At 67.1% G+C, this 112,054-nt stretch carries 104 protein-coding genes, 1 tRNA gene, 2 pseudogenes and 1 riboswitch (1 of these 108 cut by a window edge); of the genes and pseudogenes, 54 read left to right on the forward strand and 53 right to left on the reverse strand.

The genetic code is table 11. The features are described from left to right. Positions 1-46 precede the first annotated feature (46 nt). Positions 47-970, forward strand: coding sequence for a DMT family transporter (locus tag VL129_RS14110; protein ID WP_325413753.1), 924 nt, complete (start codon positions 47-49; stop codon positions 968-970). Here the strand turns inward: VL129_RS14110 and VL129_RS14115 are convergent. Then, on the reverse strand, positions 961-1,680 hold the full coding sequence (locus tag VL129_RS14115) for a tRNA-uridine aminocarboxypropyltransferase (protein ID WP_325413755.1): 720 nt from the start codon (positions 1,678-1,680) through the stop codon (positions 961-963). The two genes, VL129_RS14110 and VL129_RS14115, sit on opposite strands and share 10 nt — an antisense overlap. 101 nt (positions 1,681-1,781) lie before the next feature. Between VL129_RS14115 and VL129_RS14120 the strand changes: the two genes are divergently transcribed. Further along, entirely contained in the window at positions 1,782-2,180 is a 399-nt protein-coding gene (locus VL129_RS14120) for a PA3611 family quorum-sensing-regulated virulence factor (protein ID WP_325413757.1), read from the forward strand. A gap of 78 nt (positions 2,181-2,258) precedes the next feature. Here VL129_RS14120 and VL129_RS14125 read toward each other — a convergent pair whose 3' ends face one another. Further along, positions 2,259-4,661 carry a phosphoketolase family protein gene (locus VL129_RS14125; protein WP_325413759.1) on the reverse strand — a complete coding sequence of 801 codons (2,403 nt, stop codon included), beginning with the start codon at positions 4,659-4,661 and terminating at the stop codon, positions 2,259-2,261. Between the two features lie 135 nt (positions 4,662-4,796). On the opposite strand from VL129_RS14125, the gene VL129_RS14130 reads away from it, so the two are divergent. Next, positions 4,797-6,200 (forward strand): MBL fold metallo-hydrolase, encoded by a 1,404-nt coding sequence (locus tag VL129_RS14130; protein WP_325413761.1) that lies wholly within the window; start codon positions 4,797-4,799, stop codon positions 6,198-6,200. 32 nt (positions 6,201-6,232) lie between these two features. Further along, the gene (locus VL129_RS14135) at positions 6,233-7,303 is read left to right on the forward strand and encodes an LOG family protein (RefSeq protein WP_325413763.1); all 1,071 of its coding nucleotides are present in this window, start codon (positions 6,233-6,235) and stop codon (positions 7,301-7,303) included. A gap of 164 nt (positions 7,304-7,467) precedes the next feature. Here the strand turns inward: VL129_RS14135 and VL129_RS14140 are convergent, their stop codons facing one another. Beyond that, positions 7,468-9,105: an NAD+ synthase gene (locus VL129_RS14140; RefSeq protein ID WP_325413765.1), complete on the reverse strand. Its 1,638-nt coding sequence runs from the start codon at positions 9,103-9,105 to the stop codon at positions 7,468-7,470. Positions 9,106-9,265: 160 nt separating this feature from the next. On the opposite strand from VL129_RS14140, the gene VL129_RS14145 reads away from it, so the two are divergent. The 4 genes from VL129_RS14145 (at position 9,266) to VL129_RS14160 (ending at position 13,347) form a co-directional block, all read left to right on the forward strand. After that, a complete protein-coding gene (locus VL129_RS14145; RefSeq protein WP_325413766.1) occupies positions 9,266-9,505 on the forward strand; it encodes a PP0621 family protein in 240 nt (79 codons plus the stop codon). Next, entirely contained in the window at positions 9,502-11,121 is a 1,620-nt protein-coding gene (locus VL129_RS14150; RefSeq protein WP_325413767.1) for a sensor histidine kinase, read from the forward strand. Before VL129_RS14145 ends, VL129_RS14150 begins: the two co-directional genes overlap by 4 nt. Then, on the forward strand, positions 11,118-12,455 hold the full coding sequence (locus VL129_RS14155) for a sigma-54-dependent transcriptional regulator (RefSeq protein ID WP_325413769.1): 1,338 nt from the start codon (positions 11,118-11,120) through the stop codon (positions 12,453-12,455). Before VL129_RS14150 ends, VL129_RS14155 begins: the two co-directional genes overlap by 4 nt. A gap of 463 nt (positions 12,456-12,918) precedes the next feature. Next, a complete protein-coding gene (locus tag VL129_RS14160; protein WP_325413771.1) occupies positions 12,919-13,347 on the forward strand; it encodes an Hsp20/alpha crystallin family protein in 429 nt (142 codons plus the stop codon). A gap of 41 nt (positions 13,348-13,388) precedes the next feature. Here the strand turns inward: VL129_RS14160 and VL129_RS14165 are convergent, their stop codons facing one another. After that, complete coding sequence (locus VL129_RS14165) at positions 13,389-14,132, reverse strand: IclR family transcriptional regulator (RefSeq protein WP_325413772.1); 744 nt, start codon at positions 14,130-14,132, stop codon at positions 13,389-13,391. A gap of 176 nt (positions 14,133-14,308) precedes the next feature. On the opposite strand from VL129_RS14165, the gene VL129_RS14170 reads away from it, so the two are divergent. From VL129_RS14170 to VL129_RS14180, 3 genes are all read left to right on the forward strand, one after another. Continuing rightward, complete coding sequence (locus VL129_RS14170) at positions 14,309-14,827, forward strand: acyloxyacyl hydrolase (RefSeq protein WP_325413774.1); 519 nt, start codon at positions 14,309-14,311, stop codon at positions 14,825-14,827. A 435-nt stretch (positions 14,828-15,262) separates the two neighbouring features. Further along, the gene (locus tag VL129_RS14175; protein ID WP_325413970.1) at positions 15,263-16,021 is read left to right on the forward strand and encodes an NYN domain-containing protein; all 759 of its coding nucleotides are present in this window, start codon (positions 15,263-15,265) and stop codon (positions 16,019-16,021) included. Between the two features lie 156 nt (positions 16,022-16,177). Next, positions 16,178-18,025: a tetratricopeptide repeat protein gene (locus VL129_RS14180; RefSeq protein WP_325413776.1), complete on the forward strand. Its 1,848-nt coding sequence runs from the start codon at positions 16,178-16,180 to the stop codon at positions 18,023-18,025. Positions 18,026-18,042: 17 nt separating this feature from the next. Here the strand turns inward: VL129_RS14180 and VL129_RS14185 are convergent. The 3 genes and pseudogenes from VL129_RS14185 to VL129_RS14195 form a co-directional block, all read right to left on the reverse strand. Next, positions 18,043-18,131: pseudogene (locus VL129_RS14185) on the reverse strand (IS5/IS1182 family transposase); the annotation flags it as partial. A 174-nt stretch (positions 18,132-18,305) separates the two neighbouring features. After that, a tRNA-Thr gene (locus VL129_RS14190) sits at positions 18,306-18,381 on the reverse strand. 66 nt (positions 18,382-18,447) lie between these two features. Next, entirely contained in the window at positions 18,448-21,162 is a 2,715-nt protein-coding gene (locus tag VL129_RS14195; protein ID WP_325413778.1) for a cation-transporting P-type ATPase, read from the reverse strand. A gap of 253 nt (positions 21,163-21,415) precedes the next feature. On the opposite strand from VL129_RS14195, the gene VL129_RS14200 reads away from it, so the two are divergent. Next, complete coding sequence (locus VL129_RS14200) at positions 21,416-22,579, forward strand: phospholipase D-like domain-containing protein (protein WP_325413780.1); 1,164 nt, start codon at positions 21,416-21,418, stop codon at positions 22,577-22,579. 80 nt (positions 22,580-22,659) lie between these two features. Further along, positions 22,660-23,262, forward strand: a complete 603-nt coding sequence (locus VL129_RS14205) for a DUF2846 domain-containing protein (RefSeq protein WP_325413782.1) — start codon at positions 22,660-22,662, stop codon at positions 23,260-23,262. 266 nt (positions 23,263-23,528) lie between these two features. On the opposite strand, the gene VL129_RS14210 is transcribed toward VL129_RS14205, so the two are convergent. Then, the gene (locus VL129_RS14210; protein WP_325413784.1) at positions 23,529-25,052 is read right to left on the reverse strand and encodes a fumarate hydratase; all 1,524 of its coding nucleotides are present in this window, start codon (positions 25,050-25,052) and stop codon (positions 23,529-23,531) included. Between the two features lie 212 nt (positions 25,053-25,264). On the opposite strand from VL129_RS14210, the gene VL129_RS14215 reads away from it, so the two are divergent. Together VL129_RS14215 and VL129_RS14220 are read left to right on the forward strand one after the other, a co-directional pair. Beyond that, on the forward strand, positions 25,265-26,200 hold the full coding sequence (locus VL129_RS14215; RefSeq protein WP_325413786.1) for an iron-sulfur-binding ferredoxin reductase: 936 nt from the start codon (positions 25,265-25,267) through the stop codon (positions 26,198-26,200). 112 nt (positions 26,201-26,312) lie between these two features. Continuing rightward, positions 26,313-26,888 carry a hypothetical protein gene (locus VL129_RS14220; RefSeq protein WP_325413788.1) on the forward strand — a complete coding sequence of 192 codons (576 nt, stop codon included), beginning with the start codon at positions 26,313-26,315 and terminating at the stop codon, positions 26,886-26,888. A gap of 96 nt (positions 26,889-26,984) precedes the next feature. Here the strand turns inward: VL129_RS14220 and VL129_RS14225 are convergent, their stop codons facing one another. Next, a complete protein-coding gene (locus VL129_RS14225) occupies positions 26,985-28,148 on the reverse strand; it encodes a 1-acyl-sn-glycerol-3-phosphate acyltransferase (RefSeq protein ID WP_325413790.1) in 1,164 nt (387 codons plus the stop codon). Positions 28,149-28,256: 108 nt separating this feature from the next. On the opposite strand from VL129_RS14225, the gene VL129_RS14230 reads away from it, so the two are divergent. From VL129_RS14230 to cysZ, 4 genes are all read left to right on the forward strand, one after another. Continuing rightward, positions 28,257-28,517, forward strand: a complete 261-nt coding sequence (locus tag VL129_RS14230; RefSeq protein ID WP_325413792.1) for a putative signal transducing protein — start codon at positions 28,257-28,259, stop codon at positions 28,515-28,517. A 19-nt stretch (positions 28,518-28,536) separates the two neighbouring features. Continuing rightward, positions 28,537-29,148 carry an SOS response-associated peptidase gene (locus VL129_RS14235; RefSeq protein WP_325413794.1) on the forward strand — a complete coding sequence of 204 codons (612 nt, stop codon included), beginning with the start codon at positions 28,537-28,539 and terminating at the stop codon, positions 29,146-29,148. A gap of 267 nt (positions 29,149-29,415) precedes the next feature. Next, positions 29,416-31,254: a diguanylate cyclase domain-containing protein gene (locus VL129_RS14240; protein WP_325413796.1), complete on the forward strand. Its 1,839-nt coding sequence runs from the start codon at positions 29,416-29,418 to the stop codon at positions 31,252-31,254. 155 nt (positions 31,255-31,409) lie between these two features. Next, positions 31,410-32,141 carry a sulfate transporter CysZ gene (gene cysZ / locus VL129_RS14245; RefSeq protein WP_325413798.1) on the forward strand — a complete coding sequence of 244 codons (732 nt, stop codon included), beginning with the start codon at positions 31,410-31,412 and terminating at the stop codon, positions 32,139-32,141. Positions 32,142-32,276: 135 nt separating this feature from the next. On the opposite strand, the gene VL129_RS14250 is transcribed toward cysZ, so the two are convergent. The 12 genes and pseudogenes from VL129_RS14250 to VL129_RS14300 all read right to left on the reverse strand — a co-directional run bounded on the left by VL129_RS14250 (position 32,277) and on the right by VL129_RS14300 (position 44,711). Continuing rightward, positions 32,277-34,409: a response regulator gene (locus VL129_RS14250; protein ID WP_325413800.1), complete on the reverse strand. Its 2,133-nt coding sequence runs from the start codon at positions 34,407-34,409 to the stop codon at positions 32,277-32,279. Between the two features lie 107 nt (positions 34,410-34,516). Then, positions 34,517-35,779 carry an EAL domain-containing response regulator gene (locus VL129_RS14255; protein ID WP_325413802.1) on the reverse strand — a complete coding sequence of 421 codons (1,263 nt, stop codon included), beginning with the start codon at positions 35,777-35,779 and terminating at the stop codon, positions 34,517-34,519. Between the two features lie 17 nt (positions 35,780-35,796). Next, entirely contained in the window at positions 35,797-36,837 is a 1,041-nt protein-coding gene (locus VL129_RS14260) for a protein-glutamate methylesterase/protein-glutamine glutaminase (RefSeq protein WP_325413803.1), read from the reverse strand. Further along, the gene (locus VL129_RS14265) at positions 36,837-37,685 is read right to left on the reverse strand and encodes a CheR family methyltransferase (RefSeq protein WP_325413805.1); all 849 of its coding nucleotides are present in this window, start codon (positions 37,683-37,685) and stop codon (positions 36,837-36,839) included. Before VL129_RS14265 ends, VL129_RS14260 begins: the two co-directional genes overlap by 1 nt. An 8-nt stretch (positions 37,686-37,693) precedes the next feature. After that, complete coding sequence (locus tag VL129_RS14270) at positions 37,694-38,230, reverse strand: chemotaxis protein CheW (protein ID WP_325413807.1); 537 nt, start codon at positions 38,228-38,230, stop codon at positions 37,694-37,696. A gap of 9 nt (positions 38,231-38,239) precedes the next feature. Beyond that, positions 38,240-39,316 carry a methyl-accepting chemotaxis protein gene (locus VL129_RS14275; protein WP_414705211.1) on the reverse strand — a complete coding sequence of 359 codons (1,077 nt, stop codon included), beginning with the start codon at positions 39,314-39,316 and terminating at the stop codon, positions 38,240-38,242. Then, a pseudogene (locus tag VL129_RS17220) lies at positions 39,311-39,850 on the reverse strand (MCP four helix bundle domain-containing protein); the annotation flags it as partial. The gene VL129_RS14275 and the pseudogene VL129_RS17220, both read right to left, overlap by 6 nt. 33 nt (positions 39,851-39,883) lie before the next feature. Then, the gene (locus tag VL129_RS14280; protein ID WP_325413811.1) at positions 39,884-41,848 is read right to left on the reverse strand and encodes a chemotaxis protein CheA; all 1,965 of its coding nucleotides are present in this window, start codon (positions 41,846-41,848) and stop codon (positions 39,884-39,886) included. Between the two features lie 12 nt (positions 41,849-41,860). After that, positions 41,861-42,130, reverse strand: coding sequence for an STAS domain-containing protein (locus VL129_RS14285; protein WP_325413813.1), 270 nt, complete (start codon positions 42,128-42,130; stop codon positions 41,861-41,863). Positions 42,131-42,134: 4 nt separating this feature from the next. After that, positions 42,135-42,500: a response regulator gene (locus tag VL129_RS14290; protein ID WP_325413815.1), complete on the reverse strand. Its 366-nt coding sequence runs from the start codon at positions 42,498-42,500 to the stop codon at positions 42,135-42,137. 16 nt (positions 42,501-42,516) lie between these two features. Next, a complete protein-coding gene (locus VL129_RS14295) occupies positions 42,517-43,653 on the reverse strand; it encodes a methyl-accepting chemotaxis protein (RefSeq protein ID WP_325413816.1) in 1,137 nt (378 codons plus the stop codon). A 227-nt stretch (positions 43,654-43,880) separates the two neighbouring features. Then, positions 43,881-44,711 (reverse strand): metal-dependent hydrolase, encoded by an 831-nt coding sequence (locus VL129_RS14300; RefSeq protein WP_325413818.1) that lies wholly within the window; start codon positions 44,709-44,711, stop codon positions 43,881-43,883. A gap of 287 nt (positions 44,712-44,998) precedes the next feature. Between VL129_RS14300 and VL129_RS14305 the strand changes: the two genes are divergently transcribed. After that, positions 44,999-45,571: an acyl carrier protein phosphodiesterase gene (locus VL129_RS14305; RefSeq protein ID WP_325413820.1), complete on the forward strand. Its 573-nt coding sequence runs from the start codon at positions 44,999-45,001 to the stop codon at positions 45,569-45,571. A gap of 85 nt (positions 45,572-45,656) precedes the next feature. On the opposite strand, the gene VL129_RS14310 is transcribed toward VL129_RS14305, so the two are convergent. Next, on the reverse strand, positions 45,657-46,481 hold the full coding sequence (locus VL129_RS14310) for a lysophospholipid acyltransferase family protein (protein ID WP_325413822.1): 825 nt from the start codon (positions 46,479-46,481) through the stop codon (positions 45,657-45,659). Further along, on the reverse strand, positions 46,478-47,215 hold the full coding sequence (gene olsB, locus VL129_RS14315) for an L-ornithine N(alpha)-acyltransferase (protein WP_027591792.1): 738 nt from the start codon (positions 47,213-47,215) through the stop codon (positions 46,478-46,480). Before olsB ends, VL129_RS14310 begins: the two co-directional genes overlap by 4 nt. A gap of 219 nt (positions 47,216-47,434) precedes the next feature. Here olsB and VL129_RS14320 point away from each other — a divergent pair, with 219 nt between their 5' ends. From VL129_RS14320 to VL129_RS14330, 3 genes are read left to right on the forward strand one after another with little or no spacing between them, the layout of a single operon-like run. Beyond that, positions 47,435-48,550 (forward strand): N-acetylglucosaminyl phosphatidylglycerol synthase, encoded by a 1,116-nt coding sequence (locus VL129_RS14320; RefSeq protein ID WP_325413826.1) that lies wholly within the window; start codon positions 47,435-47,437, stop codon positions 48,548-48,550. Then, positions 48,543-49,301 (forward strand): N-acetylglucosaminyl phosphatidylglycerol deacetylase, encoded by a 759-nt coding sequence (locus VL129_RS14325; RefSeq protein ID WP_325413828.1) that lies wholly within the window; start codon positions 48,543-48,545, stop codon positions 49,299-49,301. Before VL129_RS14320 ends, VL129_RS14325 begins: the two co-directional genes overlap by 8 nt. Further along, positions 49,298-50,290: a glucosaminyl phosphatidylglycerol flippase gene (locus tag VL129_RS14330; protein WP_325413830.1), complete on the forward strand. Its 993-nt coding sequence runs from the start codon at positions 49,298-49,300 to the stop codon at positions 50,288-50,290. The genes VL129_RS14325 and VL129_RS14330 overlap by 4 nt, the downstream gene beginning before the upstream one ends. Before the next feature lie 305 nt (positions 50,291-50,595). On the opposite strand, the gene VL129_RS14335 is transcribed toward VL129_RS14330, so the two are convergent. Further along, positions 50,596-51,537: an alpha/beta fold hydrolase gene (locus tag VL129_RS14335; RefSeq protein WP_325413832.1), complete on the reverse strand. Its 942-nt coding sequence runs from the start codon at positions 51,535-51,537 to the stop codon at positions 50,596-50,598. 162 nt (positions 51,538-51,699) lie between these two features. Here VL129_RS14335 and VL129_RS14340 point away from each other — a divergent pair, with 162 nt between their 5' ends. Beyond that, positions 51,700-52,494, forward strand: coding sequence for a hypothetical protein (locus VL129_RS14340; RefSeq protein ID WP_325413834.1), 795 nt, complete (start codon positions 51,700-51,702; stop codon positions 52,492-52,494). 28 nt (positions 52,495-52,522) lie between these two features. On the opposite strand, the gene VL129_RS14345 is transcribed toward VL129_RS14340, so the two are convergent. From VL129_RS14345 to VL129_RS14370, 6 genes are all read right to left on the reverse strand, one after another. After that, positions 52,523-55,273, reverse strand: coding sequence for a winged helix-turn-helix domain-containing protein (locus VL129_RS14345; RefSeq protein ID WP_325413836.1), 2,751 nt, complete (start codon positions 55,271-55,273; stop codon positions 52,523-52,525). Between the two features lie 164 nt (positions 55,274-55,437). After that, entirely contained in the window at positions 55,438-56,106 is a 669-nt protein-coding gene (locus VL129_RS14350) for a DUF2057 family protein (RefSeq protein WP_325413838.1), read from the reverse strand. Between the two features lie 130 nt (positions 56,107-56,236). Beyond that, on the reverse strand, positions 56,237-57,271 hold the full coding sequence (locus VL129_RS14355; protein WP_325413840.1) for a porin: 1,035 nt from the start codon (positions 57,269-57,271) through the stop codon (positions 56,237-56,239). Positions 57,272-57,493: 222 nt separating this feature from the next. Further along, positions 57,494-57,754, reverse strand: coding sequence for a cytochrome c oxidase subunit CcoM (ccoM, locus tag VL129_RS17225; RefSeq protein ID WP_414705209.1), 261 nt, complete (start codon positions 57,752-57,754; stop codon positions 57,494-57,496). Positions 57,755-57,836: 82 nt separating this feature from the next. After that, a complete protein-coding gene (locus tag VL129_RS14365; protein ID WP_325413842.1) occupies positions 57,837-57,992 on the reverse strand; it encodes a hypothetical protein in 156 nt (51 codons plus the stop codon). Between the two features lie 15 nt (positions 57,993-58,007). Further along, entirely contained in the window at positions 58,008-58,322 is a 315-nt protein-coding gene (locus VL129_RS14370; protein ID WP_325413844.1) for an aspartate-semialdehyde dehydrogenase, read from the reverse strand. 128 nt (positions 58,323-58,450) lie between these two features. Between VL129_RS14370 and rapA the strand changes: the two genes are divergently transcribed. The 4 genes from rapA to VL129_RS14390 all read left to right on the forward strand — a co-directional run bounded on the left by rapA (position 58,451) and on the right by VL129_RS14390 (position 64,383). After that, on the forward strand, positions 58,451-61,288 hold the full coding sequence (rapA, locus tag VL129_RS14375; RefSeq protein WP_325413846.1) for an RNA polymerase-associated protein RapA: 2,838 nt from the start codon (positions 58,451-58,453) through the stop codon (positions 61,286-61,288). A 195-nt stretch (positions 61,289-61,483) separates the two neighbouring features. Continuing rightward, the gene (locus VL129_RS14380) at positions 61,484-62,437 is read left to right on the forward strand and encodes a 2-hydroxyacid dehydrogenase (protein ID WP_325413848.1); all 954 of its coding nucleotides are present in this window, start codon (positions 61,484-61,486) and stop codon (positions 62,435-62,437) included. A 13-nt stretch (positions 62,438-62,450) separates the two neighbouring features. Further along, the gene (locus tag VL129_RS14385; protein ID WP_325413850.1) at positions 62,451-63,449 is read left to right on the forward strand and encodes a class I SAM-dependent methyltransferase; all 999 of its coding nucleotides are present in this window, start codon (positions 62,451-62,453) and stop codon (positions 63,447-63,449) included. Between the two features lie 137 nt (positions 63,450-63,586). After that, positions 63,587-63,702, forward strand: a riboswitch (yybP-ykoY riboswitch). A 93-nt stretch (positions 63,703-63,795) separates the two neighbouring features. Next, positions 63,796-64,383: a TMEM165/GDT1 family protein gene (locus VL129_RS14390; protein ID WP_325413852.1), complete on the forward strand. Its 588-nt coding sequence runs from the start codon at positions 63,796-63,798 to the stop codon at positions 64,381-64,383. A gap of 237 nt (positions 64,384-64,620) precedes the next feature. On the opposite strand, the gene VL129_RS14395 is transcribed toward VL129_RS14390, so the two are convergent. After that, a complete protein-coding gene (locus VL129_RS14395; RefSeq protein ID WP_325413854.1) occupies positions 64,621-65,436 on the reverse strand; it encodes a M48 family metallopeptidase in 816 nt (271 codons plus the stop codon). A 121-nt stretch (positions 65,437-65,557) separates the two neighbouring features. On the opposite strand from VL129_RS14395, the gene ypfJ reads away from it, so the two are divergent. Further along, positions 65,558-66,415 carry a KPN_02809 family neutral zinc metallopeptidase gene (gene ypfJ / locus VL129_RS14400; RefSeq protein WP_325413856.1) on the forward strand — a complete coding sequence of 286 codons (858 nt, stop codon included), beginning with the start codon at positions 65,558-65,560 and terminating at the stop codon, positions 66,413-66,415. 77 nt (positions 66,416-66,492) lie between these two features. Here the strand turns inward: ypfJ and VL129_RS14405 are convergent, their stop codons facing one another. Genes VL129_RS14405 through VL129_RS14415 form a run of 3 tightly spaced genes read right to left on the reverse strand, consistent with a single transcriptional unit; the run spans position 66,493 to position 68,456 of the window. Continuing rightward, entirely contained in the window at positions 66,493-67,083 is a 591-nt protein-coding gene (locus VL129_RS14405) for an HAD family hydrolase (RefSeq protein WP_325413858.1), read from the reverse strand. Continuing rightward, complete coding sequence (locus VL129_RS14410; protein ID WP_325413860.1) at positions 67,080-67,949, reverse strand: acyl-CoA thioesterase; 870 nt, start codon at positions 67,947-67,949, stop codon at positions 67,080-67,082. The genes VL129_RS14405 and VL129_RS14410 overlap by 4 nt, the downstream gene beginning before the upstream one ends. Before the next feature lie 54 nt (positions 67,950-68,003). Further along, positions 68,004-68,456, reverse strand: a complete 453-nt coding sequence (locus VL129_RS14415; protein ID WP_325413862.1) for a flavodoxin — start codon at positions 68,454-68,456, stop codon at positions 68,004-68,006. A gap of 170 nt (positions 68,457-68,626) precedes the next feature. Here VL129_RS14415 and VL129_RS14420 point away from each other — a divergent pair, with 170 nt between their 5' ends. The 6 genes from VL129_RS14420 (at position 68,627) to VL129_RS14445 (ending at position 71,830) form a co-directional block, all read left to right on the forward strand. Further along, the gene (locus VL129_RS14420; protein WP_325413864.1) at positions 68,627-69,205 is read left to right on the forward strand and encodes a hypothetical protein; all 579 of its coding nucleotides are present in this window, start codon (positions 68,627-68,629) and stop codon (positions 69,203-69,205) included. A 222-nt stretch (positions 69,206-69,427) separates the two neighbouring features. Beyond that, positions 69,428-69,994, forward strand: coding sequence for a putative antibiotic biosynthesis monooxygenase (locus VL129_RS14425; RefSeq protein ID WP_325413866.1), 567 nt, complete (start codon positions 69,428-69,430; stop codon positions 69,992-69,994). 62 nt (positions 69,995-70,056) lie between these two features. Then, positions 70,057-70,767, forward strand: a complete 711-nt coding sequence (folM, locus tag VL129_RS14430) for a dihydromonapterin reductase (protein ID WP_325413868.1) — start codon at positions 70,057-70,059, stop codon at positions 70,765-70,767. A 50-nt stretch (positions 70,768-70,817) separates the two neighbouring features. Next, on the forward strand, positions 70,818-71,189 hold the full coding sequence (folX, locus tag VL129_RS14435) for a dihydroneopterin triphosphate 2'-epimerase (RefSeq protein WP_325413870.1): 372 nt from the start codon (positions 70,818-70,820) through the stop codon (positions 71,187-71,189). A 12-nt stretch (positions 71,190-71,201) separates the two neighbouring features. Next, complete coding sequence (locus VL129_RS14440; protein WP_325413872.1) at positions 71,202-71,495, forward strand: DUF1244 domain-containing protein; 294 nt, start codon at positions 71,202-71,204, stop codon at positions 71,493-71,495. Then, entirely contained in the window at positions 71,492-71,830 is a 339-nt protein-coding gene (locus VL129_RS14445) for a HopJ type III effector protein (RefSeq protein WP_325413875.1), read from the forward strand. The genes VL129_RS14440 and VL129_RS14445 overlap by 4 nt, the downstream gene beginning before the upstream one ends. 305 nt (positions 71,831-72,135) lie before the next feature. Here VL129_RS14445 and VL129_RS14450 read toward each other — a convergent pair whose 3' ends face one another. Next, positions 72,136-72,411 carry a PA4642 family protein gene (locus VL129_RS14450; protein ID WP_325413877.1) on the reverse strand — a complete coding sequence of 92 codons (276 nt, stop codon included), beginning with the start codon at positions 72,409-72,411 and terminating at the stop codon, positions 72,136-72,138. Positions 72,412-72,541: 130 nt separating this feature from the next. Between VL129_RS14450 and dauA the strand changes: the two genes are divergently transcribed. Further along, on the forward strand, positions 72,542-74,272 hold the full coding sequence (gene dauA / locus VL129_RS14455) for a C4-dicarboxylic acid transporter DauA (RefSeq protein WP_325413880.1): 1,731 nt from the start codon (positions 72,542-72,544) through the stop codon (positions 74,270-74,272). 141 nt (positions 74,273-74,413) lie between these two features. Here the strand turns inward: dauA and dcd are convergent, their stop codons facing one another. Beyond that, positions 74,414-74,980, reverse strand: coding sequence for a dCTP deaminase (gene dcd / locus VL129_RS14460; RefSeq protein WP_325413882.1), 567 nt, complete (start codon positions 74,978-74,980; stop codon positions 74,414-74,416). Between the two features lie 215 nt (positions 74,981-75,195). On the opposite strand from dcd, the gene VL129_RS14465 reads away from it, so the two are divergent. Then, a complete protein-coding gene (locus tag VL129_RS14465) occupies positions 75,196-75,645 on the forward strand; it encodes a bacteriohemerythrin (RefSeq protein ID WP_325413884.1) in 450 nt (149 codons plus the stop codon). A 177-nt stretch (positions 75,646-75,822) separates the two neighbouring features. On the opposite strand, the gene apbC is transcribed toward VL129_RS14465, so the two are convergent. Continuing rightward, complete coding sequence (apbC, locus tag VL129_RS14470) at positions 75,823-76,917, reverse strand: iron-sulfur cluster carrier protein ApbC (protein ID WP_325413886.1); 1,095 nt, start codon at positions 76,915-76,917, stop codon at positions 75,823-75,825. 325 nt (positions 76,918-77,242) lie between these two features. Between apbC and metG the strand changes: the two genes are divergently transcribed. Next, positions 77,243-79,294 carry a methionine--tRNA ligase gene (metG, locus tag VL129_RS14475; RefSeq protein WP_325413888.1) on the forward strand — a complete coding sequence of 684 codons (2,052 nt, stop codon included), beginning with the start codon at positions 77,243-77,245 and terminating at the stop codon, positions 79,292-79,294. Positions 79,295-79,474: 180 nt separating this feature from the next. Here the strand turns inward: metG and VL129_RS14480 are convergent, their stop codons facing one another. Further along, positions 79,475-79,792 carry a hypothetical protein gene (locus VL129_RS14480; RefSeq protein WP_325413890.1) on the reverse strand — a complete coding sequence of 106 codons (318 nt, stop codon included), beginning with the start codon at positions 79,790-79,792 and terminating at the stop codon, positions 79,475-79,477. Positions 79,793-79,972: 180 nt separating this feature from the next. Between VL129_RS14480 and VL129_RS14485 the strand changes: the two genes are divergently transcribed. The 9 genes from VL129_RS14485 to VL129_RS14525 all read left to right on the forward strand — a co-directional run bounded on the left by VL129_RS14485 (position 79,973) and on the right by VL129_RS14525 (position 88,444). Then, positions 79,973-81,079 carry a glutamate-cysteine ligase family protein gene (locus VL129_RS14485; protein ID WP_325413892.1) on the forward strand — a complete coding sequence of 369 codons (1,107 nt, stop codon included), beginning with the start codon at positions 79,973-79,975 and terminating at the stop codon, positions 81,077-81,079. A 102-nt stretch (positions 81,080-81,181) separates the two neighbouring features. Beyond that, entirely contained in the window at positions 81,182-81,766 is a 585-nt protein-coding gene (gene rsxA / locus VL129_RS14490; protein WP_325413894.1) for an electron transport complex subunit RsxA, read from the forward strand. Next, positions 81,763-82,338 (forward strand): electron transport complex subunit RsxB, encoded by a 576-nt coding sequence (rsxB, locus tag VL129_RS14495; protein ID WP_325413896.1) that lies wholly within the window; start codon positions 81,763-81,765, stop codon positions 82,336-82,338. The genes rsxA and rsxB overlap by 4 nt, the downstream gene beginning before the upstream one ends. Next, positions 82,335-84,806, forward strand: coding sequence for an electron transport complex subunit RsxC (gene rsxC / locus VL129_RS14500; protein WP_325413898.1), 2,472 nt, complete (start codon positions 82,335-82,337; stop codon positions 84,804-84,806). The genes rsxB and rsxC overlap by 4 nt, the downstream gene beginning before the upstream one ends. Positions 84,807-85,015: 209 nt before the next feature. After that, complete coding sequence (locus tag VL129_RS14505) at positions 85,016-86,044, forward strand: RnfABCDGE type electron transport complex subunit D (RefSeq protein WP_325413900.1); 1,029 nt, start codon at positions 85,016-85,018, stop codon at positions 86,042-86,044. Between the two features lie 4 nt (positions 86,045-86,048). Then, a complete protein-coding gene (gene rsxG, locus VL129_RS14510; RefSeq protein WP_325413901.1) occupies positions 86,049-86,681 on the forward strand; it encodes an electron transport complex subunit RsxG in 633 nt (210 codons plus the stop codon). Continuing rightward, positions 86,678-87,391 carry an electron transport complex subunit E gene (locus tag VL129_RS14515; protein WP_325413902.1) on the forward strand — a complete coding sequence of 238 codons (714 nt, stop codon included), beginning with the start codon at positions 86,678-86,680 and terminating at the stop codon, positions 87,389-87,391. The genes rsxG and VL129_RS14515 overlap by 4 nt, the downstream gene beginning before the upstream one ends. Positions 87,392-87,529: 138 nt before the next feature. Continuing rightward, positions 87,530-88,168, forward strand: coding sequence for an endonuclease III (gene nth, locus VL129_RS14520; protein ID WP_325413903.1), 639 nt, complete (start codon positions 87,530-87,532; stop codon positions 88,166-88,168). Positions 88,169-88,270: 102 nt separating this feature from the next. Next, positions 88,271-88,444: a PA3496 family putative envelope integrity protein gene (locus tag VL129_RS14525; RefSeq protein WP_325413905.1), complete on the forward strand. Its 174-nt coding sequence runs from the start codon at positions 88,271-88,273 to the stop codon at positions 88,442-88,444. A 193-nt stretch (positions 88,445-88,637) separates the two neighbouring features. On the opposite strand, the gene VL129_RS14530 is transcribed toward VL129_RS14525, so the two are convergent. Beyond that, positions 88,638-89,237: an FMN-dependent NADH-azoreductase gene (locus tag VL129_RS14530; RefSeq protein WP_325413907.1), complete on the reverse strand. Its 600-nt coding sequence runs from the start codon at positions 89,235-89,237 to the stop codon at positions 88,638-88,640. 157 nt (positions 89,238-89,394) lie between these two features. On the opposite strand from VL129_RS14530, the gene VL129_RS14535 reads away from it, so the two are divergent. Both VL129_RS14535 and VL129_RS14540 read left to right on the forward strand, forming a co-directional pair. Beyond that, positions 89,395-90,315: a LysR family transcriptional regulator gene (locus VL129_RS14535; protein ID WP_325413909.1), complete on the forward strand. Its 921-nt coding sequence runs from the start codon at positions 89,395-89,397 to the stop codon at positions 90,313-90,315. Positions 90,316-90,382: 67 nt separating this feature from the next. Then, positions 90,383-90,943, forward strand: coding sequence for a peptidylprolyl isomerase (locus VL129_RS14540; RefSeq protein WP_325413911.1), 561 nt, complete (start codon positions 90,383-90,385; stop codon positions 90,941-90,943). A gap of 118 nt (positions 90,944-91,061) precedes the next feature. On the opposite strand, the gene VL129_RS14545 is transcribed toward VL129_RS14540, so the two are convergent. The 4 genes from VL129_RS14545 to VL129_RS14560 all read right to left on the reverse strand — a co-directional run bounded on the left by VL129_RS14545 (position 91,062) and on the right by VL129_RS14560 (position 97,728). Then, the gene (locus tag VL129_RS14545) at positions 91,062-92,186 is read right to left on the reverse strand and encodes a GNAT family N-acetyltransferase (protein WP_325413913.1); all 1,125 of its coding nucleotides are present in this window, start codon (positions 92,184-92,186) and stop codon (positions 91,062-91,064) included. 237 nt (positions 92,187-92,423) lie between these two features. Further along, the gene (locus VL129_RS14550) at positions 92,424-93,788 is read right to left on the reverse strand and encodes a DUF1329 domain-containing protein (RefSeq protein ID WP_325413914.1); all 1,365 of its coding nucleotides are present in this window, start codon (positions 93,786-93,788) and stop codon (positions 92,424-92,426) included. 25 nt (positions 93,789-93,813) lie between these two features. Beyond that, positions 93,814-95,832: a DUF1302 domain-containing protein gene (locus tag VL129_RS14555; RefSeq protein ID WP_325413916.1), complete on the reverse strand. Its 2,019-nt coding sequence runs from the start codon at positions 95,830-95,832 to the stop codon at positions 93,814-93,816. Between the two features lie 216 nt (positions 95,833-96,048). Then, a complete protein-coding gene (locus VL129_RS14560; protein WP_325413918.1) occupies positions 96,049-97,728 on the reverse strand; it encodes a fatty acid--CoA ligase in 1,680 nt (559 codons plus the stop codon). A 225-nt stretch (positions 97,729-97,953) separates the two neighbouring features. Here VL129_RS14560 and VL129_RS14565 point away from each other — a divergent pair, with 225 nt between their 5' ends. Beyond that, positions 97,954-99,129 carry a thiolase family protein gene (locus tag VL129_RS14565; protein WP_325413920.1) on the forward strand — a complete coding sequence of 392 codons (1,176 nt, stop codon included), beginning with the start codon at positions 97,954-97,956 and terminating at the stop codon, positions 99,127-99,129. A gap of 136 nt (positions 99,130-99,265) precedes the next feature. Here VL129_RS14565 and VL129_RS14570 read toward each other — a convergent pair whose 3' ends face one another. The 3 genes from VL129_RS14570 to VL129_RS14580 form a co-directional block, all read right to left on the reverse strand. After that, positions 99,266-100,636: a spinster family MFS transporter gene (locus VL129_RS14570; RefSeq protein WP_325413922.1), complete on the reverse strand. Its 1,371-nt coding sequence runs from the start codon at positions 100,634-100,636 to the stop codon at positions 99,266-99,268. A 234-nt stretch (positions 100,637-100,870) separates the two neighbouring features. Then, on the reverse strand, positions 100,871-101,659 hold the full coding sequence (locus VL129_RS14575) for a hydroxypyruvate isomerase family protein (protein WP_325413925.1): 789 nt from the start codon (positions 101,657-101,659) through the stop codon (positions 100,871-100,873). Beyond that, the gene (locus VL129_RS14580) at positions 101,656-102,540 is read right to left on the reverse strand and encodes an NAD(P)-dependent oxidoreductase (protein ID WP_325413927.1); all 885 of its coding nucleotides are present in this window, start codon (positions 102,538-102,540) and stop codon (positions 101,656-101,658) included. The genes VL129_RS14575 and VL129_RS14580 overlap by 4 nt, the downstream gene beginning before the upstream one ends. Positions 102,541-102,739: 199 nt before the next feature. Between VL129_RS14580 and VL129_RS14585 the strand changes: the two genes are divergently transcribed. Next, positions 102,740-103,240, forward strand: a complete 501-nt coding sequence (locus VL129_RS14585) for an outer membrane beta-barrel protein (RefSeq protein ID WP_325413928.1) — start codon at positions 102,740-102,742, stop codon at positions 103,238-103,240. Between the two features lie 507 nt (positions 103,241-103,747). Then, the gene (locus tag VL129_RS14590) at positions 103,748-104,923 is read left to right on the forward strand and encodes a methyl-accepting chemotaxis protein (RefSeq protein WP_414705212.1); all 1,176 of its coding nucleotides are present in this window, start codon (positions 103,748-103,750) and stop codon (positions 104,921-104,923) included. Here VL129_RS14590 and VL129_RS14595 read toward each other — a convergent pair. The 5 genes from VL129_RS14595 to VL129_RS14615 form a co-directional block, all read right to left on the reverse strand. Further along, positions 104,908-105,609, reverse strand: a complete 702-nt coding sequence (locus VL129_RS14595; protein WP_325413932.1) for an ABC transporter ATP-binding protein — start codon at positions 105,607-105,609, stop codon at positions 104,908-104,910. The genes VL129_RS14590 and VL129_RS14595 overlap by 16 nt on opposite strands. Next, entirely contained in the window at positions 105,609-106,376 is a 768-nt protein-coding gene (livG, locus tag VL129_RS14600) for a high-affinity branched-chain amino acid ABC transporter ATP-binding protein LivG (RefSeq protein ID WP_325413934.1), read from the reverse strand. The genes VL129_RS14595 and livG overlap by 1 nt, the downstream gene beginning before the upstream one ends. Continuing rightward, complete coding sequence (locus VL129_RS14605; RefSeq protein ID WP_325413937.1) at positions 106,373-107,626, reverse strand: high-affinity branched-chain amino acid ABC transporter permease LivM; 1,254 nt, start codon at positions 107,624-107,626, stop codon at positions 106,373-106,375. The genes livG and VL129_RS14605 overlap by 4 nt, the downstream gene beginning before the upstream one ends. Then, complete coding sequence (gene livH / locus VL129_RS14610) at positions 107,623-108,546, reverse strand: high-affinity branched-chain amino acid ABC transporter permease LivH (RefSeq protein WP_325413939.1); 924 nt, start codon at positions 108,544-108,546, stop codon at positions 107,623-107,625. Before livH ends, VL129_RS14605 begins: the two co-directional genes overlap by 4 nt. A 108-nt stretch (positions 108,547-108,654) precedes the next feature. Further along, complete coding sequence (locus tag VL129_RS14615; RefSeq protein WP_325413941.1) at positions 108,655-109,779, reverse strand: branched-chain amino acid ABC transporter substrate-binding protein; 1,125 nt, start codon at positions 109,777-109,779, stop codon at positions 108,655-108,657. 167 nt (positions 109,780-109,946) lie between these two features. On the opposite strand from VL129_RS14615, the gene VL129_RS14620 reads away from it, so the two are divergent. Together VL129_RS14620 and VL129_RS14625 are read left to right on the forward strand one after the other, a co-directional pair. Continuing rightward, on the forward strand, positions 109,947-110,267 hold the full coding sequence (locus VL129_RS14620; protein WP_325413943.1) for a DUF2288 domain-containing protein: 321 nt from the start codon (positions 109,947-109,949) through the stop codon (positions 110,265-110,267). Between the two features lie 149 nt (positions 110,268-110,416). Next, on the forward strand, positions 110,417-110,791 hold the full coding sequence (locus VL129_RS14625) for a DUF5064 family protein (RefSeq protein WP_325413945.1): 375 nt from the start codon (positions 110,417-110,419) through the stop codon (positions 110,789-110,791). A gap of 107 nt (positions 110,792-110,898) precedes the next feature. Here the strand turns inward: VL129_RS14625 and phnE are convergent, their stop codons facing one another. Beyond that, positions 110,899-111,666, reverse strand: a complete 768-nt coding sequence (gene phnE, locus VL129_RS14630; RefSeq protein ID WP_325413947.1) for a phosphonate ABC transporter, permease protein PhnE — start codon at positions 111,664-111,666, stop codon at positions 110,899-110,901. Continuing rightward, positions 111,663-112,054: the final stretch of a PhnE/PtxC family ABC transporter permease gene (locus VL129_RS14635; protein ID WP_414705210.1), read on the reverse strand. Its footprint extends 433 nt past the window's final position; the window shows 392 of its 825 coding nt (coding positions 434-825); its start codon lies beyond the right edge, outside the window — the gene reads right to left on this strand; the stop codon is at positions 111,663-111,665. The genes phnE and VL129_RS14635 overlap by 4 nt, the downstream gene beginning before the upstream one ends.

Raw genomic sequence — 112,054 nt, forward strand, 5'->3', positions numbered from 1 at the left:
TCGCACTTTGGGGCAAAGTTTGCGCCTTTTTTTTCGAGATGTCCGTATGCAATCCAATGCCCTGCGCGCCGATCTGTTGATGCTGATCACTGCCATGATCTGGGGAACCGCCTTCGTCGCCCAGCGCGTGGGCATGGACGACATCGGCCCCTTCCTGTTCACCGGTCTGCGTTTCCTGCTCGGCGCGCTGGTGCTGATGCCGCTGCTGCTCCTGCAACGGCGCTCGCTCGGCCAGGCCAGGGCACCGGGTTTCGCGCATCGCCCCCTGTTGCTGGGTGGCGTGCTGATGGGCCTGGCGTTGACCGTGGGCATCAACCTGCAACAGGTCGGCCTGCTGTTCACCTCGGTGACCAACTCCGGCTTCATCACCGGGTTGTACGTAATCGTGGTCCCTCTGCTCGGCCTGTTCATTGGCCAGCGCGCCGGACTGGGCACCTGGCTGGGCGCGCTGCTGGCCGTGTTCGGCATGTTCCTGCTCAGCGTAGGCGAGAACTTCCAGGTGGCCTCCGGCGACTGGCTGCAGCTGGCCGGCGCCTTCGTCTGGGGTGTGCACGTATTGCTGGTGGGCTTCTTCGCCAGCCGCTACGACCCGCTGCGCCTGTCCATCCTGCAGTTCCTGGTCTGCGCCCTGGTCAGCCTGCTGCTGGCCCTCGCGCTGGAGCCCATCGAATGGGCTTCCATCGTCGCCGCCGCGCCGGCGGTGCTGTATGGCGGCTGCTTCGCGGTCGCCGTCGGCTACACCCTGCAGGTGGTAGCGCAGAAGGATGCCATTCCTTCCCACGCGGCGATCATCCTGTCGCTGGAGGCGGTGTTCGCCGCCATCGCCGGCTGGCTGTTCCTCGACGAAAGCCTGACCATCAAGAGCTACCTGGGCGCCGCCATCATGCTGGCCGGCATGCTGATCGCGCAGCTCTGGCCGCAGCGCAAGGCGCAGGCCGCAGCCGCCGCGCCGACCGTCACTCAGGCCTGAACGGCGGCCAGCTCGCGCAGGCGCCGATGCAGCGCATCATCGGGATCGACCGCCCGATGATGCTTGGCCGCCAGGTAGTGTTCGGTGAACAGTTCGAAATGATCGCCCAGCGCCTCGGCGGCCTTCTGGTCGCCGGACAGCTCCAGACACAGCGCCGCCACCTCGGCGGTGCACAGGTGCTCGGCGCGGGTCGAGCGACGCAGCCGGTAGCGCGACAGCTGTTCCGGCTGCAGGCTGAGCACCGGCAGATGATCCAGGTACGGGCTCTTGCGAAACATCTTGCGCGCCTCGGTCCAGGTGGCGTCCAGCAGGATGAACAGCGGCCGCTTGCCGGCGGTCGGCGCCACCGTTTCCACCACCCGCGCGGGCTCGGCATATTCGGCGGGGAACACCACATAGGGTTGCCACTGCGGATCGGCCAGCAGCGCCTCCAGGCGCGCATCCACCTCCACCCGTGACCAGCCGTAGGCGAAGGTGTCCGGCACCACATCGCCGATCAGCCAGCCGGTATTGGTGGGCTTGAGCGCCTCGATGTCGTGCATCACCAGGCACATGCCGGCCCGGGTGGCGACGCGCGGCGTCCAGGGACACAGGCAATAGGCGGGGGCGACCCGGCAGCGCGGGCAGCGGTCGATGCGCGAGCCGCGCGCGACGAAGGGTTTCAGGCTGCGCGCCAGGCGCTCGGTGCGCAGTCGGGCTACGGCATGCATGGGCGATCGCTGTGTTCGAAAGGGCGCGCAGTCTAGCAGAAGGCGCCGAACACCCACGGTCCGCCCGGGTCGAATGATCGGGCCCGGTCGAGGAGCGTGCGATGCCTGTCCTGCTGATGGTTTTGCTGCTGGCCGCATGGCCGCCTGTCCAGGCCGCCACGCCGCAAGAGGAACGCCTGATCCGCGACCTGCAACGCATCGCCCGTGACAGCAGCCAGGGCACACCGCGCGCGATCAGCCCGGACATCACCGACCGGGGCTTCACCGTGGACGGACACACGCTGATCAACCACCTCAGCGTGCGCCCGGCGCATGCCGAAAAGATGCGCCGCAATCCGGCGGCGGTACGGCGCCAACTGGCGGCCAGCGTGTGTGGCAACACCAACTTCCGCCTGCTGCTGTCCCATGGCGCGGTGCTGCGCTACCAGTTCAGCGAGGAAGGCAGCAACTGGCCGGTGGCCAGCGAAAGCTTCCTGGCCGAGGATTGCACCGACCTGTAGGAGGGGCTTCAGCCGCGACCGGGATTACCCCCAAACACATCGCGGCTGAAGCCGCTCCTACAGGGAGCGTGCATCGGCTCAGCGCAGCACTTGCGGATCGCCCTTGCCGGCCAGGGTCGCCGCTTCCTCGCCGGTCAGCAGCGCGGTGCGCGGCATGTTCAGCACCCGCGCGCAGGAGGCCAGCACATTGGCCCAGGTGCTGCGGTTGGCGAACAGCATGCCGGGCTCGTCGAACGTGCCGCCCCGGTTGCGATACCCCAGCACGCCGCTCAGGCGGGTGTCGGGGAAGATCGGCCAGAGCACGCCACGGGCCACTTCCGGACGCATGTGGGTGAGCAGAATGCGCCGTGGATGGCTTTCCGGGAACAGCTGTTCGGTCAATGCGCCGTCCGCCATTGCCTCCAGCTCCCACTGGTCGCGCGGCGCGCGGAAGCGCCCCGGTTCCTGCAGGTAGACCAGCCGGTAGGCGCAGTCGGCCTCCTTGAGGCGCTGGCAGGCGCGCAGCATCTCGCCCAGCTGGTAACTGCCGTTGGCGATCAGCAGCAGCGGATCGTTGCCGGGCACGTCTTCGACGACGATGGCACCGTCACATGCCAGCTGCTCGGCCTGGGCGCGGGTGAAGTAGCTCGGCCGGTCGCGCTTGGGAATGACCATGCAGGCCAGTTGGCCACGCGCCTGGTAGATCTGCGGCAGCAGCGCCAGCGCGCTGTTGTGGTCGGCCGGAAACAGCACCCGCGACACGTCACTCATCTCGCCCAGCAATGCCTCGCAGAAGGTGGTGTCCTGGTGCGACTGCTGGTTCTTGCCGTTCTCCCAGGTGTGCGAGGTCGCCACGATCGGGAAGCCCAGCCAGCCGGCCGGACGACCGACTTCCTTCTGCTGGCGGGCGTAGATGACGCTCTGGCGCACCGCGCCGAGCATCTTCACGCAGAACGCCTCGTAGCTGGCGACCAGGTTCAGGCCGCCCTGGTTGCCCAGGCAGGCGGAGACCACGGCCTCCTCGTTGAGGGCGGTGATGATCTTGCCGTCCACCGCCTCCAGCTCGCCTTCCGGCTCGCTGACCCGGTGCTTGAGCGCCTTGAGTACACCGCCCAGGCGGTTGCTGGCCAGCTCGTCCGGGTTGCCGACGCGCGGACGCAGCTGCGGGTTGGCGGCGGTCAGGTCGACGAAGAAGCGATCCAGCGCCGCCATCGGCGAACAGGCGTCGTCGCGGTAATGCAGCTCGGGAATCACCGGTGTTTCGGGATGGCGTACCGCCAGGGCGTGATCGCGCTCCAGCGGTCGGGTGCCGCGTGCGGCGAACAGCGCGCGGACCTCGCCCAGCTCGTCGAAGGGCACATACAGCGGCGCGGCATGGGTGTTGAACAGCGCGCGGGCCGCCTCGTCACGGGACGGATTGCCCGGCAGCGGCAGGTTGTGCGCCGCGTTGCTGGCCGCACCGTAGAAGCCGAAGCCCTTGGTGGTTTCGGCGATGGCGTAGGGAATCGGCAGCGGGTAATGCAGGATGCCGCGATTCTTCTCGTCCACGCGGCGCGCCAGGCGCTGTTCCATTTCCCACAGGGTGCAGACGAAGGCAGCCGGGTCGCGACCGTCCAGGCGCATCGGGTCGAAGCCGCAGCGGCGCAGGTGCTGGACGAAGCCTTCCAGCCCTTCATGGGTGCCCAGTTCGGTGCGCTGCTCGATGCGCCGGCCGTTGGCGATCATCACCGGCAGGGCGGTGCCGCAATCCTCGGCGCGCCACCAGCGCGGCACCCAGTCGCTGCCGCGCTGCTCCTCGGCGGCGCCGTCGGAGAGGAAGGTGACCAGCGTTTCGCCCGGCAGCGGCAGGTGCGCGTACTGCAGTTCGGCGAAGCCCAGGTAGCCGCCCTCGGCGATGCCGCCGGCGGTGTGCGGGTTGACGTGGCTGCCCAGCGGCACGCCCGGCAGGCCCTCGGGGGTCTGCGCGTAGCTGTAGAAATCAGCGGCCAGGCGGCTCATGCCGGCCTCGTCGAAGCTGTAGCGCTCGGCCTGTTCGGGATGCTGGTTGCCCACCAGCAGGTTGATGGCCTCGATGGCCGCCACGCAGTGGCCCTGGCCCATCATCCAGCCGCGGGTCTGACCGGTCAGGGCATTCAGCGCCAGATAGCCGGCATAGGCCGGCACGATGTTCAGCGCGCCACCGGTATGGCCTTCGGGCTGCGCCTTGAAGTCATCCTCGCCCAGCGGCGCGCCATCCAGGCGCACGCGGCGCGCGTAGGTCATGTGCACCACCAGCCACAGCCCGGCGGCGCTCAGCCGGTCCAGGCCCTGCAGCAGGCGGTACACGCTGGCCAGGTCCGGCTGCAGGCCCGCCTGCACCAGCTGGTGGGCCATTCGGAAGGCGGCGGCGCGGGTTTCGTCACTGTGCGTAAAGGGACCATAACCCTCGCTCCAGCGGGCGAACTCCGGCTCGTTCCGGGCATGTTCGGCCAGCTCGGCGGGGCTCGGCAGAAGTTGATGCATGGCAACAGGCTCCGTCATCTCGTTAAGTTCGGTTAGTGTAAGGGGCACCCGCGCCGGGGGGGCTGACATGTATCAAGACCGCCCGGCCACGCTCCGCACAGACTGTAACCCTGTAGGCAAGGAATAGGTTCAATCATGGCTTTACTCAGTTTTCTCGGCGCCATCCGGCAGGTCACCGGTTCCTGCTACCTGCTGGAAACCCACGAAGGCAAGCGCGTGCTGCTCGATTGCGGCATGCACCAGGGCCGGCGCGAGGAGGAAAGCAACAACCGACGGGCCTTTCCCTTCCGTCCGAAAGACATCGATGCCGTGGTCATCTCCCACGCGCATATCGACCATAGCGGACTGCTGCCGCGCCTGACCAAGGAAGGCTATCGCGGCCCGATCTTCGCCACCGAGGCCAGTTGCGCCCTGCTGGAGCTGATGCTGCACGACGCCGCGCACCTGCAGGAGAAGGATGCCGAGTGGGAGAACAAGTGGCGCGCCCGGCGCGGCCAGAAACCCATCGCCCCGCTGTACACCGGCGATGACGCCGACCAGGTGCTGCGCCAGTGCCGCCCGCTGAGCTACGAGCAGCGCGAGGAAGTGGTGCCCGGGGTCAGCGTGACCCTTCACGATGCCGGGCACATCCTCGGCTCGGCGATCGTCCAGCTGGATGTCAACGACCTGGGCCGCACCCGCCGCCTGGTGTTCTCCGGCGACCTGGGCAACGACTGCACCCCGCTGATGCGCAGCCCGGCGATTCTCGAGCAGGCCGATGTGCTGCTGATGGAATCCACCTACGGCGACCGCGACCACCGCTGCAGCGACGACACCCTCGAGGAGTTCCTTGCCGTCCTGCAACAGGCCCACAAGGACGGCGGCAACGTGCTGATCCCGGCCTTCGCCATCGGCCGCACCCAGGACCTGATCTACCACCTGGGGCGCTTCTACCACGAAGGCCGCCTGCCGCAGCAGGCGGTGTTCCTCGACAGCCCGATGGCGATCCGCGCCAACGGCATCTACAGTCGCTACCTCGAACAGCTCGACCCCGTGGAGCTGGAGCGCCTGCAGGGCATGGGCGTGCGCAAGGTCGCCGACCTGCTGCCGATCCTGCGTTCGACCCCCACGCCCGAGGAGTCCATGGCCATCAACCGGGTGACCAGCGGGGCGATCATCATCGCCGGCAGCGGCATGTGTAACGGCGGGCGCATCCTGCACCACTTCAAGCACAACCTCTGGCGACCGGAGTGCCACGTGGTGTTCACCGGCTTCCAGGCGCGCGGCACCCTGGGCCGCGCCATCGTCGACGGCGCCGACCGCGTGCGCCTGCTGCACCAGCAGATCATGGTCAAGGCCAAGGTACACACCCTGGGCGGCTTCTCCGCCCACGCCGGCCAGTCGCAGCTGCTCGACTGGGCCAGCCATTTCAGCCAGCGGCCGGAACTGCACCTGGTGCACGGCGAGCTGGAAAAGATGCTTGCCCTGCAGGGTGCGCTGCGTCATCGCCTGGGCTGGGAGGCCAACATCCCCGAACCCGGTGACCGCATCGCCCTCTGAAGGATCCAACCCGAATTAAACGGAGAGTTTCAATGGCTTTCGAATCGGACGATTACCTGTCCCGCCCGTTCCGCGCCAGCGGCATCGACCTGAGTGCCAAGGTGGAGGAACTGACCCGCCTGATCGTGCCCGAGTCCAGCCCCAACCTGGAGCTGTACAAGGGCATGCTCACCACCGTGATGCGCATGGCCCAGGCCGACCGCAATCGCTGGGACGCCAAGATCATGGCCCAGGCCCTGCGCGAGCTGGAGCGCTCCTTCAGCGCGCTGGACAAGTTCAAGCGCCGCCGCAAGGTGACCGTGTTCGGCTCGGCGCGCACGCCGGTCGACCATCCGATGTACGCCCTGGCGGTGAAGCTGGGCGAGCTGCTGGCCAAGCGCGACCTGATGGTGATCACCGGCGCCGGCGGCGGCATCATGGCCGCCGCCCATGAAGGCGCCGGGCTGGAAAACAGCATCGGCCTGAACATCACCCTGCCCTTCGAGCAGCACGCCAACGCCACGGTGGAGGGCACCGACAACCTGCTGTCGTTCCACTTCTTCTTCACCCGCAAGCTGTTCTTCGTCAAGGAAGCCGACGCCCTGGTGCTCTGCCCCGGCGGCTTCGGCACCCTGGACGAGGCGCTGGAAGTGCTGACCCTGATCCAGACCGGCAAGAGCCCGCTGGTGCCGGTGATTCTGCTCGACGAGCCGGGCGGCACTTACTGGGAGGATGCCCTGGGCTTCATGCAGCGCCAGTTGCTGGGGCATCGCTACATCCTGCCCAGCGACATGCACCTGATGCGCCTGGTGCACAGCGCCGAGGACGCGGTGGCGGAGATCGCCCGCTTCTACGGCAACTACCACTCCAGCCGCTGGCTGAAGGGCCAGTACATCCTGCGCATGAACCATGCTCTGAGCGACGCGGCCCTGGGCCGCCTGCACGAGGAGTTCGCCGACCTGTGCCTGAGCGGCGGCTTCGAACAGCAGGAAAGCTGCCAGACCGACGAGGACGACGCCGAACTGTGCCGTTTGCCGCGCCTGGTGTTCACCTTCAACGCCCGCGACCACGGCCGCCTGCGCGAACTGCTGGATGTGGTCAACGACCCGGCGAACTGGGCCTGATTGCCAAGGCCCTGTACCTGTGTATCTGTAGGAGCGGCTTCAGCCGCGATCGGCGTCGGTAGAGCATCGCGGCTGAAGCCGCTCCTACAGAATCGGGATCTGACCGGCCGACGGCTCCGTAGGCCGGCGTAAAGCCGGCCCCAGAGGATTCCGGTTCAGCCGACCTAATCCCCCAGCCGCCACCCGGAGGTGATCGGGTAGCGCCGGTCACGCCCGAAGCCGCGCTGGGTGATGCGCGGGCCGACGGCGGCCTGGCGGCGCTTGTACTCGTTGAGGTCGACCAGGCGCAGCACGCGGCGCACCGTGTCGGCGTCGAAGCCCTCGGCGATGATGGCGTTGGCCGACAGGTCGTACTCGATATACAGCTTGAGGATCTCGTCGAGCACCGGATACGGCGGCAGCGAATCCTCGTCCTTCTGGCCGGGCGCCAGCTCGGCTGACGGCGGCCGGTCGATGACCCGCTGCGGAATGATCTCGCCCTGCCCCCGCGCGTTGCGGTACTCGCACAGGCGGAACACCAGGGTCTTGGGCACATCCTTGAGCACATCGAACCCGCCGGCCATGTCGCCATACAGCGTGCAGTAGCCGACCGCCACCTCGCTCTTGTTGCCGGTGGTCAGCACCAGGCTGCCCTTCTTGTTGGAAATGGCCATCAGCAGCGTGCCGCGGCAGCGCGCCTGCAGGTTCTCCTCGGTGGTGTCGCGACCCAGCCCCTCGAACACCGGCGCCAGGCCGCCCATGAAGGCCTCGACCATCGCGGCGATCGGCAGCACCCGGTAGGCGACGCCCAGGGTACGCGCCTGTTGCTCGGCGTCCTCCAGGCTCATCTGTGCGGTGTAGTGGTAGGGCATCATCACCGCCTCGACCCGTTCGGCGCCCAGCGCATCCACCGCCACCGCCAGGGTCAGCGCGGAGTCGATGCCGCCGGACAGCCCCAGCACCACACCCTTGAAACCGTTCTTGGCCACGTAGTCGCGCACCCCGACCACCAGCGCCTGATAGACGCTGGCCTCCAGCTCCGGTAGCGGCGCGGGAGGGTTGTGCGGCACCACCACGCCGGCTCCGTCGCAGTGCAGGTCCGCCGGGAACAGGCACTCCTCGTACATCTGTGCGCGCTGGCAGACGCGCCCATCGGCATCCACCACACAGCTGCCGCCGTCGAACACCAGCTCGTCCTGACCGCCCACCTGGTTCACGTAGACCACCGGCATGCCGCCTTCGCGGGCACGCTGGGCAAGGATTTCCTCGCGCTCGCGCTGCTTGTCGAGGTGGAACGGCGAGGCATTCAGGCTGAGCATGAGCTGCGCGCCCGCCTCGCGCGCCTGGGCCATCGGCCCGGGGAACCAGATGTCCTCGCAGATGCTGATGGCCACCGGCACGCCCTTGATGTCCACCACGCAGGCCTCGTGGCCCGGCTCGAAATAGCGCTTCTCGTCGAACACCCGGTAGTTGGGCAACTGCTGCTTGTAGTAAGTGGCCAGCAGCTCGCCGTCGGCGATCACCGCCGCCGCGTTGTAGCGCTTGTCGTCTTCCAGCCAGGGATAACCGACCACCAGGTAGATGCCGCGCACCTCGTCGCGCAGGCGGCGCAGGCCCGCCTCGATGCGCAGCTGCATGCTCGAGCGCAGCAGCAGATCCTCCGGCGGATAGCCGCACAGCGCCAGCTCGGGAAACAGGATGACGTCCGCCTGACGCTGGTCGCGGGCGCTGATCGCCGCCTCGATGATGCGTTCGACATTGCCGTGGATATCGCCCACGCGCAGGTTCAGCTGGGCCATCACGACCCGCAGGGTTTGGCTCATGGCCGTCTCCATCCAAAGATCCCGGCACCGACCGGCGCCTTGGCCGGCATTGTCCCGCAACGGCGCCCCTGGAAACAACGCACAGCGTGGCCATTGGCCGCTGTGCCTGCACCTTCAGCTTGGATACACTTCGTGCCTTCCACGTTCATCGAGAAAGTTCATGGGTCTGGTTCGCCTGCTGTTGTTCGTTGCCCTGCTCGTTGCGGCCTTCTGGCTGTGGCGTCGCTACATCCGCCCTGCCCTGCGCGCGCAGAAACAGACGCCACCTTCGGCCGATCCCCGCCCCATGGTGCGCTGCGCCCACTGCCAGACCCATGTCCCGCTGTCGCAGGCGCTGAAGGACGGTGACCGCTGGTTCTGCAGCCAGGCCCATCTGGAACAGGATCACCGTCAGCCGTGATTGCGCTTGGCGTCACGCTTGGCCTTGATCCCGGCCAACGGGCGCTGCGCCTGTACCATCTCTATCGCCTGGGCGTCGGCCTGCTGCTGGTGCTGCTGATTTCCAGCAACCTCGACCACCGCCTGCTGGAACTGGCCCACATCCAGCTGTTTCGCTTCGGCAGCTGGACCTACCTGATCCTCAACATCATCGCCGCGCTGCTGGTGCAGCGCGCCCAGGGTCCGCAGTTCTTCGCCATCGCCCTGCTCGACGTGCTGCTGCTCGGCGCGCTGTTCTACGCCGCCGGCGGCATGCCCAGCGGCCTGGCCAGCCTGATGATCATCGCCGTGGCCATCGCCAACCTGCTGCTGGCCGGCCGCAGCGGTCTGCTGATCGCCGCCGTGGCCGCGCTGTCCGTGGTGCTGCTGACCTTCCAGCTGAGCCTCAGCCAGCCGGCCGCCAGTAGCCAGTTCATCCAGGCCGGCGCGCTGGGCGCCCTGTGCTTCGCCGTGGCGCTCACCGTGCAGAGCCTGGCCCGCCGCCTGCAGGTCAGCGAACGGCTGGCGCGCCAGCGCGCCGACGATGTGGCCAATCTGGAAGCCCTCAACAGCCTGATCCTGCAGCGCATGCGCACCGGCATCCTGGTGCTCGATCCGCAGCATCACGTGCTGCTGGCCAATCCCGGCGCCCGGCAGATGCTGGGCCAAGCGATCGGCGACCAGCCGTTGGACAGCGTCTGCCCCGAGCTGCTCGAACGCCTGCGCCAGTGGAGCTACAACCCCAGCCGGCGGCCGCAGAGCCTGTCCTGCGGCGAGGATGCGCGCACCCTGCAGCCAAGCTTCGCCAGCCTGCAGCATGGCCAGGCGCTCAACACCCTGGTGTTCATCGAGGACATTTCTGAGATCACCCAGCACGCCCAGGAAATGAAACTGGTGTCCCTGGGCCGCCTGACGGCCGGCATCGCCCACGAGATCCGCAACCCGCTGGGCGCCATCAGCCACGCCGCGCAGCTGCTGCTCGAATCCGACGAGCTGCCCCAACCCGACCGGCGTCTGGCGCAGATCGTCCAGGACCAGTCGCGGCGCATGAACCACGTGATCGAGAACGTGCTGCAACTGTCGCGGCGCCGCCAGGCCGCGCCGCAGCTGCTCGACCTCAAGTACTGGCTGCACCGCTTCGCCAGCGAGTTCCGCCAGAGCGCCACGTCCGACCAGCAGCTGCACCTGCAGACCGCCGGCGGCAGCATCCAGACGCGCTTCGACCCGCACCAGCTGACGCAGATCCTCAGCAACCTGGTGCAGAACGGCCTGCGCTACAGCGCCCGATACAACGCGCGCGGCCAGGTGTGGATGCGCCTGTACCGCGACCCGGACAGCGACCTGCCGGTGCTGGACGTGCTCGACGACGGCCCCGGCATCGACGCCGACCAGCAGCAGCACATCTTCGAGCCCTTCTACACCACGGACAGCAAGGGCACCGGCCTTGGCCTGTACCTCTCCCGCGAGCTCTGCGAGAGCAACCAGGCCCGCCTCGCCTACTACCCGCGCCCCGAGGGCGGCAGCTGTTTTCGCATCACCTTCGCCCACCCCCGCAAGATGAGCTGGACACCCAGCCCTAACAACAAGAGCCAGACATGAGTCGCCAGAAAGCCCTGATCGTCGACGACGAACCCGATATCCGCGAGCTGCTCGAGATCACCCTCGGGCGCATGAAGCTCGACACCTGCTGCGCGCGCAACCTCAAGGAGGCCCGCGACTGCCTGGCCCGCGAGCGTTTCGACCTGTGCCTGACGGACATGCGCCTGCCGGACGGCACCGGCATGGAACTGGTGCAGTACATGCAGCAGCGCCATCCGCAGGTGCCGGTGGCGATGATCACCGCCTACGGCAGCCTGGACACCGCGATCAACGCCCTCAAGGCCGGTGCCTTCGACTACCTGACCAAACCGGTGGATCTGCCCCGCCTGCGCGAACTGGTGAATACCGCGCTGCGCCTGCAGCAGGCTTCCTCGAACGAAAAGGCGGTGGACAGCCGCCTGATCGGCGACTCGCCGCCGATGAAGGCGCTGCGCAAGCAGATCGACAAGCTGGCGCGCAGCCAGGCGCCGGTGTACATCAGCGGCGAATCCGGCAGCGGCAAGGAACTGGTGGCCCGGCAGATCCACGACCTGGGTCCGCGCGCCGAGCGGCCGTTCGTGCCGGTCAACTGCGGGGCGATTCCCAGCGAACTGATGGAGAGCGAGTTCTTCGGCCACCGCAAGGGCAGCTTCACTGGCGCCATCGAGGACAAGCAGGGCCTGTTCCAGGCGGCCAATGGCGGCACGCTGTTCCTCGACGAGGTGGCCGACCTGCCGCTGCCCATGCAGGTCAAGCTGCTGCGCGCCATCCAGGAAAAGGCCGTGCGCCCGGTCGGCGGTCAGCAGGAAGTGGCGGTGGACGTGCGCATCCTCAGCGCCACCCACAAGGACCTGGCCGCCGAAGTGGCCGCCGGCCGCTTCCGCCAGGACCTCTACTACCGCCTCAACGTCATCGAACAGCGCGTGCCGCCGTTGCGCGAGCGTCGCGAGGACATCGGCCTGCTCGCCGAAAGCATGCTGCAGCGCCTGGCCGATGGCAGCGGCCAGCCCCCCGCGCGCCTGCACCCCGAAGCCCTGGAAAAGCTGCGCGGCTATCGCTTCCCCGGCAACGTGCGCGAGCTGGAGAACATCCTCGAGCGCGCCTACACCCTGTGCGAGGCCGACACCATCCGCGTCAGCGACCTGCGCTTCGCCGACGCCCCCGCCGCGTCGGACCCCGTCAGCGGCGGCCTGGCCCAGGTCAGCGACCTGGAAGACTACCTGGAGACCATCGAACGCACCCTGATCCTCCAGGCTCTGGAGGAAACCCGCTGGAACCGCACCGCCGCCGCCCAGCGCCTGGGCCTGACCTTCCGCTCGATGCGCTACCGGCTGAAGAAGCTCGGCCTGGATTGAACCCCGATCAGATTCAGCGCCCTCGGCCGGCGTAAAGCCGGCCCTACAGAGGCCCACCCAGCGTGCAAGCGACACGGCCCCCTGTAGGGCCGGGTTTATCCCGGCCGACGCGGGTAGGAACGACACCGCAACAGAGATCCAGCGCCCTCGGCCGGCGTAAAGCCGGCCCTACAGATGCCCCCACCCAGCGTGCAAGCGACGCCGATCTCCCTGTGGGGCCGGGTTTATCCCGGCCGACGGTGGTGGGGGCCGAGCCGGGGCGTGAAGGTCAACTCCGCTGGCCGGCATAAAGCCGGCCCTACAACGTTTCTCCGATCTGCCGAGCGGCGCCGTGAACCTGTAGGGCCGGGTATATCCCGGCAGCGGCTCATCCGTCGGACGGCAGCGTGAATCCCCCGCGGCTAGGCTCATATGGAGTACTGGCCCACCCGGGCCGCATCCCACGGAAAGAGGAGGCTCCAGCATGAAATCACTGATGACGCGCGGAAATCTGTTCGACGACTTCTTCAAGGACTTCGCCCCCGGCTTCTACGTCCAGCCGCTGCACGGCGACGCCCTGCCCTCGCCCTCGCAGATCCGCATCGACGTGAAGGAAACCGACGAGGGCTACAGCATCGAGGCCGAAGTGCCCGGCGTGAACAAGGACAACATCCAGGTCTCCATCGACGGCAACCAGGTCAGCCTGCGCGCCGAAGTCCAGCAGCTCGACGAGCAGAAGGAAGGCGAACGCGTGTTGCGCTCGGAGCGCTACTACGGCTCGGTGTCGCGCAGCATCCAGCTGCCGGCGGAAATCGACACCGACCAGTGCAAGGCGCGCTACGAGAATGGCGTGCTGAAACTGACCCTGCCCAGGAAACAGGGCGGCAGCTCGCGCCAGCTGAGCATCGAATAAACCCGCGCCACGGCAGGCGGGCACGCCCCGCTTGCCGCCTGTCAGGCCTGGCGACCGATGGCGCGCTCGATGCTGCGCTTGCACTCCAGCAGCGCGGTGCGGATTTCTTCCGAACGGTGGACGCGCGCGGTCGGCGCCACCACCGCCACGGCGAACAGCCCCATGTAGGTGTCCACCACCACCGCGTACGAGCTGACGCCTTCCAGCATCTCATCGGACCCACTGGCCCAACCGTCGGCGCGGATCGCCGCCAGCTGATCGCGCAGCTCGGCGGGCGCCTCCGGCAGCAGGTGCTCCAGACAGGCGTCCGGCTCCAGCGCCAGCAGCGCCCGGCCCGCCGCCACCCGGATAGCCGGCCCGTGGGCGCCGATGGGCAGCACCACGCGCAGCTCCCGCTCGGCCACGATGCGCTCGATGATCTGCACCTGATCGCCGGAGCGCCGGCACAGGCAGACCGACTCGCCCAGCTGGTCGGACAGCGCGGCCAGCAGCGGCCGGGTCTGGGAAATGATGTCGCACTGCGTCTGGTTGATCAGATGCCCGAGCGCCGGCCCGAGGCGAAAACCGCCGCCCGGCCCCAGCGGCTCGACCATCAGCTCCTCCTGCAGCGCGTTGATGATGCGCTGCACCGTGGAGCGCGGCAGGTCGACGAGCTGGGCGATGGCCGCCAGGCTCAGCCCCTGCGGGTTCTTGCCCAGCACCCGCATGATGGCAGCGGAACGGGCAATCACCTGGATACCGGATTGCCGGCCCATGTCCAGGGCTTCCTCGGAAACATCTTTCATCTTTTGACACACACTGATCGGCGGGGCACCTACTGTAATGACCCTGCGCGCCCCGGGGCAATCGTGCACAGATCCCGGACCAGAGCCCGCGCCCGAGGTTGACGAAAATACTCGGCCTCTTTAGATTCCGCATCCCGATACAGCATTCCACTTAGCGATACAGATCGGAGTTTTTGATGTCACGCCCGCTGCTCCTCTCGCTACTCGGCGCCGGCTGCCTGTTCGGCGCCACCGCCGCCTCCGCCCTCGACGGCTCGGCCGCGCTGGGCACCACTGCCCAGGGCGAACTGACCTACCGCCTGGGCGTGTCCCGCGACTGGCAACCCCGCTGGCTGGAAAGCGACCTCGGCCATCTCGGCGGTTACTGGGACGCCGCCTACACCCACTGGCAGGCGGGCGAACACAGCGCGGCGCACAGCCTGTCCTTCAGCCCGGTGTTCGTCTACGAATTCGCCGCCCCGGGAGCGCGCCCCTTCATCGAGGCGGGTGTGGGCGTGGCGCTGTTCTCCGCCACGGACGTGGGCCACCGCAACATGAGCTCGGCGTTCCACTTCGAAGACCGCCTCGGCGCCGGCCTGCGCCTGGCCGACGGAACCCGCCTCGGCCTGCGCGCCATCCACTACTCCAACGCGGGGCTGAAGATGCCCAACGAAGGCATCGAGAGCTACGCGCTGTTCGTCAGCCGGCCGCTGTAGCGGGCCCTGCCCGCGTCAGGCGGGCGGACCGCACTCATCCCGTGCTGCACGCCGAAGGCGTTTCGGAGATGCGCATTGGCATCCGGCTGCACCCTGAGCCGCTCGTGCCGCAGCCGTAGGGCGGGCGCTACTCGCAGGGCCGTCGCCTCCGCCACGGCCGTAGGGCGGTCAGCGCCTTTCTGGCCGCCGGGTGCACGCCGGCGCGACGTGTCACCTACGCCGCTCCGGGCCGTCTGGCTGGCTACTTTTCGAGCCCCACGGCATTCAGCATCAAGACCATGTCTCGCGCCGAGTCGATCAGGTCCTCGACTGGCCCCTTTCCCGGCGCCCGGGACAACGCCGTGCGCGTTGCATCTTCACGTGATGTCGCTCTGATGGCTTATGATCCGGCAGGCCAAACAGCCTCACGCCGAAGGACTTAGGGAGATTCAGGCAATGAATGGAAATCACGCCGAAGGAGACATGCGCGTCGCCGTACTGGTGGATTGCGACAACGTATCCCCGGACATTCTGGAACATGCCTTGCGCATCGCCGCGCAGTTTGGCCGGGTGGTCATGCGCCGCGGCTACGGCAACCACACTACCCTGGCCAACCGCTGGCAGGACGCGCTGGTTCGCCAGGCCTTCACACCTTGCCTGCAATACCAATACGCCGCCGGCAAAAACACCTCCGACATCGCCCTGGCCCTCGATACCCTGGAGGCGCACTTCGACGACAAAGCCGACGCCTTCTGCCTGGTCACCAGCGACTCTGACTTTGCCTACCTGTGCCGCAAGCTGCGTGAGCGCGGCGCCATGGTGTTTATCGTCGGCGAAGCCAAAACTCCGGATGCCCTGCGCAACGCCAGCGACAACTTCTTCGAATGGGTCCGCGAAGAAGAGACCAGCAACGATAAAAGCGACACCACACCCAAACGCACCGAACCCAGCAAGCCCCCTGTGAAATTGCGTCCCCGCTTTGTGGTGGAAGCCGTCTCGCTGATGGCCAGCAACACCAGCGACGGCAAAGTATCCATGGGCGCCCTGGGCAACTACCTGCGCCGCACCGACCCGGCATTCTCGCCCAAGAACTACGGCCACTCCGGCCTTCTGGACATGATCAAGACCTACGACCTGCTGGTTGCCAATCAGGAACCGGGTGGGCACTGGACGGTGATGTTGGCGGGCAGGGAAGAAAAGGTGGCGGCTGGGTAATGGATGGGACGGGAAAAATAAATTTTTGTCCTTGTAATACCACTATAACGACCTACCGTTTCGATAGAATAAGCTTCATCTTACGGGGCAAGTAGAATTCGATGCCCTGATGGCAAGCCCATTCATCCAATAGCTTGATGGATCAGCACGATAAGCATGCAAAAAATCATCCTCCTTTTGCTCCTATCAACTGCAGCTGCCTGCAGTACAAGCTTCCCTAACAAACCAAAAAACTTCAGCCCTAATAATGAATCCATCCGGAGCTCAATAGAAAAATCAGAAAGAGGAGAAGAAAATCGCAAAAAAAAAGCAAACTCTAAAGATCTTGAAAATAGATACTTAATACTTAAAGCAGCGATCCAAGGGGACCCCAGCGCCCAATATCGTATCGGCTACTTAGAAGAGCTGGACGGTGACTTCGAGTCCGCCTTTTCCTGGTACACCAAATCAGCCAATCAAGGGTATCCGCAATCTTACCTCGCCCTCGCCTTGGCCTATCAGGAAGGCAGAGCAGTCAGGCAATCGGCCACCAAATCGTTAGAGCTTCTAAGTAAAGCTGCAAACCTAGGGGTTGCCGAGGCCAAAACACGTCTTGGCCTTGCCTACCAAACAGGCAAAGGCGTGGAAAAAGATATTAACCAGGCACTATTCTGGCTAAGCCAAGCCGCCCAGCAAGGCGACCCTTATGGTCAGGTTAACTTAGCAAACCATTACTACTATGGAACTACCATAAAACAGAATTACGAGCTAGCTTTTGATTTGTACATAAAGGCAGCAAAAAAAGGAATCGCCTCAGCTGAAAACCATGTCGGCCTTTCCTATCTGAACGGACATGGGATCAAGCAGGATTTTCCAGAATCTTTTTCCTGGTTCTACAGGGCGGCAGAAAAAGGTTACCGTTACGCACAGGCAAACGTTGGAGACTCCTATGCTATCGGGCGAGGTGTTGAACGAGATGATTCATTAGCGGCTGCTTGGTATCAGAAATCCGCGGAGCAAGGCTTCAACGAGGCTCAGTACTCCCTTGGCAAGTTATATTATTTCGGTCGCGGGGTAGAGCGTAATCCAGAGCTGGCGTTCCACTGGATAAAAAAAGCCGCTGACCAGGGAAAAATAGAAGCACAGGTGTACCTCGCCACTTTCTATGACAAAGCAATAGGCACGCAAAGAAATCCAAAACAGGCTTTTTTCTGGGCCAAAGAAGCAGCAAGCAAAGGGAATGCACAGGCAAAATTTTTTGTTGGCAATTTCTACAAAAGCGGTGTTGCGGTAAGCAAGAATGAAAAAAACGCCTTCAAATGGCACCTGTCAGCAGCCGAAGACGGCCATATGCAATCCCAACGATTAGTTGGAAATGCATATGAGCTTGGATTAGGGGTGAAAAAAAACTACCAACAAGCTGCGCACTGGTATGAGAAAAGTGCTAAGCAAGGAAGCGCTGGCGCCCAAGCCGACCTCGGTAGACTCTACCTCCTTGGTCAGGGCGTAAATAAGGACCCTGAAGCGGCAAGAAAGCTCATTATCCAATCAGCCGAAAATGATTACAGCGTTGCCCAGATTGCCCTTGCCAATGCATACAGGCGCGGATCATACGTAGATAAAAATCCCGAGCTGTTCGTATTTTGGGCTACGAAAAGTGCTCAGCAAGGAGAATTTTCAGCCCAAATGATATTGGCGGCCGCACACCTACAAGGTCGCCAGATCCCTAAAGACATTCCAAAAGCAGCTTTTTGGTATGAAAAATCCATAACAGCATTCCAAGGCATCAAATTTTCTTCTCAAGCCAAAAAGTCAGCAGTAACAGTACAGCTAGCAAAAATATATGGCGGGCTGTATTTCCACAACTTAGAACACCCCGGCGAAATAGCGGAATTTGAAAGAATAAAGGAGAAGACTCCAAGCTATATAAGAAATCCCTCAGAGAAAGCGGCAAAAATCCGCATAATTAATTCAATCTCTGACGATGATGAAAGGGATGCTTTCAATGAGACCGAGGCTATCTAGCCTTTGCACGAAAAGCACTACCGCAGGCACCGCAGCAGCAAGCCAGCGTGACCATGGCGGCGAAACTTCTTGCCAACTTGTCGTAGCGGATACCGATCCTGCGGTTGGGTATCGCTACGCAGGGCTTTATTCCCGGTGTTTTCCTCACTGGAGCGCACGAAGACATGCAGGCTCAGCAAGCGAACGCGGGAACAGGCACAAAAAAACCGGCTCAAGGGCCGGTTTCTCTGGGGTTTCCCGCATATCCGGGGTAATTCGGGAGTATGCGGGAGAAGGGTTCTGGTGCCGGAAACAGGAATCGAACCTGCGACCTTCGCGTTACGAGTGCGCTGCTCTACCTACTGAGCTATTCCGGCGGCGGCGCGTAAGCTAGCACTCCCCACGGCCCGAATCAACCGAGGCCAGGCCGCAAGCCGTTCATTTCATTGCAGATGCAGCCGCGCCTGCGGGTGCAGGTCGAAGCGCCGCAGGGCCCATTTCTCCACTTCCGAACCGATCAGCACCAGCGAGGAGGCGGCGATGACCAGTCCCCACTCGTCGAGGCTCAATGCGGTGGAGCCGAACAGCTTCTGCATTGGCGGCGCGTAGGTGTAGAGCAACTGCAGGGGTATGCAGGCGACGATGCTGACCACCACCCAGCGATTGCCCAGCAGGCCGCCGGGTCTGAAGATCGAGGCGAACAGCGAGCGGCTGCACAGCAGGTAGAGCATTTCGCAGCCCACCACCACGTTGACGGCCATGGTGCGGGCGGTTTCCAGCGCGGTGCCACGGTCCAGCTCATAGAGGAACAGGCCCAGCGCGCCGACCATCATCAGCACCGAAACCATCACCACGCGCCAGACGAAGAAGCCGCTGAGCAGGGCTTCGCGCGGGTCGCGGGGCGCGCGGCGCATCAGGCCGGGCTCGGCGGGTTCGGCGGCCAGCGCCAGGCTCAGGGCGCTGGAGGTGACCATGTTGATCCACAGCACCTGGGCGGGCGTGAGCGGCAGCGCCAGCTGGAAGAGGATGGCGGCGATGACGATCAGCGCCTCGCCGCCGTTGGTGGGCAGCATGAAGAGGATGAACTTCTTCAGGTTTTCGTAGATAGCGCGGCCTTCGCGCACGGCGTTGACGATGGTGGCGAAGTTGTCGTCGGCGAGCACCACGGCGCCGGCTTCCTTGGCCGCCTCGGTACCGGAGCGGCCCATGGCCACGCCGACGTCGGCGCGCTTGAGCGCCGGGGCATCGTTGACGCCATCGCCGGTCATGGCGACCACTTCGCCATTGGCCTGCAGCGCCTGCACCAGGCGCAGCTTATGGGCCGGGCTGGTGCGCGCGAAGATGTCGATCTCGCCGGCCAGGCGGCGCAGCTCGGCGTCGTCGAGCAGTTCCAGTTCGGCGCCGGTGATGGCCGGCTTGCCGACGCCGATGCCCAGCAGCGCGCCGATGGTGCGGGCGGTTTCGGCGTGGTCGCCGGTAATCATCTTCACGCGGATGCCGGCGCGCTGGCATTCGGCCACGGCCGCGACGGCCTCGGCACGCGGCGGGTCGATGATGCCCACCAGCGCCAGCAGGGTGAAGCCTCGGTGCATGTCGTCGAAGCCGAGGCTGGACTGGCTGGCATCCACGTCCTTCTCGGCGATCACCAGCATGCGCAGGCCGTGGGCGGCGGTGTCGGTGAACATGCGCCGCCAGTAGTCCGGGTCCACCGGCTGGTCGCCCTCCGGGCCGCGCTGGCAGTGGCACATGTCGAGGATGCGCTCCGGCGCGCCGACCGCGTAAATACGCGCGGTGCCGTCGGCGCCGTGATGCAGGCTGGCGGTGAAGCGGTGTTCGGACTCGAACGGAATGCTGTCGGTGCGCGGGCGCTGCGCGAATTCGTCAGGCAGTTCCAGGCCGGCCTTGCCGGCCAGCACCAGCAGCGCGCCTTCGGTGGGGTCGCCCTCGATGCGCCAGCCGTCGCCTTCGGCCACGTGGCGGGCGTGGTTGCACAGCAGGCCGGCGCGAATGGCGGCCATCAGCACGGCCTGCTCGTTGGCGTCTACGGACTCGTCGTTGTGGGAGAAACCGCCCACCGGCGCGTAACCGACGCCGTCCACCCGGAAGACATGGTGAGCGGTAATCACCCGCTGCACGGTCATTTCGTTGCGGGTCAGCGTGCCGGTCTTGTCCGAGCAGATGACGGTGACCGAACCCAGGGTTTCCACCGCCGGCAGGCGGCGCACGATGGCGTTGTGGCGGGCCATGCGCTGCACGCCCAGGGCGAGCATCACGGTCATGATGGCCGGCAGGCCTTCCGGAATGGCCGCGGCGGTGAGGGCCACGGCCATCAGGAACATCTCGCCGGCCGGCACGCCGCGCCACAGGGTGCCGAGCGCGAAGGTGACGGCGACCAGACCGACAATGGCCAGGGCCAGCCAGCGGCCGAAGCGGTCGATCTGGCGCAGCAGCGGCGTGGAGATCGCCTGCACGCGGTTGAGCATGGCGTTGATGCGGCCCAGTTCGGTGTGCGCGCCGGTGCCGACCACCACGCCCCGGCCCTGGCCGTTCACCACCAGGGTGCCGGACCAGGCCATGCTGAAGCGGTCGCCCAGCGGCGCGTCGATGGCCACCGGCGCGGTGTCCTTTTCCACCGGCAGGGATTCGCCGGTGAGGGCGGCTTCCTCGATGCGCAGGTTGCGGGTTTCCAGCAGGCGCAGGTCGGCGGGCACCTTGTCGCCGGCGGCCAGCAGCACGATGTCGCCCGGCACCAGCGCCTCGGCAGAGATTTCCCGGCGGCGGCCGTCGCGAATCACCGTGGCGTGGCTGGACAGCAGCTGGCGAATGCCGGCCAGGGCGTTCTCGGCCTTGCCTTCCTGAATGAAGCCGATGATCACGTTGATCAGCACCGCGCCGACGATCACGCCGGTGTCGACCCAGTGGCCGAGCAGCGCGGTGATCAGCGCCGCGCCGAGCATCAGGTAGAGCAGCAGGTTGTGGAACTGGCGCAGGAAGCGCATCAGCGGGCCGATGCGCCGACCCTCGGGCAGGCGGTTGGGTCCATGCTGGCGCAGGCGCGCCTCGGCCTCGGCCTCGCTCAGTCCGTGTGGGTCGGCCTGCAGGCTGGCGAAGCAGGCTTCGCCGTCCCGGGCATGCCAGGGGTGCGGCTGTTCATTCATTGTCATTCTCGCGCGCGGGGCCAGCCATCCGACCGACCTGGGGAATCCATGCCGGCCAAGTCTGGCCGAAGACTGTGTATCAGGGCCAGTCGCCAAGCCATTTCAAGGCATTTCCCCTGGTTGAGCGTCGGGAAGGTCCCGGCTATCGTTGCGCCTCCGTTGGCCCGAGAAGACCCCATGCCGCGTTTGTCCCGTTTCGCACCCTGCCCGGTCCTGCCCTCTTTTCCCGCAGCGCGCCGCCGGGAGGCCGGCGATGCGTGACGGCGCGGTTTTCCCCTGGCGCGGTGACAACCGCTTCGAACTGCTGGTGGACGGTGCCACCTTCTTTCCGCGCATGCTGGACGCGATCGCCGCCGCGCAGCGGCAGGTGGAGCTGGAGCTGTATCTGGTCGAGGACGGCGAGTGCTTCGCGCGGCTGCGCGAGGCGCTGGTCGCCGCCGCGCGGCGCGGCGTGCGGGTGCGCTGCCTGTTCGACTCGTTCGGCTGCCTGAAACTCGGCACCGCGAACCGCCAGGCGCTGCTCGACGCCGGCGTGGAACTGCGCCTGTACAACCCGATCCGCTGGCGGCGCGGGCTGCGCAACCTGTTTCGCGATCACCGCAAGATCCTGCTGGTGGACGATCAGTTCGGCTATGTGGGCGGCACCGGCGCCACCGACGAGTTCTGGAACCCCGACAAGCCGGATGATGGCTGGCACGAGGTGATGGTGGAGATGCGCGGGCCGTTGCTGGATGACTGGCGCAGCCTGTTCGAGTTCCAGTGGCGACGCTGCGGCGAGCGGCGCTTCTGGCGTCCCGTCGAGCCCCTGCAACCGGCGCGTCTGCCGGCGGCGCCGGCCAAGCGCAGCGGGCTGGGCCGGCTGGCCTACGCGGCCGCCCGCCAGCATCGTGACATCCTGCGCGCGCTGCTGCGCGCCCTGGGACAGTCGCGCCGCCAGGTGCTGCTGGCCACGCCCTATTTCCTGCCGACCCGCAAGGTGCGCCGGGCGCTGATGAAGGCCGCCCGACGCGGCATCGACGTGCGCCTGCTGCTCAGCGGTCAGCGCACCGACCATCCGGCGGTGCGCTATGCCGGACACCGCTACTACCCGCGTCTGCTGCGCGCCGGGGTGCGCATCTTCGAATACCAGCCGCGTTTCCTGCACGCCAAGATGGTGCTGGTGGACGACTGGGTGAGCATCGGCTCGTGCAACTTCGACCACTGGAACCTGCGCTGGAACCTGGAGGCCAACCTGGAAGCCTTCGACCCGCCGCTGGGCGCGGCGGTGGCGGGCTGTTTCGCGCAGGACTTCGCCCAGAGCAAGGAAATCACCCTGGCCGACTTCCAGAATCGCCCGCTGCCCGTGCGCCTCTACCAGCGCCTGTGGGGCTGGCTGGACCGCATCGTGATCAACCTGCTCGATCAGCGCCGGGACTGAAAGCCTCCCATCTTTCGGCAGGGATGGAGGGCTCCGGGCGGACGACTATGCTCGCTGCGTCTTTTCCGACGAGGCTCGTCATGCGCCGTTTCCTGCCCTTCACCCTGCTCCTGTTGCTGGCCGGCTGTTCGACCCAGGGCGGCTACTTCGGGCCCACCAACGGGCCCATCTACCTGTCCCGGAACAGCGACCCCGCGCTGGCCCTCGTCTATGTCTATCGGCCCCGTAGCGACTGGGCCAGCCAGGAGCTGGAGGCGCCGGGCGTGTTCCTCGACAACCAGCGCGTCGGCCGGCTGCCCAACGACAGCTTCCTGCGCCTGCTGGCCCAGCCCGGCAGCTACAAGATCGAAATGCGCCGCCCGCTGTTCGGCACCCACTGGACGCTGCTCGCCGACGGCCCCTTCGATTTCACCCGCATCGCCAGCTTCACCCTGGAGGTGGAGCCGGGCAAACAGTACTTCCTGCGCTACGACGAACTGGACGCTCCGGCCCACCACGACGACCAGACCGACCAGGGCGACGGCCCGCTGCGCCTGGTCGGCCACAGCCTGGCCCGCCAGGAAATCGTCTTCACCAACCGCATCCAGAAGGATCGGGAAATCCAGCTCACCGCGGAACACGAACGCCCGCAGCGCGGCTTCTGGCGCAGCGTGGGCGAGGCGCTGGACAAGATCGGCATCTGACACCGCTCGCGAACAGCGTCGCGGCTGAAGCCCGGCGGCCATACCTTGTGGGGCCGGGTTTATCCCGGCCGACGCGGGCATGCCTGGCACCACGGCTGGGAACCGCACACCGCAGGCCGGCGTAAAGCCGGCCCTACAGGGCTCCGACAGTGCCTCGCGGCCTGGTGAAAAGCATCGGGGCTGAAGCCCCTCCTACCAAAGCGGTGCGTCCTTCAACGAAAAAGCCCGGCGCAAGGCCGGGCTTTTTCGCAACGCCACAGGGCGTCTTACTTCACTTCCACCACCTGGGCTTCGGCGATCTTCTTCTGCCAGATCGCCGGGCCGGTGATGTGTACGGACTCACCCTGGGTGTCGACCGCCACGGTGACCGGCATGTCCTTCACGTCGAACTCGTAGATGGCTTCCATACCCAGTTCAGGGAAGGCGATGGTCTTGGCGCCCTTGATGGCCTGGGCCACCAGATAGGCGGCGCCGCCGACGGCCATCAGGTACACGGCCTTGTTGTCCTTGATGGCCTCGATGGCGATCGGGCCGCGCTCGGACTTGCCGATCATGCCCAGCAGGCCGGTGCTTTCCAGGATCTGGCGGGTGAACTTGTCCATGCGGGTCGCGGTGGTCGGGCCGGCCGGGCCAACCACCTCGTCACGTACCGGATCGACCGGGCCAACGTAATAGATGAAGCGACCCTTGAGGTCGACCGGCAATTGCTCGCCTTTGTTCAGCATGTCGACCATGCGCTTGTGAGCGGCGTCGCGGCCGGTGAGCATCTTGCCGTTGAGCAGCAGGGTTTCGCCCGGCTTCCAGCTCTGCACCTCTTCCGGGGTGACGGTGTCCAGGTTGACGCGGCGCGCGCTCGGGCCGGCTTCCCAGACGATCTCCGGGTAGGCGTCCAGGTCCGGGGCTTCCAGCTTGGCCGGGCCGGAACCGTCGAGCACGAAGTGGGCGTGACGGGTGGCGGCGCAGTTGGGGATCATGCACACCGGCAGCGAGGCGGCGTGGGTCGGGTAATCCATGATCTTCACGTCGAGCACGGTGGTCAGGCCGCCCAGGCCCTGGGCACCGATGCCCAGCTTGTTGACCTTCTCGAACAGCTCCAGGCGGATTTCCTCGACACGGTTCTGCGGGCCGCGGGCCTGCAGTTCGTGGATGTCGATCGGGTCCATCAGGACTTCCTTGGCCATCAGCGCGGCCTTCTCGGCGGTACCGCCGATGCCGATGCCGAGCATGCCCGGCGGGCACCAGCCGGCGCCCATTTCCGGCACGGTCTTGAGCACCCAGTCGACGATCGAGTCGGACGGGTTGAGCATGGCCATCTTGGACTTGTTCTCGGAACCACCACCCTTGGCGGCGACGTGCAGTTCCAGGGTGTTGCCCGGCACCACCTGGTAGTGGATCACCGCCGGGGTGTTGTCCTTGGTGTTCTTGCGGGCACCGGCCGGGTCGGCCAGGATCGAGGCGCGCAGCACGTTGTCCGGGTTCATGTAGGCGCGACGCACGCCCTCGTTGATCATGTCGTCCAGGCTCATGGTGGCGCCGTCCCAGCGCACGTCCATGCCGACCTTGGCGATCACGGTGACGATGCCGGTGTCCTGGCAGATCGGGCGGTGGCCGGTGGCGCACATGCGCGAGTTGATCAGGATCTGGGCGATGGAGTCACGGGCCGCCGGCGACGCTTCGCGCAGGTAGGCCTCGTGCATGGCCTGGATGAAGTCGGTGGGGTGGTAGTAGGAAATGTATTGCAGGGCGTCGGCGACGCTCTGAATCACGTCATCCTGCTTGATCACGGTCATGGGTGCGCTCCTCTTGAAAGACGGGAACCTAAGGAAGCGCCGGACCAGACCGGCGCACCAGCAAAAAAAGGCGCGGCAGTATAACGCGGCCGGTGAAAGCGCGGACAGCCGCGCGCCCTCGACCTTGGTCGCTCCGTCCGATAGTCAGAATCGATTGGCTGCCAGAGGCGGCCGGCATACAGTCGCCATCCCTTCAGCCCACTTCCCACGCCATGCCTGAACTCTCTGTTGGCGACCAGCACTGGTCAGTCGAGCCCGGTCGCAACCTGCTGGATGCCCTGCTCGACGCCGGCCAGGCCGTGCCGCATAGCTGCCGTGCCGGCAGCTGCGGCGCCTGCCGGGTGCGCTGCGAAAAAGGCGAGCCGCTGGATGCGCAGCCCGAGGCCCTGCCGGCCAGCGAACGGGCGGCCGGCTGGCGACTGGCCTGCCAGTGCCGGGTGAGCGAAGACCTGCGCATCGAGCTGTTCGACCCGCTCGGCCAGACGCTGCCGGCCGAGGTCGTCGGCCATGATTGGCTGTCCCCCGCCGTGCTGCGCCTGCGCCTGGTACCCGAGCGCCCGCTGCGCTACCAGGTCGGCCAGCACCTGCTGCTGTGGCGCGACCCGGCACTGGCCCGCCCCTACTCGCTGGCGAGCCTGCCGGGTGAAGACGCGTTCCTGGAGTTTCATGTGGATTGCGCGCGCGCCGGCGCCTTTCGCGATCATGCCCGCCAGCTGCGTCCGGGCGATCCGCTGCGCCTGAGCGGCCTGCAGGGCGGCGCGCTGCGCTATGAAGCGGAATGGCAGGAGGCGCCGCTGTGGCTGCTGGCCGCCGGCACCGGCCTGGCGCCGCTGTGGGCGATCCTGCGCGAAGCGCTGCGCCAGGGACATGCCGGCCCGATCCGGTTGCTGCACCTGGCGCGCGCGCCAGCCGAGCATTACCTGGCTGGCCCGCTGCAGGCCCTGGCCCGACAGCATGCGCAATTGCAGGTGGAACAGCTGCCCACCGACGCGTTCGACGCCTGGCTGAGCCAAGGGGCGCGACCGCCGCGCGGCACCCGGGCGCTGCTCTGCGGGGCACCGGCCCGCGTCGAGGCCTTGGCCCGGGCGCTCTACCTGGCCGGGCTGCCCCGCAGCCAGCTGCACGCCGAGGCGTTCACTGGCGAATAATCCGCCGCGACGCCAAGGCGCACCCGCCTTTCGCGTAGCCTGGCTTGATCTTGGCAAGCCACGTCATATGCTGCGTGCTGCAACACCCCCTCACACAACAAGGACACACACGATGCAAAGGACACCACGCACCCTGGCTTCCCTGACCCTCGCCACGCTGCTGGCCTGCGCCGGCACCGCCCAGGCTGACGATATCAAGGAAGCCCTGCAGGAAGCCCTGAACGCCTACAACAAGGGCGACATGACCGCCACCAAGGAAAACATCGGCTACGCCAGCCAGCTGCTCAACGAAAAGGGCGCCGACCTGCTGGTCAAGGCGCTGCCGGACGCCCTGCCGGGCTGGGAAGCCGGCGAACCGGAAAGCTCCGCTGCCGGCGCCGCGCTGTTCGGTGGTGGTCTGCAGGCGTCGCGCAACTTCACCAAGGACGAGCAGTACATCGATGTGGAGATCGTGGGCGACTCGCCGATGCTGTCGCAGATGATGGCGGTCATGACCAATCCGGCGCTGGCCGGCAGCATGGGCAGGTCGGTGAAGATCGGCAAGCAGCGCGGCATCCAGGACGAAGACGGCAAGATCATGCTGATCATCAACAACCGCTTCATGATCTCGGTGTCCGGCGACGGCCCCCAGGCCGACAAGGTGGCCTACGCCGAGGCGGTGAAGCTGGATGCGCTGAAGTCGCTGTAAGCCTCAAGGCGAGGCCACGCCCCTATAGACCGCGCGTTCAACCCGTAGGGTGGAAAACTCGCGAAGCGATTTTCCACCACACCGGGACCGCGCAAACTACAACGCCAAGCCGTTGCGAACGCGGTACTGATTGCGCACCGGATTGGCGTATTGCAGCACCAGCCACGGCCGGTGCTCGGCCGGGCAGGCGGCCAGGCGGCGGTGCCATTCCGCTTGCGCCCTGGCCAGCTCCTCGGCGCCGAACAGTTCGCCGGCGGCCGGCACCCCCAGCTCGGGCTCGCGCCCTTCCCACATGGCATAGGCCAGGTAATGCACCGGGAACAGCCGGTAGTTGCCGAGGATGTGCTTGTCGATGTCCTGCGCCAGTTGCTTGGCATCGTTGCTGGCGTCGCGCAGCGGCGCGGCGAAGGCGATGTGCACGCGGCCCTTGTAGCCGGTGATGCCCTTGGCGATGCTGCGGTCGTCCTCGCCCGGGGCCTTGGTGTAGCTGCCGGCGGTGGCGCGGGTGTACAGCTCGCGGGCCTTGTCCAGGTCGCAGGGATCGTATTCGTAGCTGATCGACACCGGCACCAGCGACAGCTCGTCGATCACCTGGCCGAACGCTTCGTCCTTGCGGCTCATGTGGAACATCTTGAGGATCGCCGAATCGGTGCGATCGTCACCGTCCTTGGCGCGGCCCTCGGCCTGGGCGATCCACACCGACTCGTCGTCCCGGAGGATCGACTGGTTGATGTAGGCCGACAGCAGCTGGAACGCCGCCAGCTTCTCGCGCCGCCCGGTCAGCGAGCGGTGCACGATGAAGCTCTTGTTCAGGCGCATCAGGTCACTGACGAAGGGCCGCTGCAGCAGGTTGTCGCCGATGGCGATGCGCGGGGTGCGGTGGCCGGCATGGTACAGGGCATAGTTGACGAAGGCCGGGTCCATGACGATGTCGCGATGGTTGGCCAGGTACAGGTGACGGCGGCCCTTGTGCAGGTTTTCCAGGCCGGAATAACTGATGCCGTCAGTGGCCCGCTCGATGGTTCGATCCACATAGGGCTCGACGCGGGCCTGCAGCTTGGCCACGCTGTCGATGTCCCGCACTTCGCGGCGCAGGCGGCGCGCCACCAACGGACGCAGCGCCCAGCCGAACAGGCCGGCCAGTTTCGGCACGCGGAAGCGGGTCAGGGTATCGAGGAACTCGGGGTCGTTGCACAGGCGCGCCAGTACAGCGGAAACCTCGCTGTCGGCGTAAGGACGAATGGCGTCGAAGGTGCCCATCATGGTCTCGTCAGGGGAAAAAAACGCGCATCCCCGGGAGGGGCGCGGAAAATAGATCGCCAAGTATACTCGCCGAGTCACATTCCACCCCACGTCACGAGGAACCCCATGCAGTGCATTCATCGCCCCTGGGATCTGCTGGAAGCAAACCTGCTGCGCGACATGCTGGCCAGCGAGGGCATCGCGGCCTATCTGCAGGGTGAACACCTGATGGGCGCGGTTGGCGAACTGCCGGCCGGCGGGCTGCTGGCCCTGCTGGTCGAGGACGCGGACACCGAGCGCGCCCGGGAACTGATCGTCGCCTACAGCGCCGCCGAGCCGCTGCCCACCGAGGAACCCGTTGGCGGGCCCGGCGAATTGCTGTGCTGACTTCGAGGCCCGTTTATCCATGAGTGGCCGTCTTGCCCTGTTCCGCTGGTCCGCCGCGTTCGCCGCGCTGCCCGGCTTTCCCGCGCTGCAACCGCACTGGAATCTCTCCCCCGGCGCGTCGCTGCTGTTGCTGCGCGGCGTCGATGACCAGCGCCGCGCCGATCTGGCGCGCTGGGGCCTGACCCCGGCCTGGCTGACCGACCTGTCGCGCACGCCGGCCCATGCCCGCGCCGAGACCCTGGCCGAACAGCCGATGTTCCGCGAGGCGTTTCGCCTGCGCCGCGGCCTGGTGCCGATCAACGGTTTCTATGAATGGCGCGGGGTGCGCAAGCGGCCCTACTGGGTGGGCGGCGAGGAGAGCCTGCTGTACTGCGCGGCGTTGTGGGAGGTCTATCCGGCCGGGGATCGCGAGTACCTGAGCCTGGCGCTGGTGACCCGCCCGGCCGCCGACCTGCGCCGGCCGCTGCTGCTGGATGCCGAGGGGCAGCGCGACTGGCTGGCCGCCGACACGCCAGCGTCCCGGCTGATGGCGCTGCTGCAGGCGCCCGCGCCGCCACTGCGCGAGCGGGCGCTGGCGGGGCTGGTCAACGACCCGGGGCTGGATGGCCCGGAGTGCCTGACTCCGGCCTGACCCGCCTGTGGGAGCGAATTCATTCGCGAGATTTTGGCGTCGCGGACGAGTCGGATAAAAACGGAGCCACCCACACGGGGGAAGCTATACAAGGATGGCTCCGGGGAAAGGGTGCTTGTCTGGCGTGGCGGCAAGGTTACGGGGTCGGCTGTCATCGGAAAAATCGCCGGTTTCAATGCCTTTCATAGTCAACCCCTATTTTTGAAGTGCATCACAAAACAGGCATAATTCCGCGAATTTTTACCCTCCCCGTCTCGCACCCACCCAATGACCCTGCGCAAGCGCCTGTTCTGGCTGTTCCTTTCCCTGTTGCTGCTGGTGTTGCTGGTGGTCACGTTGCTCGGCGAGCACCTGCTGCTGCCGCACCTGGATCAGCAGGACCACCTGCGGCTGCGCCAGGCCGCCGCGCAGCTGCAAAACGGCCTGGAACAGCAGGGGCGCTACCTGCTCAGTCGCCTGGATGCCTACGCCTTGCGCCTCGCGGTGACTGGCGAAGACGCGCCGGCGGTGCCGGCCGAGCTGGATTTCATCCTGCGTCTCGAGACCGGACAGCCGGCGGAAAGCCTGTTTTCCCGGCTGCCCGTCGATCTTGCCCCGCTCGCCGACGACACCGGCATCGAGCGGCCAGCCATCAGCCTGCGCTGGTGGCGGGAGCAGCCGCTGATCCTGCTCAGCGTGCCCCTGCCGGGCGACCAGGGTTACCTGCTGGCCGGCCAGCGGCTCGATCCCGTCCGCCTGCTCGACGCGTTGCGCATCGTTCCCGAGGCGGAGCTACAGCTGCTGGCGCCGAACAACGACACCCCGGCCAGCGAACCACTGCCAACACCCTCGCCGGTCCCGGCGATCCTGATGCGCGATGCCGGCGTGGTAAGCACGCCAACGCAGCTGCACACCGAGCTGCACCTGCACACGCCGCAGGCGCAGGACGGTCTGCGCCTGCAGCTGAGCCTGTCCCGCCAGATCTATCTGCAGGGCCAGCAGAAACTCGACTGCTTCCTCGACTGGATGCTGTTCATCTGCGCGGGCACCCTGCTGCTGGCCGGGTTGTGTGTGGAAATCTGCCTGCTGCGCCGCGTGCGCTTCATGCACCGGGAGATCGCCAGCATCGGCCTGAACGCCCATGCCTCGCGCCTCACGCGTCTGGGGCGTGATGAGTTGGGCGAGCTGGGCCACGCCCTGAACCACATGCTCGACCGGCTGGACAGCAGTGAATCCCGCGACCAGGCGATCCTCGACTCCATCGACGACGGCTACTTCGAGATCGAAGCCAAGGGCCGCATCCTTACCGTCAGCCGCGGTCTGGAACGCCAGCTGGGCTTCGCCGCCGAGGAACTGCAGGGGCGCAACCTGGTGAATGTCATCGGCGTCGAGGAACTGCACCGGCTACGCCAGCAGTTCCGACAGACCATCGGCGGCAGGGTCGCGCCACGCTTCGTGGTGCCGATCCGCCGCCGCAACGGCACCACCGGCTATTTCGAAACCCGCATCTCGCTGATCCGCGACGCCAGCGGCCGCTACTGCGGCGTGCGCGGCATCCTGCACGACATCGGCGACCAGGTGGCCTTCCAGGAACAGCTCTATGACCTGGCCCACCGCGATCCGCTGACCGGCCTGGGCAACCGCATGGCCTTCACCGAGCAGCTCCACTACTGCTGTGACGAGGCACACGGCACGGGACGTTCGCTGGGCCTGCTGTACCTGGACCTGGACCGCTTCAAGGAAGTCAACGACCGCTACGGCCATGCCACCGGCGACGCCCTGCTGGTGGCCATCGCCGAGCGCATGCGCGGCGCCGTACGCCAACCCGATCTGCTCTACCGCCCGGGCGGCGACGAATTCACCCTGCTGCTGCCAGACAGCGACGTGGAAAAGGCGGTGCGCATCGCCCAGCGCCTGCACGCCACGCTGGCCCAGCCCTACGACCTGTGCGGCCAGCGCGTCGACTTCGTGCTGCCGAGCATCGGCATCGCCCTCTACCCGCGCAACGCCAGCAACCCGGACGCGCTGATCAACGCCGCCGACGAGGCCATGTACCAGGCCAAGCTGGACAGCCTGGGCCACTGCGTCAGCCAGGCCGTCCCGGCTGCAAAGGCCGCAATGCACTAACCGTAGGCGCGACTGTAGGAGCGGCTTCAGCCGCGAGCTTCTGGGCGCGAAACCGCAAAAAGCATCGCGGCTGAAGCCGCTCCTACAAAGTGCGCGCTGCAATGCCTGGCACGCCTTCTGGTAAAGTCGCGCGCCACCCTTTGCAGGAGATCTCCATGCCCCCCGTCCTGAGCGGCCCGCAGTATCTGCGTCAAGGATTGAGCCTGGTACTCAGTCCGGGATTGCGTCTGTTCGTTCTGCTGCCCTTGCTGGTCAACCTGATCGTGTTTGCCGTGCTGATCGTCCTGGCCGTGCAGCAGTTCGGCCAGTGGGTCGACTACTTCATGCCGAGCCTGCCCGACTGGCTGGCCTTTCTCGAATACCTGCTCTGGCCGCTGTTCGTGGCGCTGGTGCTGCTGATCGTGTTCTTCACCTTCACGCTGCTGGCCAACCTGATCGCCGCGCCCTTCAACGGTTTCCTGGCCGAGAAGGTCGAAGTGGTGGTGCGCGGCGAAGACCCCTTCCCCACCTTCCGCTGGGGCGAGCTGGCCGCCATGGTGCCGCGCACCCTGGGGCGTGAGATGCGCAAGCTGGCCTACTTCCTGCCGCGCGCCCTGGCGCTGCTGATCCTCTCGCTGATCCCCGGCGTCAACCTGCTGGCCGCGCCGCTCTGGCTGCTGTTCGGCATCTGGATGATGGCGGTGCAGTACATCGACTACCCGGCGGACAACAACAAGCTGGGCTGGAACGAGATGCTCGACTGGCTGCGCGCCCGCCGCTGGCAAAGCCTGGGCTTCGGCGGCATCACCTACGCCGCGCTGCTGGTGCCCGGCCTGAATATCCTGATGATGCCCGCCGCCGTGGCCGGCGCCACGGTGTTCTGGGTGCGCGAGGGCGGCCGCAGCTAAAGAGGACAGCACACAACCTGTAGGAGCGGCTTCAGCCGCGATGCTTTTGGGTGCGGATACCTATCGGGGCTGAAGCCCCTCCTACAGGTCCGTGCATAAACCCGGGGCCGGTGCGGCCCAACAGCGCTGACCGCTCTACACCTTTTCCAGCGCCTGGCGCAGCGCCGGGTAAAGGCGCCGGAACTCGGCCTCGAAGGCCGCCAGCGCCTCGGCGGGATCGCCGTCCGCCTGCAATACCGCCTCCAGTCGCCCGCTCAACGCCTGCAGCTCCACGGCCCCCAGGGTCGCCGCCAGGGACTTGAAGCGGTGCAGTTGCTCGACGGCCTCGCCGGAGCGCCCCGCGTGCAGCTGCTCGCGCAGCTGTTCGGGGAGGCTCGGCGTTTCCTCCAGGAAGCGCCGCAGCAGCCGCAGGTACAGCGCCCGATTGTCGAGCATGCGCTCCAGGGCGCCGGCCTGATCGAGTCCGGCAATCGCCGGCAAGGGCAAGTCCCCGGCAACGGCTACCGTCTCCGGCGACGGCTCCGGCTCCGGCAACCAGCGCTCCAGCACCGCCATCAACTGGTTCAGCGCCACCGGCTTGGCCAGGAAGTCGTTCATGCCCACCGCGCGGCAGGCTTGCCGGTCGCTGTCCCGGGTGCTGCCGGTCATGGCGATCACCGGCAGGTCGGGCCACTCGCGGCGCAGCTGGCGGGTCGCTTCCAGGCCGTCCATGTTGGGCATCTGCAGGTCCATGCACACCAGGCCGATGCCGGCTTCAGTGCGCAGGCATTCCAGCGCCTGCCGGCCATCGGCGGCCATGCATACCTCCAGGCCGAGCAGTTGCAGCAGCTCGGCGGACACCTCGCGCATCAGCGCATCGTCATCGACCAGCAGCACCCGGTGCCCAGCGAAGCGCCGCTGTGCGGCTGCGCCAGCGCTGCCGGCCTCGGCGGGCACGCCGGCGCAGCGTCGCAGTTCCAGCTCGAGGAAGAACAGGCTGCCCTCCCCCGGCGCGCTGCGCACGCCCAGCTCGCCGCCCATCAGGCTGGCCAGCCGGGCGGAGATCGCCAGCCCCAGGCCGGTGCCGGACGAACGTTCGACCTGCCCCGGCAGCTGGCTGAACGGCTTGAACAGCAGGTGCAGGTGCTCGGTGGCGATGCCCATGCCGCTGTCCTCGACCTCGAAGCGCAGCCGCACGTGCTCGGCATCACCCGCCAGTTGCCGCATGCGAAAGTCGATGCGCCCGTGGGTGGTGAACTTGACCGCGTTGCTGGCCAGGTTGATGAGAATCTGCGAGACCCGCAGCGGATCGCCGTGCAGGCTGGCCGGAACCTGCGCATCCAGCTCGACGCCAATCGCCAGGCCCTTCTCCCGGGCTCCCTCACCAATCATGTCCACCACGTTCCACACCAGCTCGGTGGGGCTGAAGGGCACCTGGGCGATCGGCAACCGGCCGGCATCCAGCCGGCTGAAGTCCAGCACGTCGTTGACGATTTCCAGCAGGTGCTCGGCGGCCTTGCGCAGCTTGTCCAGGTAGCCGTCCAGACGGGCGTCGCGGGAACTGCGCCGGGCCAGGTGGGCCAGGCCGATCAGCGCGCTGAGCGGTGAACGGATCTCGTGGCTGAGGTGGGCCATGAACTCCGCCTGCAGTTCGGCCTGGCGCTCGGCCTGTTCCTTGGCCTCGGCCAGCTCGCCGGTACGCGCGCGCACCTGGTGCTCCAGATCGTCGCTCAGCGCACGCAGGGCGTTGGCGGTGGCGCGCAGGTCCGTCTCGTCGATCAGCAGGCTGCCCAGCGCGGTGATGCGCCGACCGCCATCGAAAACCGGAAAGAAGATCTGCCGGTAGGCCTGCGCGGCGCGTTCCGCGCTGGCCGGCAGCTCGATGCACACTTCCTGACGCTCGCCGCTGGCCAGCACTTCGCGCAATCCCTGCCAGGCGCGCCGGCTGATTGGCGACAGGCTGTCCGGCGGCTCGGCGCACTCCAGCGGCAGATCCGCCAGCAACACCGAGGCGTCCTGTTCGTGGGGACGATTGTCGAGCAGCAGGCGGCCCCGGGGATCGCGAATGCGCAGGCGGGTCGGCAGGTGACGCAGCAGCTGCCGATAGAGGGTTTCGCGCGCCTGGCGCCGGCGGCGGTGCCAGAGATTGGTGAACAAGAAGGTCAGCAGCACCAGGGGCAGACTTGCCAGCAGCGGGTGGACGGTCGGGTGCAGCAGGCACCACAGAACCACGACGCCGGCCAGGGCCAGGACGATGAGTAACGCCAGGGCAAGCCGGGAGTTATGCACAGCGGGAATCCTTCAGCGACGTCGCGTCGTCAGCCATCTCGCCAGACGATGGCTTTTTGACGGAAGTGGAAATGAGCCTGCGCGCAGCAAAGTCCGTTCCAGACCGGTCAGTCCTGTAACCAGTCCTCCAGCTTCTGCCGGTCGGCATGCGCGGCGTGCCAGTCCATCAGCACGTCGGCGGGCATCGGTCGGGCGAACAGGTAACCCTGGGCGGCGCTGCAGCCCAGGCCGCACAGCAGGCGCACCTCGTCGATGGTCTCCACGCCCTCGGCGATGCTCGGCAGCCGCAGGCGCACGCTCATGTCGATGGCCGACTGCAGGATGGCGTGGCTGCGCCGGTTGCTGCGGGCGCCAGCGACGAAGGCGCGGTCGATCTTCAGCTCGGTGAACGGCAGGCGGGTGAGCTGCTGCAGGGTCGAGAAGCCGGTGCCGTAGTCATCGATGGACAGCCCGAAGCCGGCCAGGCGCAGGCGCCCCACCGAGGCCAGGGTGGCGGCGGTGTCGTGCATCAGCGCGCTCTCGGTGACCTCCAGGATCAACTGCTCGGCGCGCGCACCACTGGCCTGCACGCGGGCGATCAGCTCGTTGGCGAAGTTGCGGTTGGCCAGCATGCTGATGTCGATGTTTACCGCCATGCTCGGCGTCCACCCCTGCTGCTGCAGGCGCGCGGCGTCGGCCAGCACCTGCTCGATCAGCTGGAAGGTGAGCTCGGGCAGCAGGCCGCTCTCGGTGGCGATGGCGATGAAGTCCCCCGGATAGAGCATGCCCTGGCGCGGGTCCTGCCAGCGCGCCAGCACTTCATAACCCAGCAGTCGGCCGCTGGAGAGATCGATCTTCGGCTGGTAATGGGGGCGCACATGGCCCTGGCGCAGCGCTTCACGCAGGGCCTGCGCGGTAACACTGACCGTCGGCCGCACGCATTCCTCGGCCGGCGACGGACTCGCCAGGTTGGGCAGGTGCTGCAGCAGCCCATGCAGGTCCTTGCCGGACAGCGGCTTGGGCAGATTGCCCAGCAGCGGCAGGCGCAGGGTGCGAATCATGTCCAGCACTGTGTTCACCAGCGCCTCCTCGCAACCACTGGCCAGCACCACCGGCGGGCAGATACCCTCCTCGTGCAGGTGCAGCAGCAGCTCGATGCCGTCCATGTCCGGCATCTCCAGGTCGAGCAGCAACAGCGGCAGCGGCTGTTGCCGTGCGGCCCGGCCGCGCAGCAGGTGCAGGGCCTCGCGACCGCTGGCGGCCTGCTCGATCAGCGACAACTCGAGGGTCTCCAGCAATTCGGCGGCGTATTCGCGCTGCATGGCGCTGTCATCGACCAGCAGCACGGGGGTCTGTCGCACGGACAGGGGAAGCTCGGCAAGCAGCTGCATCAGGGTATCCAGGCAGTTCAACGCCCAAAGCGGGCGATCAGTTCGGGAATCTCATCGAGCGCGCAGACCTGGCTGACTCCGCCATGGCGGATGGCTTCCCTGGGCATGCCGAAGACCACGCAGCTCTGTTCGTCCTGGGCCAGGGTCGTGGCCCCGGCCTCGTGCATTTCCTTCATGCCGCGGGCGCCATCGTCGCCCATGCCGGTCATGATCACCCCCAGCGCGTTGCGTCCGGCGGTGCGTGCCACCGAGCGGAACAGCACGTCCACCGAGGGCTTGTGGCGCGACACCGGCGGGCCGTCCAGCACCTCCACCGCGTACTGCGCGCCATTGCGCTTGAGTTGCAGGTGCAGGCCACCCGGGGCGATCAGCGCCTGGCCGCTGAGCACCCGGTCGTTGTCGCGCGCCTCGCGCACCTCGATCTCGCATAGCGCGTTGAGGCGCTGGGCGAACATGCGGGTGAAGTTGGCCGGCATGTGCTGCACGATCACCAGCCCCGGGCAGGTGACCGGCAGGCGGGTGAGCACCTGCTCCAGCGCCTGGGTGCCACCGGTGGAGGTGCCGATGGCCACCACGGTGTCGGTGGTGCGCTGCAACGCCCGCACCGGTGCGGCGGGCGCCTGACGGGACCCGCTGGCCGCCGCCGGCCGGCGCGCCGCCAGGCGCACCTGGGCGGCGTCGCGAATCATGTGCAGGAAGTCACCCCGGTGGCTGGCGATGAACTCGCTCATGCCGCCGGTGGGCTTGGTCATGATACCCACCGCGCCGGCATCCAGCGCGTCCAGGGCAGTGCTCGAACCCTGCTCGGCCAGCGAGGAGAACACGATGGTGGCGATCGGTGCCTCGCCCATCAGCTGGCGCAGGAAGGTCAGGCCGTCCATACGCGGCATCTCGATGTCGAGGATCAGCACATCGGGTCGCTCGCTGCGCATCTTCTGCTGGGCGAACAGCGGATCGGGCGCGGTGGCGATCACCTGGATGTCCGGCTGGCCGGCGAGCATTTCCTTGAGCAGCGAGCGCACCACCGCCGAATCGTCGACGATCATCACCTTGATCATCAGGCGACCCCGCGCAGGTCGGTTCGCACCACGGCGGCAGACGCCGGCATCCGGTAGATGGACGGGCGCACCAGTTGCAGGTCGCTCGGCACGCCCTGCAGGGATTCGGAGTGGCCGATGATCAGCCAGCCGCCGGGCCGCAGCTGGCGCAGCACGCGCTGAATCACCTGCTGGCGGGTGGCGCCGTTGAAATAGATCAGTACGTTACGCAAGAAGATGATGTCAAATTGCCCAAGATCGGCGGCGGAATCTAGCAGATTGTGCTGACAGAAGCGCACTCGCTCGCGCAATTCGCGGCGAATGAGCAATTGCCCTGCATAGTCGCCGGTGCCGCGCAGGCAGAAACGCTTGAGGTACTCCGGTGACAACAGCTCCAGGCGCTGCAACGGGTACAGGCCCTGGCTGGCGCGTTCCAGCACACGGGTCGACAGGTCGCTGGCCAGCAGCGACCAGCCGCCGTCGCCCAACTTGTCCTGCAGCAGCATGGCCAGGCTGTAGGGCTCCTCGCCGGTGGACGCCGCCGCGCACCAGACGCGCACCGGGCGCTGGCGCAGGGTCGGCAGGATCTGCGCGGCCAGGTAGCGGAAATGCTCCGGCTCGCGGAAGAAGTAGGTCTCGTTGGTGGTCAGCAGGTCGACCATGCACTGCCGCTCGACCGCCTGTTCCGGCTGCTGGAGCAGCGCGACGTAGGCGTCGTAATCGGGCAGGCCGAGCGCCTTGAGGCGGCAGTACAGCCGCCCGGCCACCAATTGGCGCTTGCTCTCCGGCATATCGATGCCGCTGGCGCGGCGGAACGCCTCGCGGATCTGCCGATAGGCGCTGTCACTCAACCCGTAGACGCCCGACATGCCGCCCCTCAACCCGACGCGCTTTCGCGCGCCGGCTCGCCGCGCGCCTGCTGCTGGATGTCCACCAGGCGCGCCAGCTCGTCGCCGGACAGCACCTTGTCCATGTCCAGGGCGAGCACGAACTGATCGCCCTGGCGGATCATCCCCGCGACGAAATCGGCGCGAATGCCACCGCCCAGGCTGGGACGCATCTCCAGGTCGGCGGTATCCACCTCCAGCACCTCGGTCACCCCGTCGACGATCACGCCGAGCAGTTGCGGACCCTCGGCGCCGGCCACCTCGACGATGACGATGCAGGTGCGCTCGGCCAGCGCGGTACGGCCACGCTCGAAACGCACCGACAGGTCGATCACCGGCACCACCGCGCCGCGCAGGTTGATCACCCCGCGCAGGAACGCGGGGGTCAGCGGAATGGCGGTCATCGGCGGGCACTCGATGATCTCGCGGATGCAGGCGATGCGGCAGCCGAAGGTTTCCTCGCCCAGGGTGAACATCAGGTACTGCCCGGCCTGCAGGGCCGTGCCGGCGTTGCGATCGCTGCTCATGGGCACTCCTCAGAAGGCGGTGAAGGCCGATTCGTCAACGGGCGCGCCATGGCGCTTGAACCCCGGGCGACGTGCGCCAGCGGCCGGCGCGCTGGCCATGCCGGTTTCGCCAGCCTGCAGGCGGAAGAAGGTCATCATCTGCTGCAGCTGGGTGGCCTGGGCGCTCATCTCCTCGGAAGTGGCGGACAGCTCCTCGGAGGCGGCGGCGTTGGTCTGGGTGGTCTGCGACAGCTGACCGATGGCCATGGTGATCTGCTCCAGCCCGGTGCTCTGCTCGCGGGAGGCGGCGGTGATTTCCTTGACCAGGTCGGCGGTCTGGCCGATGGCCGGCACCATCTGGTCGAGCACCTGGCCGGCGTTGGCCGCCAGCTGCACGCTGGAGGAGGCCAGTTCGCCGATTTCCTGCGCGGCCACCTGGCTGCGTTCGGCCAGCTTGCGCACTTCGGCGGCAACCACCGCGAAGCCCTTGCCGTGGTCGCCGGCGCGGGCGGCCTCGATGGCGGCGTTGAGCGCCAGCAGGTTGGTCTGGTAGGCGATGGCGTCGATGATCCGGACCTTCTCGGCGATGTCCTTCATCGCGTTCACGGTTTCCTTCACCGTGCGGCCGCCTTCGCGGGCCTCGTTGGCCGACTTGGTGGCCATGTTGTCGGTGACCTGGGCGTTCTCGGCGTTCTGCGCCACGGTGGCACTGATCTGCTCGATGGCGGCGCTGGTCTCCTCGACGCTGGCGGCCTGCTCGGTGGAGTTCTGGCTCAGGGTGGTGGAGGCGGCGGACACCTGCTCGGAGGCGGAGGCCAGGGCATCGGCCGAGGAGCGCACTTCGCCGATCACCTGGGTGAGGCGCTCGACCATCGACTTCATGGAGGCCAGCAGGCTGTTGTCGTTGCTGACCTGCACCTCGACGGTCAGGTCGCCGGCGGCCACCTTCTGGGCGATCGCGGTGGCGTAGTCCGGCTCGCCGCCCAGCTGGCGGGTCACGTGGCGGGACAGCAGCAGGCCCATGACGATGGCCAGCAGCACTGCGACGGCTATGGCGATGAACATGACGACAAGGGTCGTGTCAGCCACATCGCGAGCCTCCTGCATTGATTGTCCAGCGGCCTCGGAGCTGAACTCCATCAGCTTGATGATTTCATTGCTCATCGATTGCACCACGGTGCGGAACTCACCGATGGTGAGCTCCCGCAGGTGCTCCATATCACCGGCATTGGATGCGCTGATGATTCCGCGCGCCATGTCCAGGTAGCGGACATACAGTGCCTGGGTGCGCTCGAACTGAGCCTGCTCGTCGGGTGACGCTTCGGTAGCGGCAAACGCGGCCAACAGCTTGCTGATTTCCGCTTCACGATTCACGTTGCGCTCGAGCACAGCCCGGCGCTCCCGGTCCTCCAAGAGCGAAGGCAGCGATACTAGGCCACGCGCATGGGTAATCATGTAGGAAGAGGCCTTGGCTAGGTGGTCGATGGCCAGCAAGCGGTTCTTGTAAAGATCATCGGTGAGGTGAGCCATCTGCTGCACACGCAGCACGGCCAGGACGCCGACGGCCAGGGTCAGCAAGGCGCCGACGCAGAACGCGATCACCAGCTTCTGCATGAGTTTGAGGTTGAGATACCACTGCATGAGGTGTGCTCCAGGTAAGGGCTAACCAGAGGATTAGGCGTGCTCCACGCGACGCGGCGTGGCCAGCAATGAATTGATGTCGAGAATCAGCGCCACGCGGCCGTCGCCGAGGATGGTCGAGCCACCCAGGCCCGGCACGTTGCGCAACATGGGGTTGAGCGGCTTGATCACCGCCTGTAGCTCGCCGGCGAAGCGGTCGACCACGATGCCGGTGCGCTGCTGGCCGTGCTGTACCACCACTAGGCACTCGCGGGCCTCGGCGTCGCGGGGCAGTTCGAACAGCTCGGCCAGGCGCAGGTAGCTCAGCGGCGCGCCGCGCAGGCTCATCACCTGGTTGGCGCTGGCGTTCTTCGGCAGCTCCAGGCATTCGACCACCTGCTCCAGCGGGATGACGAAGTGAGCTTCGCCCACGACCACCTGGAAGCCGTCGATGATCGACAGGGTCAGCGGCAGGCGGATGCGGAAGCAGGTGCCCTGGCCCAGGGTCGACTGGATCTCGATGCTGCCGCGCATGGCTTCGATGCTGCGACGCACCACGTCCATGCCCACGCCGCGTCCGGACAGGTCGGTGACCTGGTCGGCGGTGGAGAAGCCGGCCTCGAAGATCAGCGCGAAGATCGCCTGCTCGTCCAGCAGCGTCTCGGCACCGATCAGGCCGCGTTCGATGGCGCGCGCGCGGATCTTCGCGGCGTTCAGGCCACGGCCGTCGTCGCTGATCTCGAGGACCACCGAGCCGGACTCGTGATAGGCGTTGAGCAGCAGGCGGCCACGGGCCGGCTTGCCGGCGGCGCGGCGCGCCTCGACCGGCTCGATGCCGTGGTCCAGGGCGTTGCGCACGATGTGCAGCAGCGGGTCGGCGAGCTTGTCGAGCAGGGTCTTGTCCAGCTCGGTCTCGGCGCCGCGGATCTGCAGTTCGACTTCCTTGCCGAGGTCGCGCGCCACGTCGCGCACCACGCGCGGGAAGCGCTGGAACACTTCGTTGATCGGCGCCATGCGCAGTTCCAGGGCGCGGTCGCGCAGCTGCTCGATGAAGTCGTCGACTTCCTCGACAAAGGTTTCCACCGTCTCGCGCGCCGAGTGCTGGCTGAGGGTGCGGCAGCGCGCCGAGCGGGTCACCAGCTCGCCGACCGCGTCGATCAGCTGGTCGAGCTTGCGGGCGTCGACCTTGATCATCATCTGTTCGTCGCGCCGGGCCGGAGCGCGCTCGCTCGGCTCGAGGCTTGCCAGCGGGGCCGCCACCGGCGCCAGCTCGACCGCCAATGGCTCGGCCGGCGCTTCGGCCACCACCGCCTGCAGCGGCTCCACGCTGATGTCGCAGTCCTCCTGGATGAACTCCAGCGCCTGCAGCAGCGCCTCGCGGCTGGCGTCGGTGCGCAGCAGCAGGTCGGCCTTGAAGTAGCAAGTCTCCGGGTCGATGTCTTCCAGGCTGGGGATCAGCTCGCGGTCCAGGGCCAGCTCCAGCAGCTCGCCCATGCCGACCAGGTACTGGATGAACGGCAGCGGATCGAGGCCATGGTGGAACAGCTCGGGATGGCAGTGAATGCCGATCAGCCAGTCCTGGGCGGCGCCGCCCACCGGCACGCCGGCCAGCGGCTTGAGCGCCTGGACGCCGCCCAGGTAATCCTCCAGCGCGGCGCTCAGCTCGGCGCGCAGCGCCGGGTCGGGGTCCTCGTCGTCGAGGCCGTCGGCGACCTTGTCGAACAGCCGGCGCAGGTAGTCGCCGCAGCGCAGAAGCAGGCTGATCAGCACGCCATCCATCGGCTGCTCGCCGCTGCGCACGCGCACCAGCAGGTTCTCCAGCAGGTGGGTGAAACTCACCACCAGCTGCAGGTTGAACATGCCCGACGAGCCCTTGAGGGTATGGGCAGCACGGAAGATCGCATTGATCCGTTCGCCGTCCAGGCCCAGGGCCTCGACCTCGAGCAGTGTGTGCTCGTAGGTGGCCAGCAGCTCGCGGGCTTCCTCGAGCAGCACGGTGCGCACCGCTTGAATATCCATCTTGTCCTCCGGCTACCCGATGAAGTCTTCGAGTCGCAGCAGATCCACCACCTGACACACCGCGGGGCTCGGCTCGACCAGGCGCAGGCGCGGCCAGCAGCGCTTGACGGCCAGCAGCAGCTGCAGGCCGGCGGTGTCCAGCTCGGTGATGCCGCGCAGGTCCAGGCACCCGGGGCGCTCCGCCATGATCTGCTGCAGCAGCAGGCCCTTGAGCTCGGCGGCGCGCTCGATGGTGAAGGCGCCGCCCAGTTGCAGCACGGGGTTGGGATCGCTGGGGGTCATGGGTTCAGATCACCAGCTTGGAAACGGCGTCCAGCAGCATGGCCGGCTGGAACGGCTTGACCATCCAGGCGCGCACGCCGGCGGCCTTGCCCTGCTGCTTCTTGTCTTCGCTGCCTTCGGTGGTGAGCATGATCACCGGGGTGAAGCGGTAGCCGGCCACCTGCTTGGCGGCCTGCACGAAGGCGATGCCGTCCATGTTGGGCATGTTCACGTCGGAGACGATCAGGTTGATCTTGCGGCCGTCCAGCTTGGTCAGCGCGTCCTTGCCGTCGCTGGCCTCGACGACCGTGTAGCCGGCGCCCTTGAGGGTCAGGCCGATCATCTGGCGCATACTGGCGGAGTCGTCCACGACCAGGATTGTCTTGCTCATCGAATGCTCCTTTGAATCAGAAGAAGGTGACGGAGGAAGCCGCGGCGGCGGGCGCCTTGCGGCGGCCATCGTGCAGCGCCTGCTGCTCCAGGGTGGTGTAGGTGCCGGCCAGGCGCTTGAGCCACTGCTCGGCGCCCAGCTCCTCCAGATCGCGGCTGGCCAGGTCGCGGGCACAGGCCTGCAGGCGCTCCATGTCAGCGGTGACGTGGCTGATGATCTGGTCGACGCGGTCCTGGAACTGCAGGTTGACGATCAGCTGCGCCAGGTCGTGCTCGATCAGCCCGCGCTCGTCGCGCAGCTGCTGCAGCGAGTCCTGCAGCGCGCGGCTGGTGTCGGCGAACTGGGCGACGATGCGCTCGGCCAGTTGGCTGGAGTCGCTGACCAGCGCCTGCTCGCGCTCGGCGAAGGACTGCGACAGGGTCTCGGCCTTGTGGATCGCGCCGGTGACGGTCTTCACCGTCTCGCGGATCTGTTTGCCGGCCTCGCCGGACTGGTTGGACAGCTTGCGCACCTCGTCGGCGACCACCGAGAAACCGCGCCCGGCATCACCGGCGCGCGCCGCTTCGATGGCCGCGTTGAGGGCCAGCAGGTTGGTCTGGTCGGCGATCTCGCCGACCTGCTCGGCCATGCGCCGCAGTTCGTTGGTGTGCCCGGCGATGCCGAGAATCTCGTTGACCAGGCTGGCGCGGTACTGCTGGGTCTGGCGCAGCGCCTCGACCAGGCTCTGCAGGCCCTCCTCGGCCTGGTCGATGGCGGCGATGGCACGGTTGCCCAGCTCGCCGCCGGCCATCTGGTCGCCGGCCAGCAGACGCTGATTGAGGTCGCTGAAACCGTTGCCCAGGTTGCCGATCGCATCGCCCATCTGCTGACGGGCCAGGCCCAGGTGGCGGTTCCACATCGGCACCACGCCACCGGTCAGCGCCTGGAAACGCTGCAGGCGTTCAGCCTGTTCGGGGTCCGGGGCGACGGTTTCCGGCTGCGCCTCGTCCTGCGCACCCGCCTGGGCACGGCCGACCAGCAGCAGCTGAATGCCGCCGAGCACCGCCGCCCAGAGCAGACCCTGCCACCAGGCCGTGGCCAGCCAGGCGCCGATCAGCAGATTGACGGCGGCCAGGGCCGCGAGGGGAAGTACAGGGGAAGTCCGGGGAGGCATGCGCAGTCGATTCCTGCTTGGCAAATCACATCGACTGGCATTGTGACATCACGCACATTTCGGCCGCGTGAGTAGAACCACCTACATCGGGTGAATTCTTTACGACAGGCCGGGGCAGGTTCGAGAGCCTGTAGGGCCGGCTTTATGCCGGCCAGCGGGGCCGAACCCAGGCTTCCGGCGCGCCCCCACCGCCGACGGCCGGCATAAAGCCGGCCCCACAGGTTCGGCTACCCGCGCCCGAGCACCTCGCCGGCAAACTCTTCCTGATAGCGCACCATCAGCGCGCGGTTGTCGTGCTGCCAGGGATGGAAATCGCGCCGGTAGAAATCCAGGTAGTCGCGCACCAGGGGGCGGAAGATGCCGCGCCGACCCCACAGCCAGCTCAGGCCATCCCGCCAGACACCCCAGTTCCACAGCAGGCCGTCGCGGCGCAGAAAATGGATCAGCCCGCGCGTGGTGTCCCAGGTGAAGAAGATCGTGCTCTGCAGCATCGCCCGGCGGCGCAGCCAGGGGCTGCCGCTGACCTGCATGTAGAGGTCGAAGGCCACCGCCTTGTGCTCGGTTTCCTCCAGCGCGTGCCAGCGCCACAGGCGCGCCAGGCGCGGGTCGGCGCCTTCCATCCAGTCCGGATTGGACAGCAGGGCGTTGGCCATGATGGCGGTGAGGTGCTCCACCGCGCAGGTGGCGGCCAGTTGCAGGCGATCCGGCAGGTGGCGCTGAACGAACGCCAGCCGCCGTTTCAGCCGCCGTTCGATGGCATCGATGTCGTAGCCCAGCTCGCGCAGGCGCTGGCTGTACTCCAGGTGTTCGCGGCTGTGGTGACCTTCCTGGCCGATGAAGCCGCGAATCTGCTCCTTCAGCGCCTCGTCGGTGACCTGCTCGCGAAACAGGCGCACCGAATCGATGAAGAAGCGCTCGCCGTCGGGGAACAGCACCGACATGGCGTTGAACAGGTGGCTCTTGAAGGCATTGCCGCCGTGCCAGTGGCGCGGCAGCGGATCCGGCAGGCCGGACGCCAGACGACGGGGGCGGATGTGCAGGTCGGTCGGTTGGGACATGGCGGACGCTCAGGCAAGACGGTCGAGAGTAGTCAACGCCAAATGGACCTGGCGCGGAGCTGGTCTTTCGCATGGCTCGGCTTTTTGGGCACAACGCCCGGTAGACAAGGCTCCGCCGTTGCCTACCCTACGGCCGATGCGCTGCCTCCCCTGTAGGGCCGGCTTTATGCCGGCCGATGGGGACGACCGACATACCGTCGGCCGGCATAAAGCCGGCCCTGCAAATGCAACGGCGGTCCTCGACCATCGGCATGCGCGATGCAAATCCACGCGGTAAGCTGCCGCCCATGAACTACCTCGCCCATCTGCACCTCGGCGGTCCCGCGCCGGCCCAGTTGCTCGGCAGCCTGTACGGCGATTTCGTCAAGGGGCCGCTGGCCGGCCGCTTTGCCGCCGACATCGAGGCGGCGATCCGCCTGCACCGGCGCATCGATGTCTTCACCGACAGCCATCCGGCGGTGCTGGCCGCCCGCGCGCGCTTCCCCGCCGAGCGCCGGCGCACCTCGGGCATCCTCCTCGACCTGTTCTTCGACCACTGCCTGGCCCGGGCCTGGGACGACTACGCCAGCGAGCCGCTACCGGTCTTCACCGCACGGGTCTACGGGGTGCTGACCGTCACGCCGGAGCTGCCCGGCCGGCTGGCGCAGATCGCCCCGCGCATGGCGGCCCAGGACTGGCTGGGCAGCTATCGCGAGCCCGCCAGCCTGCCCCGGGTGGTCGACGCCATGCGCCGGCGCCTTTCACGCCCGCAGCTGTTGGACAATGCGGAGGATGAGCTGGCACGCCTCTACGACCCGCTGTGGGAGGACTTCCGGGAGTTCTATCCGCAGCTGATGCGCTTTGCCGAGACGCAGCGGTAAACGAGCGTAGGGCGCTCAGCGCTTTCCTGGCCGCCGGCGGGCCACGCGGCCCCCGTGACGGTGGGCAAGAACAACGTTGCCCACCCTACGGTCCCGCCACCGGTGCTGCCGGCTTGCACACACCGCCCCCCCTCTCCCTCGACGGGAGAGGGGCCGGGGGAGAGGGTAAAACACCCAGCGCCTGCGCCACCGCCTGCTGACTCAGCTGGGCCAGCTCGCTGCGGCTCCTGCCGCGACTGTCGATGGGCGGCAGCAGGTGGATCTGCACCTCAGCGACCTCGGCGCCCAGCAGGCGCAGCAGGTGGCCGGGCAGATCGTCATCGCCGATGAACGGCGCCAGCGGGTCGATGCGCCCGCCACGCAAATAACGGATGGCCACTGGCTGCAGCGGCACGCCGGCCTGGGTGGCACTGCCCAGCAGGCGACCGTGAAAGGTGCGTACCTTCGTGCCGTCCGTGCTGGTGCCTTCCGGGAACAGCGCCAGCGCGCCGGGGCGGCCCAGGCGCTCGGCCAGTTGCTCGGCGATCTTCGCACTGTCGCCACCGCCCCGGCGGATGAACAGCGTGCCGCCCTGTTCGGCCAGCCAGCCGAGCAGCGGCCAACCGCGTACTTCCGCCTTGGCCAGGAAGGCCAGCGGCAGCAGTCGGCCGAGCAGCGGGATGTCGGTCCAGGACACATGGTTGCCGACCCATAGCCGCGGTTCGCGGGGAATCTCACCGATCAGCGTGACGCGAAACGGCAAGGCCGCCGCCAGCGCGGCATGGAAGCGCCGGGTCAGACGCAGGCGCAGCGCCAGGCGATCGCCGCGCCACAGCGGCCCGACCAGCGCCAGCAGCAGCGAGAACAACACGCCCAGCAGCAGCACCGCCACCAGGCGCGGCAGGCGCCAGGCCAGCCGCAGCCGCCTCATACCGCAGCCTTGAAGTGCCGGGCGTAGCGCGGGCAGAGGTCTTCGCGGCGCAGCAGGATGAACAGGTCGGCGACCTGGAAGTCCGGGTCCCAGCAGGGCTCGCCACAGATCTTCGCACCCAGGCGCAGGTAGGCCTTGAGCAGCGGCGGCAGTTCGGCCACCAGGTTGTCGGGCAGTGCCATGTCCAGCGCCGGCAGCGGATTGAGCGGTTCGGCGCGCAGGTGTTCGTGGCACAGGTAGCTGTCGCGCAGGCGCTGCATCACCGCGCGCGCCTGGATGCCACCGTCGCGCATCGGGATACTGGCGCAGCCCATCAGGTAGCGGTAGCCGCCCTCGTTGAGGATTTCCGCCAGTTCGCTCCACAGCACGCCGATGGTCGCGCCGTTGCGATAGGCGGCGTCCACGCAGGTGCGGCCGATCTCCAGCAGCGGCCCCTGGCTCAGCGCCGGACCGCGCAGCTGAAATTCCCCTTCGCTGTAGAAGCGCCCCAGGCCGCGCGCCGCCTGGTGGTCGAGCAGGCGGGTGGTGGCCACCAGCGCACCGCTGTCCAGGTCGCGCACACCGATGTGCAGGCAGTGGGGATCGTAATCGTCGCGATCCAGTCCCTCGTCGGCGCCCGGCAGGCGGGCCTCGAAGGCCTGGCTGAACACGCGATAACGCAGGGCCTGGGCTTCGCGCAGCTGGTCGTCACCGCTCAGGCGCACGGCCTGCAGGCGGCTGGGGGAACGCATCATGCTTGTCTCCTTGGCCGGCTTCTCCGCCGGTCGGGCAGTGTGGGCAAGGGCGATGCTAGGGAGGGCCGGTGTCGGGGCGGTGACAGCGGCATGACGGCGGCGTGACAAAGCCCGAAGGGTGCGATGTTCGCGTCTAAGCTTCGGTCTTGAAGGGAGAGAGCCTTCGAACACCCGCTGTCCGGCACGGTCAATCGAAGCGGATCGCAACGGAGGAATGCTGTGCATATCGCTGACATGACGATGTTCTACGCGCCGGCCAGCGGCGGAGTACGCACCTATCTGGACGCCAAGCACCGCCGCCTGCGCGCCTACCCCGGCGTGCAGCACAGCCTGCTGATCCCGGGCGACAGCTACAGCCAGCACGACGGCATCTACCGCATCCCCACCCCGCCGCTGCCCTTCGCCAAGGGCTACCGCTTTCCCCTACGCCGCACGCCCTGGCGGAACCTGCTGCGCGCGCTGCGACCGGACCTGATCGAGGTCGGCGATCCCTACCTGACCGCCTGGGCGGCGCTGGACGCCGGTCGGCGCCTGGACGTGCCGGTGATCGGCTTCTACCACTCGGACCTGCCGCGCCTGGTGCGCAACCGCATCGGCCCCTGGCTGGACACCAACCTGGACGCCTACATCGCCCGCCTGTATGGCAATTTCGAGCGCGTGCTGGCGCCCAGCCAGGTGATGGCCGACAAGCTGCGGCGGCTGGGCGTGACGCAGGTGCACGTGCAGCCGCTGGGGGTCGACCTGGACACCTTCCACCCCCGCCACCGTGACGAGAGCCTGCGCCGCCAGCTGGGCCTGGACGACGATACCCGGCTGCTGATCTTCGCCGGACGCGGCTCGCGGGAAAAACACCTGCCGGTGCTGCTGGACTGTGCGCAGCACCTAGGGCGCGCCTTCCATCTGCTGCTGGTCGGCTCCGGCATGCCCACCCGGGTGCCGAGCAATGTCACGGTGATCAACCATTTCTGCCCCGCCGCCGAAGTGGCCCGACTGATGGCCAGCAGCGACGCGCTGCTGCACGCCGGCAATCAGGAAACCTTCGGCCTGGTGGTGCTGGAAGCGATGGCCAGCGGCATCCCGGTGGTGGCGGTGCGCGCCGGGGCGCTGGCCGAGATCGTCCCTACGCACTGCGGACAGCTGTGCCGACCCAACGACGGCGCGGCCATGGCCCAGGCGGTGCGGGCGTTGTTCGAAGGCGACCCCCGGCAGCTGGGCGGCCAGGCCCGCCGGCATGTGGAGCGGCACTACTCCTGGGACTCGGTGGTCGCCGGCCTGCTGGGCCATTACCGCGCCGTGCTGGGCGTCAGCGAGCTACCGGCGGTGGTGCATGGCTGAGCAACACCTGCTGATCGTCCTGCATGACGTGGCGCCCCCCGGCTGGCCACAGTACCGGCCGTTCGTGGAGGCGCTCGACCGCCTCGGTCCGCTGCCGCTGAGCTGGCTGGTGGTGCCCGATTTCCATCACCGCCATCCGCTGCAGGCGAGCCCGCTGCGCGACATCCTCGAACAGCGCCTGGCGCGAGGCGACGAGCTGATCCTGCACGGCTTGTACCACTGCGACGACGAACCGCCACCGCGCGACCCGCGCGACTGGTTCATGCGCCGCGTCTATACCCGCGAGGGCGAGTTCTTCCGCCTCGACGAGCAGCGCGCCGGCGAGCGCCTGGCCCGGGGCATCGAGCTGTTTCAGCGGTTCGGCTGGCCGCTGCAGGGGTTCGTCGCCCCAGCCTGGCTGATGAGCACCGGCACCCGCCGCGCGCTGGCCCACAGCGGGCTGCGCTACAGCAGCGATCCACGCAACCTGCTGTTGCTGCCCGACTTCACCGCGCTGCCCGCCCCCACGCTGGTATGGACCAGTCGCAGCGCCTGGCGACGCAGCCTGTCCCAGGCCTGGTGCGCGGCCCAGCTGCGGCGCTGGCAGCAGGCCCCGGTGCTGCGCCTGGCGCTGCATCCGGAGGATCTGCGCCACCCCGGCGGACAGGCCTTCTGGCTGGCCACCGTGCGCCGTCTGCTCGACAGCGGCCGCATTCCCCTGACCAAGTCGGCCTGGCTGGAGCACTGCAGGACGCAGCGAGCCGCCGCATGAAGCGCGGTCTCTGGCTATTGGGTTGCGCGCTGCTGGCCGCCGCGCTGGTGCCCCTGCTGCTGGGCGGCAGCGGACTGTGGGAGCGGCTGCGCACCTTTCCCCCGGGGCTGCTGCTGGCCATGCTCGGCATGATCCTGCTGGGCTGGAACCTCAACGCACTGCGCCTGCGCCTGCTGCTGGTCGGCCGGCCGATGGGCCAGGGCCGGGCGCTGGGCGTGGTGATGGCCACCGAGTTCGCCATCTGCGCCACGCCGGCCGGCGCCGGCGGCCCACTGACCCTGATGGCGCTGCTGATGCGCCACGGCCTGCGACCGGCCCAGGGCACGGCGATCTTCACGGTGGAACAGCTCGGCGACCTGCTGGTGTTCGCCTGCGCGCTACTGGGCATCCTCTGCTATGCGCTGTTCAACGCGCTGAGTTCACGCCTGGGCTGGATGCTCGGCGCCAGTCTGATCCTGCTCGGCGGCGGCCTGGCGCTGGCCTTGCTGCTGGCCTGGAACCACCGCCGCCTGCTGCGCCTGATCGGTTACCTGCTGGCGCGGCTGGGCGTGCCCTGGCGGCGGCGCGTGCACTGGGGGCGCAAGGTGCTGGGCTTTCGCAATGCCCTGCAGGACAGCCTGCGCCTGCCGCGCCGGGTGCTGCTGGGGGTGTTCGTGCTCACCGCGCTGCACTGGCTGCTGCGCTACAGCGTGCTCTACCTGACCCTGCAGGGCCTGGGCAGCAACCTGCCCTGGGCCTGGACGGTGCTGGTGCAGGTGCTGGCGCTGGGCGCCGGCCAGCTGAGCCTGCTGCCCGGCGGCGCCGGCAGCGCCGAGCTGGCCTCGGTGGCGCTGCTCGCCCCGCTGGTGGGCAAGTCCAGCGCGGCGGCGGCGATCATCATCTGGCGCGGCGTCACCTACTACTTCTACCTGATCGCCGGCGCCCCGCTGTTCCTGCACCTGGCCGGCCGCCCACTGCTGCGCCGGCTGGTGCGCTTTCGGCAGTCGTGACCGCCGCAGGGCTGTTCGAGGCCGGCGCCCACCGGCTTTACGCCGGCCAACGGAGCTTCGGCCGATGCCGAGGTACCCGGTCCCACCAGCGGCCGGCATAAAGCCGGCCCTACAGGGAGACCGGGTAGGAGGGGCTTTAGCCGCGACGCTTTCCCGGCCGGGTAGCGCCGCGTTACTGCGACTTCAAGCCGGACCTGCATCTGTAGGGCCGGCTTTACGCCGGCCAACGGAGCTTCGGCCGATGCCGAGGTGCCGGTCCCTCCCCTATCGGCCGGCATAAAGCCGGCCCTACAGGGGCCAGCGCCCTACCGCTTTGCGCCGAGGAAATTCAGCGCATCCAGGGCGCTGCGTTCGGGAATCTCCTCCATCGGCACATGCCCCACCCCGGCATACACCCGCACCTGCAGGCCCGGCAGGTCGCGCTTCCACAGGGCGACCTGCTCCGGCGCGATCCAGCGGTCCCGGTCGCCCCACATCAGCAGGGTCGGCACGCCGATGCGCGCCACCCGCTCGGGGGTGTCCCTGCGGCTGCGGTTCAGACGCACCAGCAGGCGGAAGATCTCCATCATGGCGCGGCGATTGCCGGGCCGGCGGGTCAGCTCGTAGTAGCGATCGGGCACGCCCGGCTGGATACGGCTGCGATCTCCGTAGACCTCTTTCACGCCCTGGGCGATCAGTGCGCGCGGCATCCACAGCGGCATGGCCCAGGTGGCGCCCGGCAGGCTGGCGGCGGCGATCATCCAGGGAATCCTGCGCATCGGGTAGCCGACCGGATCGAGCAGCACCAGCCGTTCCACCCGTTCGGGCTGTTCCAGGGCGTAGCTCCAGGCGAGATAGCCGCCCAGCGAGTTGCCGACCAGGATCGCCCGCTCGACCCGCAGGTGATCGAGCAGCAGACCCAGCACCTTGCGCATGCGCTCCTCGGAGTACGCGCCGGGCGCCGGGCCGGTGAGGCCGAAACAGGGCAGATCGAAGCGGATCACCCGGTAATGGGGCGAAAAGGCCTTCACCCAGCCGTCCCAGGTATGCAGCGAGGCCACCACGCCGTGCATCATCACCACTGCCGGCTTGTCCGGGTGACCCTCATCGCGGTAGTGCACCGCAAAGCCATCCAGCTCCACATAGCGCGAGCCGCTGGCCGGATGGCCATAACGGGCCTTGAGCGCGGGCAGCGGCAGTTCGCCGAAGCCCAGGCGGGCGACGCCGCTGGCCAGGGGCGGCGTCAGGGTGGAACTGGAAGCGGGCATGACATTCTCCTTGTGAACCGGCGGCAAACGAGGGGCCTCGAATCATTCGGGCCGACCAGCATCACAGCACGGAAAAAACAGCCCATGAGCCCAACCGAAGGACGGGATGACGCTGCCCGCCGGTCTGGATAAGCTGCTCCGCTCCCCGTCACGGATCGACCCATGCCGCGCCTTCACTCCGCACTGCTCGCCCTGTTGCTGCTGCTCGCGCTGCGCCCGCTGGCCGCCACGGAGCTGTACTTCCTCGGCCAGCCGATTCCCGACATCCAGCGGCCCTGGGGCAGCGAGGATTACCGCCGCTTGCTGGACACCCTGCGCACGGTGCGGGACAGCCAGGCCGACGCCCTGCCCCGGCGTGGCGGCGAGTTCACCGGGCCGCTCTACCAGCGCATGGTCGATCCCGAGAACTTCCGCCCGCAGCTGAACATCTACGTGGCGCTGGAGCAGCGGCAGAACGAGGCGCGGGAAACCCTGTCACACCTGCGCGAATTGCTGCGCCTGTATCTGGACTTCACGGTCGCGCGCCAGCCCTACGCCAGCGAGGCGCTGGGGCTGATGAGCCATTCGCTGCGCCAGCAGGCGGTGCTGTTCACCCTGACCGTGGAATTCTGGATGACTCTCTCGGCGGAGGAGCGCCACAGCGCCGTGCGCCTGCAGGGCCTGCGCGACACCAAGGAGGCCGCCGCGCAGCTGACCCGCAGCGCCCTGGATTTCCTGGACATGACCCGGCAGTTCGGCGCCCAGGAGCTGGAGCAGTACGCTGCCGAACTGGCCAGCCAGCTGCCGGAGCTGTTCGTGCACCTGCCGGTCACATCGCGCCGCGAGGTACTGGCGCGGCTGGACAGCCTGGCGAGGGAACACCCGCTGGCCGCGGTGCGCGATCGTCTCGTCGCGTTGCAGCCGACCCTGCAGGCCATCGAGGACGATATGCGCGCCAAGTCCGCCGCAGCGTCGTAGGAGCGGCTTCAGCCGCGAAGCATAGGCCTCACTCCAGCAACCCTAGCGCCTTGGCCCGCGCCACCGCCTGGGTGCGCCGTTCCACCCCGAGCTTGCCATTGATGTGCCGCGCATGGCTCTTCACCGTGTGCAGCGAGATGAACAGCCGCTCGCTGATTTCCTGATTCGAGCAGCCCTGGGCGATCAGGCCCAGCACCGCCCGCTCACGACCGCTCAGCGGCGCGGCCTCGTCGCCCGCCTCGCCCGGCGCAACCGCGGGAACCGGCGTGGCCGGGGCCGATTCCGGCAACAGCGCCAGCAAAGCGCTGGCCAGCGCGGTGGCCGGAAGATCGGCCAGTCGTGCGCGCAGCCAGCGGGGATGACGACGCAGCAGTGGCAGGAACGCCATCAGACAGCCGCCGCGCCCGGACTCCAGGGCGCTGGCCAGCGCGGCGCCGGCTTCCGTCTCGCGAGCGCTTTCCCGCAGCAGCAGGCACAGCTGCACATCCGCGAAGCAGGCGAGCATCAGCGCGCCGCGCCGGCGTGCCTGGCGCTGCAGCTCGTGCAACTGCCGCTCGGCGGCCTCGTCCTGGCCACGCCGCCGGACCAGGGTGGCGCGGCGCAAGCCCAGGTGCAGCGGCAACTGGGGCAGCAGTTCCGGGGCGGCGGCCGGCTGCGCGCCGGCATAGGTGTCGCTCAGACGGGCGAGCCACAGCTCGGCCAGTGGCAGTTGCCCCTGCCCGGCCCAGAGCTCGCACTTCACCAGGGTGACCAGGGCCAGGTAATAGATGGGCGGCACGTCCCAGGCGTGCAGGGTGCGTTCGCCTTCGGCGAGCAGACGGAAGGCTTCGGCGCTGTCGCCGGCCTGCTCGGCCAGGGTGGCCAGCACGCTGTAGCCGATCACCAGGGTCACGTCGCGACAGGCCCGCGCCTCACGGATCCCGGCCTGCAGTCGCGCACGGGCCTGCTCCGGCTGCAAGCGCAGCGCCAGCAGATAACCTTCGTAGAGCATCAGGCGGGCGCGGACCGCATACGGCTTGTGCGGACCAAGGCCCTGCAGACGCGTCAGTCCCAGCCGCACTTCTTCCAGCGCGCGCAGGATTTCCCCACGCGCCTGCAGCACCCGCGCGCGATCGTGATGGGCCAGCGCCTCGAACAGCGGGTTGCCGTGGCGCTGGGCCAGCTCCAGCGCCTGGCGATTGAAGTCGCGGGCGCGCCACAGCACGCCGCGTGTCACCGCCAGGTTGGCCAGGGTGGAGACGCACATGAAGCGCTGCCCGAAGCGGTCGGCCGGCAGGGCGTCCAGGGCTTCGCGGCAATGCCGCTCGGCCAGCGCCACCTCGCCGCGCCCACGGGCGATCATGCCGCTCAGCGCCTGCCACTGCGCCAGCAGCAGCCGCTGTTCACCCGCGCCGCGCGCCGGCAGGAAATGGCCCAGCCGCGCGGCCAGTGCCTCGGCGGCATCCAGCTGACAGGCCATGGTCAGCGCCCAGCCGTACAGCACGATCAGCCGGGGCGAGAGGCCGAGCAGGCTGTCGGGCAGTTCCAGCTTCCAGCGCAGCAGCATGGCGACGTTCTGCTCGCCCAGCAGTTGCTCCTCGGAAAGGTTCTGCACCAGTTCGGCGGCGACGTCGCTGCGCCCGGCGCGCAGCGCCTGCTCCACGGCTTCGACCGGATCGTCCTGCTGGCTGTACCAGCGGCAGGCACGCAGATGCAGGCTGGCCCGGGACACCTCACCGGCGGACGGCGGCTGGCGGCGCAGCAGGTCGCTGAACAGGTGGTGATAGCGGAACCAGCGGCCCTGGTCGTCCAGCGGCACCAGGAAGACCTGGTGCGCCTTGAGGTGTTCGAGAATCGCGGCGCTGTCCGGCTCTTCGCGCAGCGCATCGCACAGCTCGGCGCAGAAGCGCTCGAGGCAGGCGGTCTGGTAGAGGAAGGCCTGTACCGCCGCCGGCTGGCGATCGATCACTTCCTCGAGCAGGTAATCGTGGATCAGCCCGTCGGCGCTCGCCGGGGACAACGGATCGGCGTCCGCCGGGGGCGCGTCCTGGCGGGCCAGCAGCCACAGGCGCAGGCCGGCGACCCAGCCTTCGCAACGCTGCAACAGCAGGTCGCGTTCCTCGTCGCTCAGTTGAGCGCCCTGCCCAGCCACCAGCGCACCGGCTTCCTCGGCGCTCAGGCGCAGGTCCTGCACCTGCAGTTCCAGCAACTGGCGATGCAGGCGCAGCCGGGCCAGGTGCCAGGCGGGCCGCTGGCGGCTGGTGACCAGCAGGCGCACACCGGTCGGCAGGTGGTTGAGGACGAACTGCAGGCAGCTGTCGAGCACCGCACCCTGCGCCAGGTGGTAGTCGTCCAGCACCAGCAGCAGATCCTGGCCCGCGAGGCACGGCTGCAATTCGTCGAGCAGGCCGCTCAGCCAGGTTTCGAAGGCAAAGGGTTGATGCGGCTGGCGCATGCGCAGCAGGGCCAGACCTTCCTCGTACAGGCCGGGGATGTGTCGGCGCAGACCGTCCAGCAAGCGCTCGAAGAAGCGCCCGGGGTCGCTATCGCGTGGCCCCAGATCCAGCCACAGGGTGCGCCAGCCGGGCGGCAGGTGCTCGCAGAATTCACTGGCCAGCGAGCTCTTGCCGAAGCCGGCCGGCGCGCAGATCAGCAACAGACGGCCATCGAGCCCCTGAGCCAGGCGTTCGCACAGCTGCGGGCGGGGTGCATGACCGGCCGGCAAGGGCGGCCGGTAGAAATGCCGCTCCGGTAAGTCCCGGCCGGAAGGCGGGTCACCAGGCAAGGTGAGCACGGTCATGGGGCGATGCGGGCCTCTAGCGACGACCCGGGAAGCCTAGCGCCTTCCGTGGCGATTTGAAAACCGGCCCGGTGGCGGCTTCACGATCAATGCTCATACCAGGAAAAAAAGCCCCGCCGGCGGGCGGGGCAAGGGAGCAAGGGTGGAAACCCGGAGGGAAGCCGTTACTGCCGCACCCATTCCAGGAATGCCTTTCGGCTTTGCGGATCGAGCAGCAGCCACAGCTGCTGCAGGGTGTTCAGGGTGGCGTCGCTGTGCGGCAGGGTCCGCGCGGGGCTGGCCGACGGCCCTGGAACCGGCGCCAGCGGTTCGACGGTGGTGGGTGCGGCGGGCGCGGCGCCCCCGCCAAGCAGCTGCCTCAATGCGGATACTGGCCTGGGCCCTTCGGACGTGGCAATGCGCTCGCCGGTGCGCGTGTTCACCGCCCAGCCGGCGAAGGAATCCCGCATGGCCTGCGCCTCCTGCTGATTGGCCGGCTCCTGGTATTCCAGCTTCCAGACCTCGCCGGCGCGACCGTTCAGGTGGTAACTCGCGCTGCGCGTGCGCACCACTTCGTGGCTGAGACCACCGTCGACGTCGAAGACATTCTTGTAGTAGGCATTGATGCGGTATTCGCCGGGGCGCAGGTGCAGCGAGCGCGTTCCGGTACCGAACCCCGCATTGGCGGTAGGCATTTCCTGGCCGTTGATGCTCAGTACTTCCAGCGCGTCGGGTACTTCAACCACCAGCAGCTGCACGCCAGGCACCTCAGGCCCCGAGTACAGCTTCACATGCGACTGCTGGGCACAACCCGACAGCAATCCGACGAGGGCGACCCAGAATAAACGGCGCATGAAGACTCCTTGGCACGAAGGGCAAATGGGACAGCCCGGAGAATAGGAACGCCTGATTGCAGTTCGATGACAAAAAGCCGGGTTGCTCACGAGGAGCAACCCGGCTGGAGATTTCCGCTCTCGGACGAGATCAGAAGTCGTAGCGCAGGCCCACGGACAGGCCGGAAGCCGTTTCGTCTGCAACACCCGCCGGCGCGTTGGCAGTGCGACCTTCCTTCCAGGGCGTCAGGGTGGTGTTCTTGTCGTTGTTGAGCATGGCGTAGTTGGCATAGACGCGCACCGCCTTGTCCAGCTTGTGTTCGATACCCACGGCCAGCATGTCGCTGTCGCTGTCGTCGGCATCGGCACTGCGCGCCATCCACATGGCCTTGACGGCGGTGTTGGCCGCGACCTTGAGCTCGCCACCCAGACCGTAGACATCGGCCGTCAGTTGATCATTCTTGGCGGCGGTGCCACCCGAGTAATCCACCGTCTGGTAGAAACCAACCAGTTTGAAGGCGCTGGTCAGCTTATAGGCGGCAGCGGCACGGATACCGTCACGCTCTCCGCGGGAAGCATCTTCGCTAACCGCTTCGTAGGCCACCGAAGCCTCGACGGGGCCGCCGGCATAGTTCAGCGACAGGCTGATGCCGTCGTCCTTGTCACCCACGGCGGTGGAGTCTTCATGCACCGAGTAACCCAGCTTGGCGTTGAAGCCGCCGAAGTTCGGGGTGGTGTACTGGATGGTGTTGTCGTAGCGCTCGTCGAAACGGGCATCACCGACGCGGGCCAGGTTCTTCATGTCGCCGACCTGATCGCCGAACAGGTTGGCCGGGCCACGGGCGACCTTGAACGGGCTGTCGAAACGACCCAGCTGGATAGCACCGAAGTTGCCGCTCAGGCCGACAAAAGTGTCGCGGGTGGTAAGCGCATCGCCATTACTGTTGGTGAAATTGATTTCCTGCTCAATCTGGAAGAACGCCTTCAGATTCGGGTTGATCTCATGATTACCCTTGAAACCCAGACGCGAGGAGTTGCTGGAAATATTCAGTTCGGAGTAATCCCCGCCGTCATCCAGCATATCGGCGGACACATGGGCGCGGCCGTAGACAGTTACATCAGCCATGGCTACTGCAGGAATTGCGGCTGCAGCACTGACAACCATTGCAATCAACTTCTTCTTCATCGGAAAAGCTCCATCAGGTTTGTATACGTCCGAGCGACATGAACGTTGCGCTATCGACCGAAGCGGAGTATCCAAACCGGATATGACAGAACCCTTGCTGAAAGATGAAGATTTGAAGTCAGCGGAACTTTTTCACATTTTCAGTAAGCATGTTTTTTCAGGCAAAAAAATGGGCGACCGAAGTCGCCCAAAATGCCTTGCGTGCTCGTTGATCGGGAAGGATCAGTTGCTCTTGGTTTTCTTCGCGTCCTTCCAGATGAAATAGGCGAACCCGGCGCAGAAGACGACGCAGAGTCCGACGATAAGTACGCCTGCAAATACCACTTCATCAATAAACATGTCCGGGCTCCTCACCACGTGCTGGTTGATTGCAGATTGCCAGAGGAGCATCCGCGACCATTGACCCAAGTCAAGTTTGTGACGCCCCGCCCATGCGGCAGGATGCTGCACCTGATCCAGATCAAGGGTGAGACGTGCTGCCACGCGGGCTCGCCCGACGTGCGGGGAACGTCGCCGAAACAATTGGAAACAGAGGGAGACCGGCCCGAACAGGCCGGCGTGGCGCTCAGCGCTTCTTCTTGCCGCCGCCGCGCGGCTTCTTGCCCTTGGGCAGCGGCAACGCCCGCTCGAAGGCCTCGCGCACCTCGTTCAGGCGCTTTTCCTTCAGGTCGTGGATGCGCTTGTCGCGCTCGGCGGCGAAATCGATGGGTTTGTCGGTCATGCGGGTTCGGCTCGTTCAGGCCTTGATGTCCACCCACAAGCCCTTGCGTGGCACGCTCGGGTCCAGGCTGGCCTCAAGGGCTTCCAGGTCTTCCTCGCCTTCGTCGAGGGCCTTCTTGATGCGGTCACGCTCGCGCTGCTGACGCTGCCGGCGTTCCTGTTCCTCGCGCAGCCGCAGGGCGGTTTCCTCAGGGTTGCGCCTGTCCAGGCTGACCGCGCCTTCCTTGCCGGCTTCCTGGGTGGGCACCACAGGCGGAATGTCCGGTTTGGGCTTGGGCGGGTCCTGCTGGCTGGTCACGGGGATCTGGTTGGGCAGGATCGGCGGCAACATGATTATTCTCCTTGTTGTCCAAGCTGTCGGCAGTTGGCGATGCCCCTTTAGCAGCTGCGCACGCCAACTGTGGAATCCCTCTGCGCTTCCGGTACCATACCCGGCTTTTTTCACCAACGGAGACGCGAATGGCGCAGCAGCAGTATCAACCGGGGCAACGCTGGATCAGCGACAGCGAGGCCGAGCTGGGTCTCGGCACCATTCTGGCTCAGGATGGCCGTCTGTTGACCGTACTCTACCCAGCCACCGGCGATACCCGTCAGTACGCGCTGCGCAATGCTCCGCTGACCCGCGTGCGTTTCGCCCCCGGCGACGAGATCAGCCATTTCGAAGGCTGGAAGCTGACCGTGCGCGAAGTCGAGGACGTCGATGGGCTGCTGGTATACCACGGACTGAACGAGCAGAACGAGACCTGCTCGCTGCCGGAAACCCAGCTGTCGAACTTCATCCAGTTCCGCCTGGCCAGCGACCGCCTGTTCGCCGGACAGATCGACCCCTTCTCCTGGTTTGCCCTGCGCTACCACAGCCTGGCCCACCGTGGCCGCACCCTGCAGTCGCCGCTGTGGGGCCTGGGCGGCGCGCGCGCGCAGCCGATTCCGCACCAGCTGCATATCGCCCGCGAGGTGGCCGACCGCATCGCCCCGCGCGTGCTGCTCGCCGACGAAGTGGGCCTGGGCAAGACCATCGAGGCCGGCCTGGTCATTCATCGTCAACTGCTCACCGGGCGCGCCAGCCGCGTGCTGATCCTGGTGCCGGAGAACCTGCAGCACCAGTGGCTGGTGGAGATGCGCCGGCGCTTCAACCTGCAGGTGGCGCTGTTCGATGCCGAACGTTTCGCCGAAAGCGATGCCGACAACCCCTTCGAGGACACCCAGTTGGCGCTGGTCGCCCTGGAGTGGCTGAAGGACGACGACAAGGCTGGCGATGCCCTGCTGGCCGCCGGCTGGGACCTGCTGGTGGTGGACGAAGCCCACCACCTGGTCTGGCACCCCGAGAACGCCAGCGCGGAATACCAGCTGGTCGAGCGCCTGGTCGGGGCGATTCCCGGCGTGCTGCTGCTCACCGCCACCCCCGAACAGCTCGGCCAGGACAGCCACTTCGCCCGCCTGCGCCTGCTCGACCCCAGCCGCTTCCATGACCTGCAGGCGTTCCGCGCCGAAAGCGCGCACTACCGTCCGGTGGCCGAGGCGGTGCAGGAGCTGCTCGACAACGGGCGCCTGTCGGACCAGGCGCACCGCACCATTCATGAATTCCTGGGCGATGAAGGCGAAGCCCTGCTCGCCGCGGTCACCGATGGCGACATCCAGGCCAGCCAGCGCCTGATCCGCGAGCTGATCGACCGCCACGGCACCGGCCGCGTGCTGTTCCGCAATACCCGCGCCGCCGTGCGCGGCTTCCCGGAGCGCGAGCTGCACCCCTATCCGCTGCCGCAGCCCGAGCAATACCAGGACCTGCCTGGCGAACAGGCCGAGCTGTATCCGGAGCTGGGCTATGCCGGCGACGAGGAAGAAGCCCGCTGGTGGCGCTTCGACCCGCGCGTGGAATGGCTGATCGATACCCTCAAGCTGCTCAAGCAGCACAAGGTACTGGTCATCTGCGCCCACGCCGAGACCGCCCTGGACCTGGAAGAAGCCCTGCGCCTGCGTTCCGGCATCCCGGCCACGGTGTTCCACGAGGGCATGAGCATTCTCGAGCGCGACCGCGCCGCCGCCTATTTCGCCGATGAAGAGTTCGGCGCCCAGGTGCTGATCTGTTCGGAAATCGGTTCCGAGGGCCGCAACTTCCAGTTCGCCCATCATCTGGTGCTGTTCGACCTGCCGGCCCACCCGGACCTGCTGGAACAGCGCATCGGTCGTCTGGACCGCATTGGCCAGAAGCACCGCATCCAGCTGCATGTCCCCTATCTGGAAGGCAGCGCCCAGCAGCGTCTGTTCCAGTGGTATCACCAGGCGCTGAACGCCTTCCTGGCCACCTGCCCGACCGGCAACGCCCTGCAGCAGCAGTTCGGCGCCCGCCTGCTGGAACAGCTCAACGGCGGCGACGACAAACCCTGGCAGGCACTGCTCGACGAGGCCCGCGCCGAGCGCGAGCGCCTGGAAGCGGAGATGCACAGCGGCCGCGACCGCCTGCTGGAACTGAACTCCGGCGGAGCCGGCGAGGGCGAGCAACTGGTCGAGGCGATCCTCGAACAGGACGATGAATATGCCCTGCCGATCTACATGGAAGAGCTGTTCAACGCCTTCGGCATCGACAGCGAGGACCACTCCGAAAACGCGCTGATCCTGCGTCCCAGCGAGAAGATGCTGGACGCCAGCTTCCCGCTGGGCGACGACGAGGGCGTGACCATCAGCTACGACCGCGCCCAGGCCCTGGCGCGCGAGGACATGCAGTTCCTCACCTGGGAGCACCCGATGGTGCAGGGCGGCATGGATCTGGTGCTGTCCGGCTCGATGGGCAACACCTCGGTGGCGCTGATCAAGAACAAGGCGCTCAAGCCCGGCACCGTGCTGCTCGAACTGCTGTTCGTCAGCGACGTGGTGGCGCCGCGCGCGCTGCAACTCGGTCGCGTGCTGCCGCCGCTGGCGCTGCGCTGCCTGCTGGACGCCAAGGGCAACGACCTGGCCAGCAAGGTGAGCTTCGAGACCCTCAACGACCAGTTGGAAAGCGTGCCGCGCGCCAGCGCCAACAAGTTCGTGCAGGCCCAGCGCGATGTGCTGAGCCAGCAGTTCAAGCTGGCCGAGGAAAAGATGGCGCCGCGCCACGCCGAGCGTGTCGCCGAGGCCCGGCAGCGCTTCACCGCCGAGCTGGACGAGGAACTGGCGCGCCTCGTCGCCCTGCAGGCGGTCAACCCGAGCGTGCGCGACAGCGAGATCGAGGCGCTGCGTCGCCAGCGCGAGGACGGCCTGAGCTACCTGGACAAGGCCTCGCTGCGCCTGGAAGCCATTCGGGTGCTGGTGGCGGGTTAAGCCGCAGGCGCGCCGACGCGACGACGCCCACCTCCTGTGGGGCCGGCTTTACGCCGGTTGGCAGAGGTGGGCCCGCCACCCAGGCACGCGGTCTCGACTCCGTTGGCCGGCATAAAGCCGGCCCCACAAGGTTCATGTCCGCACCCCGGGCACCTCTGCTACCCTCGCGCCACTTCCATTGCCCTGTTCACCACAATGTCCCTCACCGCCGTTTTCCTCGACTCCGCCACCCTCGACGATCTCGATTTCAGCGCCCTGCACGCCAGCTTCGACCGCCTGACCCTGCACAGCGCCAGCGCGCCGGGACAGGTCATCGAGCGCCTGCACGGCGCCCAGGTGGCGATCAGCAACAAGGTGCCGCTGACCGAGCAGGTACTGGCCGCCTGCCCGGAACTCCGGCTGGTGCTGATCTCCGCCACCGGCACCAACAACGTCGACCTGGCCGCCGCCCGGGCGCGCGGCATCACCGTGTGCAACTGCCAGGGCTACGGCACCGCCTCGGTGGCCCAGCACTGTCTGATGCTGCTGCTCGCCCTGGCCGGCAATCTCACCGACTACCAGGCCGCCGTGCGTGCCGGTCGCTGGCAGCAGGCGCCGCAGTTCTGCCTGCTGGATTTCCCGATCGTCGAGCTGGCCGGCAAGACCCTCGGCATCCTCGGCCATGGCGAGCTGGGCGGCGCCGTGGCGCGACTGGCCGAGGCCTTCGGCATGCGCGTGCTGCTCGGCCAGTTGCCGGGGCGGCCGGCGCGCCCCGGCTATCTGCCGCTGGACCAGCTGCTGCCGCAGGTGGACGCCCTCAGCCTGCATTGCCCGCTCACCGAACAGACCCGCCACCTGATCGGCGCCCGTGAACTGGCGCTGCTCAAGCCCGGCGCGCTGCTGATCAACACCGCGCGGGGCGGGCTGGTCGATGAACAGGCCCTGGCCGACGCCCTGCGCAGCGGCCACCTGGGTGGCGCGGCCAGCGACGTGCTCAGCGAAGAGCCGCCGCGCAATGGCAATCCGCTGCTGGCGCCGGACATCCCGCGCCTGATCCTCACTCCGCACTGCGCCTGGGGCAGCCGCGAGGCGCGCCAGCGCATCCTCGAACAACTGGCCGAAAACGCCCGCGCCTTCCGCGCCGGCGCACCGCTGCGCGTGGTCGGCTGACAGGAGAGTTTTCATGGACCCACGAAGCGAAGTGCTGCTGCGCCAGGCCGAGCTGTTCACCGGCCAGGTGCTGCTGGCCGGCCTGCCGGCCGATGATCTGCTCGGCGCCCTGCCCGACGCCGCTGGCTGGAGCTGGCACGCCGGCGAGCAGGCCGCGTTGCAGGCACGCTTTCCCGAGCGCAGCCGGTTCGGCACCACGCCGCCCGAGACGCCGTTCGAGACCGCCGTGCTGTTCCTGCCCAAATCCCGTGAGCTGACCGACTACCTGCTGCAGGCGCTGGCCGCCCGGTTGGCCGGCAAGCCGCTGTACCTGGTCGGCGAGAAGCGTGCCGGCGTCGAACGGGCCGCCAAGCAGTTGGCCGCCTTCGGCACGCCGCGCAAGCTGGACAGCGCCCGCCACTGCCAGCTGTGGCTGGTGCAGGTCGCACAGGCGCCCGCGGCCCCGGCGCTGGAAGACCTGGCGCAGCGCTATGAGCTGCCGCTGGCCGACGGCCCGCTGCAGGTGGTCACCCTGCCCGGGGTGTTCAGCCACGGACGCCTCGATGCGGGCACCGCCCTGCTGCTGCAGCACCTCGACAATCTGCCGAGCGGCCCGCTGCTGGACTTCGGCTGCGGCGCCGGCGTGCTCGGCGCGGCACTCAAGCGCCGCTATCCGGGCAATCCGCTGCTGATGCTGGATGTGGACGCCTTCGCCCTGGCCAGCAGTCGCCTGACCCTGGCGGCCAACGGCCTGCAGGCCGAGCTGATCGCCGGCGACGGCATCCACGCCGCGCCGACCGGCCTGGCGGCCATCGTCAGCAACCCGCCGTTCCACCAGGGCGTGCACACCGATTACCAGGCCAGCGAGACCCTGCTGCGCGACGCCGCCCGCTTCCTGCGCCCCGGCGGCGAACTGCGCCTGGTGGCCAACAGCTTCCTCAAGTACCCGCCGCTGATCGAGCGGCACCTGGGGCCGTGCGCCACGCTGGCCGAGGGACAGGGGTTTCGTATCTACCGGGCGCGGCGCACCTAGGGTCTGATGAACCTGTAGAGCGGCTTCAGCCGCGATGCTTCCCGCTGCCACTCAACAGCTCGCGGCTGAAGCCGCTCCTACAGAAGACCGGGCGGCACGCTCCGAGCTTGCACCCACCCGCCTCGTTGGGCAGAATGCCCGCCGTCCTGGGGGAGTAGTCTCCTGCGAGCGCCCTGCTCGCGCGGCCCGCGTCAACATGCTTGGTCCACAGACCATGGCGCCGGCGACCCGACAGGCTTGATGCCTGGGGTTTGACAAGACCTGTGACACGAACGACCCGACCCGGGGTGGGTGGGCGTGCGTGTCATATGCGTTCTCTTGTCGACCCGCCCCTTTAGGAACCCTGATGCTGGAATCCCTGCTGGTCCCCACCGGAATCGTCACCCTGGCCGAAATCGGCGACAAGACGCAGCTGCTCGCGCTGGTGCTCGCCGCGCGCTTTCGCAAACCCTGGCCGATCATCGCCGGAATCATTGTCGCCACCCTGGCCAACCACTTCGCCGCCGGCGCGCTGGGCAACTGGGTCGCCGACTGGCTGACACCGGTGCTGCTGCACAGCCTGCTCGCCGTGGCCTTCCTGGCTGTGGCGGCCTGGGCGTTGATTCCCGATACCCTGGACGAGGAGGAAGGCAGCCGCTTCAAGCGCCACGGTGCGTTCGTCACCACGCTGATCGCCTTCTTCCTCGCCGAGATGGGCGACAAGACGCAGATCGCCACGGTGATGCTCGCCGCGCAGTACCCGGATTTCGTCCTGGTCGTGCTGGGCACCACGCTGGGCATGCTGCTGGCCAACGTGCCGGTGGTGCTGGCCGGCAACTTCGCCGCCGAACGCCTGCCGCTGAAGCTGATCCATCGCCTGGCGGCGCTGGCCTTCCTGCTGCTGGGGCTGTACGCCGCCTACCAGGCGCTGCACCTGGCCGGGATGCTGGGGTAGGTGCTGCCCCCCTGTAGGGCCGGGTTTATCCCGGCCGACGCGGATGGGGCCGGGACCCCGGCGTGCCGATGAACCCCCCGCCGGCCGGCGTAAAGCCGGCCCTACAGAAGCAAAAACCCCGGCGAACCCCTGTAGGGCCGGGTTTATCCCGGCCGATGCGGGTGAGGCCGGCACCCCAGCGTGCCGATGAAACCCCGCCGGCCGGCGTAAAGCCGGCCCCACAAGGTCGCTCTTTGCCTAACGCGAAGTCGCCTGCCGATACAGCGGCATCACCTTGGGAATCGTGGCGCGCAGGTTGCTCATGCGCGTGCTGGAGGACGGGTGGGTACTCATGAATTCCGGCGGGGCGCCATTGGCGGCCCGCGCCATCTTTTCCCACAAGCTGATGGCCGCGTTCGGGTCGTAGCCGGCACGGGCCGAAAGTTCCAGGCCGATCAGGTCCGCCTCGTTCTCGTTGCCCCGGCTGTTGGGCAGGGTCATCAGGTACTCGACACCCAGGTTGGCCATCTGCAAGCCGCCCTGTCCCACACCCAGCGCGGCACCGAGCTGGGTGGCCAGCTCCACGCCATAGGCCTTGGACAGCGCTTCGCGGCTGTGCTCGCGCAGCGCATGGGCGATCTCGTGGCCAATCACCGCGGCCAGCTCGTCATCGGTCAGCTGCAACTGCTCGATCAGCCCGGTGTAGACCATGATCTTGCCGCCCGGCCCGCAGTTGGCGTTCAGCTCCTTGCTGTCGATCAGGCTCACTTCCCATGGCCATTGGGCGGCATCCGGGCGGAACACCGGGGCCTGGGCGATCAGCCGCCGGGAAATGGTCTGCACCCGCCGCGCGTCGGCGCTGTCCTTCTCCAGCACGCCCGCGCTGGCTGCCTGGCTGACCGCCTGCTGGTACGACTGCGCATACATCTGATTGACCTGCTCGGTCGACAGCATGCTGAACATGTACTGCTTGCGATCGACGCCCACGGCGCCGCCGCTGGTGGTGTTCACCGCCTGGCAGCCGGCGAGCAGCGCGCAGGTCAGTAGCGTGGTCGGTAACGAGGGAAGCTTCATCGGTCGTTCCTGCCCAGTGATGCCCGATAAGCCTAGGTCGATCCGGCAGGGAGCGACAACCCGCCGACCGGATGGCCCGTCGACCATACTCATCGGCAGGTCGACTTGCCGGAGAACCGCCATGCGCTGGAAACGTGCCCGCCGTAGCGACAACGTGGTGGATGCCCGCGGCGGCGGGCGCGGCCTGCGCATCGGCGGCGGGCTGGGCCTGGGCGGCATCGCCATCGTGGTGGTACTGAGCCTGATGATGGGCCAGGACCCGCTGCAGGTTCTCGACCAACTGGGCGGCCAGACCGGCACGCCGGGCGGCGTGCAGCAGGCGCCGGCCACCGACGATGTCCACAGCCAGTTCGTGCGTGCCGTGCTGGGCGACACCGAGGATACCTGGGACGCATTGTTCGCCCAGGCGGGCGGCCAGTATGAGCATCCGCGCCTGGTGCTGTTCAGCGGCGCGGTGAACTCGGCCTGCGGCTTCGCGTCCGCGGCGGTCGGCCCGTTCTACTGTCCGGCCGACCGGCAGGTGTATCTGGATCTGCAGTTCTTCGCCGAACTGGAGCAGCGCTTTGGCGCCGCCGGCGACTTCGCCCAGGCCTACGTGATCGCCCACGAGGTGGGCCATCACGTGCAGACCCTGCTGGGCATCTCCCGCCAGGTGGAGGCGGCGCGTCAGCGCGGCGAAGCCATGGAGGGAGCCGGTGGGCTGCTGGTGCGCCAGGAGCTGCAGGCCGACTGCCTGGCCGGCGTCTGGGCGCACCATGCGCAGCGGCGTCTGGACTGGATGGAGGAAGGGGATCTGGAAGAGGCGCTGAATGCCGCCACGGCGATCGGGGACGATCGCCTGCAGCAACGCAGCCGCGGGCAGGTGGTGCCGGACTCCTTCACCCATGGCTCATCCGCACAGCGGGTGCGCTGGTTCCGCATCGGCTTCGACAGCGGCGAGGCGGGGAGCTGCGATACGTTCCAAACGGCGCGCCTGTAGGAGGGGCTTCAGCCGCGACGATTTTCGGTGTGCGGCATGGTCGCGGCTGAAGCCCCTCCTACAGAAAAGCGGAGCCGTTACACCAGCCAGCCGTGCAGTTCGGCGCAATCGCGGGCGTGCCAGTCGGCCAGCGCCGGCCAGGGGTTTTCCGGCAGGTTGACCAGCACGCTGCGCGCGCCGGCGGCCCTGGCGCATTCCAGGTCGAAGCGAAAATCGCCGACCATCACCATGCGTTGCACCGGCACATCCCAGCGGGCGGCCAGCTTCAGCAGGCCACCGGGATCGGGCTTGGGCGGCGCCTCGTCGCGGCCGAGGATGTCGTCGCGGTGGAAGCAGTCGCCCAGGCCAATGCCGTCGAGGGTGAGCTGGGCCAGTTCATGGGCGTTGCGCGTCAGCACGCCAAGGCGCACACCGCGCTCGCACAGATGCCGGACCAGCGCCACCGCGCCCGGCGCCGGCTGCGCGGCCAGCGCCAGTTCACGCTCGTGCGCCAGCAGCCAGGCCCGCTTGGCCCGCGCCCGCTCGGCCGGCAACTCGGCCAGGTGGGCGAGGATGTCATCCTCGGCGGGGATGTCCAGCGCCCGGCGAATCGCCGCGAAATCATGCACGGCCACAGTCAGCGTGCCGTCCATGTCGAACACCCAGTGGCGGATGTCGCGCAGGTTCATGCACCGCGCTCCCGGCGGCGGATCAGCCCTTCCTGGGCCACCGAGGCGACCAGCTCGCCGGCGCGGTTGAAGATGCTGCCGCGGCTGAAGCCCCGCGCGCCGCCGCTCCACGGGCTTTCCTGCACGTACAGGTGCCAGTCGTCCATCTGCAGGTCGTGGTGGAACCACAAGGCGTGGTCCAGGCTGGCCACCTGCATGTCCGGCTGCCAGAAGGAGGCACCGTGCGGACGCAGCGAGGCGGTCAGCAGGCCGAAGTCCGAGGCGTAGGCCAGCAGGTACTTGTGCAGAGCCGGGTTGGCCGGCAGGCTGCCGTCGGCCTTGAACCAGTACATGTTCAGCGGCGCACTGGGCTGCGGGCGGAAGGGGTCGCCGGGGTTCACCGGACGGATCTGGATCGGCTTGGCGCAGAGGATCTTCTCGCGCATCGGATGCGGAATGCGCTCGGCGTGGCGGCTGAACAGCTCGACTTCGCTGGGCAGGTTCTCCGGCCCTTCGACGTCGGGCATGCTCGGCTGGTGCTCGAAACCCGGCTCGTCGGCCTGGAAGGAGGCGCTGCAGAAGAAGATCGGCTGGCCCTTCTGGATCGCGGTGACCCGCCGGGTGCTGAAGCTGCCGCCATCGCGCACCCGCTCCACCTGATAAACCACCGGCAGCAGGGCATCGCCGGCGCGCAGGAAGTAACCATGCAGCGAATGCACATGACGGTCGGCGATCACCGTCTGGCAGGCGGCGGACAGCGCCTGGCCGAGTACCTGGCCGCCGAACAGCTGGGGAAAGCCCAGGTCCTGGCTGACGCCGCGAAACAGATTTTCCTCGATGGTTTCCAGGCTCAGCAGAGCCACCAGTTCATCCAGCACCTGACTCATGAATTTCCTCGACAAGGCATCTACCGCCGGGCATCCCCCGGCTTGTTCAAATGTTCAGCCGCGCAGCGCCGCGGCCAGCTCGGCGAGCCAGGGCTCGGCATCCAGCTCCGGGGTCACCGTCTCGCTGGAATCCAGGCGCAGCATCGGCAGCACTTCGCGGATGCCCAGCTCGGCATACAGCTCGCGAATCTGCTCGCCGCCACCGCAGAAGGTGTCGCCATAGCTGGAGTCGCCCAGACCGATCACCGCGCCCGGCAGGCCATACCAGGCCGGCGGCTGGTCGCGCAGGGTGGCATGCATCGCCTGCAGGCTGTCCGGCAGGTCTCCCATGCCGGTGGTGGAGGTGACCACCAGCAGCGCCTCGGGCGCCCAGGCGATCAGCTCGGCCAGCGCGCCACGCCGCTGATAGAGGGTTTCGAAGCCGGCCTGCTGCAACTGCTGCTCGGCGTGACGGGCGACTTCCTCGGCCGTGCCATACACGCTGCCGCTCAGAATCGCGATCTTCATGAAAAACTCCGACGTTGCTGCTCAAGAATCGCGGCATTATGCCGCAAAACCGATATCCAGCCGGGAGTTGCGTAATGGGAACCGCTTATCGGAAGAAACCGGACCGTTCGCAACAAACGGCGAATAACCGAGTCCTACAATCGGTTACCGCTTCGCTTCGAGATTTCCCCATGCGCAACGAGCCGCTGCTGACCCGCGACGAACTGGCTTTCCTGCAGGAGCTGCTGGACGAGCCTGCGACCGAGATGCCCAGCCGCCTGATGCTCGACAGCAGCCCCGCCATCAACGCCCTGCTGGCCAGCCTGGGGGCGAATGCCACCCTCTCCGTGGAAGCCCTGGTCAACGGCCAGCGCCTGAGCTTCCCGCTGCGCCTGAGTCGCGACGAGCCGCAGGCTCTGCAGCTGCAACTGGATGCCCCGCAAATCTTCGAAAAGGGCCTGGTCGAACGCCCGTGGCGCGCCAACCTGGCCACGCCGCTGGCGCTGGTTGACCGCGCTGGCGCGGCCACCGGCCTGTCGGTGCGCCAGCTGTCGCTGAACGGCGCGCTGGTGGCCGGCGACTCGCTGCCGGGCAATTTCACGCTGTGGATGGTGCTGCCGGACAATTCCACCCTGTCGCTGCGCGGCAAGCAGGTGCGGGTGCTCCAGGAGGGCCTGGCTGCGTACCGCATCACTCCGCTGCAGGGCAACGGCATGACGCGCCTGAAGGATCTGCTGGTCAAGTTGCACAACGAGGCGCAGGGTTTCTGATTGCCTGCCCTGTCCTGGGGCATGGGTTCTTCTGACTGGCGGTGGAGCCTTCGCGGCTGAAGCTCCTGCTGCACAGCAGCCCCGCTGTGCGAGCGGACACACCACACACCCCTTGCATTTCGGCCTGCAGCTTGCATGATTGCACCCCGAGCGCGCCCCGCCACCCCTGGGGCGCGTAACCGTATCCGCCCTACCCGGGCGGTCAGCGCAAGGAGTCGCAGGATGCCTACCCCACCCATGACCCTGTTGGTCGCTCGCCGCGTCGAGCCCGTCCACTACCCCGCCTTCATCGAATGGCTGCACGAAGGCGAACGCCTGGCCGCCGACTTCCCCGGCTACCTCGGTTCCGGGATGCTCGCCCCGCCGCCCGGCGACAACGAATTCCAGATGATCTTCCGCTTCAGCGACCCGGACAGCATGACCGCCTGGGAACATTCGGCCTCGCGCCAGGCCTGGCTGCAACGTGGCCAGGGGCTGTTCGACCAGCCCCATGAACACCGCGCCCTGGGCCTGGACGGCTGGTTCAACGAGGCCACCCGACCGCCGCGCTGGAAACAGAGCCTGGTGATCTGGCTGGCGTTCTTCCCGGTGTCGCTGCTGTTCAACCTGCTGTTCGGTGGCTACCTGGCCGACTGGCCGATGCCCGCCCGGGTGCTGGTCACCACGTTGGCCCTGACGCCGCTGATGACCTATCTGGTGATTCCGCAGGTGACCCGCCTGCTGGCGCCCTGGCTGCAACGTCCTGCCAGAGCCTCCGCGCGGCTGCGCACGCTGCTGGCGCGTCACTGATTGCCGTGATGGGGCGGCTGCTATAGCTTGGCTTCCGCCCCGTCACTGCCCGAGCACACCGCATGTCCGAAACTCCGGCCCCCATCCTGATCACCGGCGCCAGCCAGCGCGTCGGCCTGCATTGCGCGCTGCGCCTGCTCGACGACGGCCAACCGGTGATCGTCAGCTACCGCAGCGAGCGCCCGGGCCTGGAGCAGCTACGCCAGCGCGGCGCCGAGCTGCTGCGCGCGGACTTCTCCGACGAGGCCGGCATCCTCGACTTCATCGCCCGCCTGCGCCAGCACACCGGCAGGCTGCGCGCCATCGTGCACAACGCCTCCGAATGGCTGGCCGAGGAGCCCGGCCAGGAGGCCGAGGCCTTCCGGCGCATGGTCAACGTGCACATGCTGGCGCCGTACCTGATCAACCTGCACTGCGCCGACCTGCTGCTGGACAGCACGCCGGCGGACATCGTGCACATCGGCGACGACGTGGTGCGCAAGGGCAGCGCGAAGCACACCGCCTACTGCGCCAGCAAGGCCGGCCTGGACAGCCTGACGCTGTCCTTCGCCGCGCGCCTGGCGCCGAACATCAAGGTCAACGGCATCGCCCCGGCACTGCTGATGTTCAACGCGGACGACGACGCGGACTACCGGGCGAAGGCGCTGGCCAAGTCGCCGCTGGGCTTCACCCCCGGACCCGAGGTGATCTACCAGAGCCTGCGTTATCTGCTGGACAACCCCTACCTGACCGGCACGACGCTGACGGTGAACGGCGGTCGGCATCTCAAATAGCCCGGGCCGTGCGATACTCGCCGCCCCCCCAGAATCGGAGAGCAACGGCCATGCGACTGGAACCGGGAATGGCGCGCATCCGGGTCAAGGACCTGCGTCTGCGCACCTACATCGGCATCAAGGAAGAAGAAGTCCTCAACAAGCAGGACGTGCTGATCAACCTGACCATCCTCTATGCGGCGCACCAGGCGGTGGCGGAAAACGCCATCGAACGGGCGCTCAACTACCGCACCATCACCAAGGCGATCATCGCCCACGTGGAAGGCAACCGCTTCGCCCTGCTCGAGCGTCTGACCCAGGAAGTGCTGGATCTGGTGATGGCCCACCCGGAGGTGCGCTACGCAGAAGTCGAGGTGGACAAGCCCCACGCGCTGCGCTTCGCCGAATCCGTCTCCATCACCCTCGCCGGTCACCGCGAATAGCCTGGAGCGCCCATGAACGATCAACAACGCCTGGAACTGGAAGCCGCTGCCTTCCGCCGCCTGGTGCAGCATTTCCAGGAGCGTACCGATGTGCAGAACATCGACCTGATGAACCTGGCCGGCTTCTGCCGCAACTGCCTGGCCAAGTGGTACAAGGCCGCCGCCGACGAGCGCGGCGTGGAACTGGAGCTGGAGGCCGCCCGCGAGGCGGTGTACGGCATGCCGTATGCCGAGTGGAAGTCCCGTTACCAGCGCGAAGCCAGTGCCGAGCAGCTAGCCAACTTCGAGAAGAACAAGCCCGCATGAACCTGAACGACTTTCGCGCCGCCCTGCGCAACGAACAGCACCTGTTCGCCGAGACCCTGGCGTTCATCGCCGCCCGGTACGACTACACGCCGAGCGCCTTTCGCAACGGCGATCAACAGAACGCCGCCGGCCAGAACGAGGGTTCGTGCAAGGTACTGGGCCTGGCCCTGCTGGAACGGCTGACCGACGAGGAGGTGCTGCGGGCCTTCGGCGAGCACTACCGCAGCGTGCTGGCCACGCCCGAGGGCAGTGACCACGGCAACATCCGTGCACTGATGAAGACCGGCCTGGCCGGCGTGGTGTTCGAGCAGCCGCCGTTGGTGCGCAAGCCGTAAGCGGTGTGCCTGGACGGTGGGGAGACCAAACCAAAGCGTGGTATTCGGACTCCGCTGGCCGGCGTAAAGCCGGCCCTACAGGGCTTGGTGCGTGCGGCTCCGGACCCTTGTGGGGCCGGCTTTATGCCGGCCAAGCGGGATTGGAACGCAGCCAATGCTTGAGCCGAACCTGTAGGAGGGGCTCAGCCGCGACGGGGATCCGCCCAAAGCGTCGCGACTGAAGCCCCTCCTACCCAGGCGTAGGGTGGACAACGTTTTTCTTGTCCACCGCCCCGGCGGCCAGAACGGCGCTAACCGCCCTACCCTCAGCCGCGCGCTTCGCGGATCGCCTCGATATAGGGCTCGGCCTGGCGCTGGTCCTGGATCATGGCGATGAAGTCATCGGCGGCCGCCAGGTCGTAGCCGGCGTCGCGGAAGAACACCAGGAAGCGCTCGAAATCGCCGATGCGCAGCCCGCGATAGGCCTTGAGCAGCTTGTGCAGCGCCGGCGGGGTATCGTCGGCCGGTTCCATGGCCAGGTAGGCCTTGATGGCTTCGTCGCCGATCTCCTCGCCAATTACCTGCTTCTTGTCCTTGCGCATCGCTCGCCTCGCTCAGTCAAAGGGCCCGCAGTGTACTCCCCGTCCCGGCGGTCCTCAACGCAACCAACATCTGCATTCCCCTACAGTGAGCAGGCGTATACTCAGCCGGCCTTGCCCTCCGGGAGCCATCATGTCCTTGCAACTACCGCTGTTCGCGGCCTGGCGCCAGACGCTGCGCGCCGGCTATTCCCGTTCCTCCCTGCAGGGGGATCTCGCCGCCGGTCTGACCGTCGGCATCATCGCCATCCCGCTGGCCATGGCCCTGGCCATCGCCGTCGGCGTGCCGCCGCAGCACGGTCTGTACACCGTGCTGATCGCCGCTCCGCTGATCGCCCTGCTCGGCGGCTCACGCTTCAACATTTCCGGCCCCACCGCCGCCTTCGTGGTCATCCTGCTGCCGATCACCCAGCAATACGGCATCGGCGGCCTGCTGCTGTGTACCTTGCTGGCCGGGCTGATCCTGATCGCCCTGGGCCTGCTGCGCGCCGGCAAGCTGATCAGCTTCGTACCCTACCCGGTGACCCTGGGCTTCACGGCCGGCATCGGCATCGTCATCGCCACCCTGCAGATCAAGGATTTCCTCGGCCTGCAGCCGCAGGGCGAGCCCGCCCACTACGTGGCGCAGCTGATGAGCCTGGGCGAAGCGCTGCCCAGCCTGCAGTTCGGCGACGCGCTGGTCGGCATGGTCTGTCTGGGCGTGCTGATCGTCTGGCCGCGTTTCGTGCCGAAGATTCCCGGGCACCTGATCGCCCTGCTGGTGGGCACGCTCCTTGGCCTGCTGCTGGAATCGGCCGGCCTGCCGCTGGCCACCCTCGGCGAGCGCTTCAGCTACACGCTGGATGGCGTCGAGCATCCCGGCATCCCGCCGTTCCTGCCCAGCTTCGCCTGGCCGTGGGACCTGCCCGGCCCCGACGGACAGCCGCTGGTGCTGTCCTTCGAGCTGATCCGCCAACTGATGGCGCCGGCCTTCGCCATCGCCATGCTCGGCGCCATCGAATCGCTGCTGTGCGCGGTGGTGGCCGACGGCATGGCCGGCACCAAGCATGATCCCAACGCCGAGCTGCTCGGCCAGGGCATCGGCAACCTGATGGCGCCGCTGTTCGGCGGCATCACCGCCACTGCCGCCATCGCCCGCACCGCCACCAACGTGCGCGCCGGGGCGTTCTCGCCGCTGGCGGCCATCATCCACGCCGGCGTGGTGCTGCTGGCCGTGCTGCTGCTGGCGCCGCTGTTCAGCTACCTGCCGATGTCCGCTCTGGCCGCGCTGCTGCTGATGGTGGCCTGGAACATGAGCGAGGCCCACCATGTGGTGCATACGCTGAAGATCGCCCCGCGCACCGACGTGCTGGTGCTGCTGGTCTGCCTGGTGCTCACCGTGCTGTTCGACATGGTGCTGGCGGTGGGCGTCGGTCTGCTACTGGCCGCCGGCCTGTTCATCAAGCGCATGAGCGACATCACCGACACTGCCAGTCTGCCGGCCGGCTTCCATGAGTCCCTGCAGAATCTGCCCGAGGGCGTGGCCGCCTATGCCATTCGCGGCCCGCTGTTCTTCGGCGCGGCGGAAAAGGCGCTGGACACCCTGCGCCGCTTCGACCGCGAGATGAAGGTGGTGATCGTCGAGATGAGCGCCGTGCCGCTGCTGGACATGACCGCCCTGGCGGCGCTGGAAAGCATCCTCGAGCATTACCAGCGCCACGGCATCGGCCTGGTGCTGGTCGGCACCACGCCACGGGTACGCCTGAAGCTGCGCCGCGCCGGCATCCACCGTCGCGATGGCGAGCTGGCCTTCGTGCGCAACCTGGTGCAGGCGCGCGAGAAGGCGCTGCGCTGGCTGGATGAACGGGGCGTGGTGGCGGGCTGACGCCCGCTATCGCGGCTGAAGCCGCTCCTACACAAGCCGGTTCGGCACAGACCTGTAGGAGCGACTTCAGTCGCGAGCTTTTGTGGCCTGCTCGAAGAGCATCGCGGCTGAAGCCGCTCCCACAAAAGCGCTACGGTCGGCTCAAGTCTTCGGCAGGGTGACGCCGGTCTGGCCCTGGTACTTGCCGCCACGATCGCGGTAGGACACTTCGCAAGCTTCATCCGACTGCAGGAACAGCATCTGCGCCACGCCCTCGTTGGCGTAGATCTTCGCCGGCAGGGTGGTGGTGTTGGAGAACTCCAGGGTCACGTGGCCTTCCCACTCGGGTTCCAGCGGGGTGACGTTGACGATGATGCCGCAGCGCGCGTAGGTGCTCTTGCCCAGGCAGATGGTCAGCACGTCGCGCGGAATGCGGAAGTATTCGACGGTGCGCGCCAGCGCGAAGGAGTTCGGCGGGATGATGCACACCGGGCCCTTCACATCCACGAAGCTCTTCTCGTCGAAGTTCTTCGGGTCCACGGTGGCCGAGTGGATGTTGGTGAACACCTTGAATTCGTCGGCGCAGCGCACATCGTAGCCGTAGCTGGAGACACCGTAGGAGATCAGCCGCTCGCTGCCCTCGGTGCGCACCTGGCGTTCGACGAAGGGCTCGATCATGCCGTGCTCCTGGGCCATGCGGCGGATCCACTTGTCCGATTTGATGCTCATCGCGGTGTCCTGAATGGGTTCAACAAGAATGCCGCGCATCTTACCGGGCCGCTGTCGCTCCTTCCAAGCCAAGGCGTCCGGCGAAGACGATTTTCGGACAGTAGTCCACTGATCCAGATCAACATTCCCCGCCCCGCTCTTGCATAGCCTCACATGATGGCACTGTGCCTTGTGGTCGCACGAACAACCCAAGAAAAACACGGCAGGGACGGACAATGGCTCTCAAGATCGAGTGGTCGGCCGACTATGAAACCGGCATCGACCTGATTGATGAACAGCACCAGCGGCTGTTCGAATATTTCGAAGACATCCAGAAGTGCATCGAAAGCGGCGACGGCAGTCAGGTGGAGATTCTCTGCCGCGGTCTGATCGACTACGTGCTTTCGCACCTGGTGTTCGAGGAGTCACTGATGGAACAGGCCGGCTACCCGATGTTCGAGGCCCATCGCCAGGTGCACGACGCGTTCCGCCAGCGCGCCAACGAGTACCTGGACAAGGTCACCCAGGGCATCGACCCGCTCAAGGTGGCGCGCGAAATGCGCACCGACGTGGGCCTGTGGCTGATCAACCACATCAAGCACGAAGACAAGCACTACGTGGCCCTGGTGAAGAAAAACCTGGACCGCAGCTTCGCCTCGCGCATGCTCGGCAAGTTCTTCAGCTGAGCACCCGGGCATACGCATTTCAGGGTGCCTCTAAAAACGTAGGCGAGGCCGTCAGCGCAATACCGATGGCGGCCCCGCAAAACAGGCGAAAAAGCGCAGTTTACGTGAGGTAAATGAGCATTTTGAGCCTGTTTTTAACGCAGCGATGACAACGCAGGTAGTTTTTAGAGGCGCCCTTCAGTCGTCGCTGATCTCGATCTTCGGCATCGACTGCGCGACGATCTGGCTGCCCTGGGCAATCCGCGCGCCCACCGTGCGCGCCACCTGCTGATAGAGCATGGCGATCTGGCTTTCCGGATCGGCGATCACCGTCGGCCGGCCGGCGTCGGCCTGGCTGCGAATGGCCATGGACAAGGGCATCGAGGCCAGCAGATCGACGTTGTACTGCGCCGCCAGCTTCTCGCCGCCACCCTCGCCGAACAGGTGTTCGGCATGCCCGCAGTTGGAGCAGATGTGGATGGCCATGTTCTCCACCACGCCCAGCACCGGAATATTCACCTTGCGGAACATCTCCACGCCCTTCTTGGCATCCAGCAGCGCCAGATCCTGCGGGGTGGTGACGATCACCGCGCCGGCCACCGGCACCTTCTGCGCCAGGGTCAGCTGGATGTCGCCGGTGCCCGGCGGCATGTCGACCACCAGATAATCGAGGTTGTCCCAGGCGGTCTGGGTGATCAGTTGCAGCAGCGCGCCGGAGACCATCGGCCCGCGCCAGACCACCGGTGTCTTGTCATCGGTGAGGAAGGCCATGGACATCACCTGCACGCCATGGGCCTCGATGGGCACGAAGAACTTCTCGTCGCGCACCTTCGGACGGGTACCTTCGGGGATGCCGAACATGATGCCCTGGCTGGGGCCATAGATATCCGCGTCCAGCATGCCGACCCGCGCGCCCTCGCGGGCCAGGGCCAGCGCCAGGTTGGCGGCGGTGGTCGATTTGCCGACGCCGCCCTTGCCGGAGGCCACGGCGATGATGTTCTTCACGTTGGCGAGCGCCGGCACCGCGTCCTGCGCCTTGTGAGCGGTGATCACGCAGTCCACCTGCACGCTGGCCTGGCTGACGCCGTCGAGGTTTTCCAGGGCCATCTGCAGCAACTGGCCCAGGCCACTCTTGAACAGGCCGGCGGCATAGCCCAGCTCCACACGCACGGCGACGCGGTCGCCCTGGATGTCGATCTGCTTGACGCAACCGGCGCTGACCGGGTCCTGATTCAGATGCGGGTCGGTGTATTGACGCAGCGCGGCTTCGACGGCTTCGCGGGTAATGGACATGGGGGCTCCAGATTCGGACCGGCGGGACAGGCGGGCATGATAGCAGCTGTGGGGCCGGGTTTATCCCGGCCGGCGGAGGGCGGGGATGGCAGAGCGGCGGCGGCGGCAACTCCGCTGGCCGGCGTAAAGCCGGCCCTACAGGCCGTAGGGTCGACAACGGCGCAGCCTTGTCTACCGGCATACGCAGGCGTTCCCGCGGTGGAAAATCGCTTCGCGCGTTTCCACCCTGCGCGTCTGCGTCGTTCCCCTACGGGCCGGTGGCTTCCGGCGCGTTCCTTCCCTTATAGTTGCCGGCTTGTTCCATCAGCCGTGCAGCCCAACCGCCATGTCCGAAGCCCGCAAGATTCTCGTCACCAGCGCCCTGCCCTACGCCAACGGCTCGATTCACCTCGGCCACATGCTGGAATACATCCAGACCGACATGTGGGTGCGCTTCCAGAAGCTGCGCGGCAACACCTGCACCTATGTGTGCGCCGACGACGCCCACGGCTCGGCCATCATGTTGCGCGCGGAAAAGGAAGGCATCACCCCCGAGCAGCTGATCGCCAACGTGCAGGCCGAGCACAGCGCCGACTTCGCCGACTTCCTGGTGGACTTCGACAACTTCCACTCGACCCACGCCGAGGAAAACCGCGAGCTGGCCACGCGCATCTACCTGGCGCTGCGCGACAAGGGCCACATCGCCACCCGCTCCGTCACCCAGTACTTCGACCCCGAGAAGGGCATGTTCCTGGCCGACCGCTTCATCAAGGGCACCTGCCCGAAATGCGCGGCCGAGGACCAGTACGGCGACAACTGCGAGAAGTGCGGCGCCACCTACGAGCCGACCGAGCTGAAGAACCCGCGCTCGGCGATTTCCGGCGCCACCCCGGTGCTCAAGGAGTCCAAGCACTTCTTCTTCAAGCTGCCGGACTTCGAAGCCATGCTCAAGGAGTGGACCCGCGGCGGCGCCCTGCAGGACTCGGTGGCCAACAAGATCGCCGAATGGCTGGACGCCGGCCTTCAGGAGTGGGACATCTCCCGCGACGCGCCCTACTTCGGCTTCGAGATCCCCGACGAGCCGGGCAAGTACTTCTATGTCTGGCTGGACGCGCCGGTCGGCTACATGGCCAGCTTCAAGAACCTCTGCGCGCGCCGCCCGGAGCTGGACTTCGACGAATACTGGAAGCCGGACTCCAGCGCCGAGGTCTACCACTTCATCGGCAAGGACATCATCAACTTCCACGCGCTGTTCTGGCCGGCCATGCTGCAAGGCGCCGGTTTCCGCAAGCCGACCGCGCTGAACGTGCATGGCTACCTGACCGTCAACGGCCAGAAGATGTCCAAGTCGCGCGGCACCTTCGTCAAGGCACGCACCTACCTGGATCACCTCAATCCCGAGTACCTGCGCTACTACTACGCCTCCAAGCTCGGCCGTGGCGTCGACGACCTGGACCTGAACCTCGAAGACTTCGTGCAGAAGGTCAATTCCGACCTGGTCGGCAAGGTGGTCAACATCGCCAGCCGCTGCGCGGGCTTCATCCACAAGGGCAACGCCGGCGTGCTGGTGGCCACCGATATCGAGCCGCAACTGCGCGCCACCTTCCGCGACGCCCTGCCGAGCATCGCCGAAGCCTACGAGAAGCGTGACTTCGCCCGCGCCATGCGCGAGATCATGGCCCTGGCCGACGTGGCCAACGCCTGGATCGCCGACAAGGCGCCGTGGGCACTGAACAAGCAGGAAGGCAAGCAGCAGGAAGTGCAGGAAATCTGCGCCCTGGGCGTCGAGCTGTTCCGCCAGTTGGTCATCCTGCTCAAGCCGGTCCTGCCAAAGCTGGCCGCCGACGCCGAGCAGTTCCTCAACGTACCGCCGCTGAGCTGGACCGACCTGGACCAGCCGCTGGCCAACCATCAGCTGAATCCGTTCACCCCGCTGATGACCCGTATCGACCCCGCACAGGTAGCCGCCATGATCGAAGCCTCCAAGGAAGACCTGGCCGCCACCCAGGCAGCCCCCCAGGGTGGCGACCCCCGAGGCAGTGGCGAACTGACCAAGGAGCCGCTGGCCGCGGAAATCAATTTCGACGCCTTCGCCGCCGTCGACCTGCGTATTGCGCTGATCGAAAAGTGCGAGTTCGTGGAAGGCGCCGACAAGCTGCTGCGTCTGACCCTGGATATCGGCGATGCCAAGCGCAACGTGTTCTCCGGCATCAAGAGCGCCTACCCGGACCCAAGTCAGCTGGAAGGCCGCCTGACCCTGTACGTGGCCAACCTGGCGCCGCGCAAGATGAAGTTCGGCGTCTCCGAAGGCATGGTGCTGGCCGCCGGCCCCGGCGGCGAGGAAATCTACTTGCTCAGCCCCGACGCCGGCGCCAAGCCGGGCCAGCGGGTGAAGTAAGGCGGGGTTGGTGCCGTAGGGTAGACAACGGCGAAGCCTTGTCTACCGGGCATACGCAGGCGTGGCTGTGGCGGAAAATCGCTGCGCGAGTTTTCCACCCTACGGTTGACGCGGCACCGAACCACAATAAAAAAACGGAACCCTCGGGTTCCGTTTTTTAATTTCTCAGCCTGGCCGCCGTTAGCGGGCCATCTGCTCGAACATGTAATCGGGCAGCGGGTCGAGGACGATCTCGGTGCCCTGGTAGGCCGGTGCCTCGGCCTTGGCAAACACGCCGCGCTTGTCGTTGCCGCCACGGTAATCGATCACGCAGCCGTTGCTCTCCACCCAGAAGTGCGGCGAGACCACACGACCACCCACTTCCAGCTTGCCCAGCATCGCCTTGTAGGGCACGCCCTGCTTGGCCAGACGGCTGACCACCAGACGGCTCAGGCTGTCGCTGGCGGTGTGGGTAGTGTCCAGATCATCGAGCAGGCGTTGCAGGTCCTGGGTGTTCATAAAGAGCAAAGAGCCTCGGGGGTGTGGGTTTCGATGGCGCGCATTCTACGACTAAAGTCGAATGATTGTTAGCGAGCTTTCTTTAAGTCAGCGACTAATTTGCATGCAAACCATTCATCTGCCGGCCGTTCGCCGCGCCGACCTACACTGGTCAGGACACTGGCGGCAGGGCGCAACATCATGCTTCGTTCAGGCTCCTCGATGCGCTACGGCATCGAATTCGAATACCTGCTGATCGATGCCTCGGGACGCATCCGTGATTTCACCAACCTGGACTTCCCCGTCCTCAGCCGGATGCTCGCCGCCAAGCCCGGGCTCGACGACCCCACGCTGGCCAGCGGCGACCAGGGCATCCGCAGCGGCTACTGGTACCTGGAGGGTGACGAACGCGCCCACCCGGACGGCCGCTTCGCCGGCCTGGCGGTGAAAGGCGTGGAGATTCGCACCCCGCCGCGCGACAGCGTCGCCGAGGCATTGGCCCTGCTACTGGAGATCGAACGGCAACTGGCCGCGACCCTGGCCGGCCACGACCTGGCACTGGGCATCGCGGCGCTCCACCCGCTGCGCGAGCGCTACGTCTTCGACCCGCCGCTGAATGCCTGGGAGCGGCGCAACCGGGCGGCCGATCGCGACTACGCCGGCAACGACATCGCCACCCTGACCTTCGGCCCCGACCTCAACCTGTCGTTCGCCGACCGGGACTGGCGGCGCGACCTGGACGCCGCGCGCAAGCTGAACTTCTATGCGCCGTTCATCGTGCCATTCAGCTTCGATTCGCCCTGGTTCGCCGGCCAGGCCTGGACCGGCTGGTCGCGGCGCACCTGGATGCGCTGCGGCTGCCGACCGGCGGTGCGCGTGTATGTCGAAGCGGATAACCACACGGCGCTGCAGGCCTCGCCGCTGATGCGCCCGGCGCGCCTGCCCGGCGAAGTCGGGCGTATCGAGTTCAAGGCCTTCGACGCCGCGCCCGGCGTGGCGCTGCTGACCGCCCTGTGCCAGTTGCTGACCGGCCTGTGCCTGGACGACAGCCTGCCAGGGCGCAGCGAGGAGGCCGACATCGACCTCTACCGCCTGGCCGCGCTGGATGCCTTCGACGACGCGCAGATCGCCCATGGGGCGCAGCGCGCGCTGCAGGCCAGCCAGGCCGCGCTGCGACAGGCCGGGCTCGGCGCGGCGGCCGAACAGCTGGAGCCGCTGTGGCGCCAGCGCGCCGCGCGCGTCACCCCGGCCCATGCCCTGCGCGCCAGCGGGCAGCTGTACTGGCCGGGCGGTCTGGCCGCGCATTGACGCCCGTCAGCCTGCGGCCGGCTGTCGCGCCTTGTATGCCCCGCCCCCCTCCCCGATAATACCGGCCCTCTTCAACGGCCCACCCAGAGCGATGCCCCTGCAATGACCGAACTCGCCCTGATCATGGTTAGCGCCATCCTGGTCAACAATTTCGTCCTGGTGCAGTTCCTCGGCCTGTGCCCGTTCATGGGCGTGTCCAAGAAGGTGGAAACCGCCATCGGCCTGTCGCTGGCGACCACCTTCGTGCTGACCCTGACCGCCATGTGCGCCTATCTCGTGCAGGAATACCTGCTCGAACCCCTGGGCCTGGAATTCCTGCGCACCATCAGCTTCATCCTGGTGATCGCCGTGGTGGTGCAGTTCACCGAGATGGTGGTGAACAAGACCAGCCCGCTGCTGTACCGCGTGCTGGGCATCTTCCTGCCGCTGATCACCACCAACTGCATCGTGCTGGGTGTGGCGCTGCTGAATGCCAACCGCAGCGAGTTCACCTTCCTCACCGCCACGCTGAACGGCTTCGCCGCCGGCCTGGGCTTCTCGCTGGTGCTGGTGCTGTTCGCCGCGATGCGAGAGCGCATCGCCATCGCCGACGTGCCCAAGGCGTTCCAGGGCCCGGCGATCGGCATGATCACCGCCGGACTGATGTCGCTGGCGTTCATGGGCTTTGCCGGGTTGATCAAGCTATGAGTCTGGTGCTGATTGCCATCGTCGCGCTGCTGATCCTCTGCCTGGTCTGCGGCGCCCTGCTGGGCTACGCGGCGATTCGCTTCAAGGTCGAGGGCGACCCCATCGCCGAGCAGGTCAACGCCCTGCTGCCGCAGACCCAGTGCGGCCAGTGCGGCTATCCGGGCTGCAAGCCCTACGCCGAGGCCATCGCCAACGGCGACAAGATCAACAAGTGCCCGCCCGGCGGCGAGGCGACCATCCAGGCACTGGCCGACCTGCTGGACCTGGAGCCCGAGCCGCTGGACGCCGAAGGCGGCGCGAAGCCGCAGATGGTCGCCTTCATCCGCGAGGCCGAGTGCATCGGCTGCACCAAGTGCATCCAGGCCTGCCCGGTGGATGCCATCGTCGGCGCCGCGCGGCAGATGCACACGGTGATCGCCAGCGAATGCACCGGCTGCGACCTGTGCGTGGAGCCGTGCCCGGTGGATTGCATCGACATGCTTGAAGTGGGCAAGAGCCTGCAGGGCTGGACCTGGGCGCTGCCGCTGGCGCCGGGCCAGCTGATCGCCACCGACCGGGAGCAGGCCGCATGACCGCGATGCACACGACTGTTTGGGACATTCCCGGCGGCATTCATCCGCCGGAGCGCAAGGACCTGTCCAACCGCACGCAGATCCAGCCCGCGCCGCTGCCGGCCCGGCTGATCCTGCCGCTGAGCCAGCATCTCGGCGCGCCGGCCGAGCCCTGCGTGGCGGTCGGCGAGCGCGTGCTCAAGGGGCAGAAGATCGCCGACGCCCAGGGCACGGTCAGCGTGCCGCTGCACGCGCCGACCTCCGGCACGGTGAGCTTCATCGGTCCGCAGCCCTATCCGCATGTCTCCGGCATGAACGCACCGGCCATCGTCATCGACAGCGACGGCCAGGATGAATGGTGCGAGCTGCAGCCGGTCGCCGATTTCCGCAGCCTGGCGCCCGCCGACCTGCTGACGCTGATCCGCGAGGCCGGCATCAACGGCCTGGGCGGCGCCGGCTTCCCCACCGCCGCCAAGCTGGCGGCGCGGCCGCTGGACAAGGTCGGCACGCTGATCATCAACGGCACCGAGTGCGAGCCCTACATCACCGCCGACGACCTGCTGATGCGCGAGCGCGCCGCCGCGCTGGTCGGTGGCGTCGACATCCTCGCCCACCTGCTGCAGCCGCAGACCGTGCTGATCGGCATCGAGGACAACAAGCCCGAGGCCATCGCCGCCGTGCGCGCGGCGCTCGGCGAGCGCCCCTATGTGCTCAAGGTGTTCCCCACCAAGTACCCGTCCGGTGGCGAGAAGCAGCTGATCCAGATCCTCACCGGCCGCGAAGTGCCCAGCGGTGGGCTGCCGGCCGATATCGGCATGCTCTGCCAGAACGTCGGTACCTGCGTGGCCATTCACGACGCCGTTGTGCTCGGCAAGCCGCTGATCTCGCGCATCACCACCCTGACCGGCGAGGCGCTGGAACGGCCGATGAACGTCGAGGCGCTGATCGGCACGCCGGTGAACGAACTGCTGGCCTTTGCCGGCCTCAAGCCGAACAGCCTGGATCGCCTGATCATGGGCGGGCCGATGATGGGCTTCAGCCTGCCGTCCCGGGACGTGCCGGTGATCAAGACCACCAACTGCCTACTGGCCGCCACGGGGAAGGAACTGCCGCCGCCCCCGCCAGCGCTGCCGTGCATCCGCTGTGGCGAATGCGCCGAGGCCTGTCCGGCCAGCCTGCTGCCGCAGCAGCTGCATTTCTTCGCCCTCGGCCAGGACCACGAACAGCTGCGCGCCCAGCACCTGTTCGACTGCATCGAGTGCGGCGCCTGCGCCTATGTGTGCCCGTCGAACATCCCGCTGGTGCAGTATTTCCGCGCTGCCAAGGGCGAGATCCGCGAGCTGGAGCAGAAGCAGCAGAAGGCCGAGCACTCGCGCCAGCGTTTCGAACAACGCCAGGAACGCCTGCGCCGCGCCGAGGAACAGAAGGAAGCCGAACGCAAGGCGCGCGCCGAGAAGGCCGCGCTGGCCAAGGCCGCCAAGGAGGCGGCGCCCGCCGTCGAGGCCACGCCCCAGGCGGTGGAAGCCGGCGAAGCCCTCAAGCGCCTGAAGATCGAGGCCAGCATGGCCCAGGTCGCCCTGAAGAAGGCCGAGAAGCAGCTGGCCCAGCACGATACCGAGGAGCTGCGCCAGCAGGTCGAAACGCTGCGCGCCGCCGCCGAACAGGCCCAGCAGGCACTGGCCGCCGCCCAGCCGGCCACGCCGGCGCCCGCCGCAGCCAAACCGGCCAGCGACGAGGCGCTGAAGAAGGCCAAGATCGAAGCCGCCATGTTGCGCGCGCAGATCCGCAAGCTGGAGAAGCTGGAAGCCCCGGACGACGATCAGCAGGCCGAGCTGGCGCATCTGCGCCAGCAATTGGAAGACGCCGACAAGCTGCTGGCCGCTGCCGAAGCCGCCGCACCCGCACCCGTCCCCGCCGCCAAGCCGACCGGGGACGAAGCCCTGAAGAAGGCCAAGATCGAAGCCGCCATGCTGCGTGCGCAGATCCGCAAGCTGGAGAAGCTGGAAGCTCCGGACGACGATCAGCAGGCCGAACTGGCCCGCCTGCGCCAGCAGCTGGAAGACGCCGACCAGGCCCTGGCCAGCGCCGAGGCCGCCGCGCCAGCGCCGGTGCCGGCGGCCAAGCCGGTCGATGAGGCGCTGAAGAAAGCCAAGATCGAGCTGGCCATGGCCCGCGCCGAACTGAAGAAGGCCGAGAAGGCCGGCGCCGATGAGGCCGAGCTGACCCGCTTGCGCGAGGCACTGGCGAGCGCCGAGCAGGATCTGCACGCGGCCGAGGAAGGCACCGCCAGGCCGGCGCCGGATCTGGTACGGATGGAAAAGCGCCCGGTCGACGACGCCACCCGGCAGCTGAAGACCGAACTGGCCTTCGCCCGCGCCGAGCTGCGCAAGCTGGAACGCACGGAAAACCCGGAACCGGCCGCCCTGGACGCCGCCCGCGCCAAGCTGGCGGAGGCCGAACGCAAGCTGGCGGAGAACACGGCAGAGTGAACCGGCCGCTTTCGGTGGAAAATCGCTGCGCGAGTTTTCCACCCTACGAGCGACGGAACGGTTGACGTAGGGTGGACAGCGCTTTTCCTGTCCACCGAAAGGAGGCCGTTAGGCCTCCCCGGCGGCCAGGACAGCGCCAGCCGCTGGAAGTTGAAACACAGGCTGCCGTCACGCCGACGGCGGCAAGACGTACAGGATTCGGAGCCCACATGGCCCTGCCCCGCATCACCTCGCCCCATGCCATCGGGGCCAACCGCACCCAGCGCGTCATGCTGACGGTGCTGGCCGCCACCCTGCCCGGCTTTGTCATGCTGACTTGGCTGTACGGCGCCGGCACGCTGATCAACCTGCTCTGGGCCGGCGGCCTGGCGCTGGGCGTCGAAGCGCTGCTGCTGAAGCTGCGCCAGCGGCCGGTGCAGTTCTTCCTGCGCGATGGCAGCGCCTTGGTCACCGCCGTGCTGCTGGCCCTGGCGCTGCCGCCCTATTCGCCCTGGTGGCTGACCCTGATCGCCGTGGCCAGCGCCATCGCCTTCGGCAAGCAGCTGTACGGCGGCCTCGGCCAGAATCCGTTCAACCCGGCGATGGTCGGCTACGTGGTGGTGCTGGTGTCCTTTCCGGTACAGATGACCAGCTGGCCGGTGCCCCACGCCGTGGGCCTGCTCGATGGCTTCCAGCACATCTTTGGCCTGGCGCCGCTGGTGGATGGCTGGAGCCAGGCCACCGCCCTGGACGTGCTGAAGACCAACAACAGCCTGACCATCGCCGAGCTGTGGAAACAGCCGGCCTTCGGCCACTACGGCGGCATCGGTTCGGAAGTGGTCAACCTGGCGTTCCTGGCCGGCGGGTTGTTCCTGCTCGGCCGGCGGGTGATCGGCTGGCACGCCCCGGTGGGCATGCTCGGCGCCCTGCTGGTGATGAGCCTGCTGTTCTGGAATGGCTCGGGCTCGGACAGCCACGGCTCGCCGCTGTTCCACCTGCTCTCCGGCGCCACCATGCTCGGCGCCTTCTTCATCGTCACCGACCCGGTGTCCGGCGCCACCAGCACCCGCGGCCGCCTGCTGTTCGGCATTGGCGTCGGCATCCTGGTCTACGTGATTCGCGCCTGGGGCGGCTACCCGGACGGCGTGGCGTTCGCCGTGCTGCTGATGAACCTGGCCGCACCGACCATCGACTACTACACCCGTCCGCGCACCTACGGCCACGCCAAGGCCGAGCGCGGCCTCAAGCTGGGCGAATGAACCGATGAACACTCCGGAAATCCGTCGTTCGATGCTCAGGAACAGCCTGGTCCTCGGCCTGTTCGCCATCGTCACCGTGGGCGTGGTGGCCTTCACCCAGCAGAGCACCGCCGAGCGTATCGCCCAGGCCGAGCGCCAGGCGCGGATCGACGCGCTGGCGCAAATCCTGCCGGCCGGCAGCTACGACAACGACCTGCTCAACAGTCAGCGCGAACTGCAACACGCCCTGCTTGGCCCACGCCCGGTGGCGGCCTGGATCGCCACCCGCGAGGGCCAGCCTTCGGCGGTGATCCTGCAGGCCACCGCACCGGACGGTTACAGCGGCGCCATCCAGTTGCTGATCGGCGTGCATGCCGATGGTCGCCTGAGCGGCGTGCGGGTCATCGGCCACCGCGAGACCCCCGGCCTGGGCGACAGGATCGAGCTGGCCAAGAGCCGCTGGATTCTCGGCTTCGACGGCAAGTCGCTGCAGCAGCCCGGCGACAGCGGCTGGGCGGTGAAGAAGGACGGCGGCCAGTTCGATCAGTTCGCCGGCGCCACCATCACGCCGCGTGCGGTGGTCAAGGCCGTGCATCAGGCCCTGCAATACTTCGATGCCCACCGCGATGAACTCTTCGCGCAGGAGACCGCCCGATGAGCACCAGCTACCGCGACATCACCGTCAACGGCCTGTGGAAGAACAACCCCGGGCTGGTGCAGTTGCTGGGCCTGTGCCCGCTGCTGGGCACCAGCAACTCGGCGGTCAACGCCCTGGGCCTGGGGCTGGCCACCGTGCTGGTGCTGACCTGTTCCAACGCCGCCGTGTCGCTGATCCGCGGCGCGGTGACCCCCGCCGTGCGCCTGCCGGCCTTCGTGATGATCATCGCCGCGCTGACCACCTGCATCGAGCTGCTGATGCAGGCCTTCACCTACGAGCTGTACCAGATCCTCGGCATCTTCATTCCGCTGATCACTACCAACTGCGTGATCCTCGGCCGCGCCGAGGCGTTCGCCGCCAAGAACAGCGTCAGTCGCGCGGCGTATGACGGCCTGGTGATGGGCATTGGCTTTGCCCTGGTCCTGCTGGCCATCGGCCTGGTACGCGAACTGTTCGGCACCGGCGCGGTGTTCGCCAATATGCAGCTGCTGTTCGGCCCGCTGGCCGCCAACTGGCAGATCACCCTGGTGGAGGATTACCAGGGCTTCCTGCTGGCCATCCTGCCGCCGGGCGCCTTCATCGTGCTGGGCCTGCTGATCGCCCTGAAGAACCGCATCGACGAGCAACTGGCCGCACGCGCCAAGGCCCGCGAGCCGGTCGCCGCTCCCGCCCCCAGCCGCCGCGTGCGGGTGACCGGGGTGATCGAGTAGATCGCGGAACCTGTGGGAGCGAATTCGTTCGCGAGCTTTTTGCCAGCCCCTGCATAAAAGCTCGCGGACAAGTCCGCTCCCACAAACAACGCTGACCGCCCTACGCCCGGCCCGCTTCACTATCCGCGCCAGAGAACCATGAACGCCGCCAAACGCCTGGAAATCTTCCGTCGCTTCCACGAAGACAATCCCAACCCCACCACCGAGCTGGCCTACCGCTCGCCGTTCGAGCTGCTGATCGCGGTGATCCTCTCCGCGCAGGCCACCGACGTGGGGGTGAACAAGGCCACCGCCAAACTGTTCCCGGTGGCCAACACGCCGGAAGCCATCCATGCGCTCGGTTACGAAGGCCTGTGCGAGTACATCAAGACCATCGGCCTGTATCCCACCAAGGCGAAGAACGTGCTGGAAACCTGCCGCCTGCTGATCGAGAAGCACGCCAGCCAGGTGCCCGACAACCGCGAGGACCTGGAAGCCCTGCCGGGCGTCGGCCGCAAGACCGCCAACGTGGTGCTCAACACCGCCTTCCGGCAGCACACCATGGCGGTGGATACGCATATCTTCCGGGTCAGCAACCGCACCGGCATCGCGCCGGGCAAGAACGTGCTGGAGGTGGAAAAGAAGCTGCTCAAGGTGGTGCCCAGGGAGTATCTGCTCGACGCCCACCACTGGCTGATCCTGCACGGACGCTACGTGTGCCAGGCGCGCAAGCCGCGCTGTGGCAGTTGCCGCATCGAGGATCTGTGCGAATACAAGCAGAAGACCTCCGACGATTGAGCCTTATAGGCTTGACCCGCTGTTTTCATTGAAAAAATCTTTTTTACCCGCTGGATCGGAGTCGCTATAAGGTGCGCCATCGCACCCCGCCTGGAGTGACTCATGACCGAGAAAGCCGAACTCGAACTGGACGATGACTTCGTTGAGAGCAACGAAGAAGCCGTTGAGCAGGTCGAAGTCGCCAAGACCAACCTCACCAAGCGCCGCATCATCGACAACCTGCTCGAAGAACGCCGCCTGCAGAAGCGTCTGACCGATTACGACTACGACCTCTGATGTGCCGAACAACAAAAAAACCGCCCTCTCGGGCGGTTTTTTGTTTGAGCGGGCCGACAACATTCGCTCGGTGGAAAATCGCTACGCGAGTTTTCCACCCTACGACGGCTCGGCATCGGGCAACTTGTGGGGCCGGGTTTATCCCGGCCGAGGGAAGGGCAGGATCAGACACCACGGTGCGGTGGTGACCGGATCAGGCGATCGCGGCAACCTTCGCCTGGGCGCTTTCCAGGCCCTTGGCAGCGGTATCGCCGCCCATGTTCAGGCCTTCGGCGTGGATGAATTCGACATCGGTGATGCCGATGAAGCCCAGCGCCTGGCGCAGGTAGGGTTCCTGGTGATCCAGCGGGCTGCCGGTGTAGATGCCACCACGGGCGGTCAGCACGTAGGCGCGCTTGCCGGTCAGCAGGCCCTGCGGGCCATTGGCGGTGTACTGGAAGGTCACGCCGGCACGCAGCACATGGTCCAGCCAGGCCTTCAGGGTGCTGGGGATGGCGAAGTTGTACATGGGCGCGGCGAGCACCAGCACATCGGCGTCCTTCAGCTCGGCGACCAGCGCGTCAGAGCGCTGCGCGGCGGCCTGCTCGGCGGCGCTCTGCTGGTCGGCCGGCTTCATCCAGCCGCCGAGCAGGTCCATGTCCAGGTGCGGCAGCGGCTGTTTGGCCAGGTCGCGAACCTGAATGCTGTCGGCCGGGTTGGCCTGCTTCCACTGGGCGACGAAGGCCTGGGTCAGCTGGCGGGAAACCGAACCTTCCTGACGGGCACTGCTTTCGATCACGAGTACGCGGGACATCTTTGACTCCAGAGAGTGTTCGAGGAATGGCGCACACTCTACCCAGAGTCATTTCGATCAAAAAGCGCATAAAGTTGCTGATTTCAATCGAACCAGTTGATTAGTCTGCAACCTCTCTCTAGGCTCGAGCGCACCCCATTTCACCGAGGCAGCCTCCATGAAAGCGCCCCGCGTCACCCTGGATCAATGGCGGACCCTGCAGGCCGTGGTCGACCACGGCGGTTTCGCCCAGGCCGCCGAGGTACTGCACCGTTCGCAGTCCTCGGTCAGCTATACCGTGGCCCGCATGCAGGAGCAGCTGGGCGTGCCGCTGCTGCGCATCGAAGGCCGCAAGGCGGTGCTGACCGAGGCCGGCGCGGTGTTGCTGCGCCGTTCGCGCCAGCTGCTCAAGCAGGCCGGGCAGATCGAGGACCTGGCCCATCAGCTGGAACTGGGCTGGGAGGCCGAGGTCCGCCTGGTGATCGACGCCGCCTTCCCCTCCGGGCGCATCGCCCGGGCGCTGACCGATTTCATGCCCAAGAGCCGCGGCTGCCGGGTACGCCTGCGCGAGGAGGTGCTCTCCGGCGTAGTGGACGTGCTGCGCGAGGGCACCGCCGACCTGGCCATTTCCAGCCTGGAGATCCCCGGCTACCTGGGCACCGAGCTGGGCACCGTGGAGTTCGTGGCCGTGGCACATCCGGAACATCCCCTGCTTCAGCTGCGCCGCGAGCTGACTTCGCAGGATCTGGAGAACCAGCTGCAGATCGTCATTCGCGACTCCGGTCGGGCCCAGCCCATGGACGTCGGCTGGCTCGGCGCCGAGCAGCGCTGGACAGTGAGCAGCATGGCCACTGCCGCGCTGTTCGTGCGTCGCGGCCTGGGCTTCGCCTGGCTGCCGCGCCCGGTGATCGCCCGTGACCTGCACGAGGGGCGGCTCACGGAGCTGCCCCTGCCACAGGGCGGCATTCACCGACCACGCTTTCGCCTGTACGCCAACAAGGACAAGCCGCTGGGCCCGGCGACCCAGATCCTGGTGGAATCCATCATGACCTTCGTGGACGCCGACCCGGACGAGGTCTGCCCGGAGAAGACCGACTGACCCTCTTCGCAGATTTCTCGTCAGCCTCTATGCTCCCCCCATTCCAAACCCCTCAAGGACGTACATCATGCTGAAAAAACTGACCCTGGGCGCCTGCGCCCTGCTGTTCGCCTCGCACCTGCTGGCCGCCGAAAACCCGCGTGTCCTGCTGGCCACCAGCCTGGGCGAGATCGAGATCGAGCTGAACCAGGAGAAGGCGCCGGTCAGCGTGAAGAACTTCCTGGAGTACGTGGACAAGGGCTTCTATGACGGCACCGTATTCCACCGGGTGATCCCGGGCTTCATGATCCAGGGCGGCGGCTTCGACGCGCAGATGCGCCAGAAGCCGACCAGCGCGCCGATCCGCAACGAGGCGGACAACGGCCTGCGCAACGAGCGCGGCACCCTGGCCATGGCCCGCACCCAGGTGCGCGACTCGGCCACCAGCCAGTTCTTCATCAACCACAGCGACAACGAATTCCTCAACCACGGCCCGCGCGACTTCGGCTACGCGGTGTTCGGCAAGGTGGTGCGCGGCATGGGCGTGGTCGACCAGATCGCCCAGGTGCCGACCGGCAACCGTGGCATGCACCAGAACGTGCCCCGTGAAGCGGTGGAGATCATTTCGGCCAAGCGGCTGCAGCAGTAACCGTGGGGCGATCAACGTCGCCCACCAAGGCCTAGGAATCGTAGGAGCGGCTTCAGCCGCGATAGCTCTGCACAGCGCCAATCGCGGCTGAAGCCGCTCTTACGAGATTCTCGGACGGTTACAGGCTCTTTTTGTACGGCAGATACGCCCTGGCCTCCTCCAGATAGGCGGTCACCGCCGCCCGCTCCTCTTCGAGAAACCCCGCCACAGCGGCCCGCAGGCCGGGATGCAGCAGGTAATGCCAGGAGCGTGTCAGCACCGGCTCGAAGCCGCGCAGCAGTTTGTGCTCGCCCTGGGCGCCGGCCTCGAAACGCGCCAGCCGCTGTTCGATGCTCCAGTCGATGCCCTGATACAGGCAGGTCTCGAAATGCAGCCGGTCGAACTCCGCCAGGCAGCCCCAGTAGCGGCCAAATAGGCAGTCATCGCCCTGCAGCGAGAAGGCCATGGCCACCGGCCGCCCGCGCTGCCGCGCCAGCACCACGCGCAGCGCATCGGGCATGCGCTCGGCCAGCAGGCTGAATAAGCTGCGCGGCAGATAGGGGGCCTGGCCACGCACCTGGTAGGTGCGGGCGTAGCAAGCATGCACGAAGTCCCAGTCCGTCTCGCGCATCTGGCGGCCGTCGAGCAATTCGAACTCGATGCCCTGGCCCGCCACCTGGTCGCGCTCCTTGCGCAGTTGCTTGCGCTTGCGGGAACTCAGGGTGTCGAGGAAGTCCTGAAAGTCCCGATAGCCCCGGTTGAACCAGTGGAACTGGCAGCCCAGCCGCTCCAGCCAGCCGGTGCGTCCCGCCAGCAGCACGTCATCCGCCGGCTGGGTGAAATTGATATGCCAGCCGGACTCCCCGTGCTCGGCCAGCTGCACCTCGCCGGCCTCGAGCAGTTGCGCCAGCGCCGTCGGCCCTCCCAGCAGCCGGGTGCCAGGCACCGGAGTGAATGGCACGCCCGTCAGCCGCTTGGGGTAGTAGGCAATACCGGCGCGCCGGCAGGCATCCGCCCAACCCCAGTCGAAGACATATTCGCCGTAGGAGTGCGACTTGCGGTAGCTCGGTGCCGCGGCAACCAGGCGGCCCTGCGCATCGCGCAGAATCAGGTGGGCGGGCAGCCAGCCCGTTCCGGAGCCGACCGCGCCGCTGTCTTCCAGGCTGGTCAGGAAAGCGTGGCGAAGAAACGGCTGCGCGGCGGGCAGCAGGGCATCCCAGTCGCTGGCCGGCAGATCGGCGAGGCGGTCGATGGTCTCGTTCATCGGACAACCCTACGCGGGCAGGGCTGCAGAGGGAAGTGGCCCCCACAGCCCGTAGGGTGGAAAACTCGCGCAGCGATTTTCCACCCGGTGAAACGCGCCGCTACGCCCGGTAGACAAGGCTTCGCCGTTGTCTACCCTACGGCCTTTTCGTGCAGGGCCCAGCCCTGGCCTTAACAAAAAAGCCCATGCACGAAGGCATGGGCTTTGTGTTCCGGCCTTGCGCCGGAGGGTGCCGCGTTAGCGCACGCCGGACTGGCGCAGGGCCGCCGGGGTGAACTCGCTTTCGGTGGCCGTGAAGCCGAACTCGTAGGCGCGCTTTTCCTCGTTCTTCATGCCCAGCGCCAGATAGCGACCGGACTGCAGGTCATAGCAGGCTTCCAGGGTGTACCAGGGCACCTGGTTGTCGTAGTAGTACTGGGCATGGGCTTCGGAGACACGCCACAGGTTGCCGCGACCGTCGTACTGGTCGATGACCGAGGCCTGCCAGGTGTCTTCGTCGATGTAGAAGTCACGCTTGGCGTAGATGTGGCGTTCGCCCGACTTGAGGGTGGCTTCCACGTGCCAGACACGGTGCAGCTCGTAGCGGGTCAGATCCTGATTGATGTGACCAGCCTTGAGGATGTCCGAGTACTTGAGGTTCGGGGAGTCCAGGCGGTAGCTGTTGTACGGGATGTACAGCTCCTTCTTGCCGACCAGTTTCCAGTCGTAGCGATCCGGGGCGCCGTTGTACATGTCCAGCTGGTCGGAGGTACGCATGCCGTCGGCAGCGGTACCCGGGCCGTCGTAGGACACCTGCGGGGCGCGGCGCACGCGGCGCTGACCGGCGTTGTACAGCCAGGCCAGGCGCGGTTCCTTCACCTGGTCGAGGGTCTCGTGCACCAGCAGCACGTTGCCGGCCAGACGCGCCGGGGCGGTCACGCGCTGCTTGAAGTAGAACAGCACGTTGCTCGGCTTGCTCGGGTCGTAATCCTTGAGGGAATCGCGGAAGGCGAATTCCTCATGGAAGTACACCAGGTTGTAGGAGCCGTTCACCTGCGGCGTGGCCTGGGTGATCATGCGGCGCACGCTGCCACCGCGATAGCGGGTGATGTGGTTCCAGATGACTTCCAGGCCGTTCTTCGGGATCGGGAAGGCGTTGGCGACGCGGAAGTCCTCCAGGCCGTTACCGCCGGCCAGCAGCTTGGTGCGGGTGGCGTTCTGGCGGGTGGCCTGAAGCACCGATTCCGGCACGGTGGCGGTTCGGTGGGTGGTGAACACCGGCATCCGGAAGGTATCCGGGTAGCGCTTGAACATCGCCAGCTGGCCGGGGGTCAGCTTGTCCTTGTACTGCTCGACGTTCTTCGCGGTGATGGTGAACAGCGGCCGTTCGGCGGCGAAGGGATCGGCCAGGAAGCCACGGTTGTCGACGGCACCGGCGTTCTTCGGCAGGCCGCCGGTCCAGGCCGGAATGGTGCCGGCGGCGTTGCCGGCCTTTTCAGCGCCCATTGGCGTCAGGGTGGTGCCCAGCTTGGCGGCCTCGGACTCCGACACGGCAGCCATCACGCTGCCGGACAGGAGGGAGAGCGCCAATACGCCGGTCTGCATCAGGTTTCTTGTTTTCATATGCGTTTCCTTCAATACAGGCCCGTTAGAAGTTCACACCGAAGCTCAGGGCCACGAAGTCGCGGTCGTCCTGGGTCGAATACTTGCCATCGAAGAAGTCGGTGTACGACAGATTCATGGTGTAGGTGTTCTGGTAGTCGGCATTCAGACCCACGCTGACAGCCTTGCGGTCTTCCTCGAAGTTGCCGCCCGGGCCGGGTGAGTAACCCTCGACGTCATGCGACCAGGCCAGGTTGGGCTGCAGGTTCACACCCAGCAAGGCGTTCGGGTAATCCCACACGGCGCGCAGGCGGTAGCCCCAGGAGTTGGCGGTGGTGAAGCCGTCGTCCTCGCAGTAGCGACTCAGGTTGCGCTTGTCGGCGGTATTGGCCAGCGTGCTGGCGTTCAGCGATTCGCAACGGCCATTGGGCAGCGGTCCCGGCCCGAAGATCGGGTCACGACCGTAACGCTTCACACTGGTATCTTCCAGGCCGCCGACATGGGTCCAGCCGACTTCGCCCACCACGGTCACGCGCGAGGCGCCCATGACCTGATCGAAGAAGTGGGTGAAGGTGGTCTGTACCTGGGTGATTTCCTTGAGCTCATAGCCATGGCGCGTGGAGCCGGGCGTGGCGGTCAGAATCGATACGGTCGGGTCCAACGGGGTCAGGGCGCTGTACAAGACGTCGGTGGTGTTCAACTGAACCGGCGCATCCGGTCGGTAGCTGATTTCGCCCTGCCAGGCGGTGCCGGTGGGCAGCGTGGTGGAGAAGCTCAGGCCGTACAGACGGATGTCTTCGGGGTATTCGATGAAGTAGTTGCCGGCGCCGGCGGCGGTGGCGGAGGCGACGCCAGTGCCTGCCGTCAGGGCTGCCTGCCCTTGCGGGCTGGCCAGCACCCCAGCCGTGACCTGCTGCTGAACGCTCGCCAATACAGCCGGATCCGTAAAACAGGCAGTGCCGAGAGCCGCGCACTGCGTCTGTACCAGTTGCGTCACGGCCGGGCCGATCAAACCGGAAACGGCCGCCTGGCCAGCCGCGGCTGCAGCTGCATAAGCCTGTGCAGGTCCCGCCTGCCCACTGAAGATCGGCAGACGGCTGTGGTAGTTCATGAAGTAGGCGCCGAATTCCGTATCCAGCGGCTCGAACATGTAGCGGAAGGCAATCCCCCACTGGCCATCATCCTTAGCGGTGCGGTCTGCTCCGCGGGCAACCTTGACGCCCTCGGAGTCCACCTCGTAGCCGAAGCCCTGTGCCGCCGCATACGGCGCAAGAGCGCCCAGAGCCGGACTCAGCACACGCAGGTTCTCATCACATCCCGGCGCCACCACATCCGGCTGCGAGAAGAAGGTGCCGCAGTTTTCCACCACGGTCGGGTCCCACTCGATCTGATAGAAGGCCTCGACGGACAGGTTGTCGGTCAGACTCTGGCCGACATAGAACATGTTGACCGGAATGAAGGCTTCCTTCAGCTCGGCGCCGGGACGGCGCAGGGCGGAGACGTCGGCCGGGTTGATGGAGTTGATGCCACCCTGGATGAAGGTGCTCTCACCCCAGCTCACCATCTGCTTGCCGAGGCGCACGCTGCCCGGCAGGTCGGCGATGGCGTAGTTGTAGTAGACGAAGGCGTCCAGCAGCTCGGCGCCAGAGGATTGCGCCAGGCGCTCGCGACCCTTGTCGGAAATTTCCTTGAAGGGGCGGTCTTCGTCCTTGAGTTCGAAGTCGTACCAGTATTTGCCGCGCAGGAAGGCACCCATGTCGCCGTAGCGCAGTTCCAGGTCATGCACACCCTTGAAGATCTTCGAGAACGTCTCCCCACGCTTGAAGTTCAGGTGTGAATCATCGGAAGTCTGCGACAGACCACGGCCGCCATTGTTGGCGCCGATCAGGTCCTGGTTCGGCTTGGCCGTGGCCCAGCTGGCGCCCACCGACAGAGAAGAGTCGAACTGCGCTTCGATCTCGCCGATATTGAAGTTCAGAGCGAATGCCGGTGCCGACAGAGTCGAGGCCAGGCTGATAGCCAGCGGCAGTCGGGCCCGACGCCAGAACGGTTTGGTTGTTGTCATCGACGCTACTCCATTTTTGTTGTTATGCCTGCGGGCGACTATAACCAGCCGGCCGGCTGGTCTGATCCCCCGAAAGAGTGATTTGCGCTCCTTGGTGCGTCTGGCTCGCCACTTTGCGACGTGCAGCAAAACCTTTCGCTGATCCCTCCGGAGCAATAACCAAGCCAACACTTGTTTGACCGACCGGTCACGTACATTCCCCTCGCCAGCCGGCCCCTACAGGGTGGACAAAAACGTGCTGCCGGCCGCCTGCCAGGTGACGACATCCTGGCGGATCCGCTTCTTGTCCAGCTTCCCCACACTGGTCTTGGGAATTTCGGTAACAGTGGCAATCTGACTCGGTATCGCCCACTTGTTGATGTGGCCCTGCTCGACGAAAGGCTTGAGATGCTCTTTCAGCGACCGGGCATCCAGGGCGCTATCGGGGCGCAATACCAGCAGCGCGAAGGGGCGCTCTCCCCACTGCGGGTCTGGCACGCCCACCACCGCCACTTCGCGCACCGCCGGATGCCGGCTGATCAGGTCCTCCAGGTCGAGCGAGGAGACCCATTCGCCACCGGTCTTGATCACATCCTTCAGGCGGTCGCGGATGTCGATGAAGCCCATCTCGTCCAGGGTGGCGACATCGCCGGTGTGCATCCAGCCTCCCTCCCACAGCGCCTCGCTCTTCTCCGGCTCGCCGAAGTAGCCCTGGGTCAGCCAGGGCGCGCGCAGCACCAGTTCGCCCTGGGTCTCGCCATCCGCCGGGGCGAAGCTGCCGTCCTCGTTCATGATCGCCGCCTCCACCAGCGGCACCGGCACGCCCGCCTTGATGCGGTAACGGCTGCGCTCGTCCTCGTTGCCGGCGCGTAGCTCCTCGTTGAGGTAGGCGCCACTGATCAATGGACAGGTTTCCGACATGCCATAGGCGGCGGTCAGCTGGATGCCGGTCGCCTTGGCCGCCTCGTAGAGGCTGCGGTTCAGGGCGCTACCGCCGATGATGAGCTTCCAGCCGCCGAAATCCACGCCCTGGGCGGCCTTGGCGCCGAGCAGCATCTGCAGGATGGTCGGCACGCAGTGGGAGAAGCTGACCTTTTCGCGCCGCCACAGCTCCACCAGGAATTCCGGATCGTAGCGCCCGGGATAGACCTGCTTGACCCCGAGCATCGTCGCCACATAGGGCACGCCCCAGGCATGCACGTGGAACATGGGCGTGATGGGCATGTAGACGTCATCGCTGCCCATCAGCCGCACACTGTCCATGGAGCCCAGCGTGGACGCCATGGACAGGGTGTGCAGCACCAGCTGGCGATGGGTGAAGAACACCCCCTTGGGATTGCCGGTGGTACCGGTGGTGTAGAAGGTGGTGGCCACCGAGTTCTCGTCGAAGTCGGGGAAGTCGTACTGGGTACTGGCAGCCGCCATCAGGCTCTCGTACTCGCCCAGCAGACCCGGAAGCTGGACGTCGGTGACGGGGTGGTCACTGAGCAGCAGGGTCTTCTCCACCGTGGTCAGCTGCGGCGCGATGGCCTGGTAGAGCGGCAGGAACTCGGCGTTGACCAGCACCAGCCGATCCTCGGCATGGTTCATGGTGTAGAGGATCTGTTCTGGGGAGAGACGGATGTTGATGGTGTGCAGCACCGCGCCGATCATCGGCACGGCGAACATGCATTCCAGGTAGCGGTGGCTGTCCCAGTCCATCACCGCCACGGTATCGCCAGGGCGCACCCCCGCCGTCGTTAGCACATTGGCCAGCCGGGCGACGCGCTCGTTGAAGGTGGCGTAGCTGTAGCGCACCTGGTCGCGGTAGACGATCTCGCGGGTACGCTCGTAGCGGCTGCCGGACAGCAGCAGGCGCTTGATCAGCAACGGGCACGCATGGGCATTGGCCGCCGGCGGAAGAATACGGGTCTGCATGGTTGGTCACCTGGTTTTTTGTTGTGGCCTGACTCTAGAAGGCGAACGCGGAACCCTCATCAGCCCAAAGACTGATTTTCAGTGTGACCCTTATGGCGATTCCGGTCACGCTGTAGAATCCGACGCATCGGCTGGTTCCGATAGTCCGAGAAAGCCCGTCCGGGCACGCGTGCGGGGTTACCCGCGGAAACGCCTGCCCGACCCCAGACAGCAGAGGTGTTTTCGATGTCCGAGATCGTCATCGTCAGTGGTGTGCGTACCCCCATGGGCGGCTTCCAGGGCAGCCTGGCGGCGCTAGGCGCCGTCGAGCTGGGCGCCGCGGCCATTCGCGAGGCCGTGCGCCGCGCCGGCGTGCAACCCGAGGATGTGCAGGAAGTGATCATGGGCTGCGTGCTGCCTGCCGGCCTCAAGCAGGGTCCGGCGCGCCAGGCGGCGCTGAATGCCGGCCTGCCGGCCGCCACCGGCTGCACCACCATCAACAAGCTGTGCGGCTCGGGCATGAAGGCGGTGATGCTCGCCCACGACCTGCTCAAGGCCGGCACCAACCAGGTGATGGTGGCCGGCGGCATGGAGAGCATGTCCAACGCGCCCTACATCCTGGAAAAGGCCCGCAGCGGCCTGCGCATGGGCCACGCGGAACTCAAGGACCACATGTTCCTCGATGGCCTCGAGGATGCGCGCACCGGTCGGCTGATGGGCTCCTTCGCCCAGGAGACCGCCGATCGCCACGGCATCACCCGCGAGGAGATGGACGCCTACGCCATCGAATCCCTCCGCCGCGCCCAGGCCGCCATCCAGAGCGGCGCGCTGGACGCCGAGATCATTCCGGTCACCGTCACCACCCGCAAGGGCGAGGTGCTGGTCAAGGACGACGAGCAGCCGCTGACCGCCAACCCGGAGAAGATTCCGGGTCTCAAGCCGGCATTCCGCAAGGACGGCACCATCACCGCCGCCAACGCCAGCTCGATCTCCGACGGCGCCAGCGCGCTGGTGCTGATGACCGCCGAGGAAGCCGCCAAGCGCGGACTCAAGCCGCTGGCGAAAATCGTCGGCCACGCCACGCAGAGCCAGGACCCCAGCGAGTTCACCCTGGCGCCGGTCGGCGCGCTGTCCAGCCTGTTCCGCAAGACCGGCTGGAGCGTCGAGGATGTCGACCTGTTCGAGATCAACGAGGCGTTCGCCATGGTCACCATGCTGGCCATGCGCGAGCATGGCCTGGACCACGCCAGGGTGAACATCTACGGCGGCGCCTGCGCCCAGGGTCACCCGGTCGGCTCCACCGGCTCGCGGATCATCGTCACCCTGATCAACGCGCTGCGCCAGACCGGCGGCAAGCGCGGCGTGGCGTCGCTGTGCATCGGTGGCGGCGAGGCCACGGCGGTGGCTGTGGAGCTGCTGTAAACGCCACGCAGGTTTGCTCGCCACCAGACCAAACCCTGTAGGAGCGGCTTCAGCCGCGAGCTTTTGGATCTGCACTAGAAGCATCGCGGCTGAAGCCGCTCCTACCAAGCCGCGTAGACCAGCCTCCACCGCCCCCCTACGGCCGGCTCGACCCTTCGGCGGGGATAAATCCATCCTCTTCGCCGTTCGACTCGTCCAACCCTGTCTGCATGCGCCGCGCGTCCGCCACGAAACAGCGCGAGGCCTGGAACAGGAAGGCGGTGGTGAGCAGCAGCGCCACCGGGATTACATACAGCGCGTCGTGCAACCCGGCGGCCTTGAACGCCTCCTGCAGGTCGGCGGTGCCCGCCGCCAGCCGGGCCGTTTCGGCGAAGTGATCGGACAACAGCCCCACCACCACCGGCCCCAGACCGCCGCCCAGCAGATACAGCCCGGCGAAGAACAGCGCCATGGCGGTGGCGCGCAGCCGTGGCTCGACCACGTCCTGAATGGCCGGATAGGCCGTGGTGTAGAAGCAGTAGGAACACAGCCAGCCAACACTGAACAGCCCGACGAACCATGCCGCCCCGATGCGCCCGGCCAGCAGCGGCACGCCGGTGAACAACGTGGCCAGCAACAGGCTCAGCGCGCCGAACAGCAGCCGTCCGCGCGGCCATTGCTGGTGGGTGCGGTCGGCCAGCCAGCCGCCGGCGGTGAGGCCGATCAGGCCGGATACCCCGACGATCAACCCGGTGGACAGCGCCGCCTGGTTCAGCGTCAGGGCGAAGTAGCGCATCAGCAGCGGCACCATGAACAGGTTGCAGGCATAGACGGCGAAGTTGAACGCCAGCCCCGCCAGGATCAGCCAGCCGAAGGTGGGGATGGCCAGCAACCGGCGCAGCGGCCGCTCCACCGGCTGCGCCGCCATCACCCGCCCCTCCGCCGCGCCGCGCGCCGGCTCGCGGATGAAGAACAGGAACAGCGCCAGCAGCAGGCCCGGCACGGCGGCCAGGAAGAACGGCGCCCGCCAGCTGCCGAAGGCTTCCACCATGGCACCGACGGTGAAGAACGCCAGGGTCAGCCCCAGCGGCAGACCGAGCATGAACAGACCCATGGCCCGTGCCCGGCGATCGGCGGGAAACAGGTCGCCGATCAGCGAGTTGGCCGCCGGCGCGTAGCTGGCCTCGCCAATGCCCACGCCCATGCGCATCAGCAGGAAGCTCCAGAAGTTCCAGGCCAGGCCATTGAGGGCAGTCAGGCCGCTCCACAGCGTCAGCCCCCAGCCCATGATGCGTGCCCGCGAGGCGGAGTCGGCGAGCCGTCCGAGGGGAATGCCGGCCAGCGCATAGATCAGCGTGAAGGCGGTACCGAACAGGCCGATCTGCAGGTCGCTGAGGTTCCACTCGCGGCGCACCGGCTCGGTGACGATGGCCGGGATGGTGCGGTCGAAGAAGTTGAACAGATTGGCGAGGAACAGCAGGAACAGCACACGCCAGGCGTTGGGGGCTTGGACGGCGGTGGGCGGCATGGTCGGCGGGCTCCTGGAGTGGCTTCGAAGAGTCACTCTAGAAGGCAGCACGCCGTATTGCTCAATGTCGCCCCCGTCGCGGCAATGTCGGCCGGGATAAACCCGGCCCTACAAAGGCCGCCGGATTGCTCAGCGCTGAAGACACCCTGTAGGGCCGGCCTTACGCCGGCCAGCGGAGTATCGCCCCACCATCGAATGCCTGCCGCACCAATGTCGGCCGGGATCAACCCGGCCCTACAAGGGCTTTGCCCGCCAGTCGGCCAGCCAGTCCAGCCCGGCCTCGGTGCCGGCCGCGTCCGGACGGTATTCGGCGGCCAGCCAGCCGTCGTAGCCGTTCTCGCGCAGGGCCTGCAGCGCGGCGGCGAAATCCAGCGCCCCGCTGCCCGGCGCGCCGCGCCCCGGGCAGTCGGCGAACTGCACATGGCCGATGCGGCCGGCCAGTTCGCGAATGGCCGCCGGCAGATCCAGCCCCTGGCGCGCCATATGGTAGAGGTCGAGCTGGGCGAACAGATTCGGATGCGCAACAGCATCCAGCAGGCCGAGCAGATCCTCGGGGGTGTTGACCAGAAAGCCCGGCATATCCAGCGGGTTGATGGCTTCGCAGTACACGCGGATGCCCAGCAGCTGGAACGCCTCGGCGGTGGTGCGCAGGTTAGCGGCCAGGGTGGCCAGGGCGTCTTCGCGGGCCACCCCGGCCGGCAGGCGACCGGCCAGCACATTGACCGCCTGCGGGCGGGTCATGGCCGCATAGCTCAGCGCCTCCTGCAGCGCCTGATCGAAGTCGGCCTGGCGTGCCGGCACGCAGGCCAGGCCGTCGCCGCCCTGCATCAGGTCGCCGGCCGGCAAATTGATCAACACCAGCGGCAGGGCCAGGCGCTCCAGCTCCTCCTTCAGGCGCACGGCTGGCAGCTCGTAGGGAAACTGGATCTCCACACCCTCGAAACCGGCGGCGCAGGCGGCGCGCGGCCGCTCGCTCAGCGGACGCTCGGTGAACAGCAGCGACAGGTTGGCGGCGAGTCTCACGACCGGGCCTCCCGGTATTGCAGCACCAGCGTGGCTGGGTCGTGTTCGGCGTGACCCTGGCTGGCATGCAGGCGCATCAGTTGGGCGGCCAGGCCGCTCATCGGCGTGGCGCTGCCCTGCTCACGGGACAGGCGCACGGCGGTGTCCAGGTCCTTGAGCAGCGTGCGCACGTGCCACTTGACCGGTTCGAAGCAGCTTTCGGCCATCTGCGGGGCAAGAATCTGCAGCGGTTTGGAATCGGCGAAGCCGCCGGCCAGCGCCGGGGCGATCAGCGCGGCATCCACCCCGGCCTGTTCCGCCAGCGCCACCACTTCGGCGATCACCAGCGCATTGCAGGCGACGATCATCTGGTTGCACACCTTGGTCACCTGGCCGGCGCCGACCTCACCCATGCGCGTCAACCGCTGGCCCAGGTGCGCCAGCACCGGGCGAATGCGCTCGATATCGGCCTCCTGGCCGCCGGCCATGATCGCCAGGGTGCCCGCCCCTGCCCCGGGCGTGCCGCCGGAGACTGGCGCATCCACCCAGCGCATGCCGGTGCGCGCCTCCAGCTCGGCGGCCATGTCGCGGGTGGCGGCCGGTTCCGCGCTGGAAAAATCCACCAGCAACTGGCCGGGCCGCGCACGCTCGACGATGCCACCGGCGCCGAACACCACGTCGCGCACGGCGGCGGTGTCGGCCAGGCAGAGCATGACGATATCGGTACCGCTCAGCTCGGCCGGGCAGGCTGCGATGCGCGCACCGTTCGCCACCAGCGGCGCACACTTTTCCGCGGAGCGGTTCCAGACGGTGAGCGGAAAACCGGCCGCCAGCAGGCGGCGACACATCGGCAGGCCCATCAGGCCGATACCGGCGAAGGCGAGGGAAGGCAGGGCAGACATTCCGGACTCCTGTAATGGATTGCGCCAAGGGTATCCCATTATCCGCTCGGCTCGACCCAGGTCGCCAAGACGGCATTGACTCTGCCGGGGTTACCCATAAGATTCCGCCCCGACCAGACATGGCACCGGGCCATATCTGACCTACATCCGCGCAGGCTGCCCGCAGCCCTCTTCATCTCCCCACTCGGCAAGGAAAGACATGAAACTTCAACACACGCTGGCCGCCGCCCTGGTTTTCGGCCTGAGCACCTTCGCCCACGCCGCCCCGGCGGATGACATGCTCGCCTCCGCCCGCGACAACCTGTACGTCGGCGTCAACGGTTCGCTGTTCAACGACCCCACCGTGCTGGGCCTGGGCGGGCACGTCGGCGCAATCCTGCATCCGAACCTGGCTGCCGAGGCCCGCCTGGGTCTGGGCCTGGGCGAGGACCGCAACGTGGAAATCGATAACTACTTCGCCCTGCTGGCCAAGGGCATCCTGCCGGTCGACCGCAACCTGGCGGTCTACGGCGTGGCCGGCCTGGCGCGCGTCGCCTATTCGGTGGATGGCTGGTGGGGCAATGCCAGCGCCACCGAGTCCGGCATCGCGCTGGGCATCGGCGCGCAGTATCACCCCACCCCGGAAGCCACCCTGAGCGCGGAATTCCTCATGCTGCCGGAAGTTGAAGCCTTGAGCATCGGCATCAGCCACAAGCTGTAAAAGCCGCGACTGGTCGGTCACGACCATTGGCGCATGGTGGAGCCCGCGCGATTCATGCTTTAACAACGGGCCCAACAACAAGAATGAACCGCCATGCGCCCTACCCTTCGCCCGCTCGCCCCGCTCTTTCTGCTGCATGGCGTCACCCTGCTGGGCGCCTGGCTGCTTTTGCGCTGGCTCGAGCTACCCGCTGGGCTTGACCTGGCGGCACTGCTCCTCCTCGGCCTGTGGCCCTGGCTGGTCCTGCGCGGCGCGCGCGCGGCCGCGCCGGCTGACACTCCGCAGGAAGCCCAGGCATTCCGCAGCCTCAGCCAGGAACTCTCCAAGCACACAGTGCAGAACGCGCTGGCCGCCGCCCAGGTGGCCTTCAACGTGGAACAGCTGGCCCAGCGCCTGCACTCGCAGCGCGACGCGCTGGGTGAGATCGCTGTAGGCGCCGAGGCGATGGTCAGCACTGGGCAGCAGAGCGCCGCACAGGCGCAACGGGCGCTGGAAGCCGCCGAGGCGATGCGCCAGGGCAGCGTCAGCGGCCAGGCGGAGCTGGAGCAGACCATTGCCCGCATGCGCCGGTTGAGCGCGCAAAGCCAGGCCAGTCGCGAGCTGGTGGGCGAGCTGGCGACCCGTTCCGAGGAGATCCGCCGCATCGCCGACGTGATCGAGAGCATCGCCAGCCAGACCAACCTGCTGGCCCTCAACGCAGCCATCGAGGCGGCACGCGCCGGCGACGCCGGGCGCGGCTTCGCGGTGGTGGCCGACGAGGTGCGCAACCTGGCCTCGCACACCGCCAAGGCCACCGAGGAGGTGCGCGAGCGCATCGCCGAAATTCACCAGCAGAGCGAAGCGGTAGTCAGCCATATCCAGCGCCAGGCCGGCGAGCTGGACGAAACCGGCGCGCTGATCGAGGTCACCGGCCGCCAACTGGGCGACATCGCCGAGCTGGCCGGTGGCGTGGCCACCCAGGTCAGCCAGATCGCCGCCGGCACCGAGGACAGCCAGCAGCGCCTGACTGTGCAGTTCACCGCGCTCGACCGGCTGCGCGCCGATGTGCAGGACAGCGAAGGCCAGACGCGGCAACTGGAGCAGGCCGCCGGGCAACTGGTGACGCAGGCCGAAACGGTCAGCGAACAGCTGGCCAACGTGCAGCTGGATGCCTATCACCAGCGCTTCTATGACCTGGCCCGTGAGGGCGCCGCCGTACTGGCGGCGCGCTTCGAGGCGGATCTGGCCAGCGGGCGTCTCAGCACGGAAGACCTGTTCGACCGTGACTATCAGGCCGTGCCCGGCACCGACCCGGCCCGCTACCACACCCGCTTCGACCGTTATGCCGATCAGGTGCTGCCGGCCATCCAGGAGCCGCTGCTGGCGCGCGACCCGGCGCTGGTGTATGCCATCGCCACCACCCCGGATGGCTATGTGCCCACCCACAACCAGGCCTTCAACCAGCCGCCGACCGGCGATCCCGAGGTGGACCAGCTGCGCAGCCGCAGCAAGCGCATCTTCAACGACCGCACCGGCATCCGCTGCGGCAGCCATGAGCGCAACCTGCTGCTGCAGACCTACAGCCGCGACACCGGCGAGCTGATGCACGACCTGTCAGTACCGGTCCGCGTGCGGGGCCGCCACTGGGGCGGCGTGCGCCTGGGCTATCGTCCGCAGCAGGCCGAGGATCAGCCGCCCAGATAGGCCTCGCGCACGCGCGGGTCACGCAGCAGCTCGTCGCCGCTGCCCTGCATGACGATCAGGCCGTTCTCCAGCACGTAGCCGCGGTCGGCCAGCTTGAGCGCCTGGTTGGCGTTCTGCTCGACCAGAAACACGGTCACTCCGTCGCGGCGCAGCTGCTCGATGATCTCGAAGATCTGCTGGATGACGATCGGCGCCAGCCCCAGCGAGGGCTCGTCGAGCAACAGCAGCTTCGGCTGGCTCATCAGCGCGCGGGCAATCGCCAACATCTGCTGCTCGCCGCCGGACATGGTGCCGCCGCGCTGCACGAAGCGTTCCTTCAGGCGTGGGAACAGCGCCAGGACCCGCTCCAGCTCCTGCTGGTACTGCACCTTGCTGGTGAAGAAGGCGCCCATGGCCAGGTTCTCCTCCACCGTCAGGCGCGCGAAGATGCGCCGGCCCTCGGGCACCACGGCGATGCTCTTGCGCATGATGTCGCAGGTGTCCAGGCCGACCAGTTCCTCGCCTTCGTAACGGATGCTGCCACTGGCCGCGCGCGGCGAGCCGCACAGGGTCATCAGCAGGGTCGACTTGCCGGCGCCGTTGGCGCCGATCAGGGTGACGATCTCGCCGCGCTCGACGCTCAGGCTGACACCGTGCAGGGCCTGGATCTTGCCGTAGAAGGTGGAAACGTTGTCGAACTGCAGCATCAGGTTTCCCCCAGGTAGGCCTTGATCACATCCGGATTGGCGCGAATCTCCGCCGGCGTGCCCTCGGCCAGCGGCGCGCCCTGGTTGATCACCAGGATGCGTTCGGAAATGCTCATCACCAGCTTCATGTCGTGCTCGATCAGCAGCACGGTCACCCCGTGCTCGTCGCGCAACTGGCCGATCAGCGTCTTGAGGTCTTCGGTCTCCCGGGGGTTGAGGCCGGCGGCCGGCTCGTCGAGCATCAGCAGGCGCGGCCGGGTCATCATGCAGCGGGCGATCTCCAGCCGCCGCTGCTGCCCGTAGGCCAGCGTGCCCGCCGGGCGGTTGGCCACCTCGGTGAGGCTCATGCGCTCCAGCCACTCGGCGGCGCGGCCCATGGCGGCCCGCTCGCTCTGCCGGTAGCCAGGGGTCTTGAACAGCCCGGCAAAGAAGTTGGTGTTGAGGTGCTGATGCTGAGCGACCAGCAGGTTCTCCACCGCAGTCATCTCCTTGAACAGGCGCACGTTCTGGAAGGTACGCACCACCCCCTTGCAGGCAATGCGATGGCCCGGCAGGCCCTGGATCGGCTCGCCATCCAGGAGAATTTCCCCCGAGGTGGGGCGGTAGAAGCCGTTCAGGCAGTTGAATACGGTGGTCTTGCCGGCGCCGTTGGGGCCGATCATCGACACGATCTGCCCTTCCCGCACGCTGAGGTTCACGCCATTCACGGCCAGCAGGCCACCGAAGCGCATGCACAGGCCGCGGACTTCCAGCAGCGGGCGGCTCATGGCTTCAACTCCAGGTGCGGACGCTGCATGGGCAACAGGCCCTGCGGACGCCAGATCATCATGACGATCATGGTCAGGCCGAAGATCAGCATGCGGTACTCGTTGAACTCGCGCATTTCCTGCAGCAGCACCATGACCACGGCGGCGAGGATGATGCCCAGCTGCGAGCCCATGCCGCCGAGCACCACGATGGCGAGGATCATCGCCGACTCGATGAAGGTGAAGGATTCCGGCGTCACCAGCCCCTGGCGCGCGGCGAAGAAGCTGCCGGCGAAGCCGGCGAAGGTGGCGCCCAGGGTGAAGGCCGAGAGTTTGACGATGGTCGGGTTCAGGCCCAGCGAGCGGCAGGCGATCTCATCCTCGCGCAGCGCTTCCCAGGCCCGGCCGATGGGCATGCGCATCAGCCGGTTGATGACGAACAGCGCCAGCAGTACCAGTAGCAGGGCGATCAGGTAGAGGAAGATCACCTTGTAGGTGGAGTCGTAGGGGATGCCGAAGAAGCCGTGGAACGTCTCCAGCCCCTCCGGCGCCCGCCGGTCGAAGCTCAGCCCAAACAGCGTCGGCTTGGGGATCTGGCTGATGCCGTTCGGCCCGCCGGTGATGCTGGTGAGGTTGCGCAGCAGGATGCGGATGATCTCGCCGAAACCCAGGGTGACGATGGCCAGGTAGTCGCCGCGCAGGCGCAGCACCGGGAAACCCAGCAGGCAGCCGAAGGTGGCGGCCATCAGTCCGGCGATCGGCAGCGCCAGCCAGAAGCCGAAGCCGGCGTACTCGGCGAGCAGCGCGTAGGTGTAGGCACCCACCGCGTAGAAACCGACGTAGCCGAGGTCGAGCAGGCCAGCCAGGCCGACCACGATGTTCAGGCCGATGCCGAGCATCACGTAGATGAGGATCAGCGTGGCGATGTCCACCGCCGCCCGCGAGCCGAAGAACGGCCAGACCAGCGCCAGCATCACCAGGGCCAGAATGATCCAGCGCTGGGTGGATGGCAGGGTCAGCCAGTGCTTCACCTGGCCAGGCATGGCGGGCGTTATGGCCGCCAGGCGGCTGGCGCCGGGCAGGCGGTCACGCAGCAACTGCCAGGTAAACATGGCCACGGCAGCCAGGGCGATGGTCCACAGGGTCTGGGCATCGGCGCCCTCCACCTGCAGGCCGATACCGATCACGCTCAGCTTCAGGCCGAGGATCGGGTAGGACACCAGCAGCAGCAACAGGGTGCTGAACAGGGCGGTCTTGAGGTTGCGCGTCATACCTTTTCCACCTCCGGACGGCCGAGAATCCCGGTGGGACGGAACAGCAGCACCAGCACCAGCAGGCTGAAGGCCACCACGTCCTTGTACTGGTCACCGAACAGGTCGGCGCCGAAGGCCTCGGCGACGCCGAGCAGCAGGCCGCCGAGTACCGCGCCGGGAATGCTGCCGATGCCACCCAGCACCGCGGCGGTGAACGCCTTGATGCCGGCCAGGAAGCCCAGGTGCGGATTGATCACCCCGTACTGCATGCCGAGCAGCACACCGGCCACGGCGGCAAGCGCGGCGCCGATGACGAAGGTCAGGGCGATGATCTGGTTGGTGTTGATGCCCAGCAGGTTGGCCATCTTCAGGTCTTCGGCACAGGCGCGGCAGGCACGCCCCAGGCGCGAGCGGGATATGAACAGGCTCAGGCCCAGCATGGCCAGGAAGGTGACCACGAAGATCAGCACCTGCATGTAGGAAATGGTCACCCCGCTCATGGCGCTTTCACCCAGCACGAAGTTGCCGGGCAGCAGACTGGGGATGGCCTTGTCCTTGGAGTCCTGGGCCAGCATCACCATGTTCTGCAGAAAGATCGACATGCCGATCGCCGAGATCAGCGGGATCAGCCGATTGCCGCCGCGCAGCGGCCGGTAGGCGACCCGTTCGATGCTGTAGCCGTAGGCGCTGGTGACGATCATGCTGGCGGCGAAGGCGACAAACATGATCGGCAGCAGGCTGTCGACGCCGGCCATGGCCAACAGGGTAATGGCGATGAAGGCGATGTACGAGCCGATCATGTACACCTCGCCATGGGCGAAGTTGATCATGCCGATGATGCCGTACACCATGGTGTAGCCGATGGCGATCAGCGCATAGGTGCTGCCGATGGTCAGGCCGTTCACCAGTTGCTGAAGGTAGTGATAGAGCTCTGGCATTGCGGATTACCTCGTGCCGACCGGCCGCCATGGGGCGGCCGACGGGTCCGTAAGGCACATGCGAAAGGAGCCCGCCGCGCAGGCGGTGGGCTCCCGGTCATGACGGACTTACTTGGTGGCTTCGCTCTTGGTGCCGTCCTGGTGCCATTCGTAGACGACGAAGTTGAAATCCTTCAGGTCGCCCTTCTCGTCGAAGGCCAGGGTGCCGGTTGGGGTTTCGAAGGTGTTGGCGCGCAGGGCGGCGGCCACCTTCTCGGTGTCGGTGCTGCCGGCCTTCTCGATACCCTGGGCGATCACCTGCACGGCGGCATAGGCCGGGAAAACGAACGGACCGCTGGGGTCTTCCTTCTTGGCCTTGAAGGCCTCGACCAGCGCCTTGTTCTTCGGGTCTTGGTCGAAGGAGCGCGGCAGGGTCACCAGCAGGCCTTCGGAGGCCGGGCCGGCGATGGCGGAGATTTCCTTGTTGCCCACGCCCTCGGGGCCCATGAAGCGCGCGGCCAGGCCACGTTCCTTGCTCTGGCGCAGCAGCAGGCCGAGTTCCGGGTGGTAGCCGCCGTAATAGACGAAATCAGCATTGGCGCGCTTGAGCTTGGCGATCAGCGCGGAGAAGTCCTTGTCGCCGGCGTTGATGCCTTCGAAGGCCACCACATTGATGCCCTTGGCCTTGAGGGTGTCGCGCACGGCGGTGGCGATGCCTTCACCGTACTGCTGCTTGTCGTGCACCACGGCCACAGCCTTGGGCTTGACGGTGTCGGCGATGAAGTTGCCGGCGGTCGGGCCCTGCAGGTTGTCTAGGCCGATGGTGCGGAAGATCATCTGGTAGCCGCGCGCGGTGATGTCCGGGCTGGTGGAGGCGGCGGTGATCATCAGGATGCCTTCGTCCTCGTAGATGTCCGAGGCGGGCTGGGTGGAACTGGAACACAGGTGGCCGACCACGAAGGAGATGCCGTCGTTGACGATCTTGTTGGCCACGGCCACGGCCTGCTTGGGATCGCAGGCGTCGTCGTAGACCACGCCTTCAAGCTGGGCGCCACTCACGCCGCCGGCCTTGTTGATCTGCTCGATGGCCATGCGCGCGCCAACGAACTGCATTTCCCCATACTGCGCAACGGCACCCGTCACCGGTCCGGCCAGGGCGATCCTGATGTTGTCGGCGGCCAGGGCCTGACTGGCGCAGCCGGCCAGGGCCATTGCGGTAACGAACGTACGCAGATGCTGTGTCGACTTGGTCATAGCTGTTCCACTCTTGTTGATTGTTGTCATCCGGATGACTGAAACCACAGGCAGTGCCCGCTGAGTGTAGAGGGCGGTTTCCCGGCTTGGGAAGCCGCCACGCCCCACCGGTTTTGCCATACCGGCGGGACGGGTATCATGCCCGCCCGCTCAATCCGGTGAATTTCATGTCCGCGCATACTCAAAGCACTCTTTATGCCAAGCTGCTAGGCGAAACCGCCACGATCCGCTGGCAGGAACTGCAACCCTTCTTCGCCAAGGGCAGCCTGCTGTGGATCGATGCCAGCCTGGATCTGGTGGAAGTGGCCGAAGCCGTGGCAGAGGATGACCAGCCGAAAGTCGCCGCCTGGCTGACCTCGGGGCAGGTGGAACGCATCAGCGCCGAGCACGCCGAAGACTGGCAGCGCCGCGACCCCCACCTGTGGGCCGTGGTGGTGGCGCCCTGGGTGCTGGTGCAGGAGCGGGCCGGCAGCGCGGCGATGCACTGAAACGGGGCTTCAGCATCCGCAGGACCTGTAGGAGCGGCTTCAGCCGCGATGCTCTTGCATACCCCGCAGCCTTCGCGGCTAAAGCCGCTCCTCCAAAAAGGCAAATGACGCCTAGGCTGAGGAAACCCTTCCCCGCTTCCGAGGCGCTTATGTTCGAACCGGGCCATCTGCACCGTGCCAGCCTGCCGGGCGATTCGCCCGCCTGGCACCTCGACCTGCACTACGACGTGCAGCAGGACGCCCGGGAAGGGCCGATGCTCTGCCTGCATCTCTCGGGCGAGCTGGAGGGCAAGCCCTTCGCCGAGGAGCTGCGCCTGCACCGCGACACGGCCCCGAACTTCGCCAGCCAGGTGGCCCGCATCGCCGAACGCCACGGCCTGCCGGTGGCCGAGCACAGCCCCATTCTGTCGGACCACGCGGAGTTTGATCGGATGTTCGAGGACATCCGCGAACGCCTGGCTCTGCAGCCCGGCGAGCCGGTGGATCTGGAACATGTGGCGCAGGACAAGCCGCCGACGGTGTGAGCGGCGCGTGGTGCACTGTGGGAGCGAATTCATTCGCGAGCTTCTGGTATCAGCCAAGGAAAAGCTCGCGGACAAGTCCGCTCCCACAGGCGCAAGCGCGCTCGCACTTATTGACTCACCCAGCGCTGGCGCGTCCAGCCGCTCAGCGCATCCACGCCCAGCACCAGCAGCAGCATGGCGAGGATCACCGTGGCGGCCTGGGCTTCCTGGAACAGGCTCAGGCTGATGTAGAGCATTTGCCCCAGCCCGCCGGCGCCGACGAAACCGAGCACGCTGGCCATGCGGATGTTGTTCTCCCAGCGGTACAGCGTATAGGCCACCAGTTGCGGCCAGACGCCCGGCAGCGTGCCGTAGCAGAATGCGGCGACCCGCCCGCCCCCGGCCAGGCGCACCGCGTCGGCCGGTTCGGACGGCGTGTTCTCCAGTGCCTCGGCAAACAGCCGACCCAGTACCCCGGCGGTGTGCAGCGCCAGCGCCAGGGTGCCGGCGTTCGGCCCGAGCCCGGCGGCCAGCACCATCAGCGCCGCCCAGACCAGCTCCGGAATGGCCCGCAAGGCATTGAGCAGCAAGCGCGAAGCCTGCAGCGCCAGCACCCCATAACGTCCGGAGGCCGGCAGCGCCAGCGCCAGCCCGAGCAGCGCGGCCAGCAGGGTGCCCAGCGCCGACATGGCCAGGGTTTCCAGCGCGCCGCGGCCGATGGCGCTCAGGTGCGGCGCGGAGAAATCCGGCGACAGGAAACCGCTGGCGTAGTCGGCCATCTGGCTCAGCCCATCGGCGCTGACCAGGTTGGCGAAGTCCAGATCGAGGAACTGGAAGGACCAGAGCACCGCCAGCAGCAAGGCGGCCAGCAGCAGACCATTGCCGATACGGGTCATGTGTAGCGCTCCCGCAGCAGCCGGCTGAGGCGGTCGGCCAGCAGCACCAGCCCCAGGAAGGTGAGCAGCATACTGGCCACCTCGCCGCCGGCGAACATGCGCAGCGACAGGTCGATCTGCTGGCCCAGCCCACCCGCGCCGACGAAGCCCATCACCACCGAGGCGCGAATCGCGCACTCCCAGCGGTAGACGGTGTAGGAGAGCATTTCCGAGGCGGCATTGGGCAGCACGCCATAGGCGAAGGCGGCCAGCCGTCCGCTCCCCGCCCCCAACAACGCGCGGGTGGGACGCGGGTCCACCGACTCGAAAATTTCCGCGTAGACCTTGCCGAGCATGCCGCTGTAGGTGATGGCGATGGCCAGCACCCCGGCGGTCGGCCCGAGGCCGA

This window comes from Pseudomonas sp. (genome assembly GCF_035497915.1).
Lineage (GTDB): Bacteria > Pseudomonadota > Gammaproteobacteria > Pseudomonadales > Pseudomonadaceae > Serpens.

Coding starts and splice junctions, on each gene's coding strand:
- VL129_RS14110 (WP_325413753.1), top strand. CDS start 47: ATGCAATCCAATGCCCTGCGCGCCGATCTGTTGATGCTGATCACTGCC.
- VL129_RS14115 (WP_325413755.1), bottom strand. CDS start 1,680: ATGCATGCCGTAGCCCGACTGCGCACCGAGCGCCTGGCGCGCAGCCTG.
- VL129_RS14120 (WP_325413757.1), top strand. CDS start 1,782: ATGCCTGTCCTGCTGATGGTTTTGCTGCTGGCCGCATGGCCGCCTGTC.
- VL129_RS14125 (WP_325413759.1), bottom strand. CDS start 4,661: ATGCATCAACTTCTGCCGAGCCCCGCCGAGCTGGCCGAACATGCCCGG.
- VL129_RS14130 (WP_325413761.1), top strand. CDS start 4,797: ATGGCTTTACTCAGTTTTCTCGGCGCCATCCGGCAGGTCACCGGTTCC.
- VL129_RS14135 (WP_325413763.1), top strand. CDS start 6,233: ATGGCTTTCGAATCGGACGATTACCTGTCCCGCCCGTTCCGCGCCAGC.
- VL129_RS14140 (WP_325413765.1), bottom strand. CDS start 9,105: ATGAGCCAAACCCTGCGGGTCGTGATGGCCCAGCTGAACCTGCGCGTG.
- VL129_RS14145 (WP_325413766.1), top strand. CDS start 9,266: ATGGGTCTGGTTCGCCTGCTGTTGTTCGTTGCCCTGCTCGTTGCGGCC.
- VL129_RS14155 (WP_325413769.1), top strand. CDS start 11,118: ATGAGTCGCCAGAAAGCCCTGATCGTCGACGACGAACCCGATATCCGC.
- VL129_RS14160 (WP_325413771.1), top strand. CDS start 12,919: ATGAAATCACTGATGACGCGCGGAAATCTGTTCGACGACTTCTTCAAG.
- VL129_RS14165 (WP_325413772.1), bottom strand. CDS start 14,132: ATGAAAGATGTTTCCGAGGAAGCCCTGGACATGGGCCGGCAATCCGGT.
- VL129_RS14170 (WP_325413774.1), top strand. CDS start 14,309: ATGTCACGCCCGCTGCTCCTCTCGCTACTCGGCGCCGGCTGCCTGTTC.
- VL129_RS14175 (WP_325413970.1), top strand. CDS start 15,263: ATGAATGGAAATCACGCCGAAGGAGACATGCGCGTCGCCGTACTGGTG.
- VL129_RS14180 (WP_325413776.1), top strand. CDS start 16,178: ATGCAAAAAATCATCCTCCTTTTGCTCCTATCAACTGCAGCTGCCTGC.
- VL129_RS14195 (WP_325413778.1), bottom strand. CDS start 21,162: ATGAATGAACAGCCGCACCCCTGGCATGCCCGGGACGGCGAAGCCTGC.
- VL129_RS14200 (WP_325413780.1), top strand. CDS start 21,416: ATGCGTGACGGCGCGGTTTTCCCCTGGCGCGGTGACAACCGCTTCGAA.
- VL129_RS14205 (WP_325413782.1), top strand. CDS start 22,660: ATGCGCCGTTTCCTGCCCTTCACCCTGCTCCTGTTGCTGGCCGGCTGT.
- VL129_RS14210 (WP_325413784.1), bottom strand. CDS start 25,052: ATGACCGTGATCAAGCAGGATGACGTGATTCAGAGCGTCGCCGACGCC.
- VL129_RS14215 (WP_325413786.1), top strand. CDS start 25,265: ATGCCTGAACTCTCTGTTGGCGACCAGCACTGGTCAGTCGAGCCCGGT.
- VL129_RS14220 (WP_325413788.1), top strand. CDS start 26,313: ATGCAAAGGACACCACGCACCCTGGCTTCCCTGACCCTCGCCACGCTG.
- VL129_RS14225 (WP_325413790.1), bottom strand. CDS start 28,148: ATGGGCACCTTCGACGCCATTCGTCCTTACGCCGACAGCGAGGTTTCC.
- VL129_RS14230 (WP_325413792.1), top strand. CDS start 28,257: ATGCAGTGCATTCATCGCCCCTGGGATCTGCTGGAAGCAAACCTGCTG.
- VL129_RS14235 (WP_325413794.1), top strand. CDS start 28,537: ATGAGTGGCCGTCTTGCCCTGTTCCGCTGGTCCGCCGCGTTCGCCGCG.
- VL129_RS14240 (WP_325413796.1), top strand. CDS start 29,416: ATGACCCTGCGCAAGCGCCTGTTCTGGCTGTTCCTTTCCCTGTTGCTG.
- cysZ (WP_325413798.1), top strand. CDS start 31,410: ATGCCCCCCGTCCTGAGCGGCCCGCAGTATCTGCGTCAAGGATTGAGC.
- VL129_RS14255 (WP_325413802.1), bottom strand. CDS start 35,779: ATGCAGCTGCTTGCCGAGCTTCCCCTGTCCGTGCGACAGACCCCCGTG.
- VL129_RS14260 (WP_325413803.1), bottom strand. CDS start 36,837: ATGATCAAGGTGATGATCGTCGACGATTCGGCGGTGGTGCGCTCGCTG.
- VL129_RS14265 (WP_325413805.1), bottom strand. CDS start 37,685: ATGTCGGGCGTCTACGGGTTGAGTGACAGCGCCTATCGGCAGATCCGC.
- VL129_RS14270 (WP_325413807.1), bottom strand. CDS start 38,230: ATGAGCAGCGATCGCAACGCCGGCACGGCCCTGCAGGCCGGGCAGTAC.
- VL129_RS14275 (WP_414705211.1), bottom strand. CDS start 39,316: ATGCAGGAGGCTCGCGATGTGGCTGACACGACCCTTGTCGTCATGTTC.
- VL129_RS14280 (WP_325413811.1), bottom strand. CDS start 41,848: ATGGATATTCAAGCGGTGCGCACCGTGCTGCTCGAGGAAGCCCGCGAG.
- VL129_RS14285 (WP_325413813.1), bottom strand. CDS start 42,130: ATGACCCCCAGCGATCCCAACCCCGTGCTGCAACTGGGCGGCGCCTTC.
- VL129_RS14290 (WP_325413815.1), bottom strand. CDS start 42,500: ATGAGCAAGACAATCCTGGTCGTGGACGACTCCGCCAGTATGCGCCAG.
- VL129_RS14295 (WP_325413816.1), bottom strand. CDS start 43,653: ATGCCTCCCCGGACTTCCCCTGTACTTCCCCTCGCGGCCCTGGCCGCC.
- VL129_RS14300 (WP_325413818.1), bottom strand. CDS start 44,711: ATGTCCCAACCGACCGACCTGCACATCCGCCCCCGTCGTCTGGCGTCC.
- VL129_RS14305 (WP_325413820.1), top strand. CDS start 44,999: ATGAACTACCTCGCCCATCTGCACCTCGGCGGTCCCGCGCCGGCCCAG.
- VL129_RS14310 (WP_325413822.1), bottom strand. CDS start 46,481: ATGAGGCGGCTGCGGCTGGCCTGGCGCCTGCCGCGCCTGGTGGCGGTG.
- olsB (WP_027591792.1), bottom strand. CDS start 47,215: ATGATGCGTTCCCCCAGCCGCCTGCAGGCCGTGCGCCTGAGCGGTGAC.
- VL129_RS14325 (WP_325413828.1), top strand. CDS start 48,543: ATGGCTGAGCAACACCTGCTGATCGTCCTGCATGACGTGGCGCCCCCC.
- VL129_RS14330 (WP_325413830.1), top strand. CDS start 49,298: ATGAAGCGCGGTCTCTGGCTATTGGGTTGCGCGCTGCTGGCCGCCGCG.
- VL129_RS14335 (WP_325413832.1), bottom strand. CDS start 51,537: ATGCCCGCTTCCAGTTCCACCCTGACGCCGCCCCTGGCCAGCGGCGTC.
- VL129_RS14340 (WP_325413834.1), top strand. CDS start 51,700: ATGCCGCGCCTTCACTCCGCACTGCTCGCCCTGTTGCTGCTGCTCGCG.
- VL129_RS14345 (WP_325413836.1), bottom strand. CDS start 55,273: ATGACCGTGCTCACCTTGCCTGGTGACCCGCCTTCCGGCCGGGACTTA.
- VL129_RS14350 (WP_325413838.1), bottom strand. CDS start 56,106: ATGCGCCGTTTATTCTGGGTCGCCCTCGTCGGATTGCTGTCGGGTTGT.
- VL129_RS14355 (WP_325413840.1), bottom strand. CDS start 57,271: ATGAAGAAGAAGTTGATTGCAATGGTTGTCAGTGCTGCAGCCGCAATT.
- VL129_RS14365 (WP_325413842.1), bottom strand. CDS start 57,992: ATGACCGACAAACCCATCGATTTCGCCGCCGAGCGCGACAAGCGCATC.
- VL129_RS14370 (WP_325413844.1), bottom strand. CDS start 58,322: ATGTTGCCGCCGATCCTGCCCAACCAGATCCCCGTGACCAGCCAGCAG.
- rapA (WP_325413846.1), top strand. CDS start 58,451: ATGGCGCAGCAGCAGTATCAACCGGGGCAACGCTGGATCAGCGACAGC.
- VL129_RS14380 (WP_325413848.1), top strand. CDS start 61,484: ATGTCCCTCACCGCCGTTTTCCTCGACTCCGCCACCCTCGACGATCTC.
- VL129_RS14385 (WP_325413850.1), top strand. CDS start 62,451: ATGGACCCACGAAGCGAAGTGCTGCTGCGCCAGGCCGAGCTGTTCACC.
- VL129_RS14390 (WP_325413852.1), top strand. CDS start 63,796: ATGCTGGAATCCCTGCTGGTCCCCACCGGAATCGTCACCCTGGCCGAA.
- VL129_RS14395 (WP_325413854.1), bottom strand. CDS start 65,436: ATGAAGCTTCCCTCGTTACCGACCACGCTACTGACCTGCGCGCTGCTC.
- ypfJ (WP_325413856.1), top strand. CDS start 65,558: ATGCGCTGGAAACGTGCCCGCCGTAGCGACAACGTGGTGGATGCCCGC.
- VL129_RS14405 (WP_325413858.1), bottom strand. CDS start 67,083: ATGAACCTGCGCGACATCCGCCACTGGGTGTTCGACATGGACGGCACG.
- VL129_RS14410 (WP_325413860.1), bottom strand. CDS start 67,949: ATGAGTCAGGTGCTGGATGAACTGGTGGCTCTGCTGAGCCTGGAAACC.
- VL129_RS14415 (WP_325413862.1), bottom strand. CDS start 68,456: ATGAAGATCGCGATTCTGAGCGGCAGCGTGTATGGCACGGCCGAGGAA.
- VL129_RS14420 (WP_325413864.1), top strand. CDS start 68,627: ATGCGCAACGAGCCGCTGCTGACCCGCGACGAACTGGCTTTCCTGCAG.
- VL129_RS14425 (WP_325413866.1), top strand. CDS start 69,428: ATGCCTACCCCACCCATGACCCTGTTGGTCGCTCGCCGCGTCGAGCCC.
- folM (WP_325413868.1), top strand. CDS start 70,057: ATGTCCGAAACTCCGGCCCCCATCCTGATCACCGGCGCCAGCCAGCGC.
- folX (WP_325413870.1), top strand. CDS start 70,818: ATGCGACTGGAACCGGGAATGGCGCGCATCCGGGTCAAGGACCTGCGT.
- VL129_RS14440 (WP_325413872.1), top strand. CDS start 71,202: ATGAACGATCAACAACGCCTGGAACTGGAAGCCGCTGCCTTCCGCCGC.
- VL129_RS14445 (WP_325413875.1), top strand. CDS start 71,492: ATGAACCTGAACGACTTTCGCGCCGCCCTGCGCAACGAACAGCACCTG.
- VL129_RS14450 (WP_325413877.1), bottom strand. CDS start 72,411: ATGCGCAAGGACAAGAAGCAGGTAATTGGCGAGGAGATCGGCGACGAA.
- dauA (WP_325413880.1), top strand. CDS start 72,542: ATGTCCTTGCAACTACCGCTGTTCGCGGCCTGGCGCCAGACGCTGCGC.
- dcd (WP_325413882.1), bottom strand. CDS start 74,980: ATGAGCATCAAATCGGACAAGTGGATCCGCCGCATGGCCCAGGAGCAC.
- VL129_RS14465 (WP_325413884.1), top strand. CDS start 75,196: ATGGCTCTCAAGATCGAGTGGTCGGCCGACTATGAAACCGGCATCGAC.
- apbC (WP_325413886.1), bottom strand. CDS start 76,917: ATGTCCATTACCCGCGAAGCCGTCGAAGCCGCGCTGCGTCAATACACC.
- metG (WP_325413888.1), top strand. CDS start 77,243: ATGTCCGAAGCCCGCAAGATTCTCGTCACCAGCGCCCTGCCCTACGCC.
- VL129_RS14480 (WP_325413890.1), bottom strand. CDS start 79,792: ATGAACACCCAGGACCTGCAACGCCTGCTCGATGATCTGGACACTACC.
- VL129_RS14485 (WP_325413892.1), top strand. CDS start 79,973: ATGCTTCGTTCAGGCTCCTCGATGCGCTACGGCATCGAATTCGAATAC.
- rsxA (WP_325413894.1), top strand. CDS start 81,182: ATGACCGAACTCGCCCTGATCATGGTTAGCGCCATCCTGGTCAACAAT.
- rsxB (WP_325413896.1), top strand. CDS start 81,763: ATGAGTCTGGTGCTGATTGCCATCGTCGCGCTGCTGATCCTCTGCCTG.
- rsxC (WP_325413898.1), top strand. CDS start 82,335: ATGACCGCGATGCACACGACTGTTTGGGACATTCCCGGCGGCATTCAT.
- VL129_RS14505 (WP_325413900.1), top strand. CDS start 85,016: ATGGCCCTGCCCCGCATCACCTCGCCCCATGCCATCGGGGCCAACCGC.
- rsxG (WP_325413901.1), top strand. CDS start 86,049: ATGAACACTCCGGAAATCCGTCGTTCGATGCTCAGGAACAGCCTGGTC.
- VL129_RS14515 (WP_325413902.1), top strand. CDS start 86,678: ATGAGCACCAGCTACCGCGACATCACCGTCAACGGCCTGTGGAAGAAC.
- nth (WP_325413903.1), top strand. CDS start 87,530: ATGAACGCCGCCAAACGCCTGGAAATCTTCCGTCGCTTCCACGAAGAC.
- VL129_RS14525 (WP_325413905.1), top strand. CDS start 88,271: ATGACCGAGAAAGCCGAACTCGAACTGGACGATGACTTCGTTGAGAGC.
- VL129_RS14530 (WP_325413907.1), bottom strand. CDS start 89,237: ATGTCCCGCGTACTCGTGATCGAAAGCAGTGCCCGTCAGGAAGGTTCG.
- VL129_RS14535 (WP_325413909.1), top strand. CDS start 89,395: ATGAAAGCGCCCCGCGTCACCCTGGATCAATGGCGGACCCTGCAGGCC.
- VL129_RS14540 (WP_325413911.1), top strand. CDS start 90,383: ATGCTGAAAAAACTGACCCTGGGCGCCTGCGCCCTGCTGTTCGCCTCG.
- VL129_RS14545 (WP_325413913.1), bottom strand. CDS start 92,186: ATGAACGAGACCATCGACCGCCTCGCCGATCTGCCGGCCAGCGACTGG.
- VL129_RS14550 (WP_325413914.1), bottom strand. CDS start 93,788: ATGAAAACAAGAAACCTGATGCAGACCGGCGTATTGGCGCTCTCCCTC.
- VL129_RS14555 (WP_325413916.1), bottom strand. CDS start 95,832: ATGACAACAACCAAACCGTTCTGGCGTCGGGCCCGACTGCCGCTGGCT.
- VL129_RS14560 (WP_325413918.1), bottom strand. CDS start 97,728: ATGCAGACCCGTATTCTTCCGCCGGCGGCCAATGCCCATGCGTGCCCG.
- VL129_RS14565 (WP_325413920.1), top strand. CDS start 97,954: ATGTCCGAGATCGTCATCGTCAGTGGTGTGCGTACCCCCATGGGCGGC.
- VL129_RS14570 (WP_325413922.1), bottom strand. CDS start 100,636: ATGCCGCCCACCGCCGTCCAAGCCCCCAACGCCTGGCGTGTGCTGTTC.
- VL129_RS14580 (WP_325413927.1), bottom strand. CDS start 102,540: ATGTCTGCCCTGCCTTCCCTCGCCTTCGCCGGTATCGGCCTGATGGGC.
- VL129_RS14585 (WP_325413928.1), top strand. CDS start 102,740: ATGAAACTTCAACACACGCTGGCCGCCGCCCTGGTTTTCGGCCTGAGC.
- VL129_RS14590 (WP_414705212.1), top strand. CDS start 103,748: ATGCGCCAGGGCAGCGTCAGCGGCCAGGCGGAGCTGGAGCAGACCATT.
- VL129_RS14595 (WP_325413932.1), bottom strand. CDS start 105,609: ATGCTGCAGTTCGACAACGTTTCCACCTTCTACGGCAAGATCCAGGCC.
- livG (WP_325413934.1), bottom strand. CDS start 106,376: ATGAGCCGCCCGCTGCTGGAAGTCCGCGGCCTGTGCATGCGCTTCGGT.
- VL129_RS14605 (WP_325413937.1), bottom strand. CDS start 107,626: ATGACGCGCAACCTCAAGACCGCCCTGTTCAGCACCCTGTTGCTGCTG.
- livH (WP_325413939.1), bottom strand. CDS start 108,546: ATGCCAGAGCTCTATCACTACCTTCAGCAACTGGTGAACGGCCTGACC.
- VL129_RS14615 (WP_325413941.1), bottom strand. CDS start 109,779: ATGACCAAGTCGACACAGCATCTGCGTACGTTCGTTACCGCAATGGCC.
- VL129_RS14620 (WP_325413943.1), top strand. CDS start 109,947: ATGTCCGCGCATACTCAAAGCACTCTTTATGCCAAGCTGCTAGGCGAA.
- VL129_RS14625 (WP_325413945.1), top strand. CDS start 110,417: ATGTTCGAACCGGGCCATCTGCACCGTGCCAGCCTGCCGGGCGATTCG.
- phnE (WP_325413947.1), bottom strand. CDS start 111,666: ATGACCCGTATCGGCAATGGTCTGCTGCTGGCCGCCTTGCTGCTGGCG.